Here is a 115343-nt window from a genome sequence, read left to right on the forward strand (position 1 = left end):
ATCACGCATGTTGCCTTCGCCATCGAATTTAGCGCCTTGGTCGTCAAAACCGTGGCCCATTTCATGGCCGATCACCGCACCAATACCACCGTAGTTGACTGCATCGTCAGCCGCCAAATTGAAGAAGGGTGGTTGCAGAATGGCAGCAGGGAACACGATTTCATTCATGGTTGGGTTGTAGTAAGCGTTAACCGTTTGTGGCGTCATGTGCCATTCGTCTTTATCGATTGGCGCGCCCAGTTTGGCTAGTGATTTAGCATGTTCAACTTCGCTGGCACGCATAGCGTTACCGACTAAGTCGTCTGCCTTGATGGTCAGCTTACTGTAATCTTCCCATTTGTTCGGGTAACCGATTTTCGGGTTGAATTTTGCTAATTTATCCGCCGCAGCCACTTTAGTGCTGTCGCTCATCCAAGTTAATTCTTTGATGCTGTCGCCGTAAGCACCACGCAGGTTTTCAACCAGTGCTTGCATACGGTCTTTGGCTTCTGGAGTGAAGTGACGTTTGACATACACTTTACCCACAACTTCACCAAGAACGCCATTGACGGCTGCAACGCCACGCTTCCAACGAGGTTCTTGTTCTTCTTGACCATTTAAGGTTTTAGAGAAGAAAGCGAAGTTTTCATTGTCTAACGCTTCACTTAGATTGCTCGCCGCGTGCGTCAGCACTTGCCATTGCATATAGGTTTTCCAAGTGGCTAACTCAGTCGTTTTTAAAACTTCGTTTAATCCTTGGATATAGCTAGGTTGGTTAACTATGATATCGGTTTGCTTGTCAGCGCCAAGAGCGGCTAAGTAGCCTGCCCAATCGATATCCGGTGCCAGTGTTGGCAGATCTTTGACTTGATATAGATTGTAGGTCTTAGTGCTGTCGCGGTTTTCAACCACATCCCAGTGCTTGGCAGCAATGGCCGTTTCTAAGGCTAAAATAGCTTCAGCACTGGCTTTAGGGTTAGCAAGACCCGCAAGGGTAAACATTTTTTCGATATGGGCGACATATGCCTTACGGATATTAACGAAGCGTTCTGATTCGTTAAAGTAGTAGTCTTTCTCTGGCAGGCTTAGGCCATATTGATAGAGATGCGTTGCGTAACGGCTAGAGTTTTTCGCATCGATATCGATATAAAATGCTATTGGGGTACCCGCGCCAGCGATTTGGCTGTGGGCGAAGTACTTCACTAATTCATTCTTATCTTTTAAGGCATTAATAGCATCAAATTCGCCTTGGATTGGTGTGACTCCCAGCTTATTGAGTGTCTCTGTATCCATAAATGAACGATATAAATCGGCCACTTTTTGCTCGTCTGTACCAGCGGCGAGATTGGGCGTTGCAGCCACTTCTTCGATAATGGCTTTTACGTCGTCACGTGATTTTTCACGTAAATCGTAGAAAGCGCCAATGCTAGTGCGATCGGATGGGATCTCAGTGTTTTTTAGCCAAGTGCCGTTAACGTATTTATAGAAATCGTCTTGTGGACGAATCGCTTTATCAAAATTAGCAAATTCAATTCCAGAACCTAGTGCTTGAGTCACTGCCGCTGCGGTGGCTGTTTTAGCAGTTTCAGGTGCTTTAACTTCGGCAGCTTTGTCATTACAGGCAGTCAGGCCTGCGATAAGTGAGGCACACAGTCCCCCAATGAGTACTTTTCTCATGTTGTTTCCTTCGAGTTTATTATTGTGCCCATTATTGGGGCTGTTATTTTGGCAAAATGGGATTGCTTCAGGCGCAATGAACTATGTTAATGCCTTACTAGGAATCGAAACAAGGTCATTACAGTGTTTATCGTGGATTTATCTTGAGTGATATGTAACTAAAGGTTACCAGTGAGCATATTTAAGTCAGTAGCTGCAAAGTTACCGTATGCAGGCCTTTTCAGGTAAGCGAGCACTTCGCTTTCTCATTTTAAAATAGGGTTAATTCAGTTGCCTAATTAGTTTTGCAGGGTTACCTGCAACCACTGTTTTGGCTGCGACATTTTTAGTTACTACGGCGCCAGCACCGATGACGGCATCATCACCAATATTGATTCCTGGCATTATGATTGCGCCGCCGCCAATCCATACCCGTTTACCGATGTGAATCGCTTTAGCGGTTTCCAAACCTGAGCAACGTAGCTCGGCATCAAGTGGGTGACTTGAGGTATAGAACTGTACATTGGGGCCAATCATAGTCTGTTCATCAATAAAAATGGGGGCATTATCCTGCAAGGTGACATTGACATTGATGAACACTCTGTCAGCAAGAGTAAGATTAATGCCATAACTGATAAAAATCGGCGTGGAGATAGTTGCGACTGGCGATTTAAGGGGTATAAGTTGTTGGCAGAGTTGGGCGTACTCAGTGCTATTTTGAGCAATCGTTTGATTTAATTGTCGATTCAGTCGCTGCTGTTGTGCTCTTAAACTTAAGAGTTCGCTGTCAAGACAATCATATTCTTGGCCTGTGATCATCTTTTGGAATTCAGTCATAGCATCTTTCCCTATGGTGATTACTGTCAATGCGTAAGGGCTAAATAGAAACACAGCTCGTGTTGAGCAGCAATTCTTTGCCCTTTGAACGGGTCGGCTTCATAATACGGCAGTTTTCTTTATTGAAGTTGAGTATTAACGTGCGTTTAGACAAATTTATCTGTGAGAGTACCTCATTGACTCGCTCATTAGCGAAAAAAGCCCTGCATCGCGGTGATATTACTTGTGATGGCTTAGTCGTTAAAGACTCGGGTTTTAAAGTGACTGAAGGTATGTGTGTTTGCCTTGAAGGCGAGCCGATTGTCTTAGTGGGCGAGCGTTATTTAATGCTTAACAAACCGGTAGACACTATTTGCTCGACGATAGATGAAACCTACCCTTCGGTATTGAGCTTAGTGGATGTACCTAAGCCAGAAACTCTGCACATTGCTGGTCGTTTAGATGCCGATACTACAGGGCTAGTGTTGATTACCAGTGATGGTCAATGGTCGCATAAGATCACCTCACCGAAGAAAGAATGTGGCAAACGCTATTTAGTGCAACTCGCTGAGCCTGTGGATGCTAGTTTGATTGCGGTATTTGCCGCTGGCGTTGAATTGCGCGGTGAAGATGGTCTAACTAAGCCAGCGTTACTGGAGATTATTGATCCACAATTAGTGCGATTAACCATCACCGAAGGTAAGTATCATCAAGTGAAGCGTATGTTTGCCGCTGTGGGCAATCATGTGCAAGGGTTGCATCGTGAAAGTGTAGGGCAAATTGAATTAGACCCCACCTTAGCACTGGGTGAATGGCGATATTTGACGGCTGAAGAGATAGCTTCAGTCTGATGAGTTTGATATAAAAAATGCCGCCCGAGTTTTACTTTGGCGGCATTTTTATTTGTGCTAAATAGCTTTTATTACTGTTTCTTTAAAATCAGATGACCGCTGATGGTATTCATCTTCACGTTGGCTGCACCAGAGCCTGTTTGGAATGATAACTCTGTGCTTGGTACATATTTTTGTTTTTGCGGTACATCTTGGGTTAAACCGTTGTTGATTTTTCCACCAGGACCACCATTTAAGTTGAAGCTTGCATCGGGAACATCATTAAAGATCACGGTAATATCGCCACTCACACTTTCTAAATTCGCTTTGTTGAAGTTTTTAGCGAGTGACACTTGTGAATCTCCGCTGACGGTTCTGAGCTCGATTTCCTTGGTGACACTAAAGTTAGCATTCACTTCACCTGAGACTTGTTCAATCGTGACTTTTTCTGCTTGAGTGTGGCTTTTTAAGTCACCGCTAACGAGGCGATAATTCATTTCTCCTTTACTGTCAGTGTCCTGAATCGTGCCGGATACGGTTTCTAATTTGATTTTTCCATCAAGTGCTTTGGTCGTGATATCACCAGAGACTGTATGTAACTCAGGTTTACCACTTAAGTTGTTGGCGTTGATATTGCCGCTTACCGTATTCAAATCCAGTTCACCTTGAGTTTCGGCAACTTGCAGATTGGCAGATATGGTATCTGCACTGAGTTTAACTGTTTTTGGGACTTTAATGGTGAGCTGTGATCCTTTGTCATTATTGCCATTATAGTGGCGAGGCATCTTGTCTTCGATATTGAGACTATTTCCCTGTTGCTCAAACACAAAGCCTTCGCTCAATTCATCTAATGTGCCAGTGACACTCACTTCGCTCTTATCCCATGTTTGAATGGTCACATCACCGCGTTGGACTTTGATCTGCAGTTGAGTGTCGCTGCTGACACTTAACTGTTTATCAACGCTTTGTGCTGCTAACACATTGCCCATTAAGCCTAAACAGAGTGTCGAAACCAATAGGCTAGCTTTAGTGAGATTGAGGTTACTCATAGGGTGTTTCCTTGTGTCGAGTTTCTAATGGGTAATTTTTGGCCCTGTTGTAATAGGTCGAGCTCACGCTGCTGCACCCAAAGCCAGAGTTGCCAAAGTTGTTTATCGGTTGGATTTGCTTGTAAAGCTTGGTAAATCTGTGTTGCCGCGAGCCTTAGCTCAGTTAAACCTTGCTCAACGGGTGCGCTGAAACTGCTCGTTTGCCACATTAGCGCATTTGGCGCCTGTTCTAGGTTGTCCACTTGCGCTTGGTGTGATGTTGCAATTTGGGTGAGTAATAAATGTAAGGCCACATCCTCTGGTTGCTCTGGCATAGCTTGGTTCTGGGCAAGCTCTGTCTGCTGCATTATGAATGAGTTGAAATAGGGCAATTGGGTATATCCCAATGCCGCTAGAATAATAAACGAAGCCGCTATCGCCCAAGCGTGACTCTTCTGGGATTTGTACGTTTGGGGTATCAGCGTTTTATCCATGCGTTTTTCAATGCCTTGCCACAGATCATGTGTAGGCGACATCTCTTTGGGCGCGCTATTAATCAATTGCTCAAGCTGTTGTTCACGGGAACGCGGCGTTAACGTCATTACAGCATCTCCTGTAGTAGTTGCTTAGCTCTATGGTATTGGGTCTTACTGGTGCCGACGGCAATGCCAAGTAAGTCAGCGATTTCATCATGTTGATAACCTTCGATTGCACAGAGTACGAAAACCATGCGAGCGCGTTCTGGCAGTTTGAAAATTAACTTATCTAATCCGCTATAGCTGCTATCAGAGCTTAAGGGTTCAGTTTCATGTTCCAGCGGAATAAATCGTGACCAAAAGGACTTTTGTTTACGAATGCTGCTCAATGCCTGATTGACACAAATACTGTGTAACCAAGTGGAAAACTGACTCTCACCTCGAAATTGTGGCAACTTCTGCCACACTAAAATAAAACACTCTTGGGTAATTTCTTCAGCCATAGCGCTATGGCCGCAAAGGCGCAGTGATAGGGCGTAAATACGTTTGTAATGGCTTTGATAAAGCAACTTGAAGGCAGTTCTGTCTCCTTGGCTCGCTAAGGTGACCAGTTCAAAGTCAGACATTGAGCCATTGAGTGGGAGGATCCCTGCTGTCACTGTAATTTCCTGCCATAATGATTGAGTGTTGTAGTTTTGACGCAGTGGGCGCTACAAAAGGTTTGGAACCTTAAAAAATATATTTTATTTAGATCAATTATCCAGCGTAACATTTTTGTGATTTGTAGTAGAATCCGCCCGGAAAAGTACTGCTAAGCTAATGAAGTAATTCATTTTATATCAATTGATATTATGACACTTACATCTGCTTTGAGACGGTATATTTAACGTAATTAAAACGAAATACTTTGTAGTAACGGTAGGGTATCACCCTGAAGAACTAAGTTAAAAATAATGCGCTACTCACAGTATGGGAGCTTAAATCGACAAGCTATCAAAGTATTTGATGTGAACTTTTAATGTATTGCTATGTTTGCGCTGTTAAAGGCTTAATTTCCAGCTATCTTTTTAAGATAGATTACATATTCGGGGACTTTCTATGTTTATCCGCTCAAAGTTGTTACTCAGTGCTGCAGTGTCTATTTCGGCACTAATTGCCATGTTTGGATTACAACTCTATTCAAATTCGGTGAAATCGGAACTTTCTAACGCGGCTCAAAGTGTGCTTGATTTAGAGCGCGACGTCTTAATTTTGCGTAAAAATGAAAAGGACTTTTTCGCTCGCAAGGATTTGAAATATGTCGAGCTGCATAAGCAAAGCCACATGGCAATCGACAGTATTGTCCCTGAGTTAGAGAAAGTCTTTAAAGAATATGGGGTGTCGACTGCCTCACTTGAAAGTTTTGACCGTAATTTAAATCAGTATCAAGCCGCTTTTTCTGAAGTGGTGCAGCTACAACAAGAGATTGGCTTAACACCTAAAACAGGTTTGTACGGTACGTTACGAGCTGCGGTGCATAACGTTGAAACGCTACTCAAGGAATTTGATCAGCCCGCACTCGAAGCCGCAATGCTGCAACTTAGGCGTAACGAAAAGGATTTTATGCTGCGTCGTGAGCTAAGTTATGTCGAAACCTTCGATATTAATATTGGTAAGTTTAATGACAAGCTTCATGCCTCGAGTATCGATATTGATACTCAACGAAAAATTGAAGAGCTTATTACTCAGTATCATAAAGATTTTAAAAGCTTAATTAATAAAGAGCAGCAACTCGGTTTGACAGAGAAGGATGGCACTATGGCGCGAGTTTTAGCTGCAAACCAGCAAACTGAGAGCAGTACGAGTGACTTGAAAAACTTGGCTCTTAAGGCGATTGATGATGCTGAGAGTCGTAGCGTTAATGTCGGTATTACTGTGTTTATCTTTATTGCGTTACTACTATCAATCATTACCTACTTGATTATCCGCAGTATTATCGCGCCTGTTGAGCGTATCACGCAGATCATTTCTCGCATCGAGGTGAGTAAAGATCTGACATTGAGGTGCGATGCCTCCACCCAAGATGAACTTGGTGAAATTGCACAGCATTTCAATAGCATGGTGAGTAGCTTCCAACAGCTGATTGAGCAAGTGATTGAGTCGGTCGCAACGATTAACACTTCCTGTAAACGTGTTTCAGAAAATGCCATGCTCGCCTCCGAAGGTGTGGGCCAACAACTTAATGAGACCGACATGGTCGCAACAGCAATCACTGAGATGGGCGCAACGATTGAGGAAATCGCTAAAACAACCGAATTGGCGGCATCAAAAGCGGGTCAGACCCACGATAATGCCCAAAGTGGTCAATTAGAGGTTGAGCAAACGATACATAAAATCCAGTCACTTGCTGAGCAGTTGAATAGCTCAGCAGCGGTCGTTAATGAATTGGAACGTGACAGCGAGACTATCGGTAGCGTGTTAGATGTGATCCGCGGCATTGCTGAGCAGACCAATCTTTTAGCCTTGAACGCCGCGATTGAAGCGGCGCGTGCGGGTGAGCAGGGCCGTGGTTTTGCTGTGGTTGCCGATGAAGTACGTAACTTAGCGATGCGGACGCAATCGTCAACCCAAGAGATTGCTAACATCATTCAAACCCTGCAGACGCGTACCCGATCGATTGTGCAATTGATGGAATCTAGCCAAAAACAAGGCGTTGAAAGCGCTGAACAAGCGGCAAGTGCTGGCGCTTTATTGAAGCTTATCAATAACGACGTGCGTAATATTATGGACATGAGCACTCAAATTGCGGCGGCTATTGAAGAGCAAAGTATGGTGGCGGCTGAAGTGAACAAGAACGTGGTGGTGATCCGCGATATCGCTGAGGAGTCATCCCATGCGGCAGATGCAAATGCGTCGGCATCGGATGAGCTGAAAGCGCAGGCTGAATTCTTATTCCGTGCGGTGAGTAATTTTAAAATCTAATGCGTAGAAGCCAGTTTACATCTGATGATCAGAAGCTGGCTTAAAAAATACACTAACAAAAACGCACTCCGAGGAGTGCGTTTTTATGTCTGAGTGATGAGCTCTGCAAGCTTAGTGATTCGTTAAAACAGTAAGCTGTGCATTGGAACCGCTCAGATTAGTCAGAACGTTCAGTGACTATGATGAGTGACCGAACTATTAGTGACGGAACATGGCAGAAATAGACTCTTCGTTGCTTACGCGACGAATTGCCTCAGCCAGTACCGCAGACATAGTTAACTGAGTCACTTTAGCCACTTTCAACATTTCTGGGCTTAAAGGAACTGTGTCAGTCACAATCACTTCATCAATCACAGAGTTAGCGATATTTTCAGCCGCTTTGCCAGAGAAGACTGGGTGAGTTGCGTAAGCAAATACGCGGTTCGCACCATGTTCTTTTAAGGCTTCAGCCGCTTTACACAGAGTGCCGCCTGTGTCGATCATATCGTCAACGATAATGCAGTCACGACCTTGAACATCACCAATGATGTGCATAACTTGCGCAACGTTCGCTTGTGGGCGACGTTTATCAATGATCGCTAAATCAGAATCATCCAACAGTTTTGCTACTGCGCGAGCGCGAACAACACCACCGATGTCTGGAGAAACAACGACTGGATTATCTAAGTTCTTCGCTAACATATCTTCTAGCAGCACTGGGCTACCAAATACGTTATCAACAGGAACGTCGAAGAAACCTTGGATTTGCTCAGCGTGCAGGTCACAGGTCAGAACGCGGTCAACACCCACGCTAGACAGGAAATCGGCAACCACTTTTGCAGTAATAGGTACACGGGCGCTACGAACGCGACGGTCTTGACGAGCATAACCAAAGTAAGGAATAACCGCTGTGATACGGCCAGCAGATGCACGGCGCAGCGCGTCAACCATCACGATGAGTTCCATCAGGTTGTCGTTTGTCGGCGCACAAGTGGATTGGATGATGAACACATCGGCTCCACGTACATTTTCGTTAATTTGGACACTGATTTCACCATCGCTGAAACGACCAACCACTGCGTCTCCGAGTTTGCAAAATAGACGATCGGCTATCTTTTTAGCGAGACTGGGGGTGGCGTTCCCAGCAAAGAGCTTGATGTCGGGCACTGTATGAACCTCAGGCGTTTGCTTTATATTTTAGTGGCTAGAGTAACGACGATGTAGGGACGGGAGGAACCCGAGGCGTTATCGTTAAGTGGTTACTCTAGAAGAAAGTAGTTTAAGGGTGACTGAGTCGCGTGATGAGCGGCGAAAGATTCATCCCTTGTGCAACAAATCCTTGCATTTCAGACGGTAATTTCGCCAAGGCTGCGAGAGCTTGTTGCTTTTGTGTGAATTCCCCGAACACGCATGCGCCTGTTCCTGTCATTCTCGACGGCGCATATTCTAGCAGCCAGCCTAATGCCTTGGCAACTTGAGGGTATTTAGAAACGACTAGTTTTTGACAATCATTTGCCCAAGGTTGGTTCATTAAGGTATCTATGGCCAGTTTCGGGGTATCACGTGGTAAAAGTGGATCTTGGAATACTTCAGCGGTGGATACATGGGCATCGGGTGCGATGATTAAGTACCAAGGCTCACTCGGATTTACCGCTTGTAAGCGTTCACCTACACCTTCGGCAAAAGCGGCGAAACCATGAATAAAAACAGGAATATCGGCACCAAGTTTAAGGCCGATTTTAGCCAGTTCTTCGGTCGATAATTGGGTGTTCCATAATGTGTTCAGTGCCACTAAGGTGGTGGCAGCATCTGACGAGCCGCCACCTAAACCTCCGCCCATGGGTAGACGTTTATCCAACCAGATTTCGGCGCCGCCACTAAAGCCTGTGGTTTGTTGTAATGATTTTGCGGCTCGCAGAATTAAGTTATCGCTATCGGCGACAACATTAGAGATATTGGAGTGCAAAATCAGTTCTGCGGTTTCAGTGACCTTAAAATCGAGCATGTCACAGTAATCAATAAACTGAAACAAGGTTTGCAGTTCATGATAACCATCTGCGCGGCGACCATTCACGTGTAAGAATAAGTTAAGCTTGGCTGGTGCTGGCCAATGGCGTGAAATTGCTGCGGGCATGCTAAGGTTTCTCTTCGAGTATGATTGCAGGCTTGCCGAGGGCTTGCCATTGATTCAATTGTAGTTTGAGTTGTAAGTCACCACGCTCAAGCTTTAATTGATGGGGCACGTTGGCGCCGCTCTGGGATTGCCAACTTAAAAATGTGACCTGCCAAGGCGGTGGGGTTTGAGTGTTCGTGAGCTGTTTAGGTTTGCCTTGGCTATCGCTTTCAAGTACTTGATCATTCAGGCCAACTTGACCAGTGATCCACAAAGGTAAATCGGCCAAGGGGATGGACCAACCGCTGACGCGCTCGAGTAAACGCTGGGCATTATCGTCGCGAAAATCTTTGCCATCGATATGTAAATGGGCAGAGTTCGAGGTTGAATTAAGCGTCAACACAGTTGTACCTAGCATAGTCGTGAGTGTGAGTTCATCGCGATCTTCACTGTGGCGCCAGTAGATATTGGCACTGAGTTTATCGTCGGGAGTTTTTATCGCTAGTTTTCCCTGTAATTCCCAAGCTTTGGCTTGGCGCGCATCATTGACTGTGATTGGGCTTAAGTCAGTCATCGGCGGCAAGGTTTCACACCCCGCCAGTAAGAGTAGGGCGCTTAAGGTAAAACAAGAGAAAATGGTTTTTGTGAGGCGCTTCAAATTATTCATCTATGACTGATATACCAAAGTCCTTATGATACGAGGGCTTGGAAAGAATACCAATGCCAAACGTAAAATTTCCATCGGCGGTCACTTAGATTTGCTCCCTTGGGACAAATTTTGCCTTACCTATTATTGATAGAAAATTTAGGTAAGAAGTTAGACCTTTATTCGGTTTTGTTAAGCGTATTCTGTTTTTAGTTGGGCCAATTCAGTAGAATGCCCTTATTAAGAGAGTCGCCAAGAATCTAGAAAGAGTCAGATGAGCCTTGTAGCAATCGGTATTAACCATAAAACAGCCACGGTAGACCTGCGTGAGAAAGTCGCCTTCTCTCCGGACAAAATTCATGACGCTATGAAGAGTCTGGCCAGTCGTACACGCTCGGGTGAAGCCGTTATTGTCTCGACCTGTAATCGCACTGAGTTGTATTGCAACAACGGCGATGAGGCCGACATTATTGCGTGGCTTGAAGAGTATCACGGCCTAGATCATGAGGATGTAGCACCTTGTCTCTATAACTATCATGGTCAAGATGCCGTCAGGCATTTGATGCGCGTAGCCTCTGGGCTCGATTCTTTGATCCTTGGTGAGCCGCAGATTCTCGGTCAAGTAAAGCAAGCGTTCGTTAAGGCCAAAGAGGCTGGTACGGTTGCGCTAACCATAGATAGACTCTTTCAGAATACTTTTTCAGTCGCTAAGAAAGTCCGCACTGACACTGAAATTGGCGCCGCCGCAGTTTCTGTGGCATTTGCCGCGGTAAGCATGGCGAAACATATTTTCTCATCGATATCGACCACTAAAGTGCTGTTAATTGGTGCGGGTGAAACCATAGAACTGGTTGCGAAGCATCTTAAAGATAACGGCGTGGCTTCAATGGTCGTAGCAAATCGGACGTTAGAACGTGCCCAAGGCATGTGCGAGGAGTTTGGCGCAACAGCAATTACACTGGCGCAGATACCAGATTATCTCCCAAAAGCCGATATCGTGATATCCTCTACCGCCAGCCCTCTGCCTATCCTAGGTAAAGGCATGGTCGAAAAAGCGCTAAAGCAGCGTCGCCATCAACCTATGTTATTGGTTGATATAGCAGTTCCCCGGGATATTGAGCCGGAAGTCGCCGATTTGGATGACGCGTTTCTGTATACAGTGGACGACCTGCATAGCATTATTGAACAGAATATGGCTTCTCGAAAAGAAGCCGCCGAGCAAGCTGAAGTAATTACTGAAGAACAATCTTTCCTATTTATGGATTGGATCCGTTCTTTAGAGTCGGTCGACAGTATTCGCGAGTATCGCAGCCAGAGCATGGCGGTAAAAGATGAGTTAGTGGAACGCGCCTTGAATAAATTAGCCCAGGGCTCAGACACTGAGCAGGTATTGATTGAACTAGCCAATCGCCTGACCAACAAACTTATCCACGCACCGACACAGGCCCTCACGGCAGCGAGTCGTCAGGGCGATTTGAATACTCTCGGTCAGTTAAGATCAGCGCTTGGATTAGATAAAAACTAAGGTTAGCGAGTTAAATGAAGGAATCCGTTATCCGCAAGCTGGAAGGCTTGCTCGAGCGCAATGAAGAAGTCATGGCTTTGCTGGGTGATGCTAGCGTCATTTCCGATCAAGACAGGTTTCGTGCGTTATCGAAAGAATATGCCCAGTTAGAAGACGTTGTTGCTGGCTTTAAAGCCTATCAGCAAGCGCAGGCCGATCTCGATTCTGCCAAAGAAATGCTGGAAGAAGACGATGCTGAAATGCGTGAAATGGCGCAGGAAGAGATGAAAGCCGCTAAGGCCAAACTCGAGCAGCTCGAAGACGAATTGCAAATTCTATTATTGCCAAAAGATCCTGACGACGATAAAAACGCCTTCGTTGAGATCCGCGCTGGTGCAGGCGGCGATGAAGCGGCTATTTTTGCCGGTGACTTATTCCGCATGTACAGCCGTTATGCTGAAGCGAATCGCTGGCAGATCGAAATCATGAGCTGCAACGAAGGAGAACATGGTGGCTTTAAAGAAGTGATCATGAAGGTCAGCGGTGAAGGCGTATACGGCAAACTTAAGTTTGAATCCGGCGGCCACCGTGTACAGCGTGTGCCAGAAACCGAATCCCAAGGACGTGTGCATACTTCAGCGGTTACTGTTGTGGTACTTCACGAAGTGCCTGAAGCGGAAGCGATTTCAATCAATCCAGCCGATCTGAAAGTCGATACTTATCGTTCATCAGGTGCAGGTGGTCAGCACGTTAACAAAACTGACTCAGCTATTCGAATCACCCATATTCCTACTGGGATCGTGGTGGAATGCCAAGATCAACGTTCGCAACACAAGAACCGTGCCCAAGCCATGAGTGTACTGGCCGCACGTATTCAAGCTGTTGAAGACGAAAAACGCCGTAGCGCTGAAGAATCGACCCGTCGTAGTCTGGTTGCCAGTGGCGATCGCTCCGAACGTGTACGTACTTACAACTTCCCGCAAGGCCGCGTGAGCGAACACCGCATCAACTTGACCTTATATCGCTTGAACGAAGTAATGGAAGGCGATCTCGATGCTATTTTATTGCCTCTGATGCAAGAGCATCAAGCCGATCAGTTAGCCGCACTGGCTGACGAGCAGGGGTAATTTTGTCAGATCAATCTAGCATAGCCGAAGCCCTGCAATGGGCTTATGTGCAGTTAGCATCAACCTCTGAATCCGCTCATTTGGATGCAGAGGTTTTGTTGTTATATTGCCTCAATAAAAGCCGAAGCTATTTGTATACTTGGCCTGAAAAATCCCTAACGGTTGAACAGTGGAAACGCTTCCAGCAAATGGTACAGAAACGCCAAAAAGGCGTGCCTGTGGCACATATTGTCGGTGAGCGCGAATTTTGGTCGTTGCCTTTTATCGTGAACGACACCACTTTGATCCCGCGTCCTGATACGGAAATTCTGGTTGAAACCGCCTTGAACCTGCCGCTTTCCACCTACGCCAAAGTGCTCGATTTAGGCACAGGCACTGGGGCGATTGCGCTGGCGTTGGCGTCTGAGCGTGAGTCATGGCAAATCACCGCGGTCGATAAAGTCGATGATGCCGTGGCTTTGGCTATCGCGAACCGCGAGAACTTAAAGCTGCCACAGGTCGAAATTCTCCAGAGTGACTGGTTCAGTGCTGTAAAGTCACGGGACTTTGATTTAATCGTTTCAAATCCGCCCTATATTGATGAATCAGACGAACACTTGCACCAAGGTGACGTGCGTTTCGAGCCCCAAAGCGCGTTAACCGCCGCCGAGGAAGGCTTTGCCGATCTTTATTATATTGCCAACACTGCCCGAGATTACTTAAAGCCTAACGGCTATATCCTGCTCGAACATGGTTTTGAGCAAGCTGTAAAACTCAGAGCTAAGCTTATCGAACTGGGCTACGAGAATGTCGCCACAGTGCGAGACTTTGGCAGTAATGATAGATGCACTATGGGTAAATGGGCGGAGTAAGTTACTAAAAATAAATTCGATGACCCAGAGAATAATGATGAGACTTTAGACTTATTAACTTGTCATCTTAAATATAACGCTATTGCCAATCTGCAATAGCGTTTTTTATGTGTAGGTATTTTCTTAAAATAGTGTCTTCAGTCAATATAAGATGACTATTCTTAGGAGATATAGTTATAGGATATAGTTTAATCAGCTGTGGAATGGGACATTTTTCTTCAGCATTTGCTATAAATTTTATATAGCGTTAATAGAAATAACGTAATTATGATGAAAATGGATTTTTTATCGAATTCTAAATTAAATTTTTATTGGGAATATAATGCCAGTATTTACTGGCATTAAGGTTTTAAATTTATAGCCTTAGAAGCTGTAGCCTATTCCTACAGTGAAGCTCGTCATTTCAAATACTCCAGAATCCTGGTAGGCTAATGTTGTCATAATTTCGAAGCCATTATAAAAACGACAACGCCAACCTAATGCGGCATATAAGCCATATCCATCGTCTGAATACTCCTCTATAGTTATAACATCATCACTACTATTTTCGTAGTCATTCAATTGATAATTAGCTTTAGATTGAGATAATCCGGCCTTAAATATCGCATTATGTCTTGCTGATATTTGGTATGTATATGTGCCAGCAAGCCGAGAGGAATAAGAGTTCTCCAACACGTAATCGTCAAAAACACCATGTATTGCTGCGGTAAAAGGCTCACTTTGAAATGGTGTGTAACCTACTTCTACTCCCCAATCTGGGGTGAATTGATAGCGATAGGCAAAATCATAATGGGTAATGCCCCCATAGTCTTCTGTTGAGCCTAAACCCAAGCCTGCAGAGAAGCCATGGGTTTCGTCTGCGCTAGATGCTGTAGTGGAAATGAGTAAAGCTAAAAGTATAAATAAGCGTTTCATTGTACTTCCTGTAATCACATTAATCCATGAACTCTAAAAGTAATAGATTTGGTTGCTAATTGTAAATTTTTTGATTTTTATTTATTTCGTATGGTCTCCCGATAAGTGGGCAGATGTCAGTAAGCTTATATTGAAACAAATGTAATAATTTATTATTTCTTATTAGACTTCAGTAATTCGCTATGTATTTTACTTGGTAAACAGTGATTATTGTTAAATCCTCATTGTTTCTAAATGAACTAAATTAGATTTTTATAGTATGTTTTGTGTTGGTTGTATTCGTATACAGTGTGCGGAAATACATTTTTAATGAATGGGAGTTATTTCATTCAGATTTAAGGTTTGATTTTTATGTTAACGCTATTTTTGATAGCCACGAGTTCAAATCCGAAGTGCGAGATTTGGCAACTAAACCACTACTTTATTATCCAGTTAGAACACTAGGTTACTCGCTCCTTCCTGCATACCGTTCTATTTTTTCGAATGTTTAGGCCGTGATTTCGCGTTATTCTTTTGTAAACTTCCTTGTTATTCTGCCTGCATCAGCAAAGCGTTTGCGTCTTGTGTTAGCTGTACGGTCTTGGCGTTTCACGTATCGCTTTGCTCAACCGATAGGAGAGCAGCAATGAAAGTATTTAGTCAGTTTTCCGCCAAAGCCGCGATGGATGGCGATGGGGTCAATATTCGCCGTGTCGCCGATTTTGTGACGACTAAATTTGATCCTTTCTTGATGATCGACGAAATAAAATCCGATGATGAACAAGATTTTATTGGTGGCTTCCCCGCACATCCTCATCGCGGGATGGAGACCTTCACTTACATTCGTAAGGGCGGTTTTGAGCACCGTGACCAAATGGGTAATGTGAAGGCGATTTGTGCCGGCGATGTGCAGTGGATGAGTACCGGGTTCGGTGTAGTGCATTCTGAAATGCCACTTGCCGATGCTGTCGATGGTCTGCATGGATTCCAAATTTGGGTCAATATGCCCGCCAAAGACAAGTTGCGTCCAGCGAAGTATCAAGATACCGCGGGTAGCGCGAGCGTTGAAGTGACCAGTAACACTGGCGCTAGCTTAAAAGCCTTAGCGGGTGATTGGGGCTTTAAAGATCAACCGCTTATTAGTGCGACCATCCAAGGATTAGCGGGCGAAGCAGCCATTGCCGATCTGAGCCTAGCACCAAATGCTGAGGCCACGCTTGATTTGTCTCAACACGAGTTTGTCGCCTTGTACTTGTACCAAGGTGACTTAAGTAAAGGTGAAGACTCACAGTGGTCATATCATCAGGGCGAGTTTTTAGTGCTCGATAGCCAAAGTGTGCTTAAGCTTAAAGCTGATGAGCGCGGCGCTGGGATGTTACTATTTGCGGGTAAACCTATCCGTGAAAAAATCGTCCAGATGGGTCCCTTTGTGATGAACACCCAAGCGGAAATTCAGCAGGCGATTCGCGATTACCAAGAAGGGCGTTTCGGCCAGATCGCGTAATTTGTTAAATCTGCCGCACTGAGCTAATTCTAAATCCAAGCCTAAGCCCTGTATTCCTACAGGGCTTTTTTGTTGCTGTTCACGCAAGCTATGTCTATTGCTTAAGGACTTGAGGCAAAAGCCGCGCTTTGTTGCTACAATAGCCGTGCTTTTGGGTTGAGCGAGCCTAGCGCTTAAATCTAAACTCAAGCTAGCCCAAAGCTAACCTGAATCTTGATAGACCAGTTTAATCGATAAGTAACGCAATTTCAGTAACCTAGTAGCCACTTCGTTACCCACCACAGGATATTCACCTTGAGCAACTCTGATACTAAGCCTAATCCATCAATGGCTTTTTCGACTCTTAAGCTAAAACCCGAACTGCTTGAGAACCTTTCTTCTATGGGCTACAACGAGATGACGCCAATTCAGGCGCAAAGTTTGCCACCCATTTTAGCGGGGCAGGATGTGATAGGTCAGGGTAAAACTGGCTCGGGTAAAACGGCCGCCTTCGGCTTAGGATTACTGAACAAGTTAGACGTTAAGCGCTTTCGCATTCAAACCTTAGTGTTATGCCCAACCCGTGAGTTGGCCGACCAAGTGGCGCAGGAAATCCGCACCCTTGCCCGTGGTATTCATAACGTTAAAGTACTGACACTTTGCGGCGGTGTACCTATGGGACCACAGGTTGGCTCGCTGGAGCACGGTGCACACATTATTGTGGGTACGCCTGGCCGTATCGTCGATCACTTAGATCGCAATCGCTTAGATTTAAGCAATCTCAACATGTTAGTGCTCGATGAAGCCGATCGCATGTTAGAAATGGGCTTCCAACCCGCTCTCGATGCGATTATCGAACAAGCACCACGTGAGCGTCAGACGCTGCTATTTAGCGCGACATTCCCTGAGCAAATTCAATCAATTGCCAAGCAAATCATGTATGACCCAAGCATGGTTAAAGTTGAAGGTAATCACGACAGCTTAAGCATAGCCCAGCATTTTTATCACTTAGACGATGACAAGGCGCGTATGCAAGCGCTGCAATTATTGTTGTTAGAACATAAGCCTGAAAGCGCAGTGGTGTTTTGTAACACTAAACGCGAAACCCAAAAAGTGGCCGATGAGCTTGAAGGTTTAGGCTTTAGCGTATTGGCTTTGCACGGCGATTTAGAGCAAAGAGACAGGGACGAAACCCTGCTGCAATTTGCTAATAAGAGTGCCTGTGTATTAGTGGCGACCGATGTTGCCGCCCGTGGTTTAGATATCGATGCACTGGATGCTGTGTTTAACTATCACGTTGCCTACGACACCGAAGTCCACATTCACCGCATCGGTCGTACTGGCCGCGCGGGCAGTAAAGGCGCCGCTTATACCTTCTATAACGACCAAGACGGTTACAAAATTGCCTTGTTAGAAGAGTATTTAGAGCGCGAAATCACCAGCGAATCACTACCATCAGAAAGCCTGCTCGGCAACACGCCTGCAGCGCCAACCATGATCACTCTGCAGATCGATGGCGGTAAGAAGGAAAAACTGCGTCCAGGTGATATCTTAGGCGCGCTGACGGGCGAAAACGGTATCGAAGGCTCACAGGTGGGTAAAATCCAAGTGACCGATTACCGCGCCTATGTGGCCGTTAATCGTAAGGTTGCCAAGAAAGCACTGAACAAAATTACTGGCGGCCGGATCAAAGGAAAATCTTACCGCGCTTGGCCAATGAAGTAAGTTTGGCCTAGCTTGAGTTGAATCGTACCTCGATTTAATTCGCTCTATTTTTAAAGGGAATAAACTCAGGTTTATTCCCTTTTTTGTTGAGTTTTATTACCGCCGTTACTGTGCCTTTTGTCCACGTCACCGCTAATCTTATTGGGCGATTAAGTAACACTTTGTATTTGTCTGCTTAATTGATATGCCCCTCAGCTTGCCTGTGTTAGAAGTGATTCTGAGTAAAAAATAAATGAGCGGATTAACGGCTTTGTCAGGTGATAAGGCTGCATCGGTTTGGAGTATTTATGTTTCGATGGACTATTTTACTAAGTATCTTTTTGAGCGCAGCGAGCGCTGCATCAATTCTGCCAGAGTCGCAACCGTTACAGCACTTCATCTACATTAACCATCGTGAGGCTAACGGAGAAAACATTCGTGCCGACAAGGCGCTGCGCGATCCCCGTTTTGGCGGTGCGCAGATTGTTTATACTTGGCGCAGTTTAGAGCCTAAGCAGGGCGAATATGATTTCAGCGCGATTAGGGCCGATATTGCATATCTCGATTCGATAGGCAAAAAATTGTGGATCCAGCTGCAAGAGAAATCCTTTACGCCCAGAGTCAATGTGCCGCGTTATTTGCTCGATGATCCTATTTATCAAGGCGGTGTGTTGAAGCAAAGCATGTTGAGTGCACCAGAGCGTGATCCCAATAAACCGGTGACGGATGATGAGTATGGCTGGTCAGCCAAAATGTGGGAGCCCTCAGTGCGTGCACGTTATCAACAATTGGTGCGTCAGCTTGGCCAAGAGTTTGATGGGAAAATTGCGTGCATTAACTTTAGTGAAAGCTCAATTGATGTGGGGACTGAAAACGCCGATGGAACGACCACCTTCCCCAGTGATTTTAATCCTAAAGCCTATATCGATGCGATTGGCGAGAATATGCAGGTATTAGCTGAGTCATTTCAGCATTCAACCGCTATGGTGTATTTGAACTTTTTGCCAGACGAATGGCTGCCATGGAATGACAAAGGCTATATGCGAGGCTTATTTGCGCAAGCCAAATCGCTCAACATGGGTGTGGGTGGCCCAGATTTGATGCCTTACCGTAAAAGTCATATGGCACAAAGTTATGCCTTTATTAAAGATTACCCAGCGACACTGGTGAAAGGTATGGCGGTGCAAGACGGTAATTTGCGGCAGATTAATCCTAAAACGGGTAAAAAGAATACTGTGCCTGAGCTGCTGGATTTTGCGCAAAATTACCTAGGCTTAGACTACATTTTTTGGGTTGAAGATGAACCTTATTTTACGGATGAAGTCCTGCAGCAGTTGCCAGATACAAAGGCGAATTAACTTAGGTTGCCGTTTTAGGCTGTTTTTAAGGCAGTGATTGTTCAAGCCGATTATTGTTCAAAGCGTAGATAACGAGCTAAGCATCGATCAAGACAAACTAAGACAAACAAAAACGCCCAATTCCATGCGGAGTTGGGCGTTTCTGTTTAGGACTTAATACGGCTAAATCGCTAAGCAAGTTCGCTTAGCTTTTGCATTAATCCTGTGAGTGTCTTGGACGACTCGCACCATTATTTGGGCGACGGGTGTTTTTCTTTGGACCATTGGCGTAAGGATTCTCACCCGCTTGGCCACGATTTTCGCCAGCGCCTGAACGGCTTTCAGTTGGACGACTAGCGCCTGCGCTATTGGCTCGGCCATCGTTTGAACGTGGTGGACGAGGTTTGGCATCACTGCGGGGGGCGCTACTGGCTTCACCGCTGTGTCTTGGATTCTTGTCGTTTGGCTTGTGACCGCGCGCGACGTCACCGCTGCGTTGACCATCTTTATGCTCGGCGCTTCTTGGAGCACCATCGCGTGAGCTCGGTTGGTTTGAGCTGCGGGTATTTCTACGGCTTGGTACTGATTTACCGCTACTTTTTCCGCCGCCACCTAAACGTGATTCTGGCAATTCATGGTTAAAGCCTTCAACCATTTCACGGTCTAATACGCGATTGATTAAACGCTCGATATCGTTTAGCAGTTTGATTTCTTCGTTACTTACCAGTGACACGGCTTGACCCGATGCGCCAGCGCGGCCAGTACGGCCGATACGATGCACATAATCTTCTGGCACGTTCGGTAAGTCGAAGTTAACCACTTGTGGTAATTGGTCTATGTCTAAACCGCGGGCAGCAATATCGGTTGCAACCAGTACGCGAGCTTGACCATTTTTAAAGTCGGCCAAGGCTTTAGTACGGGCGGTTTGGCTCTTGTTACCGTGGATAGCGGCGGCTTTGATACCTGCCTCTTCAAGGCTTTTCGCCAGACGGTTAGCGCCATGTTTAGTGCGCGAGAATACCAACACTTGTTGCCAATCGTTTTGCTTGATGAGTTGGATCAAGAGTGCCGATTTTTGGCTCTTATCAACTGGGCAAACCCATTGTTTTACTGTGGTCGCTGCCGCGTTACGTGGCGTGACCGAAATTTCGACCGGATTGTTGACTAAGCCTTTTGCCAGCTCACGAATTTCATCGGAGAAGGTGGCCGAAAACATCAGGTTTTGACGTTGCTTAGGTAAAATGGCCAAAATCTTACGGATGTCGCGGATAAAGCCCATGTCGAGCATGCGGTCGGCTTCATCTAACACTAAGATCTCAAGCTGGCTGAATTTCACCGCTTTTTGATTATATAGATCCATCAATCGACCAGGCGTCGCGACTAATACGTCGACACCGTGGCGCAATTTCGCGATTTGTGGATTGATAGGCACGCCACCAAATATCACCGCTGAGCGCAGTGGTAAATTCTTACCATAGGTTTCAACACTTTCTGCAACCTGAGCTGCCAATTCGCGTGTCGGAGTTAACACTAATGCGCGCACTTGGCCTGCTTGGGCACGGTTACCTTTACTCAGGAGTTCGAGCATAGGTAGGGTGAAACCTGCTGTTTTACCTGTTCCTGTTTGGGCGGCCGCCATCACATCTTTGCCTTGAAGCACAGCGGGAATTGCTTGAGCTTGGATTGGCGAAGGTGTGTCGTAGCCTTGTTCGGCAACGGCTTTAAGTATCGGGGCCGATAAGCCCAGGGAGGTAAAACTCATAGATTGGTCTCTTGTGGCAACACTGTGCTGCATTTATGGTCAATAGCCAGGTCTGCTGGCGGGCGTGCAGCTTACAGGATCAGGGCTTTAAGTGCCATCTAATAAAGGTTTTTGGGCTGGGTTTCATTCATATTGGCACATAAATCGCTTGTCGGCGGCTTTCACTCGGCCTCGCTTATTTTTATAGGCGCAAGTTTAGATGGCAGAGTTTGAGGTTATGGAAGTTAATTGATTTCAAGGAACAAGATGACTATTAGGCCTATTTCATAATATCAATTGAAGTCATAGGCATTTTTTATCCAGAGTTAGAATGAGTTAGCGGTAGATCACGCTACAATAATGAGAGTGGTATAAACTAAAGTCGATTGGAGTAGAATTAACTAATGACGCAATTGGTTTCGCTATCTGTTCAGTTCGTGATTGATGTTATTCGCTGAATTTTTAACAATGAACCGAGCGAAAGAATTATTGAGTGTTTTCACAGTCACGTTTAACTGAGTCATTCATGTTTAACCGAGTCATTCATGTTTAACTTAGTTATTTAGATGGAGTGGCTTAAGAGCAGTTCTCTGCATGCTTGCGATTTATCTCACGTTTATTTTAGGATGAGGCATTGTAGGAACGGTTAAACGCCTCTCATTTATAGGTGGATTATGACAGCGATACAGCATATTGAACGCCTTGCACGAGGACGCAGTGAACAAGCCGTCGCTGTGATTAAAAATGTGCAGCAGATGTCAAATATCCCCATGCATGAGATGCAACTCGCGCTTAAACAATTGCTCAACTGTGGCCGAATTGCGCTGCATTTTCACCCCGATAGAATCGACAGCCGTGGTATGACTGTTGCCGAAGGTTTACTGCGCGATGGTCAATACCGTAGCCAGTTTGAGACTCATATTTCCAATGGTCAGTTGTCACCTGAGTTAGGTGGCCCACGGGATCATTGGGAAAATCAGCTTTTTGGGGATGTATACAAGGGCACTAAATCTCGGCCTAAATACGGTGCACTCGATCTGGGGATGTGGCAGGACGGTCCCGCCCCACGTTTTGGAAGCTGTTATTTTTTGACTCATACAAGTGCGATGGCGCGCTCAACCTTTAGTTATCTCGACTCGTATCGTAATCCGAAAGAGAAGGGCACGCTGTCATGTTTCGATGATATTTTAGCGGCGCTGCTGACTGAGAGTTTTGAGCGTCACTATGCCTTAGGCAAAACCGACTTTAAGCCACTGAATGTGATCCATTATTTGGGGCATCAGCTCAATGCTTCCTTGCTGTCACGTTTCGAGCGGCCGCTATCGAATAATCTTGACCATTATATAGAGGCACAGATCCATGGCGATGTTTCCCTCGATGAAGATATCGCCATGCTGGTGGCGGACCCCAGTTTTAAGGGTACTGATATTGGCGCAAGCTTAAGTAAAATTTGCGATAAATATGATATTGAGCTGCAATATCATGGTGGCTTTAGCCTGCATACGGCACAGATCCCCAGTGATTTCCGTGGGCCAACTATGCCATCGCTGGCTAATCGGATTGCCGTAGAAGACAGAGTCGATGCCTATGCCATAGGCGTGGCGGCGCGGGATTTATACCATTCTCCCCAGCATTGGCGTGACCGCGGTAATCGTGCGCAAGTCGCCCATGAACTTAAGTTGCTCTGGCATGTGCTAGTGAAATACGGTGGAGTGCAATAAGCGCGAACTCTTTAAAAATGCTTAATTGTAAACGTAAGCATTAACAACAAAGTGAGTTTAGGGCGTAAATAAAACAGCGAGATAACCTCAGGTTAACTCGCTGTTTTTATATAGATATTTTATCGTTAAGGTCGCCTAGCAACCAGTGTCGACTTTTTTATAAGTGGGAACGCCCGTTGTCTCCCATTTATAGTCGATATAGCAATTTGTCGCTTCGACTTGCGCTTCTGTGGGCGTGGCAAGGTTCAGTTTTTGCTTTGGTGTGGCGATAACTTCATAGGTGCCGTTGGTGGTGTAAATTCGATAGGACCACTCATTCACATTTAGCCCTGCCGCTTTAAAAATTTCTGGCGGAGTCGTGTAAGCTGTACTTGGCGTTATACCGCTGGTACTGGCAGCCCAAGGCTGATAGTTTTCGCCACGGATTTCGTCGTAAACGACTCTATTCGTGGTGCCGCTGTTAGCAATTTCCGACTTTGCCTTGAATAAAGTGACGGCGGATTTCATCGAAGCCAGTGCACCTGAGAGCTGACTCTTATATGCATCTGATTGTAAATTAATGAATTTAGGTGCAGCTACTACGGCTAATACGCCAAGAATAATAATAACCACAACGAGTTCAATCAGGGTGAAACCAGCATTTTTATTTGGCATAGATAGAGGACATTCAATACAAAGAGCTTCATGCTACCTAAGTTTTTTAAATCAGGCTAGTACTAGGTAAAGTTCCGTTAACTCCTAGATTTATTTATCTTTAGCTCGTTTTTGTGAGTCCGCTAGCAAAAGTCTGTGATAGGGTTTCATCTGTTGTAGATGCCTGCGATACTGCGTCCCTATCGGAACTTTTTAGCTGTTGCAAGCCCCTTAAACTGAATTGTTATCGATAGTCGATCCCCGCTACGAGTCGCTTAATTGTTTTCTTGTTGGAGCACCATGGATAAGTCGTTAGAAAAATCCCTTCTTGTTTGGCTTAAAGCCCAGAAAAAAGCCTGTGGCCTGTTCCTTAAATTGTCGTTATGGCTTGGGATGATAAGCGCCGTCGCTATGGTGGCGCAGGCTTATATTATCGCGACGATTCTGGATGGCGTGATCATAGGGCAAGTTATACCGCTTACTGACAATGCCCAAACGATCAGTTCCAGCGTGAGTATTGATACCTATATTCCTAATTTTATTGCGTTAATTGCCTTGATGTTACTGCGTGCCTTGCTGGCTTATGGGCGTGAGCGCGCCAGTTTTGAGGCGGGTAAGCGTCTACGTGGCCATATTCGCGCGGCAGTGATGGACAAGTTGACTAAGCTAGGTCCAGCATTTATTAAAGGTAAACCCGCAGGGAGTTGGGCCAGCATAGTTTTAGAGCAAGTCGAAGATTTACAAGATTTTTATGCCAGATATCTCCCACAAATCAGCCTTGCAGGTTTTATTCCCGTACTCATTTTAGCGGCGGTATTCCCGATTAACTGGGCGGCAGGCTTAATCCTGTTACTCACAGCGCCATTAATCCCTATGTTTATGATCTTAGTTGGCATGGGCGCTGCCGATGCTAATCGCAAAAACTTCAGTGCGCTTGCAAGATTGAGCGGCCATTTTATGGATAGATTAAAAGGCTTAAGCACGTTGAAACTTTTTCACCGTGGTGATGCCGAGCTTAAGGTGATCGCGAGTGCTTCAGAAGAGTTTCGTAGCCGCACTATGTCTGTGCTACGCATGGCCTTTTTAAGCTCAGCAGTCTTAGAGTTTTTTGCCGCGGTATCGATTGCTGTTTTGGCGGTTTACTTTGGTTTTAGTTACTTAGGTCACTTAGATTTTGGCTACTATGGCGCCCATGCCAATATCAGCTCAAGTACAGCTCCTGACATGGGTGGTATTCCTTTCAGCCTATTTACTGGGCTATTTATTCTGATTTTAGCTCCTGAGTTTTATCAACCGCTGCGCGACATGGGGACTCATTACCATGCTAAGGCGCAGGCTATAGGCGCGGCAGAAGCCTTGATTACCTTGCTCGAACATCCGGAACCTGAGTTTTTCGGCCACGTCCGTATCAATAGCATAGAGACGCTGAGTGCCGACAATCTTGAGGTGTTCAGTGTTGATGGTACGCGTTTACTTGGCCCACTGAGTTTTGAGTTAAAAGAGGGTGAACGCTTAGCTTTAGTTGGTCCGAGCGGAGCGGGTAAAACCAGTTTACTCAACGCCTTATTGGGATTTTTACCCTACAAGGGCCATTTGTTGATTAATGGCCATGAGTTATCCGCATTAGACTTAGCCCATTGGCGACAGCACTTAGCTTGGCTTGGACAGGAACCGCAGTTATTTCACGGCACTGTGCGGGATAACGTTGCCTTAGCCGACCCTACTCTGCCCGACGATATGCTGTGGCACTTACTGGCTGAGGCCAATATCAGTGACTTCGTTAAGGCGCAACCACTGGGTTTAGATGCGCCGGTCGGTGAGCAATCTTCCGGTTTATCCGTCGGCCAAGCTCAACGTATTGCTTTAGCAAGGGCGCTTGGGCAGCAGGCGAGTTTGTTTGTCCTCGATGAACCCACAGCTAGTTTAGATAGCCAGAGTGAGCAGGCGGTGAGTTCTGCGCTGAATCGCGCCATGGCGGGTAAGATGTGCATTATGGTGACCCACAGATTAGATCAGTTAGATCAAATGGATACTATTCTTGTGCTCGATAAAGGCTTGATAGTACAGCGGGGCGACTTTACCACTTTGTCTAACACAAACGGCTTATTCCAAACTTTACTGCGTGAAAATGTTGAGTCCGTGGCTGATATTGAACTTGTACCGTTATCGGCAAGCGCCAGTGAGACGCAGCCTGATAGTGACGCTCCACTCGACATTGCCGCCGAGTCCACTAAAGGAGATGCCCAATGAAAGTGCTGATCCCCTTTATTCGATTGTTCTCGCGTCAATGGTTGATGATGTCCGTGGGCTTGCTGCTGACCATTATTACTTTGATGGCGGGCATAGGTTTACTGTCACTTTCGGGCTGGTTTCTTTCCGCTACTGCTGTTGCAGGTTTGACGATAGTCACGGCGCAGTCCTTTAACTTTTTCACTCCTGCTGGCGGGGTACGTTTCTTATCAATTGCCCGAACCGCTAGTCGTTATGGCGAGCGTTTAGCGACCCATGAGGCAACCTTTAAGTTGTTGACTGAGCTTCGTGTTTGGGCGTGGCGTAAACTCTTGCCGCTAAGTGCTAAAAATCTGCAGGGGCTACGCCGTGGCGACATGCTCAATCGCTTAGTGGCCGATATCGATACCCTCGATCATCTTTACCTGCGACTGCTCACGCCTATGGCGGCATCCCTTCTGATGACGGGGCTCTTGTATCTGTTTCTTGCTTGGTTCGATGCCAAACTTGCTCTCAGTCTTTGCTTATTCTTAGTCGCTGTTTGGCTGGTGATGCCACTGCTATTTTATCGCCTTGGACACGCGCCAAGCCGAACTATGCTCGAAACCAAGCGTCATTATCGGGTGCAGTTGCTGGATATGTTGCAAGGCCAAGCCGAACTCAGTCTATTTGGCGCGAACGACAGATTCAGGCAAAAACTGAATGATGCGCAGACAGAGCTGTTTCGCAGCCAAAGCGCGATGGCCAATATTACTGCACTCAGCCAAGCCATGTTGATCCTCTCCACGGGCTCAGCCTTGATCATGATGCTGTATTTAGCCGCTCAAGGTGTGGGTGATGCCGTGCCGCCGGGGCCCATGTTTGCACTTATGGTGTTTGCGACTATGGCCTGCGTCGAGATGATGATGCCGATCGCGGGCGCGTTTCAGCATTTGTCAGGTTGCGTATTGGCCGCAACGCGAATTAATGAAATCACCGAACAAAAGGCCGATATTCAATTTGCTGTCGATACTGGCTTGAGGGCAAAGTCTGGCGCATTACAGATTGAAGGTATCCACTTTGGTTATCGAGACGATCAAAACGTGCTGCAAGGTTTGTCCCTTGAGATAAAAGCCGGGCAAAAAGTCGCGTTACTTGGGCCAACGGGTTGCGGTAAGTCGAGCTTATTGACGCTGATTACCCGCGAATGGCAAGCGCAGCAAGGGCACATCAAACTCGATGGTCATGCACTTTCAGAGTACAGCGAGCGCGGTCTTAGGGATGCTATTACTGTGATTAGCCAACGCATCTATTTGTTTGCGGGTACATTGCGGGAAAACTTAGTATTAGCGCTACCTGTTATCGAAGGCGAGAAACGCACGGCCCACGACGCACGCTTGATTGATGTGTTACAGCGGGTTGGGCTTGGGGCTTTACTCACGGGTGATAAGCCGCTGGATATGTGGATAGGTGAAGGTGGACGTCAGCTTTCGGGCGGCGAGCAGCGCCGTATTGGTGTTGCTAGGGCGCTGCTGCGTGATGCACCGCTGTTATTGCTAGATGAGCCAACCGAAGGGCTAGATAAACGCACCGAGCGGGAAATTTTAAGTTTACTGTTTGAATTTGCTCAGGATAAAACCTTACTTATGATTAGCCATCGTTTAACTGCTATGGCGAAGATGGATCAAATTCATCTACTCGGTCAGGGGAAGATTATTGCGTCTGGTACTCACCAGAGCTTAATTGAAGACAGTGTGGAGTATCAGGCCTTGTACCAAAGACTCGCTTAAGGTTTTGGATTTAATCTTTTAGAATTAAGACGTTGGCGCTCAATATTATAAATAGCGATATATTTTACTCATTAAAAGCGGATATGAATCTATGAACCCTGCGATGCCAGAAGCATTAGCCCCACAAATTAATGCCCATTTTAATGGTAAGTTTGAGGTCGAGCTTAAATACCGCTTACTGGATCGCTACGCTTTTTTCGTTGCCTTACAAATGAGAAATCCCGAGGTCATGCTCGAAGATAACCTTGAGCATGACTGTTACTTTGATCTGCCATCACAGTCACTTAAAGGTGAGCACAAGAGCTTGTGTATCCGTGAGATGCAGCCATCGGGGATAATGCTGTGGATAGTGAAAGGGCCAGAAAAAGACCGCTGTGAAGCCGTTAATATCACTGAAGCAACAAAAGCAAAAAGTATGCTGCAGACCTTAGGCTATGAGTCTGTACTGGAAATTAAAAAGCGCCGCAGTATCTATTTTCTGGGTGAATTTCATCTAACAATCGATCATATCGAAGGTTTAGGGGATTTTGCTGAACTCGCGATTATGACCAATGATGAAACCCTATTGCCTAAATATGAAGTGCAATTACAACAACTCGCCGCTGACTTAGGCCTAAGTGAAGTGCAGCGAGAGTGGTTATCCTATCGGCAGTTGCAGCAGGCTTTAAATAATAAGTAATGGTTCAATCTTTTGGATTAACAGCTTGAGGCTTAATAGCTTAAAGTTTCATCGCTTAAATTTTATGGTTTACACCGCTAGATTTTGCCTAACCAATCCTTCGCAACAAACCGCTATGGCTAAGTTCAAATCCCTTTGAGCTTCACTGTCCATATCGCATTCACCGTTTGTTTTAACTCGCTATCGACGACTTAAACTTAAGCAGCGTACTTTAATTCGAGTATCACATTTCAATTCAAACCACCTTTACAAATTCAAATTCAAACGGCTTACATACTGATTATTCAGTTTTATTTGCCGTTAGTTACTTGATGCGTTTTAGCCTAAGCGTTGTGAAAAGGCGAGGTAGCGTTTAACTTCCGCTTCAGGGAATTTTAATTCGTCACCATCTTGAACACTTGAGAGTAAATTCTCCCGAGCGAAACGTTTGATGGTCGCTGGTGTTTTATCTAGCATTTTGCACACTTCATCTAAGGTTAATAAGTTATCGCTCATGGCACTCTCCCAGTAATTCAATAGAAACATAACCCAAAGAGTATAGAACAATAATTCCAATCAAGATGACGCTAGCGGCCTAAACCGCCAAGGCTATGATTCTATTTTGTGGTTGCGGGCGGTTTCGCGCACTTGGCTCTCTATTTGGAGATGGCCCTTCGCTGCCGTGATCGCCAGAACGGCACGGGACTTGAATTCGCGGCGATATAAGGTTGCGACCACAAATAAGCTGGCCGAGATAAAGAGTATCGGGTGTACAAACCAGCACAATACCGCCATTGAAAAGTAATAGGCACGTAAACCATAGTTATAGGAGTGTGCCGCTTGATCTTGCACTGTCGCCATTTGTCTTGCATAGGCTTTGAGATTGTCATTTGAGCCATCGGTGTCCAGAGGACCCGCACCTATCATCACGTTCACAAAGCCGTATTGGCGCATTGACCAAGTAAACTGGAAGAAGGCCATCACAAAAATGCCGACTAACAGAGCTAACTTGACTTGCACCAGCGCATGATTCGGTGGCGTAGCGAAGGGAATCGTCGCAATAACACTTTCTAGTCGTTCAACTTGCGCGAATAAGGTCAGTACACCCGCAAGCACAAACAGCGTGGTCGAGGCAAAAAAAGCAATATTGCGCTCAAGGTTGGCCAGTAGTGCCGCATCACCCACGCGCACACCGCGGGTCATCACCTCAAGCATCCAGTAAATTCTATGCTTATGCAGACCACGGGCAATACAGTCGGTATCTCTCGCCTTGCTACGGGCAAAGGCGGTGTAGCCAGCCCAAGAAACGATAAACCACACCAATGCAGAAATATCTAACAACGAAAATGTCATAGCCACCTTAGTAAAATGTAATATGGGGAGAAAGAGAGAGATTAGTCATGTGCAGATTATGAGGTCTATGAAAGATTTGGTGCAACTGAGAAACGATTCCCAGTAATGATTTTTTTGCATAGTGATTGTGACTTCACATTAGGATAAAACTGTTTTATGACAACTCCTGTGTCAGTCGCTTAAATATCTTCGATATAAAGTTGCTCACAAATTTCAGCCTTAATTAATATTTTGGTTACATCAGTATCAACTTTAGATTGACTTTTTAGAGCTAATTCCTTCTAATCCTTAACTTAATTTATTGCATCTAAAATTCAATTTTGAATTTTTAAAAAGTTAGGGATGACTATGAAGTCAAATTTGAAATCCATATCGCTCGCAGTTGCTGGCGTATTAGCGCTTAGCAGTTGTGCCATCACTCAATCTGTTGAAGATAATAAAGAAACTGTTATTGGTTGTGCTATTGGTACTGGTTTAGGTGTATTGATTGGGAATTATTTAGGTGGCAATGAAGGTATGCTTTATGGCGGTGCCGCTGGTGCTGCGATTGGTTGTACCGTTGGTTATGATTTTCAGCAAAAACGCGAAGCATTAGAACAGTTAGCGAAAACAGAAAATCTTGATATTCAATTTACTTCAATCCGCGCTTCAAAAGCATCAGATGAACAACAAAGTAGCTTACTGATCAGTTCAACCGAACAAACCATGTCGAAGGAAGATTCAGAAAAGTACGCTAATTATCAAGTTGTGGGTATGGCTGCGACAGTTTCGAGTAATAGTGAAGTGATGTTTGCTTCTGGAGCTTCAGAGGCGACGCCACAAGCTAAACAAAAATTTCAAAAACTCGCCGCTATCTATAAAGACTCTAAACAAAACATTTTGATTACAGGTCATACAGATGCCAGTGGTGCTGAATCGTTAAATCAAGAGCTTAGCGAAGCGAGAGCGCGTTATGTGGCAACCCTCTTTAATCAAGCTGGCATTCCGACTGAGCGATTATTCTTCCAAGGAGCAGGGGAGTCACAGCCTGTTGCAGCTAATAGTGATGACGCTGGCAAAGCAAAAAATCGTCGAGTAGAAATTATTGAAATTGACGGTAAACCGGATCAATTACTGGCCTATTCATACAAACAGAAGGCAAATTTGAGTTATTTATCCCGCCGATCGCAGGATAAAGTGGCAGCAGCCAAGCCTACGACTCAAGTGGAAAAGCAGCCTACAACTCAGCCAAATAAACCGAGCACTTCACCAGCTCAAATACAAATGACGGAGTTGGAAATCGTCAAGTTACTTGAGCCAGTGAAACTGCAAAAAGCCTTGGTAGATTTTGGCGGTAAGAAAATGCTCGACCCATCGACAAACTTTACCCAGTTAGTGGGTGCTAAAAAAGAGAGCGGTTTTGCATTATTTAGCAAGGCGTATGCATCTGAAGTCTCTAGCCTAAATTGCGCCGTTGAGGGACCGAGAGTCACGGGTGACGTGAAGAGTTTAGCCACAGGTGAGAGCTATAATCGTAAGGATTACAACACAGCAGATTATTTACCGGGTATGAATGGTACTGCTTGGGGTTATAAAGTGAATGGCCATTATATTGGTTTGACCCCTGTTGCTGTAATTAAGGACAGTGGCACGGCTGTTTCTGCGCCTAAAGTGAATATTTGGAAGAATTACAAAGGTTCAAGTAAAGATGATCCAAATTATCAGCTTACGAGCCATGTAGAGACTTATTATGGTGATAAAGGCTTGTTATATCGTGTTTTTACAACGGACAAAGACTCTCCTGTGCGCTGTATGGATGTGGTGATGCCAATCGATCGTTCAGCGACCGCGATTGCTGGCAAGTTGTACTACGAGAAGAATAAAACGGTTTATGAAGCCGATTTTGAACCCAAATTGTTATAAGCAATGTGCTTAGGAGCGGTAAATGGATTTTGTGTCTATGTTATTTAATGAGTATCGCACGTTAGTGTCGCTGTTACTTTCGTTGATGGTATTAGTGGTCATTATTACGGTTTGGTGGGATAAGGTCAGTTTCTGGTGGCTTAATACATGGTATGCCTTTCCGGTAATCGGTAAGGAGAGTCGCTTAGCGAAAGATTATGAAACCCAAGTTAAGATTTACGATAAGGATTGGTTGAATACTGAAGTCACACTATGTACTGATTTTGCGGCTCATTATGAGAAAGTGAATAAGGACGAGGAGCTTTTCAGTAAAAGCCAAGACTATTTAGGTAAAGTGACTGAAAATGGTCGTAACAACTTACATATTTTGGGGTGGATATTGATTGCCGCCTTAGTGTTTGTTGAAGCAATGGGATTTAGTTACGTTCTTTCAGGTTTCACGATTCCCGGAGCATCGGAAAAACTACAGCAGCAAGGTGCTGTGGGTATCGCCTTCATCATCTCGGTTTTACTGGTAGGTTTAACTCACTTTACTGGACATGAGCTGCATGCTAACTCGCTCATTAAAAAAGCCAAGGTCTGGTGGAAAAATGCTAAAAACCGCGACAAATCGACGCCAGAACTGGCACCTAATACTCGCATTAATTTAGATAAAACCTTTGAGGATGATAATGAGCCTCAATATAAGCAACTCATTAATCGGATCTCTACTAACGCAGAGGTTAAGCCCCGTTATTTCATCACCACGGTTACAGCTATTGCGATCCTAGTGATTGCAGTATTGGCAACCTATGTGCGTGGTCAAGTGCTTGAAAAAATGCACATTGATGAAGTCAATATTCAGCAAACGAGTGGATTGTATCAAGAACAAGACCCCTATGCTGAAGCACCTCCAGCACTCTTACTGGATGAGTCTAAAAGTGCAGGTGATAAAGCAAAGGATGACGTGTGGGATCGTGAACAGAAAGGCGGTTGGGGAACTTTTATTTTTCTTGCTTTCTTATTCATCCTATTACAGATTTTCGGTATTTTAATTGGTTTTAAAACCGGATTTGCTGGCAAGCATTCTAAAGATGCGCGCAAAGAAATTGGCAACTTTAAAAGTGAGCGTGAGTTTAAGACGCATTATTCTCGTTTAAAGCAGCAAGTCGCGCGCGTAGCCCAGAAGCGCCTAACTAACTTGCAGCAAAGAATGAATCAAAAAGCCGAAACTAATTGCCAAGATCCTAAGGTGCTAGAGGTGTTAGAGGCATGTGGTGAGCGTTCATTCTTGACGTATATGGAAGATTTAGGTAATGCCGAAAATCGATATGATCAATCGGTACGTTTACGTGAGCATCAAACATTAGCCAGCCATCAGGCGATGAAAAGTGCCGCTGTGGTGGCAACGTCTCATGTTGTTGAGGTAGAAACTTCCGAAGCACCAGAGTCGATGGAAGCAAGATTGAAAGCCGAGCTTGTTGCTGAAACGAATGCTAAAAAGGCTGCAGAGGCCGAAACGCCAGAACAAGCTGAACAACGTATTCGACAAGAGCTGCTTGCTGAAATAACTCAGCAAAAAAAGGTTGTTGAAACGGAAGAGCAGATGCGCGATCGTTTACGCAAAGAGATACTTGGAGAGTTAAGTTCATGACAGGAATGACAAAGCTTGCTAAGTTGGTGGTTACTGGCTTGTTTGGCACTTTAGCTATTTTTATGTGTTTGCCTGCGATGGCCGCTGAGAGAAATGATATTAAAAGTTGCTACGAGTTTGCCAAAATTGATCCACTAACGGCAAAGACAGTTTCTGGCCGACATTTGTTTGTGGCGATCGATGGTACTTTTTCTCCGGACATAAATATTAAACAGTTAGTTCATGAGAAAGTGCATCTCTTCCTACAAGCTGGGGATAAAATTACTATCATTAGCTTTAGTGCTTATGTAAAAGATTTTTATACCGATGTTTTGTTTAGTGGCAGGCTGGATACTGATATTGCTGACAGGGATGACGTATCGAAGAAAAATCTAATGGCTTTTGATAATTGCATGAACAAGCAAGCTCAGTTCGTTAGAAGTAAAATTGATGCCCATATAAAACATGCTTTTAAACCTAATGATGTGGATTTGCCCAAAACTGAAATCCTCAGTAATTTATCTCAGGTTATTGCGCCGCAAGTGGCTGCCGATACCGAAGGACGCCGAGTATTGTTACTTGTGTCCGATATGGTTGAAAATTCAGATGTGACCAGCTTTTACAGTAAAAACACCTTAAAAGTTATCGAACCTGAGCAAGAAATGCTAAAAATACAAAAAGCGAATATGCTGAGTGATTTTAAGCAGGCAGATATTTACGTATTAGGTGCGGGTTGGGTTCCTGCTACATCAAAAGGATTTAGAGGCGGTCAAGTAATGTTGCCGTTGAAACAGTTTTGGCAACAGTATTTTGAGTCCTCCCATGCTGAACTTAAAGGTTTTGGCCAACCCGTATTAATGACGGATATGTAATGACTGAGATTTTAATTAAATTGTTACGTCATAGATAAGTACCGTTTTAGACTCTAATAAAAAAGCCAGACTCAGTCTGGCTTTTTTATTGTTATCGCGATGGCTAAAGATGCATAGCGATATTCTAAAGCAAGTTCAGTGTGCTTATTCTTCGCTATCACCCAGTGACAGTAACGTGGCGTTACCACCAATGGCGGTGATGTTGTTGGTGCGAGTCTTTTCAGTCACAAAACGGGTTAAGTAGTGTGGGCCACCGGCTTTAGGGCCTGTACCTGACAGGCCTTGACCACCGAAAGGCTGTACACCCACCACAGCGCCGATTTGGTTGCGGTTAATGTAGACGTTACCCACATTCACTTTGTCGGCAACTTCAAGGGCATGGCCTTCGTTACGGCTGTGGATACCTAAGGTTAAGCCAAAGCCTGTGCTGTTGATCTCGTTGATCACTTGGCTTAGCTCTGCTGCCTTGTAGCGAATAATGTGCAGGATTGGGCCAAAGTGTTCTTTTTCGAGCACTTTGATTGAGTCGATTTCCACTGCTGTTGGCGACACGAAGTGACCGTTCTCAGTGCCAGCAGGCAGCGGCATTTGCTTGATAAGCTTACCGACTTGCTTGATATGATCGATATGCGCATCTAAGTTGGCTTTGGCGGTGGCGTCAATCACTGGGCCTACGTCGGTTTTGATTGAACTTGGGTTTCCAATCACCAATTCATCCATGGCGCCTTGCAGGACTTCGATCACGCGATCGGCGATGTCTTCTTGGAGGAATAGCACGCGCAGTGCGGAGCAGCGTTGGCCCGCGCTGGTGAATGATGATGAAACCACATCGTTAACCACTTGCTCGGGTTGAGAGGTTGAGTCCACTACCATGGCATTCTGACCGCCCGTTTCGGCGATTAATGGAATAATCGCGCCTTCGCGGTTGGCGAGTGTGCGGTTAATCAGTTTTGCTGTGCCAGTAGAACCGGTAAAGCACACGCCACCGATACGTTCATCGGCCGTAATTGCGCTACCGACAGTTGCACCAGTACCTGGTAAGAATTGCAGCACCTCGACAGGAATACCCGCTTGATGAGCGAGTTGCACCGCACGGTAACCAATAATCGAGGTTTGTTCCGCGGGTTTTGCGATGACTGTATTACCCGCCGCTAATGCCGCAGACACTTGACCGAGGAAGATGGCCAATGGGAAGTTCCATGGGCTGATACACACGAATACACCGCGGCCTTGGAGGAACAGTTCGTTCAGTTCACCCGTTGGGCCTGGAAGCAGTTCAGGTTTTGCCATCATCTTCTTGGCTTGTACTGCGTAGTAACGACAGAAATCAACGGCTTCACGTACTTCGTCGATACCGTCTTGAATGCTCTTGCCCGCTTCACGGGTGCACAGGGCGATCAATTCTTCGCGGTTTTCTTCTAATAAATCGGCCAATTTTTGCAGTGCAGAGGCACGGGTTTCCACTGGTGTGCGTGCCCAAGAGGTAAATGCTGCTTCAGCAGACGCGACGGCTGCTTCGATTGCAGCTTTGTCGGCGAAGGCGACTTGACCTACGGTTTGGGTAGTGTCGTATGGGCTAACAACAGTTTTATGTTCGCCAGTTAAGGTTTTACCGTTAACCAGAGGGCCCGCTTGCCATTGGGTATTTTTAAACTGTTCTAGTGCCGCGAAAAATGGCTCAGATTCGGAAATGATGTTCATATTGAGTCCCTTGGAATTTTTGCGTTCGCTACCGAAAATATCGGCAGGTAAAACGATTCTGTTGTTAGCCAGGGTTTTGTAACCCGTCAGTGTTGTTAGCGGATGTACCACTAATGACTCGATGGGGGTTTTAGGATCCACCAGTTTGTGGACGAACGAAGTATTCGCGCCGTTTTCCAGCAGGCGACGAACTAAGTAGGGCAGTAGATCTTTATGGGCACCGATGGGGGCATAAATACGTACCGCTTTAGCACCGGCTTCAGCCAGAATCGTGTCGTACAGCTCTTGTCCCATGCCGTGTAAGCGTTGGAACTCATGGTTACGATCGCCCGCCATATCGGAAATTGCCGCCACGGTTTGCGCATTGTGGCTAGCAAATTGTGGGTAGATAGCGCCGCGAGTCGCATCCGATAACAAGTAACGGGCGCAGGCGAGGTAAGAAACGTCAGTACCGGCTTTGCGAGTGTAGAGTGGATAAGCGGCTTCGCCAGCTTGTTGCGCCCACTTAAGTTCGCTATCCCAATAGGCGCCTTTAACTAAGCGAACTGGGATTTCATCCCCTTGATCTTTCGCTAGACGCGTTAACCAAACCAGTACGGGCAGGGCACGCTTAGAGTAGGCTTGTACTACTATGCCGAGTAATCCCCAGCCTTTAGTTGCTTCAGCATTAAACAGTTTTTGGAACAGTTTTAGTGATAACTCGAGGCGATCGACTTCTTCAGCATCGATAGATATACCGATATTTAAGCCACGTGCCAGCTTAATCAGGCGAATCACAGTGTCGTACAGTTCAGTCAAGACGCGGTCTTCATTGGCCACTTCGTAACGTGGGTGCAATGCCGACAGCTTGATGGAGATTGTTGGCCGCGGTGATTCATTTTCGTTATAGCTTTGAGCACCGAGCTCAGTTATCGCATTTGCGTAATCGGTATAGTATTTCTCGGCATCTTTGCGAGTTAACGCTGCTTCGCCCAGCATGTCGTAGGAATGGGTATAACCTAACTTACGTTTGTCTTCACTGTTCTTTAGGGCTTCTTTCATGTTGCGGCCCAGTACGAACTGCTTACCCATGATCTTCATCGCTGCCATCATGGCTTGACGGATCACTGGTTCACCGAGGCGATTCACTAAGCGGCTCAGCAAGTTGCTTGGGGTGCCATCGAGTTTTTTATCGAGTTTAACGATTTTACCTGTGAGCATTAAGCCCCAGGTCGATGCGTTAACCAGTACTGAGTCACTCTTGCTCATGTGCTCATCCCACTTAGCGCCTGAAAGCTTATCTTCAATCAGTGCATCGGCAGTGGCCGCATCGGGAATTCGCAGTAAAGCTTCGGCTAAACACATCAGGATAATGCCTTCCTGTGTTTCTAAGCTGTACTGTTGCAGGAAGGCATCTATGCCGACCATCAAACCTTTTTTATCGAATTGACGAACCTTATTGACCAGTTCGTGGGCACGACGAGTGACGCGCTCTATGGCTTCATCACTTGAGGGAACTAGTTTGATCAGCTCTGACAAGTATTGTTCTTCATCGACAATGTAGTTGTCGCTGACTGCTTTGAACAGTTCGTCGAGATTGGCAGAATCGTAGCGGCCTGCCAGCACTTCACTCGCTTTGAACATAGTTATCGCTTCCATCTTGGCCGTTATTGGGGCGCTATTGTTGAAACAAATTGGGAGGCGCCAAACGCATTTGATATTTTGTATACAATATGAAGGTTTGCGCGCGCAGATTATACAACCAAAATGTGACGGACAACACTATAGCGTGAAAGATTGTGAAGTTTGTTTGATTAGCTTGTTAATAAGTCGATGTAACGCTTGATTGACAAAAAAGCCAGTGTTTGAAAACACTGGCTTTTGGAAGGTAAATTAAGACTTTTTGTGTGTCAGACTCACATCCAACGTTTTTTATTACGACGTTGTGGTCTAGGTAAATACACTAAAATAATGCCTAGGATTAAGCCCATGCCTGCGATTAATCCACCTTGGCGCCAAAGTTCAAAACGCTCGTCTTGAGCTGTGCGATCTACCGCATTTTTCAGTTGATCACGTTCTTGAGTCGTTTTAGCTAGGTTGGTTTCTAACTCGCTTAGTTTAGCCTTTAATTCGAGCAGTTCGCCGGCATGATTATCCGTTGAACTTGATACTTCTGCTAACTTAGCTTTGGCCTGTGCGAGTTCAGTTGTTAACACTGGGACTTGCTCACGGAAACTTTGAGTCGAACTGATCAAGTTGGTTTGTACCCAACCTTCACGGCCTTTATGGTCGATTATTTTGGAATAATCACCTTGAGTTTCGTTGAGCAGTGTCACAGGTTGACCCGCCTCAATTGATCCAACAATTCGAAACTCAGTACCAGGGCCACCTAAAAGATACAGAAACACGTTATCCGAGATGTAGCGGGATTGGCCTTCGGCCAGCAGGTTGGAAGACAGCAAGATCATTCCTACCAGAGTCAGGAGTCTAAACACTTTTGTATTCTCATCAACGAAATAGTCTGCACATGCTAGGGATTTGAGGCCTGTAATGCAAGAGGGAAGTCATAGACTTCCCTCAACTTTACGGCATCCATGCTATAACCATTCCAATTTAATTCAATCTTTCCTACGACCTTCTAGTCCTAGGCGCTAATACTGCTTAATGTCAGCAACACATTTAGCGAGACTTCTTAATTAAAAATACCTTTAATCATATAGAAGAAGATGATTGATAGGCCAGCACCTGCTGGTAAGGTCACAACCCAAGATACGACGATATTACGTACCACACCAATGTTAATCGCTGCGATACCACGGGCCATACCTACACCTAATACCGCACCCACTAAGGTTTGTGTGGTAGAAATAGGTAAACCAGTGCTAGAAGCAATAACTACAGTCGTTGCCGCGGCTAATTCTGCCGCAAAACCACGACTTGGCGTCAAGTGAGTGATGTTTTTTCCGATAGTTTGCATAACGCGCTGACCAAAAATCGCCAGACCCATCACAATACCTACGGCACCCAAAGGTAAAATCCACCAGACTAGAGGTGATTTCGCTGCAATCTCACCACCGCTATTGACGACAGAAACAACCGCCGCTAATGGACCAATCGCATTTGCTACATCGTTTGAACCATGGGCAAAAGCCATACAACAAGCAGTCAAAACCATCAGGATCGCAAACACTTTTTCAACGTTTTTGAACTGGGTTTGACGATCTGCTTTATCACTCATTTGTAAGCGTGAAATGGCGATTTTACCTAAGATACCAACTACAGCAGCAATAGCACCTGCGAGTAGGTAAGACTCGGTAACTGAGAAATGCAGACCAACATGGGATAAGCCTTTCATAATCGTCATTAATGACATGATGAAACCAGCAAATGCCATATAGAAAGGTACGAAACGCTTAGCATTACTCAATGGATCGTCAGTGTTGAAAATGAGTTTTTGAGTGCTTTGGAAGAGGATGAATGCCATAAAGCCCGAAATAGCGGGGGTTACGATCCAAGAGCCTACAATCCCGCCTACTTTATCCCATGAGACTGAATCTGCACCAACACCCACGGCGGCGAAGCCAATAATGGCACCGACGATGGAGTGAGTCGTTGATACCGGCCAGCCAAGAGCCGATGCGACGACAAGCCAAATACCTGCTGCCAACAATGATCCTATCATGCCGTAAACCAGCAATTCAGGAGTCGCAGTGAAATAGCTAGAATCAATAATACCGCTACGAATGGTATTGGTAACTTCGCCCCCAGCTAAAAATGCACCGGAAAACTCAAAGATCATTGCGATAATAATCGCTTGTTTAATTGTAATTGCGTTTGAACCTACAGAGGTTCCCATCGCATTGGCGACGTCATTCGCCCCAATACCCCATGCCATGAGAAAACCAAATGCAGCCGCAATGGCAATAAGCCACGGGCCATTGGTGACTAAGACGTTAGCCACCTCAATACCTGCATCAACCATATTGATACCTTGATAACCTTAATTTGTTAAACGCGAGCCAGCATAAGCTCAAGACGCGAACCGACGCGTTCGGCAAGATCTGCAAGACCACCGACCCATTCAATCGTTTTGTAGAGGAACATCACATCGACAGGATTCAATTCAGATTCCATAGCGAATAACTGACGGCGTAACTGAATTTGTAGATCGTCAGTATCTTCTTCGATGATATCGAGTTCGTTGATCATTTTTGCCACTAAGTCGACTTCACGGCCACGGAAACCTGTTTCTAACAGATCTTCGAGTTCATTAATGACTTGTTTTGCTAGTGCTACCGCATCGATACAGCGTTGTAGATAAGCAATAAATGGGACTTGCATGACCTGAGGGATTAACAGCTGACGGCCGATAACACGACCGGAAATATCTTTGGCTTTGTTGGCTATCTTGTCTTGTTGAGTTAAAAGTTCCAATAAATCTGTACGTTCTACTGGCATAAATAAACCGCTTGGCAGAGTAAGGCGGATTTCACGTTTTAGTGAATCTGCTTGCTTCTCGGCTAAACTAATTTGCTTACGTAATTGAACTGCACTGTCCCAGTTGCCTGTGATAGTGGCTTCGAAAAAGGGGACGAGTAACGATGCGCAATCGTGTACTTTGTCCATGTGCTCTTGAAGAGGCTTAATTGGCGATTTTGCAAACACGCCCAAAATAGAGTTTACTGGCATTGCCGTTTACCTATTTAGATTGTTCCATTATTGGAAAAAGCGGGCGCATGTTAACCTATGCGTCCGCGTATTGAAACTGTGTTTTTTCAGAAAAAACGACAGGTTTATTCTAACGGGTTATATACCAACTGCAAAACCAAATCCTACGGGATTTTTATGACACATTTGTGACATTATGAACTAAAAATGACGCATCGATGAATATTTGATGACAAAATGAGCGGTTATGCAATGAATGCTGAGATTGAATTAAAACTGTTTTTCCTGCCGATATATCAAGAATCCCTGATAAATAAGTTAGATAGTCTCGATAATGCCGTACCTCAAGGTCAACGTCGTTTGGCGAATGGTTACTTTGACACCCCTGACTTGCAATTACGTCAGTGGGACATGGGATTGCGGGTGCGCGGTTACGATGCGCACCGAGAGCAGACCATAAAAACCGCAGGACAAGTCGTGGGCGGCATTCATTCGCGGCCAGAATACAATGTGACTATCCAATCCGATAGCCCAGACTTAAGTCTATTTCCTATCAGCATTTGGCCCGCTGATGCCGATTTAGCAGCTACTCAAGCTCAGTTGACTTGTATATTTCACACCGATTTTTATCGTCGCGCTTGGCATGTTCAGATTGATAACAGCGTGGTCGAAGTTGCGTTAGACATAGGTGAAATCACCGCAAATGGCCAGCAAGAAGCCCTGTGTGAGCTCGAGTTTGAATTCCTCAGTGGCGATACTGATGCGCTACTTAAGCTAGCGATGCAAGTGGCGAGTGTGGTGCCAGTGCGTTTAGGTAAGGCCAGTAAAGCGCAGCGGGGCTATCGATTGGCGGGCAAGGCTAAGCCGCTCGATTTAAAAGCATTGGAATTTCTGCCACTGGCCGAGTCACACGATTCTTCTTTACTGGATTTAAGTGCAAACTGCCAAATCCTGCTTGAAACCGCCCTTGAGCGCTGGCAATTATTAGAGAGCATGATCGCAGAGGAAAGTGACCCTGAAGCCTGTGTGGCACTATGGTGGCGGATGCGCGCCTGTATTCGTTTGCTGCGAATGACCTTAAATCAGTTCGAATTATTGAATGTGACACTGTCTAGCCAATTTATGCTGATTGAAAAGCAGCTCGATTTTATTGAGCGGGCACAGGCGTTGACCGCCTTGCTTGGTAGCCAAAGAGGCTTATTTGCTAAGCTTGGCCAACATGCCCAAGTTAAAGCGCGACTTCTGGCGCAACTGACAGAGATTAATCTGACGGGACGCTTACTCTCCCTATGGCAACAGACTGAATATGGTCAACTACAGCTGGCTATTGTTGAACTGTTGCTAAAGATCAGTGCTGGTGAAGTGGACATCACCCATCAGCCTGGTTTACGCCAGCATGCCGATCGTGCTCAGCAAGCTTCTTGGGTGGCGATAATTGAGGTCATGCCACTCAATAGCGTCATGACAGCGGCGAATTATCTACAAGTGGCCACAGTGTTGGATGCGAGCATTCTTGTGGGTCATGCCTACGGCAGTTTATATGAGGCGAAATCACGGGACGCATTTCGTGCACCTTGGCAAGATCTCGCGCTTGGGATTAAAACTTTAGCTTGTTATCGCGCCTTACAGGATGCGAGTCGGGAGTTAGATATCAATTTAGCTGAGTGGCTGGAAGACAAGCAGCAGAGTTTGTTGTTTGCTATGGAATCGACACGCCGTAACGCGATGCAACAGCAGGTCTACTGGTAATATTACTTTTTATCGCTGATAAACGGAAAAGGCTCAATCTAATATAGATTGAGCCTTTTCATTAGTCCGTTTTCGCAACAAAGTCAGCTATTTTTTGTTTCGATAGTCTGCTTAAGTTCCGCAATTTGAGCCAGCATTTGCGCTTGATTTTGTTCTATTTTTTGTTGGTTCTCTTCCATTCTCGCTAAGGCTAATTCAAGCTCTGATTTGATTTCGGCTTTATGCGCATCTTGGCGTTCTTGGCGTTCAGATTCATCTGGCGCGACAAATACCGATGCCATATAACCTGAAATCACACCAAAAAAACTCACACCGCTGACAATGACCACGCCACCTATGATGTGGCCTGCTGTGCTTACAGGATAATAATCGCCGTAGCCGACGGTAGAGATAGTGACTAATGCCCACCAAATCGCTTGCTCAGCGGTCTGGATATTGGCGCCTTCGGTGCCGCTTTCGACGATGAGCATAATGACGGAAGCTAATGTCAGAATCGTCACCATAGCAACCAGTAAACTGGCTAAGGTGGCTTGTTTACGTTGTTTTACCAGTGGGAGCAGCAGTGAGCGACTCATGCGGATTAGGCGTATTACCCGTAGGATTTGAAAAAGCCGTGCCATACGTAGGGCTTCAATCGCCGGAATACTGGCAATAAAATCAATCCAATGGTGTTTAATGAAAAAGCGTTTATCGCGAGCACGGATCAACCCAACAAAGAAGTTGATCATAAAAATCATACAAATACTGGTATCGACAAAGAAGAGCAAGCGGTAGGTTTCGCTATCTAGGCGGCCGAAGGTCATGACAAGTACGATGATCACCGACAGCAAGGACAATAGCATCATCGCCATTTCGAATGGAGAAGGAGTGCCAAGGGTGCGAAGCGACCATGGGGTTTTATCTGTCATGCCAAACATGAACCCTGTTAAGTGCGGCGAATATCACTACTAAAGTAAAAGACTTTAGGCTGTGAGTAAATTGACTGAGTTAATAAAAGGGCTATATATCGATTAATCGCGCCAGCCAATGGAAAGAAGGGTTGGCGCTTGAGATCTGCGTTGCTTTAGGTTTCATCAACAAAGTGGACTAAATCGTCGAGTACACGGCGTTTAATTTCTAGCTGTGAATCGGCACTTAAACCATATTTCTCTGCCAGTTGCACATAGTCATCTGCATTGAGTGACACGGTAAGACGCGGACGCGTTGGCCGTTTCGATACGCTAAGACCTAAAATAGTGCGAATTTGATCAGAAGGGCTAACGCCTGCATCTAACGCGGCTTTACGAATAGAGTATTGAAATTTTTCATCGAGATCGAAGGCAACCTGTGTCGCCTTAGCGGCTTGTTGGTTCTTTAACCATTGCTCGGGCAGAGGGTGTTTGGTTTTACTCATGGCGTATTACCTATTGCTATCAACCGTTTCTAGCGCTTATCTGTGAGATTGTATTGGGATTATTGATAAAGTGCGAGCACGCACTTTATCTTATTTTCGTGTTATTTCGCCGGCCAGTATTCCCGAATATCCGTTAGTGGGCGATATAGGGTCAAGACAACATCGGTATCACCTCCTTCGTAGACTTCCACTTCGACGGCGCAGCTTTCATTGTCATCAAGTAATAAATAGTACTCAAAGGGCTCACCTGTGGCGCCATTGGCATCCTGTGGCGGCTTTTGGCCACGATAATCCTGACGATGGAAATAGCCAAAAGCGGCAAAAGTCACTTGGTGGTATTGTTTTCCAAGCCATTGTTCAAGTTGTTCAGCTAAGTCGGCCGGTAATACTTGCGTAGTTAACTCGGCATGACCCGGTTCCTCGAACAGGGCGCTGAATTGCTCGAGATCGAATAATTGCTCCACTTGGGCGCGGGAAACCTTAATCGAAAAGGCGAGATAGGTTTCGTCGTCTTCTTCAATGCTCAAAAAGAGAGTATCGCTACCATGTCCCTTGAGTAACCACTCGGAGTGTTGTTTACGTTCAGACTCGTAAGTATGTACGGCTTCGACTCTTAATTGTTGACCACGGAGTTGTGGTGGCAGGGCAAAACTATCATCAATTGAGATCATGTCGCCGACATTGAGCTGGGACGGGTGATTGAGCTCGCGCTGTGGCGGGGCTTTCTTACCAAAAATACTATTGAAAAATCCCATAGTGACTCCTGCTGACTATGCTCGCGTGCGGCCTCATATTGATTGGCTGCGGATATTCACGGGCAATAGTGGTCATTTTTATTTAATGAGGATGAAACAAAAAAATGCCGAGGTCAGTAGGGGGTGATGATCCCACTGAGACTCGGCATTCGGTCAATCATTGCTTAGCTTTTACGTGCTTTGATTCGATCTAGCACTGCATTAGCGTTTGACTTTTGCTCACCAATACCTGCTTCGGCTAGTTTGGCTTGCAACGACTTATCACTGTTTTCATCGGCTAAGGTTTCAGCCGCTTTTAAACGGTCGTCAAATTGTTGCTGACGTGCCTTGATACGTTCTAGTGAATCTTTAGCGTTCAGCAGCTTAGAGTTGCTAGACGCGAACGAGTCAGTAATGGTTGCCGTCGCTTTTTGGACGCTTTCGGTGGTTTTAACCATGCTCAACTGACGTTGATAATCAGACAATTGGCGTTCGGTTTTCTTCACTAAGTCTTTCAAGCGTGCAGCATGGGCGCTAAAGCTGTCGTTGGCGCTTTGTTGCTCAGACAACTCTTGGTCTAACTGAGCAATCTTTTCAGCAATTTCAATCGCTAAGGCTTCATTACCTTTGTCCAATGCTTGAGTCGCATAACCTTCGTGTTCTGCAATCGAACGTTTCAGACGGTCAATTTCACGGCTGGCTTGCATTTCTTTTGCCATGACATCGGTCAGTTCACGTTTAGCATTGGTTAAATGCTTTTCTGCATCACGGATTTCCTGTTCGAAAATACGGGTTGAGTTTGCGTCAACGATGCTTTGGCCAACTTCGGTGGCACCACCGCGAAACGCTGTTAAAATTTTATTCAGAATGCCCATTTTGTGGCTCCTTATTTCAGATAGTCGACCAATTCATCAATAACTTCTAAACAGTTATCAGATAAAACTGCTAATTCTTGCTCGATTTCGAGCATGCTAGATTGTAGTGATAGCGCACCGTAAACCACGTATTTGTCATCAATTTTTGCAAAAGCTGACAAGGGCATTGGAATGTTGAGCTCTAGCATGGTTTCAAACATTTCACTGCGACGTTCTTGATTTACTTCGTTCTCGCCCCACAGGTAGCTGATGCAAAGTACTTGGTTGTCCGTTACCGATACAAATACCGGGATTTCTTCACGGCCGACCACATTCACTTGCAACACTTCGACTTCACCATCGATTGGATAACAATCAAATTGAAAGCCAGTTTGGCTGTTGTTGCCAAGACTGTTGAGGTGATTGGCAATGGTATGGATATTCATATTTGTCCTTATTGACATATTATGTCTGTGTTCAAAGATAGCACCGAGACATAATATGTCAAGTACTATCTCATCCTATTAAAAAAGATCCAGTCCTTGATTCTCGGACCAATCTTGCAAATGGTAGTGATACAGCTGCAATGAACCCAATTCATTGGGTTTTATGTTGGCGGCATCTTGATAAAAATTGGCTGGAAACTCAAAGGCGCCATCCACTAAACCTAAAGTGAGCCAGTCATCTTTGATGGGCAACTCAGTTAACTTCGCTAATCTGTGTTGTGCATCGAGCCCGCCTAAGGTTGCAATACTCCAGCCCCATTCGCCAAAACTGGGCACATTATGATGGTACTGCTTGACGTCAAATCCCGCCAATGCCAAGGTTTTTGCTACCGAAATAAAGGCCTTAGGGGCATGGTAAGGCGATGTTGACTGTACAGTCAGAGCGCCATCACTGCTCATAAGTTCCTTTAATTTACGGTAGAAATAGTCCGAATAGAGCTTATTAAGATCGGGATGGCTCGGATCGGGCAAGTCTACGATAATCGCATCGTATTTCACGCCTGTGGCAATCAGTTTATCGACACCATTAAATGCATCGTCGTTGATCACTGTGACACGGGGATCGTTCAGTGCATTGCCATTGAGCGCCAACATAGCGCGACTGAGACTATCGGGCATATCTGTATCGGGCGATTTAAATAATTGCACTAGGCCCACATCGAGATCGAGCAGCGTGACTTGTTCAGGCTCCCAGCGCAGTACTTGTTTGAGACCGAGTCCATCACCGCCGCCAATGATCAGCACTTTGTTGTGACGGGCACTGGCCGCGAGCGTAGGATGAACGAGAAACGTATGGTAGATGTGCTCGTCTATGCTAGAAAATTGTAAGCGACCATTGATGTATAAAGCATAAACGGGCGGCAGACCGTTACCGCGCAACCGCTCGGTGAAGGTCAGCTGTTGGAAACGTGTCGCCTTGGCGTAAACCACTTTGTCTTTATAGAGCAAATTATTGAATTCTTGCTCCCAGCGTGGGCCGTGGATTGCTAATACGAGTAAGACACCAGTCACGATAAAATGCCCACTCAAAAGCAGTTTAGGGCGGCGGATTTTAGGCCAGAATCGCCAAATAAACACAAAACCTGCCAATAGATTGAAACTGGCAGTTAAGGCGGCGGCGAGTTGGATATCGATGGCGAGCATAAAGCCAACCCAAATGGCGGCACCTATGCCTGCGCCTATGTAATCAGCTCCGTAAATTGTGCCCGCGTTATGCAGTAAATGCTCGTCGGAAAGGGATTGGCGAACCCTAGCAATCAGCGGGATTTCCATACCAATCATCAGGCCCAATAACACACCCCACACATAGGGTAAGTATTCGCTGAGTTTTTGCAGCGAGCCTATCATGCCACCTTCGGGCAGTTGATCTGGCGGTAAACCTAAGGTGTTAGCAATGATTAATGGCAGTTGTTGACCAAAACCAATCACCGCTGCTGTGATTAAAATGGCGAGTGAGCCACAGAGTGCAACTGTGAGTTCTAAGATCACAAAACCGGTAAAGGCATCACGGATCTTACGCGCGGCGAAGGCACCTAGCCCCATGGAGACAATCATTAAGCCTATCATGGTGTAAATGGCGGCTTCTAATGCGCCTAAAATGCGGCCCGCATAGTGGGATAAAAGATATTCGTAGATCAGGCCGCAACCTGCTAATACGGCCATAATGCCCAATAAGAGAACATCGTCGAACCAACCTAGGCGGCTAGGTTTAGCCGCCGAGGGAGTTAAGCTAATTTCTTGCATTCGATTAAGCCATCAGTGCCGTAAGAATAAGTGCGATAGCGATACTGATCGCCATTTCTACTGCGGCGATACCGATATTGTGTTGTCTTTCCACTTCATCGGCTAAATCGATACGGGCCAATACCAGTTTCTTCACGACGAACAGCAGTAAGGAGAGTGCGATCAGCATAATGACTGAGAACACTAACCAACCGATCACGTTAGTCACATAAGCCGTTGGATTATAAATAATAAAGTGACTGGCGGCATTAAAGCTCAGTGCCATAGCAATCATGTAACCCGCATGGCGTAGCGCTAACGCTGTATGACCTTGGGCTAAGGCTTGTTGCATAGACGAGTCTTGGTTGCGGCTTGCGAAACGGTTTTCACGCCACCGCGTGAGTAGCACTAACATCAACTGCGAAATCGCAAAGGCGCTGAAGATGGCAATGAAGGTATCGACCGTTAAATCTTCTGCCCACAGCAAGACGGAGCGAATGATAATGGCGGTAGCAATAGCAACGCTAGCATCGACGATAGCGACGGACACATTACCTTTGATGATTTGCTCGTTCTTATCAAACTCATTTAGCGCTATTTTATCGTGGAGAAAACGGCCGAGTTTAATCAGTACTAAACCGAATAAACCATAGCAGCTCATGCCAATCGCTTCGGTAAGATAAGAGTGTGCCGCAGCGCCTGTGATAGCGCCTGTAAGCACTATGCCTAGGGCGGCAACTGCGCCAGCGGTACTTATGCCAAAGGCAAAGTTATCCCGCTCTGCCAGCTCTTTACTGCTATTGACCTTTACACTCCAACCTTGCAAATAACGCATTAGCGTTAGCAAAATCACGGCTATGGTGAGGTCGATAGCCAGAATGATGGCTAGCTCTGGTGTGATACCGAAATCCTGAAATAATGTCATTGGAAATCCTTAGTTACTTGCCCCGGCGCACACTGCGGGTCGTGCGATTGCTGGAATTGCGGAAACTGCTGTCTTTAGCATAGTTAGATCGAAACTTACTGTTCGAACTCTTGCTCGCACTTGTCGTGCTGGCCTTAGGTGCGCTGGTACTTTCACGGGATAACGCCGTGCCACCAGTTCGCGGTTTAGCATAAGGGCTGTCAAAGCGCTTGCCTTGTGAGTCGAAACGTTTTTTCGTTTGTTCGAAGGTCTTATTTTGCGCATCCGCTTGTTTGGGTGAGGTATAGCGATAACGACCTACGTCATTGTAATAGCTATAACCTCGGTTACCCGACCAACGATCGTAGGAAACTGGGCGATTGAAAACATTCGAAAACATCGAATACATGCCATACCAAGCCCAAAACGAAGTGCCGCTTGAGTCGGTTTGCCAGTTGCCGTAAGAGGGATTACCAACTAATTGACTGCCTGGACCAAAATCTTCACCGCCATTGGCTAATGTTGCGGCCTCACGGCTAATCGAATTCACGCGAGCCAGTTTGCCGTCGGACATATCGGCGACCACGTTGACGGGATCAGACAACATATCGTTAAACAGACTGGGATCTGCGGCTTGATAAAGATTTTCCGCTTCGGCCAGCTGTTGATCGAGATCAGCAAAGTTACTCGCCACTTTCGATTCATCTAAACGACGTTTCAGCGAGGTATACATGGGACCTTGGGTGCCAGAATCCTTTGCTAATTCATCGAGTAAGGGTGCTAAATCGGGTTTCTGTTGCTTTAGCAGTGTCGTGTATTGTTTTAAGAGATTAGCGTTACGCAACTGGCCGTCATCGATCATCGTCGTGAGCGTAGCGAGACGTTGCTGTGTGAGTTGTTGATACTTCGCGATTTTATCCGGTCTGTCATCGCCACAACCCGTCAGCGATAGCGAAACGGCTAAAAAAAGTATCGATGTGAGAACACGGGTTAGCATTCCTGCCATGTTTTCTCCAAATGGTAATGAAATAAAACTCAAATACTTGCAGGCAATAATAATCTGCTTGCCCAATATGCCTGCTGCGCAGGTTATAGTACCCTTAAATGCCACAGATAAAAGGGGATACCTTTATTTGTGTGCTACATCAGGTAGCTGCAAGTCTCGTCGAACATAACATGATGTGGCGTCAATCTATATCATTTACGACATAATATGTCGATAGCTAAATTTGTTAGGGATTATTATGACCATGCAAAAAGACAGTAATAAGTCATTGTCTATTCTCGTTAATCAAACCGCTGAGCACAACTGGCTGCGGTTAGAGGAAGTATGGTCCGAAGGACTCGCGCAATTAACACCTGCCCAGCAGCAAGAACTCAAAACGGTTCTAGGGCTCAGTGATTACGTGGCGGCCCAGTTATGCCGACATCCCGAGTGGATTAACAGGCTGTTTGCCGGCGAGTTAAGCTTGATTGAGCGTAAAAACTTTGATCTTGAGTTACACGAAGTGCTGAGCAGCGCCACAACTGAAGAGATGGCAAAAGCCAGCCTGCGACGGTTTCGTAACTACCAAATGGTGCGCTTAGCTTGGCGTGACTTTTTAGACTACGCCAGTTTAGAAGCATCCCTGCTCGATCTGTCGGCGCTTGCCGAAGCGTTAGTGATTTGCGCCCGCGATTGGCTCTATAAAGATATGTGCGCCCAATACGGCACGCCGATGGACAAAGAAGGCAATGCACAGCCATTGCTGATTTTAGGCATGGGCAAGTTAGGCGGCCGCGAGCTCAATTTCTCCTCCGATATCGACTTGATTTTCACTTTCCCTGAACATGGTGAAACCGTCGGTGGGCGTCGCAGTTTAGACAATCAACAATTTTTTATCCGCATGGGACAAAGGTTAGTGAACTTGCTAGACCAAGTTACCGTCGATGGTTTCGTGTTCCGCGTGGATATGCGTTTGCGCCCCTACGGAGAAAGTGGGCCGCTGGTGGTGAGTTTTAGTGGCCTTGAGGATTATTACCAAGAACAGGGCCGAGATTGGGAACGCTATGCCATGGTCAAGGCGCGTGCGCTCGGACCTTGGAGCCATTTCTCCGATGAATTACACAGCCTGCTCAGACCCTTTGTGTATCGCCGCTATATCGACTTTTCAGCGATTGAATCCCTGCGAAAAATGAAGCAACTCATCGCCCAAGAAGTGCGACGTCGTCATTTGACCGACAATATTAAACTCGGCGCGGGCGGTATTCGTGAGGTCGAGTTCGTGGTGCAGAGTTTCCAATTAATTCGTGGTGGCCGCGAGCCTGCGCTGCGTCAGCAGAGTTTATTCGGCGCTATCGATACGCTCTACAGCTTAGGGCAGTTTGAATATTTGGCGGTCGATGAGCTTAAACACAGCTATTTACTGCTGCGCCGAGTGGAGAATTTACTGCAAGCCATAGACGATAAACAAACCCAAACCTTGCCGAATAATCCACTCGATTGGGCGCGATTGTGCCATGTGCTCGATATGGCCAACGAGGTCGATTTACGCACCCATATCGAAGCGGCAATGAGCAAAATCCATCGTCACTTTAAAGCCACCGTGGGCGGTGAAGAAGGCGAAGAAAAGGCCGAGCATTGGACAACGCAGCTGTGGCATGTGCAAGATATTGATGATGCCGTCGCGCTATTGGCCGAACAGCAAATCGACGATGACAAGCTGTGCCCTATGCTCAGCAGCTGGCGTGAGACTGTCACTAAGCGTTCCATTGGTCCACGCGGGCGGGAAACCTTAGATAAATTAATGCCAAGATTATTGGAAGAGTTGATTAATCAACAGAGTCCATCGGCTGCCTTTGAGCCCGTGTCTAAGGTGCTGGAGCAGATTTTAACTCGCACCACTTACCTTGAGCTTTTGTGTGAAAACCCTGGCGCGCGGCAACAGTTAGTGAGCCTGTGCTGCGCCAGTCCTTGGATTGCGGCGCAGTTGGCTAAATTTCCCATGCTGCTCGATGAGCTTATCGATCCGTCGCAGCTTTATGACACAACCTCCATCGATGATTATCCGAGCGAGCTGCGCCAGTACATGTTGCGGGTGCCCGAGGATGATATGGAGCAGCAGATGGAAGCGCTGCGACAATTTAAGCTGTCACAACAACTTAAAATCGCCGCCGCCGATGTCACGGGTGTTTTACCTGTGATGCAAGTGAGCGATCACTTAACCTTTTTAGCCGAAGCCATCATAGAGCAAGTGGTGATGCAGGCGTGGCAACAGGTTTCAGTGCGCCACGGTGTGCCCGCTCACCTTGAGGGCAATGACACCGGCTTTGCCGTTGTCGGCTATGGCAAGCTCGGTGGGATCGAATTAGGTTACGGCTCCGATCTCGATTTAGTTTTCTTGTGTGAAAACAAAGCAGATAACAGCCAGACCAATGGTGAACGGCCGATTGAAGTCGGCCATTTCTACCTCAAACTCGCCCAGCGTATTCTGCATTTGTTCTCTACTCGTACCACTTCGGGTGAGTTGTACGAAGTGGATATGCGTTTGCGTCCTTCTGGCGCCTCGGGTTTGATGGTCAGTGAGATTGAACGCTTTGGCGAATACCAAGCTAACGAGGCATGGACGTGGGAACATCAAGCCTTAGTGCGCTCACGTTTTGTTTTCGGCGACAATAGTTTAGCGGTCAAATTTAGCCGAATTCGCGCCTCGATATTAGAAAAACCACGGGATAAAGTTGAGCTGCAAAAAGCAGTACGTGAGATGCGTCAGAAGATGCGTGATCACTTGCTCAAAGCCAGCGATGGCATGTTTGATCTAAAACAGAGTCCCGGCGGTATTGCTGATATCGAGTTTATTGCCCAGTACTTAGTGCTGGCTAATGCCCATGAGTATCCAGAACTAACGATTTGGTCTGACAATGTGCGGATTTTTGGGGTGTTAGCTGAGCTTGAGCTTTTGCCTATAATGAGTGCCCAGCATTTAACCCAAACCTATTGCTTGCTCAGGGATGAAAATCATCGCCTGACTCTGCAACAAAAGGCGGGGCAGTTACCTGTGTTAGAGGTTGAGGAACATGCCGAGCGAGTGCTTAATATCTATCGCGCTGTGCTGGAATAGTACAGTCATCTAAAGGGAGTAAGGCTGGAACGAATATCGGCCTTAACTCCGCAAGAATAAGCAATTTAGGCTAGAGTTTAATGAGAGCAGTTAGCAGAGAGCACCATGCAATTACCTACTATCCCTGAAAACGAGCTGCAACGTTTGGCCACGTTACGCGCACTCAATGTGCTCGACACCGATGCCGAGGAACGTTTCGATCGTATCACTCGGCTCACGCGCAGAATTTTCTCCTTGCCGACTTGTGTTGTGACCTTAGTGGATGCCGAGCGGCAGTGGTTTAAATCTCGTCAAGGACTAGAGGTGACTGAAACACCAAGGGAAATTTCATTTTGTGGACATGCGATCAATCATGACGGCATTTTCATCGTGAACGACGCCCTCAAAGATCCCCGTTTTAGTGACAATCCTCTGGTGACTGAGCTGCCGCATATTCGCTTTTACGCCGGCTATCCCCTCACCATTCACGAGCAATATCGGGTGGGTACTTTGTGTTTAATCGGTACTGAACCGCGGGATTTTACGGCTGAAGACATTGAAACCTTAACGGATTTAGGACAAATGGTAGAGGCTGAATTACTCTCTATCGCGCAAAATACCTTAGATCCCTTGACAGCTATTTCGAATCGACGTGGTTTTGAATTACTGGCCCATCAGGCGCTGGCGAGTTGTCGACGTACCGAATCTGAGGCGGCCTTAGTATTCTTCGATCTCGACTTTTTCAAGGAAGTGAATGACAGCTTTGGTCATCGCAAGGGCGATCAGGTGTTATATGATTTTGCCCATATCTTAATGACCGCTTTTAGGGAGTCGGATGTGATCGCAAGGCTTGGCGGCGATGAGTTTGTGGTGCTGTTAAGTTTTGTGCATAGAGATACCGTCAATCGGGTCATCGAGCGTTTTAAGCAGTTACTTGAGCAATATAATCAACAGCATCCTAAGCAACATAGATTGGCGACCAGCATAGGTATCGTCCATTGGACGCCGGATTCAGATATGAGCTTAGAGGATCTGTTAGATTCCGCCGATAAAGCCATGTATCAGGATAAAGCCACACATCACAGTGATGCATCTTAAATTGTTTACGCTTATGCCAATGAAAAGGGAGACAATAATGTCTCCCTTTTCATTGGACTTTATTCGGCGAAGAAGTACTAAGCTGTAATGAGCGTTACCCAATGTTGATATAAGGGTAAGCCAATTAATACGTTAACCGGAAATGTGATCCCGAGTGAGGCTAGCATAGCCAGACCTATATTGGCTTCGGGGATTGCGGCACGAATGGCCGCTGGCGCTGCGATATAAGATGCGCTGGCACTTAATGCCGCTAACACTAAAATGCTGCCTGAAGGTAAGTCCAGCCAAACGCCTACACCAATACCACACCAAGCCAATACAAAGGGCGCTACGGCGGCAAACGCTAATAGGCGCCATTGTTTAAGTGGTAGCGGCAAACACACTTTGGCCGTTACTAAGCCCATTTCCAGTAAAAATAATGCCAGTAAAGTTTTGAACCCGCCTAGTAGCACAGGTGTAAGCGGCGCAAGTCCCGTTGGGCCATAAAGCCAACCTATCACCACACCGCCAAGGAGTAAGACAACGCCGCGGCTGGTTAAGGCTTCGTGCAACACGCTTGATTGATTTTCATTTTTGGGTGATGTTTCAATTGCTTTTTTGGCACTTAAGTATCTGTGTAACCAGAGCATTACGACAATAGCAGGTAGTTCCAGCAGCACGAGATATAGGGTCGTTTCTGGCCTTAAGATCAGCCCAGATTTTTCAACCATAGCCATCACCACCGCAAAGGTTCCCGCACTGACGGAGCCGTAATGGGCGGCAATACTAATGACATCTGTATGGCCAATGCGAACCAGCCGAGTTAGTACAGGGTATAAGGCCAAGGGGATAATCAAACCTAAGGCAACAACCGCTAACAGCTCAGTGATCACTAAGTTTTGAGTGTGACCGTGGAGCGCCATTCCGCCCTTTAAACCTAAGGTAAGCATTAACAGTATGGATAGGGTTTCGTAGATCGCGGGTGGGACTTTAAGATCTGATTTCACTAGGCCAGCTAACAGGCCTAAGGCGAAAAATGCAATGACAATATCGGGCATGGGTATCTCATTAAGTTTGACTTTTAAGCCGTACAAAACGCGCTTGTTTGTCGGGTGATCCTGATGGCTGGTGATTTTGGACCTAATTGGTTATATTGAAAAATAAATTGTTTACCACCTAGGTATAGATAATTGTCTATGGATAAGCGTTCGTCATCGACTCAGCTTAAATTGCGGCATTTGAGTTTTCGGTTACTGCAGGTGTATGTGCAAGTGGTGCGGTTAGGTAATATTTCCGCAGCGGCGAGGGCATTGCATTTAACTCAACCCACAGTGTCATTACAGCTTAAAAAACTGGCCGATGTGTTGGACGAGCCATTACTCGAGAGTCGTGATGGCCGCATGTTACCGACCTTGATTGGTAATGAGTTGTACCGCGCAGCCTGCGATACCTTGAGTCGTTTTGAGGATTTCGATGCTTTTATGCAGCAGGCTAAAGGTGGCAGTGTCGGTCACATTAATATCGGTATTGTCACTACCGCAAAATACGTGTTACCACGGATTTTAGGGGCATTTTATCGGCAGTTTCCACAGGTTAAAGTGACCTTAAATATTGGTAACCGTGCCCATGTATTAGGCAGATTTGAACGTCAAGAAGATGATTTATACCTGTTCAGTCATCCTCCAAGTGGCGATAACGTGTTATCTGCACGCATCATTAAAAATCCGCTGCAACTGATTGCACCAAAGGAGCATTGGGCTGTGGGTCGTGAACAAGTGAATTTTAACGAGCTTAAGAATGAGCGTTTTATCGTTCGCGAACCGGGATCCGCCACCCGCTTAATGTTCGAGTCTTGGTGCAGTGGCCAAGGCATCACGCTCGGTGACACTATGCAAATCGAGAGTAATGAGGCGATACGCTTAAGCGTCGCGTCGGGCTTAGGTTTGTCGGTGATTTCGGCGCATACCTTGCAAGAAGGGCGCGAAAAACCTGCAATTCTAACTGTTACGGGTTTTCCGCTCGAAAGTAACTGGTATCTAGTTGGCCGTAAAGATCGCCGTTTGCCCTATGCCGCCATGCAAATGGTGGACTTTATGGCGGCGCATTTGGTCGAGTGTATCGAGCCAGAATGGGTTGCCACTGATATCAGTGAACTGGCTATGCACTTTAATCATGCACCGCAAACTCGGTCCTAGCACTCTTGAGTCTCGCTTGTATTATGGAAGCTTTATTAAACTAGATCATAGCGTTATGCATTGAGGGTAACTGTTGAACACATCTTGCGCCATTACCCTCAGATTCCATTATAAAGCGATACTCTAGACTTTAAATCGCGTCAGTAGATTGTTCAGTTCAACGGCGAGTCTTGAGAGTTCATGTGCCGAGGCACTGGTTTGCTGTGCCCCCGCAGCACTTTGGCTGGCAAGATCACTAATATTCACAATGTTTTTATCGACCTCGCGTGCGACTTTCGCTTGCTCTTCGGCGGCGCTTGCGATGACCATGTTGCTGTTATTCATAGTACTGATTTGGCGATTAATCGTGTTTAATGCATCCCCTGCTAATCTTGCGACTGAGAGTGCCTGCTCAGCCTTTTGGCCGCTGTGCTGCATCGATTGCACAGCCGTTTCGGTGCCATGCTGGATTTTGTTAATCATGTCTTCAATTTCACGGGTCGAGGACTGAGTGCGATGGGCTAGGGCGCGAACTTCATCAGCAACAACCGCAAAACCACGGCCTGTGTCGCCCGCTCGCGCCGCTTCAATGGCTGCGTTTAAGGCCAGTAAATTTGTTTGCTCAGCAATGGCGCGGATCACATCGAGAACTTTACCTATATCCCTCGCTTGAATCGCTAAGGTTTGAACAACCTGTGAACTTTGCGTCACATCCTGATTCATGTCGATAATGGCTGCGACAGTCTGATCTACCTGTTTTTTACCTAATTCGGTACTGCGGGCGGTTTCTTCAGAGGCTTCTGAAGCGAGCACCGCCGTATTGGCAACTTCATCTACTGCCGAACTCATTTCGGTAATCGCAGTTGCCGCTTGCTGTATTTCATCATTTTGTTGCTGTATGCCGCGGGAAGCATCTTCAGTGACGGAATTGAGTTCTTCGGCGGCGGAGGCGAGCTGGCTAGAGGAGTTTGCTATATGGGATAAAGTGTCGCGCAGGTTTTGCTGCATTTCAGCTAATGATTGCATCAGTTGACTGGTTTCATCTTTACCCTCTGTACTGATTTTCTGTGTTAAATCCCCCCTTGCGACTGCTACTGAAATGCCTACAGCTTCCTTCATTGGCTGCACGATACTGCGAGTTAAAAATATTGCCACTACAAATGCAGCGATTAAGGAGCCCACTATCATAATGCTGTTTAGCCATTTACTCTCGTCGTAGGCTTGTGCAGTTATTTGACCTTGTTCCTTTGCATATTCAGTATTCAAGCTGCCAATGCTAATGAGCGTCTTTGTCATTTTTTCGGCTTGCACTATCATGACATCATCCATGATCCGTTTAGCTTCGGCTGCATCATTCGCCTGTAGCTTGCTGATCATCTCATCTTGATGCTTTAAATACAGATCAAGGCTGCCACTAAATTCTTGATAGAGCTCCTGCTCACCTGGCAGGCTAATTAAAGGCTCATAGTTTTTTTGATCCGTTTTAATACTCTGGCGGATTTGCCTTAATGTATCGAGTCCTTTGTTAAGTTCTGCTGCCGAATTTGCTAATAACAGGCGAAATGTAAACACCCTAGCGCGCATCACATTGAGGTTGATGCTCGACAGACTGACCAGCGTAGGTAGGGTATTATCTTCAATTTCTTCTGCAGTGGATCGCATGGATGACATCGTCTGTAATGACATGATTCCTTGAAGTAGCAACACAAGAGCAAGTAATCCAAACGCAGCAATTAATCGTGAGCCAATCTTAAATTGTCGTAACCACATAAGTTAATCGTCCCTGTATTTAAAATAGTTCCGTTTAAGGCAGTTCTTAATATTTTCTAGCGAATACTTCGAACTAAGTGTCATGGCGCTTATTCAGAATCATGAGTCTTTAGTTGATTGCATAAACTATAGATTATATTTTTCAGCTTTTATGTTGCAGGTTGTAAATTTGAACGATTTAAACCTATAGGCTGTAAATTAGAACAATTGAAACTAAGTTACACCGTACCTTAAAACTCAAGGTTAGCAACAGCTAGAAGCAAATTGAACGTAATGAGTCATTTAGTTGTGTGAATTGAATCGATTATGGCAGATGAGTTTTCTATTTTATGTATTTGATTTTTAATTATTATAATTTTTTTTGTTGTACTAGTTTGTCTATGATTGCAGATTTTCAATTTAGGTACTTATTCATCTTTCTAGGTTTGTATCTGCAAATAGCGTATTTGACTTGTTATATTCTGAATGCATGAATTATCTTGTCACTAATTGTTCCTCGAATTTTTATCGTGATGGCTAACTTCTTGCTTATCAATATTAGGGTTTTGGTCTAACTCAACAGAGCGATAAATCGCTAATGTTTTACGGCCATTCACTTCGACTCATTTCTATTAATCGACTGTAGGTGCGGCGGAATTCAAAACTGAGTGCGCCACCTTGATAGAGTTCACTCAGTGGCACGTCGCAGCTGAGATATAAGCTGACATTTTGATCGTATAACTCATCAATTAAGCTGATAAAACGCCGTGCTGGGTCGTCGTTGGCTGCATAGGAGAGTTTGCGCTCGCCCGTGGCTGCGGCTTGGTTATCACCTGTACCGTCCTCTGTGCCGCGGGCACGGATCCAGCTTTTCACTTCGCCGCCTAATTTGGGAACGCCGCTCACCATTAAGATCTTAAATCGGCTGGCGATTTCGATGTAATCGAGTTGGGATCTCGGGCCGTCACATAGGGTATAAAAATCGAACCAAGCGACGGAGTTGCCTGTTGGCGCTATAGCGGCGCGGATCACTGGAATTTCACGGTTGCAGATGGTGAGGTTAGCATTACTCATTCTGCTATCACTAATGCCAATAGCGCTCATACTGAGTGTATTTGGTGTTAACCCATTCACTAGCTTGTCAAAAATCTGCTCAAAATCGAGTGTTCCGGTAATGCCGATATTGCGGGAAATCGAGGCGTTAACTTCAGCGCTATCAATGCCAATCTCGTTGTTTAATGAAGGATTGATAGCGTGCATTCTATGGTCTTGGTTGCCATTGAGATGCAGCATTTGAGTGTGTGTTTGCAGCAGTTGGATGCAAGGTAAAAATCTGTGCCTAGCTAGGCCGTTCTCATATAAGCGCTCAATAGGAATATTTGAGGTGGCGACCAGCACCACACCTTGTTTGAATAGGCATTCAAAGAGCCCTGCGAGTATCATGGCATCGCCAATGTCCGAGACAAAAAACTCATCGAAACACAGCACCTTGCACTCTTTTGCGAGATTTTTAGCTATGAGAGTTAACGGATCTCGTTTGCCCGAATGCTCGCGTAATGCTTGGTGAATCCGCGCCATAAATCGGTGAAAATGCAGTCTTAACTTGCCTTCACTCGGCAAACAATCGAAAAACAAATCCATCAGAAACGTTTTGCCCCTCCCCACATCGCCCCACAGATACAGACCTTTGATTGCTTGTTTGTTGATAAGGGAAAACTGTGCTGAATGTGGCTTTAGCATCAACTGCTTAAATAGCACATCGAGCGCCAACACCGCCTGTTGCTGCGCGGGATCGTCAATGAGATCTATGCACACCTTGGCGCGATACGCTTCAAGTGGTGTCACGATTGGGGTTATCGATTGCGAGCTAGCGGAGTTTGAATGTGCCATGTCGGGGTCTCGTTGGCGGTTTGTTTTCGGTGTTTGCTGCTAGTGTGTTCTTTAGCTTTGTTTTAGTGCGATATCAACACTCACCTTTTTGAGGCATCCTGTTACTCATATTCAGGTACTCGAGAGCCATATGGCAAGATGCGCAGGGTAACATAGTCGCTGGCGTGACTTAAGTCCCGCTCTGGAGCTTAGGTCAAATACTAAGCGAAACCAGTGCTTTATTCTTGAGGACTTTTACCATAACATCTTTGTCACAAAAATAATGATATGGAATGAATCCTATGGCGAGTAAGGGCAATGGCATTACGGTTATCAGTGCACAAACCTTGATTGAGGGCGACATTCAGTTAGAGAGCGCGGCATTCATTGCGGGTAAATTGCAGGGCAAGGTTAGATCAGCAGGACAAATTAAGATCGAACTTGGCGGCGAAATCTCTGGTGAAGTCAGTTGTCATGAGCTGCGTGTTTGCGGCGTATTTCGCGGAAGAGTCTGTTGTAATAAGTTGATTATTACCAGTTCTGGTGTGGTTGACGGTGAAGTCGCCAGTCATCAGATGGAGATTTACGAAGGCGGGCAGTTTATTGGTCAGCGTATTAAAGGTCCTGAACTTGATGCCTTGCCGGACATGCTACAAGCACTCGCGCCAATAGCTCAACGCTCGGATGCGCATTTATATGCCAGTGAAAGCACTTTACTAAGAGGTGATAATCTGGCGATTCGCCCTTGGCTGTATGTTGCAGTGGCAACTGTCGTCATAGCGTTAGGTTTTAGTTTTGGACCCGAGCAATTGCGTGAGTGGTTACCGAATCTTAGTGACAGCACGTTGAAAACTGAGGTGTCTCCGGCAATCGAGGGGCCTAAGGCCGTAAATGGTATGGCTCCTGAACAACCTGCTACGCCAAATAGCGCGAATGCCGACAATATGGCGGTGTTACCGGCAGAAGATCCTGATCCGCAGGCCATACAGCAGGATTCGGCGATGGAAGATTTGCAACAAATGGAACAAGGCCATGAACAGATGACGCAGGGTGATAATGGCGCACCGCCTGCCAGCGACAGTGCGACCAATAAGCTCTAATCTGTCGATCGCGCATTTGAATCTTTTAGAAGGATTATTTGGCTTTAGTTGTCAGTTAGGCCAACCTTGACCCTTTCAAACTGCCACTCTGGTAGCTTGGTTTTTAAGTCAGGAAGAATTCGATCAACATCGCCCCGCAAAATAATCAATGGATTACCACTAAAAGCCGCGTTTGCTAACTGTTGTAGCCTTTCGGGCGTTAGAGCCTGTAATCCTGCATTTAGCTGCTGAACTTCAATTTGAGTTAATCCTGTCGCGACTTGGTGGATATATTGGTTTTCACGTTGAATGCTGTTGTCTTGGCTGAGCAAATCTTCACCGATCAAATAGGTTTTAAGTGCATCGATTTCACCTTGGCTAGCACCTTGCGTCTTAACCAGTGCGAGGTGATCGAGTATACCCACCACAAACGCGCCCGTATGTTCTATGGCTGTACTGCCGTAAAATTTGATGCTGCTGGACAGCGGTGCATTGGCGCACTGGCCGTAGATGCCATAGGTGAGGCCGCGTTTTTCCCGTAAATCATAGTAGAGTCTGCCCGAAAAACTGCGGCCCATGAGTGCGGATAAACTGCGACAGCTTAAGGCGACTTCCTGTGGGTTCAGTAGCTGCTGAGTTGATGCATCACTTAGGACATGATCTATGGCATAGCCTAGGCGGACTTGGGTTTGCACGCTGCCCGGCGCATCAATAAGGTAAATCCTCTTGATTTGCTGAGGCTTTACTGTCTCTGGTTTATCCGCTTTCGGCACTGAATTAGGCAATAATGGCCACAGTTTAAGGCTAGCTTGAAGGTCAAATTTAGCGTTATTTGCCAAAGAGTTGGGTAGAAAAAGATGCCACTGTGCTTGTGTTACCGCCTGCTGTTGGATTTGTTGTAGTTGCCTTAGGCTGAGTGAATCGAACAATGCATTATTATTGATCACTCTATTGTAGGGATGTTCAGGGCCGAGCAGTTTATCGCGCCACACTTTATCTATCTCGGCGCCACTAAAGGCGTTTAAGTGTTTATTGAGCTTGAGTTGACGGCGAATATTGTCGACATCGACGGGGGCTGTTGTCGCATCAACAAAGGCATCTGGCTGCAAAAATTGCAGTAGTAAGCCGTAGATATGGTTAACATCGTCGGGGCAAGTGAGGCTTAAATTAATGCTGTGCAAGCTGACACGCATATTGAAAGTCTCAAGACAGGGATCTGCGCGGCTAATGGCAAGTGCGCGGGCCTTTTCTTGAAAGGCAATCTGTAAAATATCAGGATTATTGAAGGGAACTTGCGGGCTCACTGCCGCTAAACTGACCCTGTTACTCACACTACTATTCATTTGAACTGAGGCAAGGCGATGTAACTGATAGGGTAAATCCAATTCGGTATGGACTTCATCGGTAAAAATTTCATCCGTTACGGGGATAATGACGCCGCTTTTGGGTAAATGATTGTTCAAAGAGCTGCCCAAAGGATTGTTTAAAGAGTTAGGTAAAGAATGGGCTAAAGAGTTTGGTGTTTCAAAATGGGCCAAACTCGGCGGTTCGCTCGGCGTGAAGACGATTTGCGTCTGCTGGCAGGCGTTTAGTGATAAAGCCACAGCGCAGAACATTAAGCCTTGTAGCTGCTTTGACATTGTCAGAGTCGTCATAATACCGCATCCTCTAAACTGTCACTCATATCGTTAGGCAGCCATTCCAGTAGCGTTTTACCCCAGCGAATATACCAAGGTGGCAGTAGGTCGACTCGGACATAATCTTGGTTGAAATACCGTTTTGCGACGCTTTGGATATCGTCGGCCGTGACTGCGTTGATCCGTTGCCACTGCGCAGTAAAGGGATGGTCTTTATCTTGAGCCGACGTTGCGGAAAGCTTGATGGCTAAGGCCTGCGTGTCATCCAGTTGTTGTAATTGATTGTTTAACCACACTTGTTTAAGTGTGCAAAGACTTGCTTCATCCAGAGCATCTTGCTGCGTTTGTGCCACAAGTCCCAACACTTTTTGCACTAAGGCATCGAGTGAGGTCCGTGCCCGTGGAACCAAGACGATATTCGCTATGCCATGATTTTCTAACTCAAAGGGCAGGGAGTAGCTGAGCATTTGTTCGGGATTATGCAGACTGAGTTTAGCAAGTGCACTGGTGGTGTTTTGAAATAAATAGCCTTCTAGCAGCCGAATTGCGGCAGCATCTGGGTGATCTTTACCTACTGTATGCCAAGCGAGCAGTAATCCGGGCCAAGGTCCGCGCTCATCCACTAACTCAGCATGTACTTGTTTAGGCTGGATTGTTAACTCAGAAAATTCAGGTTCAGCAATCGTTGGCCTAGACCAAGCCGCAAAATTTTGCTCAATCCATTGTCGGGTTTGTGGGCTTAGTTTGCCGACAAGGGAAAGCTGCATCGCATCGGGACGATAATAAGCACGGTGAAAGGCAGTTAGGTTTTCTGGTGTGGCTTGCAAGATATCTTCGCGACTGCCAATAATACCGTGACCGTAGGGAGTGCCTTTTACTTGCTCGAGTAAAAACGCCATCGCGCTGCGGATATAGGGCTGATTATCTATGGTTTGTGCCATTTCCTGCAGTACGGTTTCCTGCTGATTTTTAACCGTAGTGGCGTTAAGGCTAGGGCGGATAAAGCGATCGGCTTCGAGATATAAGCCCAGTTCTAATGCTTGGTTTGGCAGCGTCACATAGTAGTTGGTGTAGTCAAAATGCGTGCTGGCATTAAAACGTGCACCTAAAGCACTGAACTGCTGAGCATAGGTATCGCTGGGGGCATTTTCACTCCCTTTAAACAACATGTGCTCAAACAGATGGGCGTAACCGCTCTGACCTTGGGCTTCGTTGCGGGCGCCTAAATTAAATTGGCTGGCGACTGTGACTGTTTGTTTATCTGCCATGGGCAGTAATCGCACTGTTAGGCCATTTTGTAGCGTATAGGTCTCTATATTCGCTTCGAGCGCATATAAGGCTTGCGCATCTTGCTCGGTGCGGCATTGGGCCTGTAGCGTATGACTGAAAACACTGGCCGAAATGGCGATAAAAAAGGTGATTTGAGTGTTCATAAGTGCGTCCTGCCGAGCTTATTTTTTAATTCGTTAAATGTCTTACTCAAGCTGGATACCATTAACGACAGGCAATTGATACATTCGCAGGTATCGATACAGATTGCACCACTGTCGACGACTGCTCGGATTTCATCGAAATCAGTTGAATAGCATTCAGTTTTTGAAAAGAACTGCTATGATGGCACAGTTCTTTTTCTGGCATAAGTACAAGATATGGTAAGCAGATCTCCGTTCGAATCCTTTCAGTGGAAAAGCGATATTTTTAACTGTGAAAGCACTGATATTGATAATTTCTATCTGCTGCTTGAGCAGGAAATGACCCGTTTGGGCATGGTTGAGAAAACATTGGGTGAAGTGGGTAAATACGATGTTAGCTTGTATCAGTCACCGGCCGCTAAGTCAGGCTTACCTTCTTTATTGATCAGCACAGGATTTCATGGCGAAGAATCTGCAGGCCCATGGGGTTTGTTGCATTTTTTGAGTGAAGCTTCAGCAGACCTATTTGAACGGGTGAACTTGAGTTTATTGCCTCTCGTCAATCCTACTGGATTCAGTCGTGGTCATAGATTTAATAAATACGGCGAAAACCCAAATCGTGGTTTTGTATTTGAGAACGGTAAACCTAAAGCGAATGAACATACATCGGTTGAAGGTAAGCTATTGTTAGAGCACGCACAGTTACTGCTTGCTGCGAGTCGAGACGGTATTTTAACTTGCCATGAAGATGTCTTGAGTCGTGAAGCCTATGTGTATTCTTTTGAGCCAAGCCAAGTACCTGGACGTTTTAGTCTCGATCTGCGCGATACTTTAGGTGGTTATTTCCCGATTGCGGTAGACGGTGAGATTGATGGGTGTCCTGTAAAAGATGGTTTGATCTTCAATCATTTTGATACGTCTTTTGAAGCTTGTTTAGTGCGAAGTGGTGCTCGTGTCGGTGCTTGTACTGAAACGCCTGCGTTGCAAAACTTCGATCAACGCGTATTAGCAAACAGTGCTGCTATGACTCACTTCTTGGCCCTGTGTGCACCTTTATGTGATTGATATTTTAGTCTATTACGTTAGTGAATAGCCTGACACGACAAAAAAATACCCGCAGATTGCGGGTATTTTTTTAGGTGGTATTCGCCAGTGAATTATTGATTAATTCGCATTGGCACACCAGTACGTTCATCGAGTAGCTTCTTGATCACAGAAGAATCAGTGTCAGCTTTCGCGATAAACTTAGCGATCTCTTTTGGCAGTGATATCGCAACTGGCTCATTTGATTCAAACTCCGCCACAGTGCGAGACAATGGTTGATGCACGGCTAAGTAGCGTTTACCGTCTGGCTCTTCGGTTGCTTTAATCGGCTGGTTCACAAATTGTACCCGGGTTCCCACTGGTACAGTCTTGAATAGATGCTCGATATCTTCATGGCGTAAACGCACACAACCTTGACTGACACGCAAACCAATACCGAAACTTGCGTTAGTACCATGAATCGCATACAAGTTGCCGATATACAGCGCATACAGTCCCATAGGGTTATCTGGACCCGCTGGCCATACCGCTGGCAGGATTTCACCTTTAGCAGCATATTCTTTACGAATGCGCGGTGTGGGTGTCCAAGTTGGATTCGCACGCTTGCGTTGTACAGTGGTCACCCAGTTTTCTGGTGTGTCTTTACCAATTTGGCCAATACCAATAGGCAACACTTCAACAGTCTTTTTGCCTTTCGGATAGTAATACAAACGCATTTCAGCCACGTTGATCACTATGCCTTCACGGGGAGCGTTTGGCAGGATCAATTGCAATGGAATGATCAGTTGGCTACCTGGTTTTGGCAGAAATGGATCCACACCTGGGTTAGCTTCGAGTAGGTTACTGAGACCAAGCTGGTATTTGGCTGCGATATCTTCGAGAGTGTGTTTACCCTCTGGAACCGTATAATACTGGTTCTCGCCAATTAGCCTGCTTTGGGCGGCTGGTAAAGGATATTCCGTTGCTAAAGCGGACAGACTAGGGAAAACCAAAGTCAATAATAAAGCTGTGGTGCGAAGCATACTCATAAGCGGATACTACGATTCCTGTTAATAAAAAAGCGTGTTTAACGCAGCTTTCTCTCTTAAAACGAGAGCGGCAATTTGACGAGCAAAATGCACTGGCGCGCGAAGCTCGCATCCTTCCTTATTTTGGACATTATTTCAACTGAAATATGATCAGTACGGCGTATTTGTCGCTTAATTTTTTGTTTTAACGGTTTTCCTTAGCGGCGTCAATTGTCAGTATTTAGTCTTGTCGTTAAAACCTGCTGTACTCAATTATCTTGTGTATACCTTCCTGCTTGATGAAAAATATTTGCAGTGTTAACCAATCTAAAACGTGTCTGTTTGAATGGCGAGCATGTATGGCGTTACTGGAATTGATTTGTTTTGGGAAAACAGAGTGTGGTCCTTTTCTGACAAGGCTATTGCTCATCGGATAAAGTGAATTTAAATCATTTCATTGGCAAATAAATGGAGTTAAAACAATTAGCTTAAGGATAATGTTCAAATATTCACCCTTTACACGACATTATTTTATCTGACACTAAATTGGCTATGATACCGTTAGTTTATACAGGTTTGTGAGCTGAGTTTTGCTTGAATGATTTGAGTTTACGTTCAGTTTGTTATTTTTAACTATTTGATATTTATTTATTTTAATGCTTATTAAGTCGTGTGGTGATGTTCTGCTATCCTTTAGGTTTTACGTTAGCCTTTATCTAAAGGTTAATAGAAAGTTGGTTTTATGACATTTTTTATGTAGATGATTGAAATTTAATATTTAACGCTCCAATAATTCGATATTTTTGTGCTAATATAAAATCATAAAATTGTGAGTTGAGTCATTTTTAACCTCGGTGATTTGTCTATCGTTTAACTAAACAACCTGTATTAAGGAGGCGTTTGTGGATGCAGATTCCATCAATAGTTTTTTTCTGATTGGCGCCTTGCTTACAGCAGTGAGTGTTTTACTTAGTCCTATGTCTTCCCGTTTGGGCATCCCTATTTTATTGATTTTCCTCGCTGTGGGTATTTTGGCTGGCGAAGATGGCCTTGGTGGAATCCAGTTTGATGATTATTCAACTTCCTATTTAGTCAGTAACTTAGCCTTAGCGATTATTTTACTCGATGGAGGTATGCGCACCCGCGTTGCCAGTTTTAGGGTGGCGCTATGGCCTGCATTATCGTTGGCGACCTTTGGCGTTGCCATTACGACCAGTATCACCGGCATGATGGCCGCATGGTTGTTCGACTTGCATTGGTTGCAAGGTTTGCTGGTGGGCGCGATTGTGGGCTCGACCGATGCCGCCGCGGTATTTTCCCTGCTTAAAGGGCGTAGCCTTAACGAGCGGGTTGGTGCGACCTTAGAAATTGAGTCCGGCAGTAACGATCCCATGGCGGTATTCTTAACCGTAACCTTGATTGCCATTCTTGCCAATGTCGACAGTGAGTTGTCCTTCAGCTTTATGCTTATTAGCTTTATTAAGCAATTTGGTCTGGGGATCTGTTTAGGTTTAGGCGGCGGCTGGATGCTGTGGAAGCTCGTCAATTTAAGCAAGTTAGCTGATGGTCTGTACTCTATTTTAGTTTTAAGCGGTGGTCTGATTATTTATGCTGCGTCCAACAAACTGGGTGGTAGCGGTATTTTGTCGATTTACTTAGTGGGTCTGTTCCTCGGCAATAAGCCAACCCGTGGCCGTCATGCGATTTTGAACGTACTGGATGGTATGACTTGGGTCAGTCAAATCGGCATGTTCCTCGTATTAGGGTTATTGCTTACCCCTTCAGATTTAGTCGATATCATGATCCCAGGTTTTGCTCTGGCATTCGGAATGATTTTATTTGCTCGCCCTGTCGCCGTATGGATCAGTCTATTGCCGTTTAAGAGCTTTAGCAGTCGCGACCGCTGGTTTATTTCTTGGGTGGGGTTACGCGGCGCTGTGCCTATCATCTTAGCAGTATTCCCTATGATGGCGGGCTTACCGGGTGCTCAGTTGTACTTCAACTTAGCCTTCTTCGTTGTATTAGTGTCGTTGCTGGTTCAAGGTGCATCTTTGACCACAGCAGCGCGTTTAGCTAAGGTGGAACTGCCCCCAAAGCCGTTACCCGTTTCGCGCTCGGGAGTTGAAATTTACCCGAGCAGCGAATGGGAAGTGTTTGTCTATCGTTTGAGTGAAAGTAAGTGGTGTATTGGTGAGCCGCTAAAGCGCTTGGCTATGCCAGATGGGACACGGATTGCGGCGGTATTTAGGGATGACACTTTGCTGCATCCATCGGGTAGCACTCGTCTCGAGGCGGGCGATATACTCTGTGTGCTGGGTCAGGAGAAAAGTTTAGAAGCCTTGAGTAACCTCTTTAGCCAAGCGCCAGAAAATAAAGAAGTACAACGATTCTTCGGTGATTTCTTTATTGAAACAGACGTTAAGCTTGCGGATCTCGCGCCTATTTATGGTTTAAGTTTAGATAATCTCGCTGATGATATGACAGTCGCAGACCTTGTGGTATCTCAGCTTGGCGCTAATCCTGTACTTGGGGATCAGTTCCACTGGCAGTCGTTGCATTGGGTGGTGGCGGGGCTGTATGAAGGTAAAGTCACTAACGTAGGTATTCGTTTACCGACTGAGAATGCGCTCTAATCCTATGTGCTAGATGGTCCTTACTATCGAAAGTCACCATAAAAAATGCCAGCTTATTTGCTGGCATTTTCGTATTCAAAAACTGAATGAGTTACTGATATAAAGATTTATCCGTTGGGTCGGGACGGGTCTTAAAGCGGCGATGTAACCACATATATTGGGCGCGGTTTTTATCTATGATGGATTCAATAATCTTGTTACCGCGAATGGCATCGGCTAATTCATCTTCGCCGGGGAAATTATCCAGCGGTGGCATCACTTCAATTCGATAGCCTTTATCATCTGTAGTACGTTCCACAAAAAAAGGCAGGACTTTGGCTTTGCCGAGTTTAGCTAACGTGGTGGCACCGGTAATCGTTGCCGCATCTGGCATGGCATAAAATGGGATAAATACCGCACTGGAACGGCCAAAGTCTTGATCGGCCGTGTACCAAATCACATCGGGATTGCGGAGGCAGCGTATCATTTGGCGCAAGTCGCGTTTAGAAACGAGACCTTTATTGGAGCGTAAACGGCCTTTGACCTGCAGGTATTCCATCACTGGATTATTGTGTGGGCGATAAACCCCCACGCCGGGTTGGAATTGGCCGAAGATACGTGCGCCCATTTCCAGCGGCAAACAATGCACGGCAAAGAGGATCACGCCGTGGCCAGCATTTAACGTGTCTTGTACGTGTTCTTCGCCTTTGATACTCATGTGCTGCTGCACTTTTTCATCGGGCCACCACCATGCATTGATGGTATCGAAAATGGCTTTGCCCGTTTCTTCAAAATTACGCGTGAGTAAATCTTCTCGCTGTGCTTCCGTCATTTCAGGGAAACAGAGGGTCAAGTTACGGCGCGCTGTGTGGGTGCGACCAGCTGCGAATTTCATCACTAAGCGACCCAATCCCTTACCCAGCGTCATCTGCCAAGGAAGCGGTAGAAGCTGAGTTAAACGCATCAAAAATACGCCAAACCACATGGGCCAATGCTTAGGATGATATAAAGAAGATGAAAACTCGGCTTTCTCGACCACAAAAATACTCACTACTTTTGAAAATTACTGCTCATTCTAACTCAATTTTTGCTGAAAATTAGGTACAATCACGGTTTAATTTCTGCATAAAGATAAGAGCACTATGAAGGTTTCTCTGCCAGCATTTGAAAAAGCCAGAGTGTTAGTCGTCGGCGATGTGATGTTAGACCGCTATTGGGTTGGCCCTACGGGACGTATCTCCCCTGAAGCCCCCGTACCTGTGGTGAAGATTAATCAAGTCGAAGACAGACCCGGCGGCGCGGCCAACGTGGCGCTCAATATCGCGACCTTAGGGGGGCAAGTCCAACTTGCCGGGCTCGTCGGCCAAGATGATACTGCCCATGCCCTAACGCTCGGTGTGCAAACTTTAGGGGTTGAACCCCAATGGTTAAGTATTGCTGATAAACCAACCATCACTAAGCTGCGGGTGTTATCACGTAATCAGCAGCTTATCCGCCTCGATTTCGAAGAAGCCTTCGACAAGGCCGATAGCGTGCGTTTATTGAAACAATCCGAGGCCTTACTCGATTCTGTCGATGTCGTGGTGTTATCTGACTATGCTAAGGGCGCTATCGATCAGCCGCGAGATTTTATTGCTTTAGCGCGTTCGAAAGGTGTGATGGTATTAGTCGATCCTAAGGGCAGTGACTTTGGTCGTTATCATGGCGCGTCGCTAATTACCCCAAATATGAGCGAGTTTGAAGCCGTTGTTGGCACTGTGACCTCTGAAGCCGACCTGCTGGAAAAAGCCCGTGGCTTACTCAAGCAACATCATTTTGATGCCATTTTAGTCACCCGCTCTGAAAAGGGCATGACCTTAGTGACCGCTAATGCGCCTGAGTTGCACATTCCTACCGTTGCCCGTGAAGTCTATGATGTGACGGGGGCTGGCGATACTGTGATTTCAGCCTTAGCAACCTCATTAGCCGCGGGCGCCGATTTACCGCAGGCTTGCGCAATTGCGAACACCGCCGCTGGCGTTGTGGTAGGTAAACTTGGCACTTCTACCGTGAGCCGCATTGAGCTTATTGAAGCCCTAGCTTTGCACCATGGAGAATCGGGTTTTGGGGTGGTGAGTGAAGATCAACTGGCCTACGCCTTAGAGCAAGCCAAACTACGCGGTGAACGTGTGGTGATGACTAATGGTTGCTTTGATATTTTACATGCGGGCCACGTGAGCTATCTTAAACAGGCGAAAGCTTTGGGCGATCGTTTGATCGTCGCGGTAAACGATGATGCCTCGGTTAAACGCCTCAAGGGTGAAGGCCGTCCAGTTAATCAGGTTGATCGTCGTATGGCTGTGCTCGCTGGCTTAGCTTCTGTTGATTGGGTTGTGCCTTTTAGTGAAGATACGCCGCAGCGCATCATTACTCGATTGCTGCCAAATCTGCTGGTCAAAGGTGGTGATTATAAGCTTGAGGATATTGCTGGTGGCGCTGAAGTGATTGCCGCCGGTGGCCAAGTTCAAGTGCTGGGCTTTGAGGATGGCATTTCAACGACAGCGATTATACAAAATATCATGGCGAATCAGTGAGCTTAGTCGCTCTGGCATTCGCATCTAGCCTGACTTGGACGCCCATTGCCGATAAGCAGGCTTTGATTTGCCCTTTACCAGAGCTTGGTACTTGCTTGGCATTATTGCCAGAGCAAGTGTTGGTGCAGCTTCCTGCAACACTCGAACAATTTAGGCTTGATTTAGGCCGCAGAAGTGCCATGGTCATGCCCGTCGATGACAATAAAATTGCGGGCCTAGTCTTAGTGAATGAGCAGCGGACACCGCAAGTACAGTTAGCCAGTGTCGATATGGTGACCTACCAATTACCTTTGCTTGAACAGCCGCAATTAACCCTATGGCATGAGCTCGGTCATTTGGAGAACCTTGCTCTGCAAGGCTCTGTGTTACCGACTCACTTGAGTGCATATCAACATGAATGGCTAGCTGACATTTATTTGGTTTGGCGTATCGCACGGGAGAAAAATGATTTTGCCTTGGCGTGGCAGCAATACCACAGACGCAATCTTGATGCATTAACAAGCCCGCAATACTTGTCACATTGGAGTTCGCCAATGTTGATACAAGTGTTGCATCGATACGATGTTGCTCAAGTGGCTAAATTTGCCGAGTATCGGGACTTTTTAACGAATTTTTACCCTAAAGCCGAGCAATTAGAGCCGAGATTATTAGGTGAGTATTCGAGCTTAATGCAACGCACTTTTGGCGCGAGTGTATTGCAACCCCTTCCTGAATATCTATTTTGGCGAAAAGCTGATCTTGGACACTATCTCCAACCGACGTTCGTTTTACTCATGGGCGAAGAAAAAGCACATAACTGGTTGGTACAAAATTCAATGTTATGAATGTGTTAATTAAATCTGTGGTGAAGCCTGTTTTAAACTGAACCCTAGCTGAACAAAAGTGAAATACGCTGGTTACGGCCCAGTGAACAGCAGTAATCCCTGAGCGGCTTTGGTAAGCTTTCCCCCTAAAAATAAGAGGGGAGACATTACTATGGCTAAGCGCTCGCGAGTACAAACTGAGCAAACCATAAATCAAATTATGGATGAAGCGTTAAGACAAATTTTGACTATCGGCTTTGAGACTATGTCTTATACTACGTTATCTGAAGCAACGGGTATTAGTCGCACAGGTATTAGTCACCATTTTCCACGCAAAAGCGATTTTCTTGTTCGTTTAGATAGTCGTATCGGCAATCTATTTGTTGCTGCGCTGGATTTTTCTAGCCAAGAGGCATTGGAAACATCCTGGATGCAGGCAATGCAGGAAGAGCATTACCGCGCAGTATTAAGACTGTTCTTTAGTCTTTGTGGTGGTGCGAATAATGAAATTACCCTCTTTAGAGCGGTGAGTACAGCGCGTCAGCAAGCGATTGCTGAGTTAGGCTTAGCGGGCGATCGCACGATCAACCACCTATTAGGCCGTACAGCTGTGATGTTGCTATCCAATTTTGATGTGGCAAAAGCAGCATAATAGACTGACCAATGAATATAAAAATGGAGCCAGATGGCTCCTTTTTTGTGGGTAAAAATCGTGATTTGTACTGAGGTAAGTCATACCCCAATAGTGTAGGATGACCACTCAATAATGATTTAAGTTAGTGATATTGCTTTGTACTCTTGATTTGACAGGATAAAACATATGGACATGACCCCCATCTCTAATGAGGCAGATATGCCTAAACGCGCCATTAAGCTTGATAACACTGAGCTTATCAAAACCAGTTTTTGGGTGAGTCAGATTTTTATAATCATTGCGACTGTTGTTGGCGTGTACTTAGCCGCGCAAGAAGGGTTGTCACAGGCAATTAAATTTGATGCCCTGAGCAATATGCAGAATAACTATCATCTGCGTCATGCCCTATATGACGAAGTGAGTGACAATGTTGAAATCTTGAGTCATTACGCTGACACAGTTGAGACTGTGAGTAGTAATAGTTTAGTGAAAATGCATCCGCAGATGGGATTATTTGTCTGGGATAACATGCGCTATTCTGCCAATGCGCTAGAAACACCGAGTGATATTTTGTCTGATATTCGTCGTTTGTATTTAGAGTCTGAGAAGATCATTAGCAATATTGAAACCCGTCACTATAGCGTTTCTTACGGTAAGGATCAGTTGCAAAATGTATTGAGTAAAATCAAAGAAGATACTTTGCCAAAACTCAAAACGAATTATGAAACCCTGTCAAAAGAGCTTAAAGATAACGATATTGCCGTCGACTAACGTATCTTGGCTTAGCTCCCCCCAAACATCAGGGGTCATTCTTATCCCTGATGTTTGAATCCATTGATGAATTCAGTGTTGCTGACAACACTTCTGCATGATCTGCTTTAGTCCCCATTATTTTATGGCACTTAAGCTAACGATGAATCTAGCCAGATTTTCTCCGTCGGTATTTGTCATCAAAACCTTGTTGAGTTAGCTTAATTCCTGTCGATAGGCTTGAGTTAATTTTTGCTGTTGTAGATAGATACGAATCGCCAAGAAGGTTAATGCGGCAGCAATCACGGCACTGATTGCGTGGTGGAAGACTAAGTGACTTATCAGGAACGTGGGCAAGTCTTCAAAGCTGTCGATAAGGAAAAGCTTAGTGATTAAGCCGATATAGACTAGAAGATGCAGAGCCGCGCCAGTAATAAAAAGTCGTTTAAATTTATCAATCAGTTTGATATCTAACTTGATATTAAACCATCGACAAAATAGGTACCCACTCAGGCCGATGGTAATCGATATCCAGCCAAGCCCGAGTAATGAGGTTTTGATTAATACGGCAGATAGGATAAACAGCCCAAGCAACATTTATAATTTCCTTAAACCAGCTTTAGATTTAACTTACTGTTTTAGCTTACATTAAGCGTATCAGCATTTTGGGCAGATAAGCCTCGCATCATATTGGCGCAGAGACTAGCTTAATAGGCTTAAAAAAATGTGAAAAGAAAGGGAGCCATTGGCTCCCTTCATTTCTTTAGAATAGTGTTTATCGCCTAAACGATTTCTACTCTGTTGATAATTAAATCAAGATCAAAGTGCCTTTAAAATGGCTTCAACACTGGCCTTAGCATCCCCAAACAGCATTTGGGTATTTTCTTTGAAGAACAGTGGGTTTTGCACGCCAGCATAACCTGTGTTCATCGAACGTTTAAAGCCAATCACGTTTTGCGCTTTCCACACTTCCAGCACTGGCATACCTGCGATTGGACTGCCAGGGTCTTCCATTGCCGCGGGGTTAACCGTGTCGTTGGCGCCGATAACGAGCACGACATCTGTGTCTTTAAAGTCTTCGTTGATTTCGTCCATTTCGAGCACGATATCGTAGGGGACTTTCGCTTCAGCGAGCAGTACGTTCATATGGCCTGGTAATCGACCAGCAACTGGATGGATACCAAAACGCACTTTCACGCCGCGATCACGTAGTTTTTGAGTGATTTCCGCAACAGGATATTGCGCCTGCGCCACTGCCATACCGTAACCCGGAGTGATGATGACTGAAGTGGCATTTTTCAGCATATCCGCCACATCTTCGGCGTTGGTTTCACGGTATTCACCCATTTCTTCATCGGCAGTCGAGGCCACACCATCTGTGCCAAAGCCGCCAGCGATAACTGAAATAAACGAGCGATTCATGGCCTTACACATGATGTAAGACAGAATAGCACCCGATGAACCTACTAACGCGCCGACCACAATCAAGAGGTCGTTCGACAACATAAAGCCTGCCGCTGCCGCTGCCCAACCTGAGTAGGAGTTCAGCATAGACACAACCACTGGCATATCCGCGCCGCCAATGGATGCCACTAAATGCCAGCCAAAGGCGAAGGCAATCAAGGTCATCAACAGCAGTGCTGGCATAGTGCCGCCTGTCTGTACGAAGTATACCAACAGGGCGAAAGACACTAGCACTGCGACTAGGTTCAGCTTGTGGCGATGTGGCAGCATCAGAGGTTTAGATGAAATCAGTCCGCGTAACTTACAAAAGGCAACGATAGAACCCGTAAAGGTCACCGCACCGATGAAGATCCCGAGGAAGACTTCGACTAAGTGAATGTTAAGCATAGCGCCAGTGAGGTGCTCTTTGCTGGCGGTCTTCACCGCTTCACTTAGTGCATCTTGTACTGCGGCGAGGGTCGTATTGATATCTCCACCGACAGCCACCACGACTTGTGATACTTCCTGTGGATGTAAGTCGATAAAGCTGTTGAAACCCACTAATACCGCGGCCATACCCACAAAGCTGTGCAATATAGCAACCAGTTCTGGCATTTCAGTCATTTCGACTTTTAGTGCTAAACGGATACCAATCGCGCCGCCAATCACCATAGCGATTAAGATCCACGCAATTCCGTTAGTATCGGGGTTGAAAATGGTAGCCAGTAGGGCGATTGCCATACCTAAGATACCGAATAAATTGCCGTGTTTTGCCGTCTCTTGCTTCGACAGTCCCGCGAGACTGAAGATGAAGAGAATGGCGGCAATAATGTAAGCTGCTGTTACCAGTCCTTGAGACACGTTAAACCCCCTTAATCCTTACGGAACATCTTCAGCATGCGCTGAGTGACGGTAAAGCCACCGAAGATGTTAATACTGGCGATCAGCACGGCGATAAACGCCAGTACAGTGACCAAAGTTGAACCCTGACCGATTTGCAGTAGGGCGCCGACCACGATAATGCCCGAAATCGCGTTAGTGACTGACATTAAAGGTGTATGCAGTGAGTGGGATACGTTCCATACCACGTAATAGCCAACAACGCAGGACAGCAAGAATACTGTGAAATGCGACAGGAACTCTGGTGGTGCTACCGATGCCACGGCAGCAAACCCTGCAACGCCTAAGGCGGCGAGCACGTATTTGAGCTTAGATGGTGCCTTCGGAGTGGTATTTTTCGGCTCGATTTTCGCCGCTGGTTTTGCTGGCGCCGCAGAAACAGAAATCGGTGGTGGCGGGAAGGTCACTTCACCTTCTTTAATCACTGTCATATTGCGCATGACTACATCATCAAAGTTGATGCTGGCTGTGCCGTCCTTTTCTTTACACATTAACTTCATCAGGTTGACTAAGTTAGTGCCGTAAAGCTGTGAGGATTGCGCCGGTAGACGACCTGGAAGGTCGGTATAACCAATCACTTTTACGCCGTTAGGAGTAACAAACAGCTCACCCGATTGCGTGTATTCGCAGTTACCACCCGTCGCAGCGGCTAAATCGACGATCACTGAGCCGCTCTTCATGCTATCGACCATGGTTTTGGTGATGAGCTTAGGCGCAGGACGACCAGGGATCAGCGCCGTAGTGATGATGATATCGACTTCTTTGGCTTGCTCAGCAAACAGCGCCATTTCGGCGGCAATAAATTCATCCGACATGGTTTTAGCATAACCGTCCGATGAACCACCTTCCTCGTTACCAAAATCCAGTTTAAGGAATTGGCCGCCCATAGATTCGATTTGCTCGGCCACTTCTAAGCGGGTATCGAAGGCGCGCACTATGGCGCCAAGCGATCCTGCTGTACCAATGGCGGCAAGGCCAGCTACACCAGCACCAATGACTAACACTTTGGCGGGCGGTACTTTACCAGCAGCGGTAATTTGGCCAGTAAAGAAACGGCCAAATTGATGTGCGGCTTCAACAACGGCGCGATATCCACCAATGTTTGCCATAGAGGAGAGGGCATCAAGTGACTGGGCGCGGGAGATGCGTGGCACCATGTCCATTGCCATCACGTTGATCTTACGTTTAGATAACTTCGCAACCAGCTCAGGGTTTTGTGCGGGCCAAATAAAGCTGACGATAGTCGCCCCGTCTTTGATTTGTTCAATTTCGGCGTCGCTTGGCGCATTGACCTTAAAGATCAGATCGGCTTGCCAAACGTTTGTTGTCACCTTCGCGCCCGCAGCTTCAAAAGCTGCATCATCGAAACTTGACAGTTGACCCGCATTGGCCTCAATAACAACTTCAAAGCCGAGTTTTTTAAGCTGCTCAACGGTGGCTGGGGTCGCGGCGACCCTAGTTTCACCGGCGAGACTTTCTCTCGGTATTCCAATCTGCATGACTACTCCCTGATGGTTTATATAATCGTTCCGCCTGCTGTTCTTCCTTCATCGTACTCAACTGCAAAATCTGTCGTCACCAGCGTTTATTCGGCGGGTGATTCGAGTCAGTTAGGGCATTCAATCTAGGATGGACACTTTTTGTTTTTAAAACAAACTATTCTGTGGGCAACAGAAATTATTGTTCGACAGGCTCATGACCATTGTGGCAATACTTTAGCTTGGCACAAGTGCATATTTCTCAAGCAGGCCGTTTCTGCACTGGTCGGATCAAAAACTTTTAACCAGTGCACACTTTTGTAGCTTAAATTTTGCACTTTGTATATTCCAAAATGGAATTAAAAATCCTATTTTATTCTTTTTTGCTTTTCTTAAACCGCGATAAGCTTGTGGACATTACACTGTCATAGGGCCGTCTCATGTTGTTAAAAGAACTTTCATCGCTGGCTTCGCCATTGTCTCAAGGACAAGTCGAGAAGCTAAAACAACTCACTTCTGAGTTAAGTGCTGTGCAATTGGCCTGGGTGAGTGGCTATCTTGCTGCTACAGCCAATGCGGGCCAATTAGCGCCCGTCGCGCAGGCGCAAACGGCTCAAACTGTGACGATTCTCTATGGCAGCCAAACGGGTAATGGCCGTGGTGTCGCCAAAGCGCTCGCCGATAAGGCGCAAGCGCAAGGTTATGCGGTCAATCTGGCTTCAATGGGCGAATACAATGTTCGCCAATTAAAGCAAGAAGCTGTGCTGTTATTGGTGGTCAGCACCCATGGTGAAGGTGAAGCGCCGGATGATGCGATTGAATTACACAAGTTTTTAGCATCGAAACGTGCCCCTAAGTTAGACAATCTACATTACTCTGTGCTTGCGCTGGGGGATTCTAGCTATGAATTTTTCTGCCAAACCGGTAAAGACTTCGATGCCCGCCTAGCGGCACTCGGTGCTAAATCACTGTTACCTTTAATTGAATGTGATGTGGATTATGAAACTGCCGCTGGCCAGTGGCACGCCGATGTATTAGAGGCCGTTAAGCCGCTAATTGAAACCTCGTCCGCCAGTGTGGTATCCATCGGCACCGCTAAAGCGATTGGCGAAAGTGAATTTACTAAGCAAAACCCCTATAGCGCCGAAGTGCTTGTGAGCCAAAAAATTACCGGCCGTGGATCAGACCGAGATGTGCGCCATGTTGAAATCGACCTTGGCGACTCAGGCTTAACCTATCAAGCGGGCGATGCCCTTGGTGTGTGGTTTAGTAATAACGAAGTGTTAGTCGATGAAGTCTTAGCGGGTTTGTCATTAGCCGCCGATGAGTTAGTGACACTTGGTACTGAATCCTTATCTCTTAAGCAGGCTTTGGTCGATAAGAAAGAATTAACCCAGTTATACCCTGGATTAGTCAAAGCCTGGGCCGAATTGAGCGGCAGCGCAGAACTGCTGGCATTGAGCGAAGATAAAGAACAAGTGCGCCACTTTATCCTTAAGCATCAATTTGTCGATTTAGTTACTCAGTATCCATTATCAAATAACTCAGTAACCTTAAATGCAGCAAAACTGCTTGAGCTACTGCGTCCATTAACGCCAAGACTTTACTCTATCGCCTCAAGTCAAAGCGAAGTTGAAACAGAAGTCCACTTAACTGTGGCCTTAGTGGAAGATGAGCGCCATGGCTCAGCACGTTTTGGCGGTGCGTCACACTTCTTAGCATCTGCGCAGGAAGGCACGCAAGTTAAGGTTTATGTTGAGTCGAACAAGCATTTCCGTTTACCTGAAAATCCAGAAACACCGGTGATCATGGTGGGCCCTGGTACAGGTGTTGCGCCGTTCCGTGCCTTTATGCAGGAGCGCGTCGCCCAAGGTATTCAAGGCGATAGCTGGTTATTCTTCGGCAATCCTCACTTTGAGCAGGATTTCTTGTATCAAACTGAGTGGCAACAGTATTTGAAAAATGGCGATCTCAGCCGTATCGACGTGGCGTTCTCCCGCGATCAAGCCCATAAGATTTATGTGCAGCACCGCATTAAAGAACAAGGCCAAGCCCTGTGGCAATGGTTGCAAAATGGCGCGCATCTTTATATTTGTGGTGATGCTGAACGTATGGCGAAAGATGTTCACCAAGCCTTGATTGAGGTGGCAGTCGAAGTCGGTGGTTTGAATACCGAAGCTGCCGAAGCCTATTTTGAAACCCTGCGCAGCGATAAACGTTACCAAAAAGACGTGTATTAATCTCAACCGTTGCGCAGATAAGAAACGCATAAGAATAGCTAAAGCTGCACACGTGATGACCTGTGCAGCCAGCGAACCCAATTTTAAGAGGCAGTTGCCATGAGTGAGCAAAAGTTAGCGTTAAATGAATACCTAAAGACCGACAGTGATTACCTGCGCGGGACCATCAAAGAAGGTTTAGATTCTTCTGTGACTGGCAGTTTCAGTGACGGCGATCAGCAGCTGATCAAATTTCATGGCTTCTATCAGCAGGATGACCGCGATTTACGTAACGAACGTAAAGAGCAAAAACTCGAACCTTTATATAGTTTTATGTTGCGTGCCCGTGTACCCGGCGGTATTTGTTCTCCGCAGCAATGGTTAGGCGTAGATAAAATTGCCTCGACGCTCACCAGCTCGAACAGTATTCGTTTGACGACCCGCCAAACCTTCCAATACCACGGTATTCCTAAGCGTAACTTGAAGACCATTATTCAAGACTTAGATCGCGAAGCGCTGGATTCGATTGCTGCCTGTGGTGACGTTAACCGTAACGTCATGTGTAACCCCAATCCGGTGGAATCGAAACTGCACGAGCAGGCCTATGCGGTGGCGAAACAACTGTCAGATCATCTATTACCACACACTCGCGCCTACGCTGAAATCTGGTTAGATGAAGAAAAGTTACTTTCGACCGAAGATGAAACCGTCGAACCTGTGTATGGCAAAACCTATCTGCCACGTAAGTTCAAAATGGCGGTTGCGGTTCCTCCCGATAACGATGTTGACGTTTACACTAACGATTTAGGCTTTATTGCTGTTGCCGAAAACGGCGAGCTAGTTGGCTTTAACTTAACGGCGGGCGGCGGCATGGGCTCGACCCATGGCGAAGTAGAAACCTTTCCACGCCTGGCTGACGACTTTGGTTTTATCAAAACTGAAGACGTGATGAAGTTTGCTGAAGCTGTCATGACAGTGCAACGCGACTGGGGCAATCGCTCTAATCGTAAGCGTTCGCGCCTTAAGTACACAATCGTTGACCACGGCTATGAAAAGTTCAAAGCCGAAGTTGAACTGCGTGCAGGAGTAAAATTTGAACCTAAGCGTGATGTCGTGATTGGCGATCGCGGCGACCGTTATGGTTGGGTCGAAGGCGTTGACGGTAAGTGGCATTTAACCCTATTTATCGAAAGCGGCCGCATTAAGGATTTACCGGGCCAGACCCTGCAAACGGGGCTGCGTGAAATTGCTAAGATCCACAAGGGCGATTTCCGCATGACCTCGAATCAAAACATGATCATCGCAGGTGTAGCGGCAGAAGATAAAGCCACGATTGAAGGTTTAGCCCGTAAACATGGTCTGCTGGGCCAAGTGTTGACGCAAACCCGCGGTCACTCGATTGCCTGTGTGGCGTTGCCGACATGTCCATTAGCGATGGCGGAAGCCGAGCGTTATTTCCCTGAGTTTATCGATCATATCGATGCGCTACAGGCAAAACACGGCATCAGCGAGCAAGCGATTGTCGTGCGTATGACGGGTTGTCCTAACGGCTGTGCCCGCCCATTTGCCGCTGAAATTGGGCTTGTGGGTAAGGCGCCGGGTCGTTATAACTTGTACTTAGGTGCAAGTTTTGAAGGGACTCGTTTGAACAAAATGCACAGAGAAAATATCCAAGAGGCGGACATTCTCGCCGAATTGGATGCCCTGTTTGGCCGCTACGCCGTAGAGCGTGATGCAGGCGAAACCTTTGGTAACTTCACCGTCCGCGTGGGTGTAGTGAAGGCGGTGATCGATGCCGCTAAGGATTTTCATGGCTGATATTGAGCAAAAAACCAGTGATAAAGTGCCGACTGTGGTCAGCGCTGCCGAACTCAAGGCATTATTGAGTGCGCCTAAGGCAGAGCAAGCGATAGAGCTTGAACGTATTAATCAGTTCTTAGGTGGATTAAGCGCACAAGAGCGGGTGCTATGGGGCTTAACTTATTTGCCCGGTAATCATGCGCTGTCCTCAAGCTTTGGGATTCAAGCCGCAGTGATGCTGCATATGGTGAGTCAGGCACAGGCGAATATTCCGGTTATCCTCACGGATACGGGTTATTTATTCCCTGAGACTTATCAGTTTATCGATGAACTGACAGAGCGTTTATCGCTGAATTTAAAAGTGTATCAAGCAGTGATGACATCTGCATGGCAAGAGGCACGCTTTGGTCAGTTGTGGGAGCAAGGGGTAGACGGGCTAGAGCAATACAACCGTCTCAACAAAGTTGAGCCTATGCAACGCGCTTTAGCCGAGCTTGAAGTCGGCACTTGGTTTGCTGGGCTTAGACGCAGTCAAGCCAGTACCCGTGAGGCGTTGCCGATACTGGCGATTCATGGTACTCGCTTTAAGTTACTGCCGATTATCGAGTGGTCGAATAAAGATGTGCACCTCTATCTGACTCAATTTGACTTGCCGTACCATCCACTTTGGGACCAAGGCTATGTTTCTGTGGGGGATACCCATTCGAGTAAACCACTCGAATTAGGTATGACAGAGGAAGAAACTCGCTTTAATGGCCTACAACGTGAGTGTGGTCTGCACTACGAAATCTAGTCATTTTATTGATTTTAAATATTAAACGCCTCAACTTAGTTTGGGGCGTTTTTTTATCATTTTAAGATAAGTGGGATTGAATTTAATACTCTGGATTGTCGAGGAAGTTAAGTGATGTCATTTAAGCGTCATTTAACTAAGATAGATTGATATTCATAGAGTTAGTTTGCATTCATTTTTAAATGCTAAAAATGTTGTACATTTTTACTCACAGAGTTATGCACATTGGTTAAGCCTGCGCTATATTTTGAAGTTCCCGTAGATGGTTTTGAAGCGTTTTACTGCGTTAATTGACATGATTCATGTCTTTTATGAGGTTAAGTTGTTGTATATCGGTATTTATGGGCTGGGTTTGCTGTGTATCGATATGGCTTGATTGGATGCAGTGAAAGCGTTGAAAACCTGACTCGCACCTGCGAGTATCAAGCAGTTTGATTGACTTGCTAGCTCTCGTTAATCAGCCATCATTACCTCGGTCAGCTGTCGTCAAAGCTGCCGAGGTCAAGTTAAGTCGACCCCAGTCAATCTCCAATAGTGATTTGTTCTTGTTATGGTTATTTCTCAACCTATCTTTGATTATCGAGTAAGATATCCTTGGTGTTTCCTTTACTCTCGTAGCATGATCAGCTTGCAACTCGCGTAAAGCTTTAGAATATTTTCTGTAAGCCTAGGTTGCCCCAAAGAATCCTTGTAATGGGATTGACTGGATAGATGAGAAACAAGAAATGAGAGTGTGTGGATGAGATGGTATAAATGACGGCCCCTTTATATGCGATGCGAGATCATGTCAGGCGTCCAAGTGTCAATAAGTCGAGTGACCCAGCACCTCAGAGACGAAAGCGTGGTTTTCGTCGTTTATTGTCTTGGTTATTTAAGGGATTAGTTTGGGTATTTATTTGCTCAATTTTATTAGTGATCCTACTACGATTCGTCGATCCTCTTATGTGGACTTGGCGTATCGAACGTGCCTTATTTCCACCTGCTCCTATCGGTGAGATCAGGCATCAATGGCGCGATTTAGCGCAAATTTCTCCCGAATTACAATTGGCTGTGATTGCTGCGGAAGATCAACGTTTTGTTGAGCATACTGGATTCGATTTAGCCGCGATAAGTTCGGCACTGAAATACAACCAAAAAGGTACCAAAGTCCGCGGGGCAAGTACCTTAAGTCAGCAGGCGGCGAAAAACCTTTTTATGTGGTCGAGTCGCAGTTTCTTTCGTAAGGGATTGGAAGCTTGGTTTACGTTATTGATGGAGTTGACTTGGGATAAGTCGCGTATTCTTGAAGTGTATTTAAATATTGTAGAATTTGGCCCAGGCATTTACGGCGCCGAAGCGGCATCAAAGCATTATTTTGGAAAGTCAGCGGCAAAACTTACCCAATACGAGGCCTCATTACTCGCAGCCATTTTACCCAATCCTTGGCGCTATAAGGTGTCTCCACCGTCATCGTATGTGCAGCAGCGCTCTGCTTGGATCCGTAAGCAAATGCGTCAGCTAGGTGACGTCACGCTTAAAAAAGTCCACGAAGCACGATGACGCTCTGGTGAGGTAGTTTGAGTGAGATGAGCTTAATTTGTCATTGAGTTCTTTGCTTAATCGTCGATGACTTTGAGATGTTTTATTACCGAATTGAAATAAGATTGGAGTTATGTTTAATAAACGTTAATTCTAATGCGTTTTTAATGCTGCGAACTCCTATCCTGTTCGCTTCTGTGTCGGTTTAATGTTAAATTATCGGGAAAATTTTATACCTTAGTTTCGCTTAGCCTAAGCATTTTAAACTGGGTTTGTATTGCGTAGGGCTGAGTTGTTGTGTTTTCTGATTTTGCATTATCTGCGTAAGGGATATGTAAGAGCGGATAAATATTTAAATACCTAAGGTGAGTTCTTTAGGTATTGTTTTCATAAAATTGAATGTCATTAAATGGAGTTTCTTAAATGAAAAAGATTGTGATTGCCGCGGCAATTATTGCAGCAGGTGCTGGTGGTTATTGGTATATGCAGAATGGCGCGGGTTCTAGTGCCTCTGCTAATCCTTTGCTCGACTATGTGCCTGCCGATACGCCGATATTTTCGGGCCAGTTAAAACCCTTCCCGTTAAAAGCGTATTTACAGTCTATTTCTGGAAATTATCAGCAATATCCAAGTAACACGCTTGATGAACTCGGTGTGCAGGATAGCCCTATGGGCAAGTTCTTCGTTAGCATTTATCAGCAGTATATGGATGGGATGAAAGATCCTGCCTTACTGTTAAAAACCTTCGGTTTCCCCGATGAAGTTAAACCTTATATTTATACTTTAGGTGCTTTGCCAGTATTAAAGATTGATGTTAATCAGGCTGAAGCATTTTGGGCTGTATTAGATAAAGCCGAAAAAGACAGTGGTGTAACCCACGAAATGCGTAAAGTGGGCGATGTTGATTATCGCGCTTATGCACTATCGGATGAAAGCTCAGCAGAGAAAGCTGAACTGTTATTTGCCCAGAAAGATGGCATATTAACGATGACTTTCAGCACCTCTATTACCGAGCCTGAGTTATTAGAAATGGCATTTGGTATTAAGAAGGCGCCGCAGTCATTAGCCGCTTCTGGCATATTAGAAGATATTATTAAGACCCATGGTTTTAAAGATGACAGCATTAGCTTTATTAACCATGTGGAAATTGTAAAGGCATTGACCTCTGCAGATAGCAATATGCTAGCTAAGCAACTGACTCAATTTTTTGCTGATGAAAGTGAGGGTGAAGATCCATTAGCTCAAATCAGAACACCAGAATGTCGTACCGAACTGACTGCGATTGCCGCTAACTGGCCGCGTACCGTTGCTGGTTTAACGGCGTTTTCTGTGACTGAAAAAGAAAGCCATATGGCGGCTTCATTTGTTGTCGAAACGAAGAATCAACCTATTCTTGCGGCAATGCAAAAGATGCGTGGTTTTATTCCATCGCATCTGGCGGATATCGACAGCACTATCTTCTCCATGGGAATAGGTCTAGATATCAATGAAATTACCCCTTCATTAACGGCTATTTGGGATGATCTGCAAAAGCCACAACTGACCTGTACACCATTGGCAGAGTTGCAGGCTGAGTTGAGCCAACAGAGCCCTGCTATGCTAGGCATGTTTACTGGCATGGCTAACGGTGTGAAAGGCATGAGCGTTTCATTGCTCGATTTTAAAATGAGCACACAAGATCAAGAGCCTAAGTTAGAAAGCTTAGATGCTTTAGTCAGCCTTAGCGCCGAAAACCCATCCATGTTGTTCAATATGGTCAAACCTTTCGCCCCTATGCTGGCTGAAGTGCAATTAGCCGATAACGGCGATGCTACTGATTTATCTCCAATATTGATGTTGCCTCCAGAGTTAGGTGTTAAGCCAATGCTGGCGATTAAAGGTCAACATTTAGTGGTGTATAGCGGTGATAAAGGCTTAGCTTTAGCCAACAAATTAGCAGGCGAGAAACTGTCAGCTAATGGCATGTACAGCTTGTCTGCTGATTACGGCAAGATGTTTACGCCAGTGCTAACACTGTTAGAAATGAGCGGAGAGCCGATCCCTGAAGAAATGCAAATGCTTAAAGATTACAACATGCGAGTTCAAATGAGCTTCGATGTGAATAAGCAAGGCTTGGTCATAGGTTCAGTCGCCAATTCTAAAGCGACTGAAAAGAAGTAATGCGTTAGTAAACTCATATTTGTTTGAAAAGAGCCAGCAGATTGCTGGCTCTTTTTTTTGCTTAATTCAGCTTAGCCTGAGCTAACTTAGTGTGCTGTGCTGGCAGAACAAGTTGCGCTTTGGGCTTGGCGGAGCGCATTAAACTAACGAGCCCTTGCCATTGAATATCACTGTTCTGAGGGAGCAAAATATCCGGTTCAGTCCCGATACCGGACAGGAGTCTCCCTTGTGCATCATAGGTTAACGAACTGCTGAATCTTATGTTTAATCCACTGTTTGGCAGTTTGAAATGATACTGACGTGCAAAGTCACCTGAGGTTTTTTCACCAATCAAATTTGCCCTAGACCAAGATTTAGTACGATAGGCAATCCACTCGCATTCTTGGCGACAATGGGGACTCACGAGTAGCGCTAAGCGATTTCGCCCTTCAGGAACCACCGCAGGCTTAGTGCGAACATACCAAGGGCTGAATTTCTCTTTATCGACAGAGGGTAAGTTACGGGTGAGAGATTTGAGCCTAGGAGGACTGTACTCTAACGCATCCAGAGGCATAAAATTGAGCGGCTGTAGATAATCATTTCTCAGCTCTGGTGAGCGGCGATAGTGCGCAAATCCCATCACATTAGGTGCTAAAGTGTTATTTAAATCCGCATCTTGATATCGCGACAGCATAGTCAATAATTTCGGACTAAAGCCACTGGCATCACGTAAATCAATGATCAGTAATGGATGTGTCATGCCTTTGAGCAGTTCTTGCTGTTGTTCTTTATCTAATTCAAAGGCGTAGAGATCGCTGATCTTAAGTTTGACCGTCGTATTGTTGACCGTCTCTAATTGATTTGGCATGTCTTGAAATTCGGTGCGCTCAAATTGAGATAATTGGTTAATAAATTCGAGCACATTAATATCTTGAGTCTCGTCTTTTTCACTGATAGTTGCTAATTGAGTTTGTGGGTTATGGCTTGGCAGGGCGAGAGTCACCTGCTGGCTTTGCAGGTCATCATTAATTAGCGTAATGACTACATAGGGCTTTATGCTGAGTCCTAAGTCTTCGCGCAGTAGGTTAAGTTTTTTCAGCCAAGGTAACTGCATTTCTTGGCTCTGTTTTGCCGGCTCAGGTAAGTAGGCTTGGCTGGTCGCTACCCATTTGCTCATAGGTAAACCATCGATATGAGTGATAAAGGGGAAGTCGTTGTTGACTGGATTATTATCGTTATCCAAGGCTAACCATTGGTCGTTGACTGGCCTTAGCGTTAACGGGAGATCGCCGCTTTGATCGTCGAAGTTATGCACTTGAGCGCCTGGATCTTTGAGGGTATTGAGTAATTTAGTGACTTCAGCAGCAAAGCGATCATTGGGAGTAATATCTTGATACTGTTCAACAATAAGGCTAGCCATAAATTTAAGCTGCGGGTTGGCTTTGTCGGCCGTTAAGGCATAAAACGCTGAGTGTTGCTCGATTTGATCCAATAAGGCATAGAGATCTTGGCGTACCTCTTGTGCATTCAGCACTGGTGCAGCGCTATCTTTTGGCACAGCGAAAAACGCGAGCTTAAGTAAGCTCGCGAAAATAATGACACTGAGTAGCATGACTATGCTGCGGTAGCTAAAACTCATATTCCTCCATGATGTTAAGGCGCTGCTTCAGGGCACAAAAAGGTGTGCGACTATCGGCTTAAATGCCATTCGGATCAATGTAAATCGTCCTGCTCTGCCCTAAACTCAGGTCCATCTGAGCAATTTAGCAGCAGGTTTGGTAGATTAGCAGCAAATTATGGTCGATTTTTGTACTTAGTCACTTTATATACCCAAACAATCTTAAATAGCGGGATCAAGTGGGTAATCTTTCTTAAAGAATATCGTTGAGTGAAATTCCGATACCAATACGTTGATTGTGATAGTTGTAATCGATTAGGCTTTCGCCATAACCATTAAAGTATTGAGTATAAAAGCGTAAGTTGCCGACGATAGGATGACTCCAAGTCAGTTCTGCTGAGCCTCTGTCGATATCTTCTAGATTCGTTTTAATGGTTAAAGTGAATCTATGTTCATCGATACCATAAACGCCAATAAACTCTGCTTTACCTATATAGTCATCAATATTCGGGTTATCGTCGCCGCTGGCTTTATATGGATCTGTTTTTTCATCTTCAGGAATACGCCACCACACTTTGGTGGAGAAGGCGAGTGGGCCTGCATCAAAAATCATAGTGGCATAGAGGCGATTCCAACTGCGGGAAAGTGGCCCTGCTTTACCATTCGATTGATGTACGGCACCAAACCCCCAAAAGGAATTGGTCACACTGCCAATTTTCCAATCGTTATTAAACAGCATAAAGACTTCAGGTTCGTGATTGGTTTCCCTAAAAGGTGATGAAGTGTCTTTGTTATAAACCTGCCAATAGGATTGATTGGTGTAAGCAAAAAATAAATGGCCATTATCACCAAACACATTGTACCAAATAGGAAATTTAAAACTGATTTGGAACTTAGCCTCAAACTCATCTAAAGAATAGGGGTTGAGTATTGCATCTTCGGTGAAAGGTGCCATGTTGGGATCTGGGCTGTAGGTGACTGGTAAAAGGTAATTCACTTTATGTGGCGTAATCACAAAAGGTAGATCCGCCGTGGCAAGTTCATCTTTTACTCTTCCTTTGACTAATGATTCTTCGGCATTTATGTCCGTACAGGCTAATAGCCCTGCCAATGCAATACCTGAGTAAAGTGGTTTCATCTGCCCTCCTTGATGTGTTTATTTATTTGTCAGTCGTACTCAACAAAGATAGTTATTTCCAGCTTAACATTAGAAAGTGAATTTATGGTTATGGAAAAATCCTGTGTCACTTAATGACAAATCTTGTCGTCAGCCATTTTTAGTCCCATAGAGATATGTTTAGGTAGAATTTTTGGCAATAACATAGTGCCAAAATCATGCACTTAGCGGACAGAAATTATTTTGATGCAATTCGCTTAATCTTATTAAGTCATTTTTATTTCAATGGGTTAACTTGGATTTAGGGCATTTTTGATTTTGAAACCTAAGGTTTTCCCCACTTTAAGTGAGTGGTCACTCATTCTTTTATATCTAAATGATATAAAAACTAATAATTATCTATTTATTATGGAATATAAGACGCGCTATATTTCTACAGACTAAAGTGATCTTGGGGATTCTGATGGAAATTTTCTCTTTACCGGGCCAAGCGGCCAAAGGCAAAGTCTGGCTGGTGGGTGCCGGCCCCGGCGACGTTGAGTTATTGACGTTAAAGGCATGGCGTATCCTTAAAACTGCTGATGCAGTGCTTTACGACGCTTTAGTCAGCCAAGATATCCTCGATCTTATTCCCAAAGACGCTGAGAAGATTGCCGTAGGTAAACGTGCGGGCAAGCATAGCGCCGCACAGGACGAGATTAATCAGTTACTCGTCACTAAAGCCTACACCCGTAAAAATGTGGTGCGCCTTAAAGGTGGCGATCCTTTTATTTTCGGCCGCGGGGGTGAAGAGTTACAAACTTTAGTCGAAGCTGGGGTTGAGTTTGAAGTCGTTCCCGGCATTACCGCTGCCAGCGGCACGTCAGCCTATGCGGGAATTCCCCTAACCCACAGAGACCATGCCCAAGGCGTCACTTTTATCACTGGCCATTGTCAGTTAGAGAGTCGCCCTATGGATTGGCAAGGTTATGCTAATCCTAACAATACCTTAGTCGTGTATATGGGGATTCTGAACGCAGGCATTATTCGCCAAGGTCTAGTCGATGCGGGCCGAAGCCCTGAAACACCCGTGGCGATAGTGTCAAAGGCAACCACTAAAGAGCAACGTCGTTTTATCGGCCGTTTAGGTGAGCTTGAACAGCTTGCCGCCGATCCAGAATTACAAATGCCAGCTTTGATGATCATAGGTGAAGTCGTCACGCTGAGTGACACCTTGCATTGGTTCAAACCTGAAGCGATTGAATCGACTCAGGTCAGCGATGAACAGACTCAATCGGTTAGAGTCTCGGCCGTCGCGTCGATAAGCTAAGCCGCAAACAGTTAAAGCTATTAAGCAGTTAAACAAATTAAGCTAATCCATGCTGTGGTAACACGGCGAATTTAAGGTAACGGAGAATAGTATGGCCGGGCGTGAACTAAGCCACTTACAACAACTGGAAGCTGAGAGCATCCAGATCATTCGTGAAGTTGCAGCCGAATTCGATAATCCTGTGATGTTGTATTCCATCGGGAAAGATTCTTCCGTTATGTTGCACTTAGCGCGTAAAGCCTTTTATCCAGGCAAGATCCCATTCCCGCTGCTGCATGTCGATACAGGTTGGAAATTCAAAGAGATGATCGCGTTTCGTGATGCGCAGGCAAAGAAATTTGGCTTCGAGTTACTGACGCACATTAACCCAGAAGGGTTGGCGCAGGGGATTAACCCCTTCGACCATGGCAGTGCGAAACACACTGACATAATGAAAACCCAAGGTTTAAAGCAAGCACTTAACCAATATGGTTTCGATGCGGCTTTCGGTGGGGCTCGCCGCGATGAAGAAAAATCTCGCGCCAAAGAGCGCGTGTATTCCTTCCGCGACCGTCACCACAGATGGGACCCTAAAAACCAACGTCCAGAATTATGGCGCACCTATAACGGCGCAGTGAACAAGGGCGAAAGTATTCGCGTGTTCCCACTATCTAACTGGACTGAACTGGATATTTGGCAATATATTTATCAAGAAAACATTGAGTTAGTGCCTTTGTATTTTGCCGCTAAACGTAAAGTGGTTGAGCGCGGTGGTCAGTTAATCATGGCCGATGACGAGCGGATGAAGTTAGCCGAGGGCGAGCAGATTAAAGAAGAAGTGGTGCGTTTTAGAACCTTAGGTTGCTACCCACTCACGGCCGCCATGTATTCTGAGGCCGACAGTCTAGAAAAGATTATTGAAGAAATGCTGTTAACCCGTTCGAGCGAACGTCAGGGCCGATTGATCGACTCAGATCAAAGTGCCTCGATGGAGCAGAAGAAGCGTCAAGGCTACTTCTAATATCTTCAGGGTTAAGCCTATTTCGCGAAGGTGGCGCTAGTCAGTGCGACCTTCAGCCAAGCAGATCAAGAGTGAGAATAAGATGGACAAAGCGGTCAATAAAACCAATCTCATGGCGGCAGAAATTACCCTCCATGGTGTGAAAGAATATCTAGCCCTGCAGCAGCACAAAGGTTTACTGCGCTTTTTAACCTGTGGCAGTGTGGATGACGGCAAAAGCACTTTAATTGGCCGCCTGTTACACGACAGCGCGCAGATCTATGAAGACCAATTGGCGAGCCTTAAGAGCGACAGCGCCAAGATGGGCACCACAGGTGAAGCGATTGACTTAGCTTTGCTGGTGGATGGTCTGCAAGCCGAACGCGAGCAGGGCATCACTATCGATGTGGCTTACCGTTATTTTTCAAGTGATAAGCGCAAGTTCATCATCGCCGATACGCCAGGGCATGAGCAGTACACTCGCAATATGGCGACAGGTGCATCGACCTGTGATTTAGCGGTGATTTTAGTCGATGCCCGCTACGGCGTGCAGACTCAGACTAAGCGCCATGCGTTTATCGCGTCATTACTCGGTATTCGTCACTTTGTGGTTGCCGTGAATAAGATGGATTTGCTGGGGTTTGATGAGCAAGTATTCAATCGTATTCGTGCCGATTTTACGGATTTCGTTAAAGATTTCGGTAATCTCGATATCCACTTTGTGCCCTTATCCGCGCTTAATGGTGACAACGTGGTTGAGCGCAGTACCCAAAGTGACTGGTATCAAGGTGGAACACTGCTTGAACTGCTAGAAACCATTGATACTCAACGCGAACTCAGTGCATTGCCCGTGCGTTTCCCTGTGCAATATGTGTCGCGTCCTCACTTAGATTTTCGCGGTTTTGCGGGCACGTTAGCCTCTGGCATCATCAAGGTCGGCGACGAGTTAGTTGCGTTGCCATCGGGTAAATGCAGCAAGGTTGAACGTATTGTCACCTTCGATGGTGATCTAGAGGAAGCGGTTGCAGGCCAGGCTGTGACTATCACGCTGGAAGATGAAATTGATATTTCCCGTGGCGATTTACTGGCAAAACCCGACTCAGCTCCCGCCGTCGCTAACCTGATCAGCGCTGATATAGTGTGGATGGATGAAAAGCCATTACAACTCGGTCAGTTATACGACATCAAAGTGGCCGGTAAGAAGACGCAAGCCTCTGTAACAGCTATCGATTATGTGGTTGATGTTAACACCTTAGCGCGCAGTGCGACGGACACGCTTGGGTTAAACGCGATTGCCCGTGTGACCTTAGAACTGACCGAAGACATAGTATTTGATGCCTATTCGTTAGTACGCGATACCGGCGGAATGATCTTAATCGACCGTCTTACTAATGCGACGGTTGCCGCGGTGATGGTGGTGTCGGGTCAACATATTAACAAGCAAACAGCGTCACAATTTAGTGCCTTTGAAGTCGAGTTTAATGCCTTAGTGCGTAAACACTTCCCCCATTGGCAAGCGATAGATATCACTCAGCTTGGAGCTTAATTTGTGAGTGACTTGTGGCAATTAGCGATTATTTTGATAGGGCTTGTGGCTGGCTTAATTAGCGGCCGTATCAACCCAGCGGTATTGTTTTTATTTGCATTTTTGCTCTGTTATCTCTTGGGCATGGTTGCGCTCGATACCGCATTAACAAGCTTTACCAATATTGGCTTAGTCACACTTGTCCTGTTGGTGTTGGCCGCGACGGCGTTAGAAAAAACGTCCCTGCTGGGAAAGTTGAGTCAAGTCATAGGCAATAGTTCTTTGCCTATGACAATGGCAAAGCTCGGTTTTTCGACGGCTTTGCTGTCGTCATTTACCAATAACACTGCAGTTGTAGCATCACTGATTGGTGTTGTGCGCCGCAATCAGGCACACGCGCCGGCTAAGTTATTATTGCCGTTAAATTATGCGGCAATTTTAGGTGGCACACTGACCCTGATTGGTACCTCGACCAACTTGATTGTGAACTCCTTTGTAGAAAACGCCGGCTTACCCGCCTTAGGGTTCTTCGAGTTTACGCCAGTTGCAGTGGTGATCGTTGTCGCGGGTATATTGTTACTGACCTTACTGGCGAACATTCTGCCCGACAGACGGGAAGAGTCAGGTGAAGAAGCGCTGCCATATTTGCTCGAAGCCCATGTGGCGAAAGGTTCGTCCTTGGTCGGTCGCAGTGTGGTGGATAATAAACTTAGGGCGCTGAAAAAGTTATATCTGGTTGAATTAGAACGCAGTGGCATTTGTATTTGCCCTGTGCCGCCCCAGTTAGTGTTGCAAGCGGACGACGTGCTGCGCTTCAGTGGCGCGGTGGAATCGGTTGAGTTATTGCACCAATTCGATGGTTTAGATTGGTTTGGTAAACATCAAGCCAAAGGACAAAATTTAGTTGAAGCTGTACTCGCACCGTCATCCAGTTTAGTGGGCAGTTCGTTGAAAGCATCGCGTTTTCGTGAGCAATTTGATGCGGCTGTGATGGCCATTCGCCGCGGAAATCATCCGCTGAAGGGCGGACTCGGTGACATTATTCTGCAACCCGGTGATGTGTTGTTATTGACGCCAGGTGATGGTTTTAGCAATAGCGCAAAGCTGAGTTCAGAGTTTGCAGCGATCAGTGGCTTAGATTTGAATGTGCGTCTAGACAGTCGTCGTGGTCGTTGGGTATTGCTGGGCTTTGCGGCAACGATCATCCTGAGTGTCACTGGCATATTACCCTTGGCTAAAGGTTTAGTGATATTGCTGCTCAGTTATTTTGCCATAGGCGCAGTCACACTGGCTGAGCTTAAACGCCGTTTCCCATTGGAATTAGTGGTGATCGTGGGGAGTGCGTTAGGGCTTGCCAACTTGATGATGAGTACTGGCCTTGCGAACAGTTTAGCCCAAGGATTACTCTCAGTTATTAACGGTTATGGGGTATTTGGCGCTTTTGTCGGCGTGTATTTAATGACCTTATTGCTGACTGAACTGGTGACCAATAACGCAGCGGCGGCGCTGGCGTTCCCTATCGCTTACGCGATTGCGCTTAATTACGGTGTCGATGCAAGGCCCTTTATTATGGCCGTTGTCTTTGGTGCCAGCGCGAGCTTTATTTCACCCTACGGCTATCAGACCAATTTGATGGTATTTAATGCGGGTAATTATCGCTTCAGTGACTTTGTCCGCCTTGGATTGCCGTTATCTGTGCTGTATTCCCTGATAGTGATATTTATGGTGCCGATCATCTTTCCATTTTAGTGATTAGCTTGAGTTTATTGCCCTTATGTTAGCGGTTAGTCAACATGGGGATTGAGGAGTTTTTATGACAAATATCGTGTGGCATCAACATCCTGTAGACCAAGCGGCCAGAGCCGAGCAGAAAGGCCAAAACCCAGTACTACTTTGGTTTACCGGACTTTCTGGCGCGGGCAAGTCAACACTAGCGGGTGCATTAGAGCGGGCGTTATTTGAGGCGGGATTCCACACTTATTTGCTCGATGGTGATAATGTGCGCCATGGCCTGTGTAAAGATTTAGGGTTTACGGTTGAAGACCGTGATGAGAACCTGCGTCGTGTGGGCGAAGTGGCTAAATTGATGGTGGATGCGGGGCTTGTGGTGTTATCAGCCTTTATTTCCCCGACCCGTGAAGAACGTGATGGTATTCGTGCCCGTTTTCCTGCAGGGCAGTTTATTGAAGTGCATGTAGCTACGCCTTTGAGTGTGTGCGAGCAGCGTGATCCTAAGGGGTTGTATGTGAAAGCGCGCAGTGGCGAAATTAGCAATTTCACTGGTATTTCATCACCTTATGAAGCGCCATTAGCCGCCGAATTAACCATAGATACCAGCAAAGGCGATTTAGTGACTCAAGTGCGTGCATTAATCGATTATTTAACGGCGATCAATGTCATTAATGCCGATAAGGCAAAAGCGCTAGCTTAACATTTAGCCCTTATCTTGCTTAAAAGGAGCCTTTAGGCTCCTTTGTTATTTCTGGGTTTTACTGCTTATACCATTGATTGATTATTTTTTATGGCGTGAGCATTATTCTATTTTAAAGTCTTTAGCAAATAAGAGCTGCAGAGCCTTCAAGTATTCTTGATCCGGCTTAGGCTGTACTAGTTGGGCCAGTTCATCACCAATCGGTGTTAAGCGATAATAGCTAAAAAGCAGATTACCGCTCTTGGGCGTAAGCTTCATTTGTATGCCTTGCAGGGCAAATTGAATCGGTGTTTTGTTATTGAGTAGGCCGGTTTCGAACTCACTGCTGTGAAGTATTCCCGCATCGACTAAGGTCAAAATACTGGAATAAGGTAGCCCAAACTGGGATAGGCCTAAATTGACTGAGGTGGTTTTACGGAAATACTGGCCAATCCCACCTGACAAGCGGTAGCCACTGATGAGTTTTAGGCGCTGCTCGTTATTTACCTTCGCCGCCATGCCAAGGGCTTTTTCAAGAATTTGTGCTTCCCTGTGAGTCAGTTGCTTGAGCAGCGCTAGGGTACGTAGACTGAAGTTTCCCGGATTCACTATCTCGCTCGACAATATCCGAGCCCATAAATCTTGCATCTTGCGGTTATGGATTTGTTCCGCCATCAAGAAAAATTGATGGCTCCAATCGGGATCAAGATCGACCCCAGTGACATCTGAGTGGGTATAACTGAGGGCTAAGGCAAAAATGGTTTCCACATTGGCCTGATATTCGCTCGATAACTTGCGTGCTCTATGTTGAGCTCGCTCGGCTATTGAGGCGTTCGCAGGGCGATATTCTTGCTCACTGGCGAGCCCTAATTGGCGACCGAGTAGCAGGGCTTTTTTGCGAGCGGATACCTCGGATGCTGACTCGCCTTCTTCTGCCAACAGTAAAATATCTGAATCCTTCATCGCGTTATTAATCCTTGAGCCTGCACTGTGGTTGAGGTGAGGGTTTAGTGAACTCTTACATTCGGTTGTAGCTTACTTTAGATGATCATCTCTTTAGTTTAGCATCTCGTTAAGCCAATTATTTGGTTCGTTATTATGCTGTTTTATTTAACGACTTTAGCAATTGATGTCGCACTTTTAGTTGGCCAAGACCATAAGGTTTCATTACCCGGTTCAGGATGGCGCGGCACATTCAGCGCTAGTATTAACGAACATACGGCAAAGCCCGCCCCTATGTAAAATACAAAGGCAGGATCGGTTAACCATAATAAGCCCAAAAGCACAGGAATAATCACAGCGGCTATGTGGTTTATGGTGAAACTGACCGACATAGTGGCGGCAATGTCTTTGCTGTCGGCGATTTTTTGAAAATAGGTTTTCATCGCAATTGCCATCGCAAAAAGTAAATGATCGATGACGTAGAGTGCTGCCGCCATATTGGCTTGTTCGACTAGGGCATAGCTGATAAAGACTAAGATGAGTCCAATATATTCCACAGTAAGCGCATTACGCTCACCAATACGTCCAATCAAACGACCAATAGCAGGCGCAAACAGTAGATTAACGGCATAGTTGATTAAGAACAGCGCAGTGATTTCACTGACGCTATAACCAAACTTTTCAACCATCATAAAGCCCGCAAATACCATAAAGATTTGCCGCCTCGCACCTGAAAAAAAGGTGAGCAAGTAATAGAGCCAATAGCGTTTACGCAGTATGATTTTTTTGTGTTGTATTTCCGTTGTCTCAAACTTGGGGTAATACCATGTTATGGTTAGTACAATGATGAGACCTAATACGCCTATAATCAAATACATATGCAGGTAGTCTAGCTTCAACCAAGTCATTACTAGCCAAATACTGGCATAACCGACTAAAGCAGCCGCCGAACGCCACGCCAGTGCTTTCCCCATAAATCCAGCCGCGTCTTTTTTTTCGACCCATTGCAGCGTTAGCGATTGGTTGATGGTTTCAAAATAGTGAAACCCGACAGACATCAGCACAGTCGTAAGATATAGGCCTATGACCTGAGGAAAGAAACCTGTTACCGCTACGCCGATACATAAAATGGCGAGCGAGAGTAGGGCGAAGGCTTGTTCTCGAATGAGCAGTAGCACAAAAATCGCCGTAAAAGCCAAGAAGCCGGGGATTTCGCGCAGGCTTTGTAACATGCCGATTTCAGCACCAGTGAATTGGGCTTTCTCAATCACGAAGTTGTTGAGTAATGCCTGCCAAACGGCAAACACGAGCGACATAACAAAGGTCATCCACAGCAAGAGTGCTTTAGGATCTTTTGCTTGAATAGCTTTCATGGATAAGGGACTCAGGCGATAAGTGTTCAAATGCTAATGCTTTTTTCTTAGGTTGGCTATATAAGGTGTGACTTATCCCTTTCAATTTTGTAACAATGTTTAGGCGAATTAACTCTCTAGGTTACAAAGACGCTAAAGCGAGAATATACCTAAGGCGTTATTTTTGTGAGGCAGTTAAAACAACCGCATATACTTGGGGTGTTTGGCGCTAAGCCCGTGATCTATTTCATGTAAATTGGCGGGTAAATCACCTAGTATGAAATATCTTAATTGTCATTTTACTTTTGCATACCAAGTTAAATTCCACTGGAATGCCAATGACTCTGAGTGTCCATTGCTACTTTTAGCGCATTTAGTCTGAGCGTTGTGATGTCATTTGATATGCCGAACGGGCATAGAGAGTCGAAATTAAGTCGCCTGCACCGTCTTTTCTAGGCCGCTTATTGTTATTTTGCTTGGGATTAATCGAGGCTAAATTGAAAAGAATTCTTATCATTTACTCTAGTGTTCACGGCCAGACCCAAAAGATTGCTAAAAAGCTCGCACAGCAGTTAATGGCTTTGGGGAATGAAGTGGTTACTGCCGATATCAAGGCCGCTCCAGTGCTCACTGAGTTCGACAAAATCATCATAGGCGCCAGTATTCGCCATGGTAAACATAACCCAAGTTTGTACGAGTTTATTGAAAAGCATCAAGCCGTATTGACGGATAAGGTCAGTGGTTTTTTCTCTGTCAGCTTAGTGGCACGTAAACCCGAGAAAAACACCCCAGAGACCAATCCTTACATGCAGGCATTTTTAAGTAAAACCACTTGGCGGCCACAATTGCTGCGCGTTTTTGGGGGTAACTTGAATTACCAAGGCTATAACGCTTTAGATAGAAATATTATCCGTTTCATCATGTGGTTAACGAAAGGACCTACGGACCCTGTTACCAATGTTGAATACACGGATTGGCAGAAAGTGACTGAGTTTGGTGAGCAGATCCACAACGCTTAAGCTTGATATCAAATTTCGGTGCTTCATTTAGCCCTATTCTATTCGCGCCCTGAAAGCGGTATGTATGCCTTAGTCACAAGGGCAAAGGAGCATTAAATATGATCAGTATGATGACTAAACTTCGCTCCTTATGCCGAGTCATTATGGCGCAACTGCATGTGTGGATTGTCGTGTCGACGAGCCTACTCGTGTGTGCCAGTCCGTGGATTTTTATGGGCCGACGGATACCCGATAACGCCAGTTTTTGGGATTATTTGCATGTATATTTAGGTTTAGCGTGCACTGTGCTTGGGATTCTTTTTTTACTCAGTAATACCTTGCGTGGCAAGTGGCACCAATACTTTGGCTGGTTGGCGGGCGATTGGGCACAGTTAAAGCAAGATATTGTTGGACTTGCTAAAGGCAAATTCCCCGTCGCTGGTGGCAAAGGGCTGTTTAGTGCCATAGAAGGTATCGGCATGCTGTTGCTAGTGGCTACAGGGGTTACGGGCCTCGTTTGGTTTATCGTTCAAGGGACGCCAACGGCACTGACATGGCGTGGTTATCATCAAGTCTTTGCGCAGGCTTTTATTGGTTTCTTGGTCCTACATCTCGTCTTGGCTGCGAGCCATATTCTTGATTTTATTCGGCAATAAACTGCAGAACCCATATTGAGCGCTTATATCGATAGCTTGGATTGAACACGCATAAAAATGGCCTCCTAATTTGGAGGCCATTTTTTATTTCAACGATTGTTTTAAATTAGCTAAGACGTTGCTGACGGGTCACACCAATTGCGGCGGCGAAGACTAGAAATAACCAGCCTAGACTGCCACCCGATGAGGTTTTAGCGGGGGCGGCATCTTTCTCAACAGCAAGGTAGTTAATTAACCCAATTAACTCATCTAAGGTTTTGATACTGTTTAAATTTACCGCATATTTATCGTTCACGATAAAGGCGGGTACGCTGTCGATTTTGAATTCATTCTGCTGGGTGCGCCACAGGGAAAGCTTTTCATTAGTGCTTTTGCTATCGGCTAATTCATCGTATTTAGCAGCATCGACACCCAATTGGGCGAAGACTTTTTTGATGTCATCACGGCTGTTAATTTGCGGCTCGTGCTGATGGCCAGGTGCACTATGATCGTGGCCGTTTGCGCCCTCTGCACCTTGGATTGCGGTAAACATGGCATGGGTTAAGGCGTCTTTGTTATCAACGCTTTGGATCACGGCTAATGAACGCATCACTTCGGTGCCAATGTCGCTATTCATAAAGTCGACATGCTTATTGTCGAAACTTATCTGTTTGTTGAGGTTCGCCTTGATATCAGGCAAATAGTTGGTTTCCATATTGAAGCAGTTATGGCAATAAAATGAATAGAATTCAGTGAGTTTTGGTTCGCTGCTAGGCGCTTTGGTCGAGATTTGAGTGTAATGTGTGCCTTCAACAAAATTGGCGGCAAAGGTGCTCAATGGTGCAATCGCTAAGGTTACAGCCAAGGCTAATTGTTTAATCATAGTTTCCTCAAATTCGGTGGGATTGAATTCACAATGTCAGTCATTGTTATCGTTGACATTCAACGGTCAACATAAGAGATAGAGTGAGCTTCAACCTAGGAGTTAAGCTAGCCAAAATGGCAGCGTTGACACATAGGTTCAGGTTAAATGGAAAGGCTTAATTATGACTGAATTGGCATGAAGCTAGTAGGCTAAATCTGTGATCTCAATGGAAGTTTTACCTTAGATTTGGCAGGACTGTAGACAGGATCGCATCGCTAAGTCGGTGCATGTTGATTAAAGCCCAGTTCTGCATCATCACAGGCTAAATTCTTACGCAATATCCCTAAGCGACTGCCAAGCTTCGCACACCTCGCGAAAACGCGCCGCATCGCCATCGGGCCTGTCTGGGTGCCATTTGAGCGCTAAACGACGCCATTGCTTGCGGATATCACGGGCGGTAGCACTCTCGTCTAATTCGAAAACTCGCAGCGCGTTACCTTTGTTCATCAGATTGATATTTAAGCCAATATAGCTCTTATAATTGCTCCAGAATGCCTCAAGTAATTCTCGTACTACGTTTTCGCTGGTGTCGTAGTTATTCCAATCGAGGTAATACTCACGCAGGGAAGTATCTTGCATTATCAGCAGGTTAACGTTTGATGGTACTAGGCGGAAGATTTGAATTTCCATGGCTTTGACTTGTAGCCATTGCTTGGGTAGTAATATTTCCTGTAGTTCAAACAGGGCGTTCATCAGTAGGAAGTTACGTTTGAATAAATCGTTACCCGGATTTTCATCAAGCTGGTGGATCAGCCCTTGGGTTTGTAATTCAGTGGCTAAGTGATGGATTTTCCAACTTTGATTTGAGGCTTGTAAAACCGTAAGCAACGGCCAGATCAGTGGGTTATCGCCCTTAGTGTTTGCAACTCGAATCGATTGAGATTCTTCAGTGAGTGAGGGTTTGGCAAATAACATACTGACTGTCCCATCCTAAATTGTGAGTGTTACCAATGCGCTGATAAAACCGCTGTGCTGCAACAAAGATGACTCGAAAGGCGACGATAAATGATCATTCACTAAGTTGAGCCGCAAACTATGCCACAGAGCCAAAGTGTAGGCAAAGATGAATTTTAGAGCAATACCGTGATGGTTTACTCCTACTTTAGATGGTTTCTCGGCGTAAATAAGCCGTTAACAGCAGTGAGGTTTTAGGGGAAGGCAGTTAAGAGATGGCTAGTTTTAGACATGATGCCCTTGTTTATATCACATAAAATCAAGGGCATGATTATTTTCACATAGAGTGAAGGACTAGATCTCGGTGAAGATCACTTCTTGATCTAAGCGAGATTTAGGCAATTTAGCGTTGAAATCATTTTCTGAGTGATAACCCAAGGCTACAACCACGCAGGCACCTAGACCTTGCTCTCTTAAGCCTAGGACTTGATTCATTTTAGTGGCATCAAAACCTTCGATCGGACACGCATCAATATCTAATACACTTGCACCGAGCATTAAAGTGCCAAGCGCTAAGTAGACTTGTTTTTCCATCCAATGCTGGGCATCTTTCAGCTCAAATTTATGCATATTAGCGAAGAAAGAGCGGCCATTATGTTGGCCTTGCTTGGCTTCTTCATTAGCAAAACGGCCATCCTTCGCTTCTTGCTCGAGTACTTGCAGTAAGTGTGCTTCATCTAATTGAGCACGAGCACAGAGTACGAGTACATGGGAAGCATCGAGAATTTTTTGGGTATTAAACGCATAGTTTTCGGTCGCTTGGGCAACTAACGCTTTACCTTCCGCCGTACTCGCTAACACAAAATGCCAAGGCTGTGAGTTAGTCGATGATGGGCTGTACTGCAATAAGGTTTTGATTTCTGCTATTTTATCCGCAGGAATCGTCTTAGTTGGATCAAAGGCCTTAGTGGTGTAGCGCTTTTTGGCGAAGAAACTTAAATCACTCATGTAACGGCTCCAAATCATTAAGGAATACAAATTTAATGGCAGCATTTTAAGCAGGTTTAAGTAAAAAACAATGTGATCAAGGCAGGTATTAGTTTCAAAAAAAATTTGAAACTGGGTGCTTATGCGTACTAGACAAAGCTTATGTGTGATGGAGTCGATGGCATGAAGTTTCAGACAATCCCAATTATGCGGATCTTTGATGAAGATAAAGCCAAAGAGTTTTACCTTGGCTTTCTGGGGATGGAATTAGATTGGGAACATCGCTTTGAGGATGGCTACCCGATTTATATACAAGTTTCACTTGGCAATTTTGTTTTGCACTTGAGTGAACATTCAGGCGACTGTACTCCTGGCTGTAAGATTTTTGTGAATGTGAGTGAACTTGATCAATTGTTTGCTCATGTGACTTCTAAACCATATAAATACAACTAACCTAGTATTGAAGATGCGCCTTGGGGCGATCGTTGCTTTACTGTAACAGATCCGTTTTCAAACAGGATTTTGTTTAATGAAGCTGCAGACACATAACAGAGTGAGGCATTCGAGACCCGCGGCATTCACAAGTTCACGCGGATGGGCACTGCGTTATGCTCTCAGGAGAAAAAATGAGTTCAGTTGAATTGTGGAAAAGCTTTGTTGATGAGTTTGCTCAGTTACATGATGGAGTATTTGAAAAATGGGTCTTGCAAGAAGGGAGCTATCCAAACAAGCAGGAAAATTCAGAAATAAATGAGTTCTTAAAGTCACTAACTGTCCAGCAAAGAGAGATTCTCGTCAAAATGCTTATTAATGCTAGACGTGGTGGTATTCATGATGCCTTAGTACGACTTAATGACAGAATGGACTGCGAAAATGGTCAGTATTACGAAAACGGCATTGAGATGGAATTTCAGCCCTTTGGTTCCACCCTTTACTATGACTATGTTTGTCGCCGAGAAGGGGATAATTGGGAGCAAGAAGAATAGGTATTATCGGAATATCTTGCTTCCAGTGAACACCCTGCACAGCTGAATGATTTCAGTTGCTTAACAAAGCCATCGCTGGTTAAAGGCAAACCAAAAGTGCATTATGTTGTTGGTTTAAAATGGATGGCTTGATGTATTATTCGCTAACGCGGAGCCGCTTATACCCAACGTTATGTGTAAGGGAATCTTAATGATCGAAAGACCCAAAGTAATAAATCTCACAGAAGCCAGAACGATTCGTAAAGTCCATTGCGGAGAGTGTAACTGGGAGCAGGAAATAGCTGCTATCACTGAAGCTGAGATAAAATGTTGCCCTTGGTGCGGCTGGAGCGATCTGGAAATAAGTACTTTAAAAGCAGAAGGTGGCTTCCAAGAAATAGAATGTCAAAAGCACGGTAGAGTTACGGTTCTACTACCTAGCTGCAATATTGATCCACTAGACTTCATGAACAACTTATTTTGTCCATTCTGTGAGTAACACATAACAATGCAAACCAGCCTGATGGCTTTTTCGTTCCTTGTTTTGCTACGCTACCGCAAAACAATCCACTACAAAGCAGCAGCTGTTTTCGGCTTATGCGTTAAGAGAGATCGGATATATAAATGGAAAAAGCATTAATAGATATTAGGTATTACGCTAGCGACTCCCTATATGAGACAGGTAAAAGTCTACCTTCGAGTTGTTCTAGCTTTTTCAAATTTCCTAAGCTGCTTCATTACTGGGGTGCTCGTATAGCCACAATACTTGGTGCAAATGGATTATCCCTCGGAGAATTCGATCACCTATATGTAAACTACACAAATGCTATTCCAGAAGGCTCGATGGTTTTTTCCGATAGAACACCAGAAAAGTGGCTTAGGTATATAGACTGTGGTGTAAATTTTGAGAAATTAAAATCATTAAATGAGTCCGAACTTGAACAATTTGTAATTCGCAGTACCTTTGAGTGTCTTGAGCACCTTTGTAAGTTGAGCATAGAAAAAACCGAAAAAATCAAGCTTGCTTCAAACGAGGTGGAAAGATTTGGTTCTGCGGTCGAGCTTCCGGTTAAGGCAAAACATACTAAGTCATATTCGGTTCTGGTTTCATATAAATTGCGCCCAAATGGCGAAGCATCTCATGGGCTTGTAAAATACATTAACCACAAAACAGGTGCTACTTTCACTAAAAGGTTTGTTGATCTTAAGGGACCATCGGATATATTTCCTCTGGTCGGTACAATTTCAGTAAAAGATGGAAAAGTCCTGATCAAGCCGAGGGCATCATTTAAAGCTAGCCTTTACACAAATTCATATCAGATTCCAATGGAGATTGATTTAAGTGAAGCGGCAAGCGCATAACAAGGCGCTCTGGGACAAACCTACGCTGCGCTTTGTCCAGAGCGCGGTGTTAATCCATAGCAATTTTAATTCGAAAATCATAGATTAGAGCAAGAATTCTAACCTATTTATGTCTACTAGCTTTTTACGTATATATAGCAAAACTGGTAGTTAAAATTGGCATTGGGTCACCAGTGAGCGTTGGCGACATGGATGTCGCCGTCGAGCCTATAAGGACATATTCATGGCGTGTCGCTGGAGACACAATGACAATAAACTCCCTGAACAGATAAACGGCTATTTAGCTTTAGTTCAACTCCTGTTAATTCAACGACATAATTTTTATGGTGTTGTGAAAGATGATTGTATCCTGACTTGTCTAATTTAGTCTTTGTCATGAACGTTGAATGTTGGGATCCTAATTTGAATCCTTTGCTCACTGAACGTACTTATAAAGGTCATGACAGTGAGCATGAGGGACAGGACTTAAGCCGCTTAAGCTAACGCAATACTTTGCTTAAAAATGCTTGGGTACGGGCTTCTTTCGGATGGGTGAATAGCTCATCTGGCGGACTAGATTCGACTACATAACCGCCGTCCATAAAGATCACTCGATCGGATACATCGCGCGCAAAGCCCATTTCGTGGGTGACAATGACCATGGTCATGCCCTTTAGCGCTAAATCTTTCATCACGTCTAATACATCACCGACCATTTCAGGATCGAGTGCCGATGTTGGCTCATCGAACAGCATCAAGTCTGGTTCCATGGCCAATGCGCGGGCAATGGCGACCCTTTGCTTTTGGCCGCCTGATAAACTGGCGGGGTAGGCATTGGCTTTGTCACTTAAACCAACCTGTGCCAGTAGGTCGAGGGCTTTGGTCTCGGCCTGAGCTGGCGTCATCAGTTTTAGACTAATGGGCGCTAAGGTGATGTTTTGGATGACGGTTTTATGGGGGAACAGGTTAAAGTTTTGAAACACCATGCCCACTTTTTGCCGCAGTTTATCTACGCAGGCGTTTGGCGCTGTGATCAATTGACCTTCAATCTCGATATCGCCTTGGCTTGGCTGCTCTAACAGATTAATACAGCGCAAAAAGGTACTCTTGCCACTGCCGCTTGGACCGATCACGCTCACTACTTCGCCCTGACGAATATGCTCGCTAATGCCCTTGAGCACTTGGTTATCGCCGAAGTTTTTATGCAGGTTGGTTATTTTAATCACTTTGTTTCAACCTCTTTTCAAATTTCGACAGCACAAATGTGAAGCTGTAGGTCAGGAATAGGTAAATAAGGGCGCAGGTAAATAAGGGCACACTGTCCTCGAAGGTACGGCTACGGATGATTTCACCGGCGCGCATAAGGTCAACACCACCGATAAAGCCAATGACGGCGGTTTCCTTGAGGAGCACGATAAATTCATTACCAAGTGCGGGCAGAATATTCTTAATCGCTTGGGGCAGAATAATCGACTTCATGGTCATTGCTTGGGACAAGCCAAGTGAACGGGCCGCTTCGGTTTGACCTTTATCAACGGCTTGAATCCCTGCGCGGATTATCTCAGAAATATACGCGCCGCTATTGAGACCAAAAGCGATAATGGCGGCAGTGATCTTATCGACATCTAAGGCAGAAAGCACGATGAAGTAAAGGATCACTAATTGCACAACTACTGGGGTGCCACGGATCACACCGACATAAAGATTGGCGGGGAAGCGGATATACCACTTAGACGACATCTTCATAAAGGTGGTGCCAATGCCTAACACTGCGCCTAATAACATGGCGAAGAAAGTGACGATTAACGTCACTTTCAAACCATTTAATATCAGCAGTATGCCTATCATGCCATCTTCGCCAATCGGGCTAAACAGCGAGGTATTAATTGCGTCTATCATGCTGATATCACTTTATATGGGCAGAAACGAGCGTCTGATATTGGCCGTCAGCTTTCATGTTAGCCAGTGTTTTATTGATGCTCGCCAGCAGTTCAGGCTGCTCTTTCGACACGGCGAAACCATAAAACTCAGCAGGAAAATCCAGTTTAATCATCTTTAATTCAGGATTTTTAGCCAGATAGTTAGCGGCAGGTTCGCTGTCGAATAACACTAAATCTACCTTTGAATTTTTAAGCTCCATAATGGCTTCGAAACCCGTATTAAAGGCGGTGATATTTTGGGTATATTTTTTCGACATAATGTCAGCGGTTGTGCCTAACTGCACCGCAAAGTGTTTGCCTTTAATATCTTCAAGCGTATGAATACTATCGTTATCTTTGTTGACGAGTACGACTTGAGTTGCTTCGTAGTAAGGCTCAGAGAAGTTTACGTTTGCTTGACGTTCAGCGGTAATCGTCATACCTGAGGCGATAAAATCAATCTTGCCTGAATTAAGCGCGACGATCAGTGAATCGAATTTCATGTTTTCGACTTTGAGCGTCTTGCCCGCATCTTTAGCGATTTGCTTGGCCAGATCGATATCAAAGCCTTTGATTTCATCGCCACTTTGGCCGCCAACATATTCAAAAGGAGGGAAGGCGGCATTGGTGCCAACGACTAACACGTCATCGCTTTTTCCGCATCCAGCTAACAACAAGGTGGCAGTTAAGGTCAGGCCGCCTAATAACATGGACTTTTTCATTTAAGACTCTCTTGTTCGATTTCACTATCAGTGTGGCGACTATAGGCAGATGAGCATTAAGTGTCAATAATTATGCTGTTAATTTGATTAAAAATTCATTTCTATTTTGCGGTTTTCAGTCGCAAGATTGAGGGGCGCTGCTTTCCTGTACAAATTTGTGTGTAAGTTGTTTTTTCTGGGTTGAATTATTGTGCTTTGGTCTGTAACTATTGTTACTGTTAGTTTTTTGGCTATCTATACTTCTGTGGTGTTTATTAGCGGCTTCTCAATGAGAGTGTCATAATTTGAACTATCGCCTATTATTTTTTGATTAAATTGGCTAGTTTAGCCGCTCTTTAACGGCAACCTTAGTTGGTGTTATTCCTATTTTATGCAGTTTAATCCTCTGGCTGATTTGATTATCAAGCTAGAAACGATGTTTCAGGAGTCAAAAGTGAACTATCTCAACTCAGCATTAGTGTGCTTAGCCCTGTGCTTATCGAGTGCACTGCAGGCCGAAGAGCAAACTCAGTGGCATTACAGCTTAGGCAGCCATGATTTTGTGGTCGAGGATTCTCACACCTTAGGGGTGAATGCGAGTCTATTGTTAGAACATAAAACCCAAAGCGATATTTTGCTGACGGCGGCGCTGGATGCCTATATAGACGTAGATGTCGATAAACTCGACCCTGACCACATCCCTGTGTGGTTTAAGTCTGCCTATGCCGCGAGCGGTGAACTTTATCGTGTTAATCCCGCGTTTTCATTCGGTTGGCAGTTCGATTTACAGGGAAAGCGTAATACCGTTAGCTCGGTTGAGAAACAAGCTAAGGTATTTCCTGGGCTGACAGCTAACTTTGATGGGCAACAATTACAGGCTCAGTTCAAGGCGGGTGCGGGTTATTACTATCTCGAAATCGATGACGATGTGCCTAGAACTCGAGGTTACGATCGTGGCGATTTTGGGAATGGTATGTTTGCTTATACCTTTATGGGAAGTGTAGGGGCTAATGTGACGCCTAAGCTACATATGCAAGTGGCCGCACAAACCTGGCAAGACGAAGACCAATGGTTAGAGAATCAATATCGCTTTGAGCTGAGTTACCAAACCGATTTTTGGCGGCCTAATAGCGTGTTAATGCTGAGTGCTGAGCACACGCAATACAATTTAGACCACTATGCCAAAGTCGATGTTAACTCGGCTGAGTATTTGCCTATTCTGCCATGGGATAGCGATACGCTAGTGCGTTTAAGCTTAGTGGTTCCTTGGTAAGAATAGGGTTATTTATGGGTTAAGTGCTTCTCGACTAAGGCGATCATGGCTTGAGCCGCGAAGGACAATACTTGGTCTTTGCGCCAAAAGAGGGATAACTCCCAGCGCAGCTCGTCACTCGCCAGCGGGATATTTACGACGCCTGACACGCTGTAGCGCCGCGCGATGGAGCGCGGTAATACCATAACCCCTGTGCCCGCGGCGACTAAGGCAATCCCGAAATCGGCTTGGCTAACGCGGGTAATGTTTTTAGGGACAAATCCGGCGTGTCGGCAGGCATTGAGCACTAATTGGTAGAGAGTGTATTCGGTTTCGAACATCACTTGAGGATCGGCGCTGAGATCGCTAAACGACAATATCTGTCGGGTGGATAACGGATTTTCCTTAGGCAGCACTACTACCATAGGATCGTTAAACACACGTATGCCGTCATAACCCTCATCAAAATCAATAATCCCAGTGGCCAGTTCAATTTCGCCCTTTTGGATTGCCGCGGTTTGCTCTACACCGCCACGGACGAGTAAGTGCATCTCTATCTGCGGATATTGCTGGCGATATTTGGCAATAATCGGGGCAAAAATTTCGGCACTACCTAGAGGAGCCAATCCGAGATTGAGTTCGCCCGCGGTTAAACTGCGTTGGGCCGTGAGTTCAGCGAGCATGCGTTGTCGGCCAGCGAGTAACTCTTTGCCATGTCGATAAACAACTTCACCCGCGGGCGTGAGTTTGACTTGGGTGCCGCGTTTACCGCGTTCGAGTAAGATGAGGTCTAGCTCCTCTTCCAATTGGCGTACGGCCTTTGATAGTGCAGGTTGGGTGAGATGGACTTTTTCGCTGGCTTTACCGAAGCCTCCAGCATCGACGATTTCGATAAAATAGCGGATAACTTTGAGGTCCATTAAGGTTCACCTTTAAATGTATTCTTAAAATTCATGCATTACATTCTTAATATTCATTTTTTTTATCAAATAGGCAAGCCTAGAATAGCCCTATAGAAAACTTTGTTCTAACCGAGAAAATCATGTCATTCCCACAAGCCGCAATACGTCAGTGTCGACATTGGGCTTTGTTATTAAGCCAAATCGGCCTCTTCTGTTTACTGTCCTTCGCATGTCACTGGTTCGCCACTTGGGCACATTCTCCTATTCCAGGAAGTGTGATTGGCTTAGGCATACTCTTATTTTTATTAGGTTTTAAACTCATTCCTGAAAATGCAGTACAACTGGGCGCCGCTTGGTTGATTGGTGAGTTATTGCTGTTTTTCATCCCGCCAGTGATATCCGTTATTAAGTACGAAGGTTTGTTTGAGCAATACGGCACCAATATATTGTTCACTTTAGTGATGGGCAGTGTGTGTGTGATGTTTGGTACAGGCTTTGTGGTCGATAGAGTGTTTCGTTTTGAGCGCCAACTGAACATCAAAAAGCAAGCCCGTCGCCACGCTAAGGCGGCTTAATGATGACTGACTCAAAAGTGGTGGATTTTGTGTTGTCGCAGACCGGATTAGCCTTATTCAGCTTATTGCTGACAATATTCTGTTACTTCGGTGCCAAGCGTCTCTATAAGTACCATAGAGTCTGGTGGTTAGCGCCCATAGTGTTAGCGCCAATAGTGATTACCTTATTGGTGTTTAATCTTAAGATCCCGCTGCCAACCTATTTTGAATACACCCATTGGTTGATGGCCATGTTAGCGCCAGCGACTATCGCCTTTGCTTTGCCGATTTATCGTGAGCGTAACTTGATCCGTCAGTATCCGCTGACGATAGGGTTAGGTGTCACGGCCGGATTGTTTCTGGGGATGATGTCTTCTTGGCTGCTGGTGAAGTTTGTGCCTCTGCCGGTGGAGTTGTCTAAGAGTTTGCTGGTACGTTCGGTGTCGACGCCCTTTGCGATGGAGGCGACCAGTGCCTTTGGCGGCGTGCCTGAGTTGACGGCCATGATGGTGTTAATCACAGGCGTCATTGGCATCTTGGTGTGCGACCCCTTATTCAAATTTATGCGTATTCGTACTTCGTTAGGTAAAGGTGTTGCTCTAGGGGCATCTGCCCATGGTGCGGGCGCCGCAAAAGCCAATGAAATCGGCAAGCAAGAGGGCGTTATCGCCAGTTTGACTATGATTTTTATTGGTATCGCTATGGTGTTAGGCGCACCCGTTTTTGCTTTGATTTTTATCTAGGCTTTGAATGCTATCGTGTGAGTTTTATGGCTTGAATTTACACACCTCAATTTCGGCAAATTTGCCTCTTCGAGCGCTAACTCCTTCTCTGTTATGCGCTTTTTTTTTGAGCTTACCTTCATAAAATGTGGCATGCTGTACCAAGTTGAAATACATAGTATTAATGGTGATACCTATGTCTAGTAAGTCAGATAAACAGCCAAACACGCAATACAGCGTGAGTTTACGCCCGATTATTGAAAGTGATCTTGAAGCTATTTTTGTGCATCAAAGCGATCCCATTGCTAACCAGCTTGCTCAATTTCCTCCTCGGGATCGAGAAGCGTTTTTTAAACATTGGCATCAAAATATTCTTGGACAAGTGAATGTATTACCAAGGGCGATATTGGTTGATGGCAAGTTTGTGGGCAATATTGGGCATTGGCAAAGTGATGGACAAGCGCTGATAGGGTATTGGATTGACCGTGAATATTGGGGCAAAGGTATCGCGACACAGACCTTAGCGCAATTTTTGCCTTTAGTCAGTTTAAGACCCCTTTTTGCCCATGTGGCTAAACATAATTTAGCTTCACAGCGAGTGCTGCTCAGACACGGTTTTGTGCTGACAGACCAACTGATACAAGAGAGCGAAGATACTGAAGCCTTACTCGAATTTGTCTTACGCTAGCGGATAAGATGCTATAACGCGGCATTTTAGGGCGTATGTTAACGCTTTCATTCGCCTAAAATGACGTATTTAGATGCTTGAAACCACTGTTGTACAGGGACTTTTGTTAAAAGTGCAAAAAGTCGCCCATTATTTTCATTTCAAATTATTCTACTGAAAAAAATCTCTTTCTAAGATTTTGTCTCTACTACAATTGAAAGGTCTAGAGCTAGATGCTTTATTGCTCTGGATTGGTGACAGGTTAAGCTGGTTTTACATAAAAAAATTGAGAAGAAAGTGCTGATCTTACTGATAAAAGTCTAATTGCATTCTATTTCTTTCACTGTAGAACTCCTATACTTAGCCAAAACCTGTGCCATAGCACAATCGATCCCTTATCTATTCAGTGAAATCTATATGAAGATCCGTTTTCTGCTCAGTAGTTTTATTCTTGCGTGCAGCAGTCTCACCGTTGCCACGACAGCGCATTCAGCCGATTCGGCCTCTGTCGCATATAAAAGCACCAAAACTCAATCGACAGCAAAAACGAAGCAAGCACCATTAAAGCAAGAAATTGCAGGACGTAGTGCGATAGTCGTGGACTTAAAAACCAATGAAGTGCTTTATTCCAATAATCCTAATGCAGTAATGTCAATTGCATCTGTCACTAAGTTGATGACAGCTATGGTGGTGCTGGATGCAAAGTTGCCTATGGAGCAAAAGCTTGCGGTAAACATCCGTGATACCAAAGAAATGAAAGGTGTTTATTCTCGAGTTCGTATCGGCAGTGAAATCAGCCGTAAAGAAATGTTATTACTGACCTTGATGTCATCAGAAAACCGTGCCGCTGCAAGTCTTGCACATCATTATCCCGGTGGTCATAAAGCTTTTATTAAGGCGATGAATGCCAAAGCAAAAGCGCTGGGAATGAAAAATACCCGCTATGTTGAACCTACAGGTTTATCCTATAAAAACGTTTCGAGTGCCAGTGATCTGATTGTCTTACTCAAGGCTAGTGAAAAGTATCCTATGCTAGGCCAGCTGAGTTCTACCGAGAAGAAGACGGTTACCTTTGCCAACCCAAGATACAGTTTAGATTTTCGTAATACCAATCGTTTGGTTTATAAAGATAACTGGGATATTCATCTAACCAAAACAGGCTTTACGAATGCAGCAGGGCACTGCCTTGTGATGCGTACTGAAATGGCAAAACGCCAAGTGGCATTTGTCGTGCTCGATGCCTACGGCAAATATACTCATATTGCGGATGCTAACCGTTTACGTAACTGGTTAGAGACTGGCAAAGTCACTCCTATTCCTGCTGAAGCTAAGCAATACAAGAAACAACGTAGCCAGCAGCAATTAGCTAAGTTAAGTGAGACCTAGTTTCTCGGTTGCAGCTTTATAAAAGTACAAACATAAAGGCCAGATGAGCAATCAATCTGGCCTTTATGTTTTAACGCTTTGAGTTTCTACTCAATTTTGATAAATTTATGATGGATTTGAGCGTACCATAGTCGTTATTTTATGTTCTCAAGGATGACATTCGTGTGGATGTATTTTTAAAAAAAATTCAACTTATCTATTTTCCCTTCTTATTTCTCAGCCTGTTATTTGTTTCTGGTTACAGTTTTGTCCATTGGCTGTTGTTGGTTAACCTTGAGTTTTTTAGCCTAGATGAAGATATCGTTAATTTGTGGCTGCCGCAGATACTGTCTTGGCTATTGTCGATCATTTATATCCGACCTAGGCTAAAACGACTCAAGTTTGTTAAAGATAATTCGCGCTTTTTCTATTTATTGATCGCGGTGCAATTAATGGCAGTTCCTTGCATCGTTGCGCAGGAATATCTCAAGACTACCACGGGGAAGTTAACGCAATTAGCATCGATACAAGAATTGTATCTCCATAAAAATACTCAGTATTATCAGTTGCAGCAATCTTATATTGATAAGACGCAAATTGGTTTGCAGCGAAGCCTAGAGGTTACAGGTAAACATAGTAGCCACTTAAATATGGCGCTGTATATCGCTATGCCGATTTTTGCAGAGCGTGCAGACAGTTGGCATGCTAAGGCCCTCGCTTGGTATGGTAAAGTTTATCAGCAGGAGATCAGTAATCGACTTGAACCCAATGAGAAAGAAGCGCAATTCAAAGCATTTTTGGCTAAATCCCTAAATGAGTTCAATGAGTTGGACCCCCAGAGTTTTGTTTACCTTGAACGATTAGCCCCATCCTCTCTTCGTTCAGAGTTGCTCAGCGCCGCACAAAAAAGTCCGCTTTACCAAGCCGAACATCAAACGATTTTTATGCCCCAATTTGAGCCATTTGAGGCTCGTAATGGCCATAAGTTAGTGTGGATTTTTATCTGGTTTGTTGTTGGCGCTTTAGTCTGGTTTGTACTCTTACTGCGGGTCAATCTGGATGAGAAAAGCGTAAAGCCGAGACGCAAATAAATCACGCTCGGCCTTGGATTTAATAAAGTTTAGGCATGTTCAAACATTAAGAACAAGTAAACGATAAACAAGACTATATGAGTCGCGCCGTGCAATGCATTGGTGCGACCGCTACTAAAACTTACCTTACAGACCATTAAACTGGTGATTAACAGCACCATGTCGGCGGGTGACAGGCCTAAATGGACTTCTTGATCTATCACGCTGCCAATAATTAATACCGCGGGGACTGTGAGTGCAATCGTCGCGAGAACTGAGCCAAAATATAGATTCATCGCCCGCTGTAATTGATTGTTTAACGCGGCCTTAAAGCCTCCTACCGCTTCGGGGGATAAAATCAAGCAGGCGACAATAAAGCCCCCTAATGCCTGTGGAGCGCCTAGGGTTGCTACGCTGTAATTGATGGGCATAGCTAAGGTTTTTGCCAGCAAGATGACCACCAACAAATAGCCAATTAATAGAATCGTATGGTAAGCATTACTGCGCAGTATGCCGTGGTGTTCCTCATGGTCTTCATGATCGGCATCGACAAAGAAATGGCTATGGCTCTTTGTCTGTACCACTAAAAAGACGCCATAGAGCAGAATCGAAATAATGATCAGCATCCAAGACATGGCTTTAGACATGCCGCCGATAGTGCCACCTTCGGTAAAATTGGGCAGTACTAAACAGAGTAGGGCGAGGGGAATAATCGCCACGAGATAGGATTTTACGCCATCTAAATTGAAATGCTGGGTATGGTAACGCCAGCCGCCAAGTAATAATGTAAAGCCCACTAAGCCATTGATGATCAACATGACGACGGCGAACATAGTGTCGCGCGCCATGACAGGGTTGGGTTCTCCGGTCAGCATCACGGAGGAGATCATCACCACTTCGAGTGAAATGACCGATAAAGTTAAGATTAAGGTGCCATAGGGATCGCCAAGCTTAATCGCTAGTGCATCTGAGTGGCGTACCACAGAGAAAATAGCCCAAGTCACTACACCCAATAGGGCGAGTGAAACGGGAATATAGGTCGAGAGGGCGGTGCCATCGGCGAGTAAGCTATCGCCACCGGTTTTAAAGAATACTAAGGTCAGTATTCCCAGTAGCAGGGCTAACTCGTCTTTCATAAATGTCTTCATAGGCAATTTGTCCTAAACGAAAAAAAAGGCCGTTAGTATAGACACTGGTTATGGCACACTTTGCATGAAACTTCCTTTAGATTTGGAGTTAAGGATAAATGTTTGAACTAGATCGCTTTTTAATCTAAAACCCCATTTTTAAGCTAGCCATGGTGTTCTGTTTTAATCAGCTTGCCGAGTTGATCATAATGATTCCAATCCCCTGATTCTCGATCGCTGAGATAACTGCCTTCAGTGCGTTTTTCACCATTAGGCCAAAAACTTTGCCATAGACCTTCCTTGCGATCCCTAAGATAAGTGCCTTGTTCGGCTAACTTGCCATTGTTGTGGTAATAGCTAGCATCGCCTTCTTTTTGGCCTTTCACCCAGGTTTCAACGAGTTCTGGCTTACCGTTCTGGTGATATTGCTTCACTTGACCATCAAGCGAACCCTTAGCATAAGTTGCCTCTAATTTGAGTTGGCCGTTACTGTAATATTCTTTCGTTTGGCCATGGTTTTGACCCTCTAAAAACTCAGTGCTAGCAGCTTGCATCCCATCCTCAAACCAGCTTTCCCACAATCCAGTTTGATTACCTTTATCCATAGCACCGCTAAGTTTTAGTTGGCCATTGTTGGGATAGTACTCGGCATATTGGCCAGTTTTATCATTTTTATCATAGGTTTCGGAGCGGTAAACCACTTGCTTAAAGCTGTAAAACTCCCTAATTCCGTGGCGCTTGTTTTCCTGCCAATGGCTTTTTTGCTGGATATTCCCCTCGGGGATTGTGCCATAGGTAGGGTCTTTTTCTTCGTAGCGATAATCCGTCCACAGACCGGTTTTTTGGTCGTCCAGATACTCCCCTGTCACACGGCGGCGTCCGTGGTAATACTCTGTATAGTTACCATTAAGTTTGCCATTGGCGAAGGTTTGCTCCCGTTGTTTCAGGCCTTCGCTGTACTGTATCCATAGGCCTTCTTTATTGCCGTTTTGATATGAGCCTTCTTCATTGGGATCACCATTGGCATACCAGCGGGCGAAATGGCCATCAAGAGGGTAACGACTGGCATTGTCTTTTTTATCCCGTGCGTAGTGAGATACTTCCCGAGGTTTACCGTTATCGTAAAATGACTCATATTTTCCGACCCATTGGCCATCGATACGTTCGCCGCGCTCACTCACTGTGCCGTCGTCAAAATAGGTTTCTGATTTCCCTGTTGGTTTACCTTCAACGTATTGATCTAGCGTCCGCAGCTTGCCATTGTTGTGGTAACGGCGTGATTCACCGTGACGCTGCCCTTGTCGCCATTGCTCGGAGGATTGCAGCTTGCCAGCGTGATAGCGCTCAAATTGGCCATCCTTAATTCCCATATCGTAGTGGCTTTTTTCGAGCAAATTACCTTCGGTGTCATAACGCTCCGATGGTCCATGAAGCGGATATTGACCATTGTCAGCCTGCTTTGAGTCTTGGTAGTTACGTAATTCTTTAAGTTGGCCGTTGTTGTGGAAATATTTTTGCGTACCAGCGAGTTGATCCTGTTTATAGTTGAGAGCACTGGTGAGAATGCCCTCGGCATTAAAATATTGCTGTGGCCCGTCCAATGCACCATTAACATACTGTTCTTCAACTTGTAACTTACCTGCATCATTAAATTGCTGGCATTTCCCTTGGCGTTGCCCAGCGCTATATTGGCAGCGGCTGGCGAGTTCACCATTGGGGTAAAATGTCCGTTCTTCACCCTCGAGCAGATTGAGATTAAACTGGCTGCTGCTCGATTTAGTCCCGTCATCGAAAAAGGTTTCCCATGCTCCTTGGCGACGACCTTCGGCATCGAAGCGGCCCGTCACTGTGGCTTGTCCATTGGGATTTTGTTCTAAATAAGAACCTGAGAGTTGGTTGTTCGCATAGCTCTGGCTTTGGGACAAGGTGCCGTTTTCATAGAAACTTTCCCATTTCCCGTGGCGCAGGTTATCGAGGTAGCTTTCTTGGGTTTGTAGTTTGCCACTGTCATAGAAACGTCTTACCTGCTCCTTTTTACCGTCTTTATAATAAGTAGCTTGGCAGAGATGGCCGCTGCTGTTGTATTCTTTCCATTCGTCCGTGGGCACGCCTTTGGCAAATTGCTGTTCCTCAGTAACGGCGCCGCTCAAATCGAACATATGCCAAGTGCCATCTTGATAACCCTGCAGATAGT

General features: G+C 45.5%; 94 protein-coding genes and 1 pseudogene (2 of these 95 cut by a window edge). 47 read left to right on the forward strand and 48 right to left on the reverse strand.

The features are described 5' to 3' along the window. Together L5L94_RS04490 and L5L94_RS04495 are read right to left on the reverse strand one after the other, a co-directional pair. On the reverse strand, positions 1-1656 hold the 5' portion of the coding sequence (locus L5L94_RS04490) for a M13 family metallopeptidase (protein ID WP_168824750.1). 429 nt of this gene lie to the left of the window's left edge; only the first 1656 of its 2085 coding nucleotides appear in the window; its start codon is at positions 1654-1656; the stop codon falls past the left edge of the window. Between the two features lie 261 nt (positions 1657-1917). Next, entirely contained in the window at positions 1918-2472 is a 555-nt protein-coding gene (locus L5L94_RS04495; RefSeq protein ID WP_173242885.1) for a sugar O-acetyltransferase, read from the reverse strand. A 77-nt stretch (positions 2473-2549) separates the two neighbouring features. On the opposite strand from L5L94_RS04495, the gene rsuA reads away from it, so the two are divergent. Next, positions 2550-3302 (forward strand): 16S rRNA pseudouridine(516) synthase RsuA, encoded by a 753-nt coding sequence (rsuA, locus tag L5L94_RS04500; RefSeq protein ID WP_173248550.1) that lies wholly within the window; start codon positions 2550-2552, stop codon positions 3300-3302. Positions 3303-3373: 71 nt separating this feature from the next. On the opposite strand, the gene L5L94_RS04505 is transcribed toward rsuA, so the two are convergent. From L5L94_RS04505 to L5L94_RS04515, 3 genes are read right to left on the reverse strand one after another with little or no spacing between them, the layout of a single operon-like run. Beyond that, complete coding sequence (locus L5L94_RS04505) at positions 3374-4330, reverse strand: DUF4097 family beta strand repeat-containing protein (protein WP_263161502.1); 957 nt, start codon at positions 4328-4330, stop codon at positions 3374-3376. Continuing rightward, positions 4327-4911 carry an anti-sigma factor gene (locus L5L94_RS04510; RefSeq protein WP_263139594.1) on the reverse strand — a complete coding sequence of 195 codons (585 nt, stop codon included), beginning with the start codon at positions 4909-4911 and terminating at the stop codon, positions 4327-4329. The genes L5L94_RS04505 and L5L94_RS04510 overlap by 4 nt, the downstream gene beginning before the upstream one ends. Beyond that, positions 4911-5444, reverse strand: coding sequence for an RNA polymerase sigma factor (locus L5L94_RS04515; protein WP_219253939.1), 534 nt, complete (start codon positions 5442-5444; stop codon positions 4911-4913). The genes L5L94_RS04510 and L5L94_RS04515 overlap by 1 nt, the downstream gene beginning before the upstream one ends. Before the next feature lie 439 nt (positions 5445-5883). Between L5L94_RS04515 and L5L94_RS04520 the strand changes: the two genes are divergently transcribed. After that, entirely contained in the window at positions 5884-7746 is a 1863-nt protein-coding gene (locus L5L94_RS04520) for a methyl-accepting chemotaxis protein (RefSeq protein ID WP_263161504.1), read from the forward strand. Positions 7747-7944: 198 nt separating this feature from the next. Here L5L94_RS04520 and L5L94_RS04525 read toward each other — a convergent pair whose 3' ends face one another. From L5L94_RS04525 to lolB, 3 genes are all read right to left on the reverse strand, one after another. Next, on the reverse strand, positions 7945-8892 hold the full coding sequence (locus tag L5L94_RS04525; RefSeq protein ID WP_006080255.1) for a ribose-phosphate pyrophosphokinase: 948 nt from the start codon (positions 8890-8892) through the stop codon (positions 7945-7947). A gap of 112 nt (positions 8893-9004) precedes the next feature. Beyond that, complete coding sequence (gene ispE / locus L5L94_RS04530; RefSeq protein ID WP_198571871.1) at positions 9005-9859, reverse strand: 4-(cytidine 5'-diphospho)-2-C-methyl-D-erythritol kinase; 855 nt, start codon at positions 9857-9859, stop codon at positions 9005-9007. Position 9860: 1 nt separating this feature from the next. Next, entirely contained in the window at positions 9861-10505 is a 645-nt protein-coding gene (gene lolB / locus L5L94_RS04535) for a lipoprotein insertase outer membrane protein LolB (RefSeq protein ID WP_173242897.1), read from the reverse strand. A gap of 253 nt (positions 10506-10758) precedes the next feature. On the opposite strand from lolB, the gene hemA reads away from it, so the two are divergent. From hemA to prmC, 3 genes are read left to right on the forward strand one after another with little or no spacing between them, the layout of a single operon-like run. After that, positions 10759-12009 carry a glutamyl-tRNA reductase gene (gene hemA, locus L5L94_RS04540; protein ID WP_028761678.1) on the forward strand — a complete coding sequence of 417 codons (1251 nt, stop codon included), beginning with the start codon at positions 10759-10761 and terminating at the stop codon, positions 12007-12009. A gap of 14 nt (positions 12010-12023) precedes the next feature. Then, entirely contained in the window at positions 12024-13115 is a 1092-nt protein-coding gene (gene prfA / locus L5L94_RS04545; protein ID WP_113939045.1) for a peptide chain release factor 1, read from the forward strand. A 2-nt stretch (positions 13116-13117) separates the two neighbouring features. Next, positions 13118-13966, forward strand: a complete 849-nt coding sequence (gene prmC, locus L5L94_RS04550) for a peptide chain release factor N(5)-glutamine methyltransferase (protein WP_263161509.1) — start codon at positions 13118-13120, stop codon at positions 13964-13966. 363 nt (positions 13967-14329) lie between these two features. Here the strand turns inward: prmC and L5L94_RS04555 are convergent, their stop codons facing one another. After that, on the reverse strand, positions 14330-14881 hold the full coding sequence (locus L5L94_RS04555; protein WP_263161511.1) for a porin family protein: 552 nt from the start codon (positions 14879-14881) through the stop codon (positions 14330-14332). 625 nt (positions 14882-15506) lie between these two features. Here L5L94_RS04555 and L5L94_RS04560 point away from each other — a divergent pair. From L5L94_RS04560 to L5L94_RS04570, 3 genes are all read left to right on the forward strand, one after another. Further along, entirely contained in the window at positions 15507-16364 is an 858-nt protein-coding gene (locus tag L5L94_RS04560; RefSeq protein WP_263161514.1) for a pirin family protein, read from the forward strand. A gap of 327 nt (positions 16365-16691) precedes the next feature. Next, on the forward strand, positions 16692-18068 hold the full coding sequence (dbpA, locus tag L5L94_RS04565; RefSeq protein ID WP_011847678.1) for an ATP-dependent RNA helicase DbpA: 1377 nt from the start codon (positions 16692-16694) through the stop codon (positions 18066-18068). A gap of 287 nt (positions 18069-18355) precedes the next feature. Then, entirely contained in the window at positions 18356-19405 is a 1050-nt protein-coding gene (locus tag L5L94_RS04570; protein WP_263161517.1) for a hypothetical protein, read from the forward strand. Positions 19406-19601: 196 nt separating this feature from the next. On the opposite strand, the gene L5L94_RS04575 is transcribed toward L5L94_RS04570, so the two are convergent. Further along, positions 19602-21146, reverse strand: coding sequence for a DEAD/DEAH box helicase (locus L5L94_RS04575; RefSeq protein WP_131524303.1), 1545 nt, complete (start codon positions 21144-21146; stop codon positions 19602-19604). A gap of 653 nt (positions 21147-21799) precedes the next feature. Here L5L94_RS04575 and L5L94_RS04580 point away from each other — a divergent pair. Continuing rightward, entirely contained in the window at positions 21800-22846 is a 1047-nt protein-coding gene (locus L5L94_RS04580) for a DUF3626 domain-containing protein (protein WP_173242912.1), read from the forward strand. 135 nt (positions 22847-22981) lie between these two features. Here L5L94_RS04580 and L5L94_RS04585 read toward each other — a convergent pair whose 3' ends face one another. After that, entirely contained in the window at positions 22982-23500 is a 519-nt protein-coding gene (locus L5L94_RS04585) for a type II secretion system protein (RefSeq protein WP_113939039.1), read from the reverse strand. Between the two features lie 279 nt (positions 23501-23779). On the opposite strand from L5L94_RS04585, the gene cydD reads away from it, so the two are divergent. The 3 genes from cydD (at position 23780) to cyaB (ending at position 28156) form a co-directional block, all read left to right on the forward strand. Beyond that, a complete protein-coding gene (gene cydD / locus L5L94_RS04590) occupies positions 23780-25729 on the forward strand; it encodes a heme ABC transporter permease/ATP-binding protein CydD (protein ID WP_173496760.1) in 1950 nt (649 codons plus the stop codon). Continuing rightward, positions 25726-27477 carry a heme ABC transporter ATP-binding protein/permease CydC gene (gene cydC / locus L5L94_RS04595; protein WP_173242920.1) on the forward strand — a complete coding sequence of 584 codons (1752 nt, stop codon included), beginning with the start codon at positions 25726-25728 and terminating at the stop codon, positions 27475-27477. Before cydD ends, cydC begins: the two co-directional genes overlap by 4 nt. Positions 27478-27568: 91 nt before the next feature. After that, positions 27569-28156, forward strand: coding sequence for a class IV adenylate cyclase (gene cyaB, locus L5L94_RS04600; protein WP_173242923.1), 588 nt, complete (start codon positions 27569-27571; stop codon positions 28154-28156). A gap of 318 nt (positions 28157-28474) precedes the next feature. On the opposite strand, the gene L5L94_RS04605 is transcribed toward cyaB, so the two are convergent. Together L5L94_RS04605 and L5L94_RS04610 are read right to left on the reverse strand one after the other, a co-directional pair. Next, positions 28475-28651, reverse strand: a complete 177-nt coding sequence (locus L5L94_RS04605; RefSeq protein ID WP_006082937.1) for a helix-turn-helix domain-containing protein — start codon at positions 28649-28651, stop codon at positions 28475-28477. A gap of 93 nt (positions 28652-28744) precedes the next feature. After that, a complete protein-coding gene (locus L5L94_RS04610; RefSeq protein ID WP_131524297.1) occupies positions 28745-29488 on the reverse strand; it encodes a DUF599 domain-containing protein in 744 nt (247 codons plus the stop codon). Positions 29489-29836: 348 nt separating this feature from the next. On the opposite strand from L5L94_RS04610, the gene L5L94_RS04615 reads away from it, so the two are divergent. From L5L94_RS04615 to L5L94_RS04625, 3 genes are read left to right on the forward strand one after another with little or no spacing between them, the layout of a single operon-like run. Then, entirely contained in the window at positions 29837-31390 is a 1554-nt protein-coding gene (locus L5L94_RS04615) for an OmpA family protein (protein ID WP_263161527.1), read from the forward strand. A gap of 22 nt (positions 31391-31412) precedes the next feature. Continuing rightward, complete coding sequence (locus L5L94_RS04620; protein ID WP_263161530.1) at positions 31413-33023, forward strand: hypothetical protein; 1611 nt, start codon at positions 31413-31415, stop codon at positions 33021-33023. A 5-nt stretch (positions 33024-33028) separates the two neighbouring features. After that, entirely contained in the window at positions 33029-33874 is an 846-nt protein-coding gene (locus L5L94_RS04625) for a hypothetical protein (protein ID WP_263161533.1), read from the forward strand. 144 nt (positions 33875-34018) lie between these two features. Here L5L94_RS04625 and putA read toward each other — a convergent pair whose 3' ends face one another. The 4 genes from putA to L5L94_RS04645 all read right to left on the reverse strand — a co-directional run bounded on the left by putA (position 34019) and on the right by L5L94_RS04645 (position 40243). Beyond that, entirely contained in the window at positions 34019-37213 is a 3195-nt protein-coding gene (gene putA, locus L5L94_RS04630) for a bifunctional proline dehydrogenase/L-glutamate gamma-semialdehyde dehydrogenase PutA (RefSeq protein ID WP_263161536.1), read from the reverse strand. A gap of 257 nt (positions 37214-37470) precedes the next feature. Beyond that, positions 37471-38022 (reverse strand): TIGR04211 family SH3 domain-containing protein, encoded by a 552-nt coding sequence (locus L5L94_RS04635; RefSeq protein WP_173248552.1) that lies wholly within the window; start codon positions 38020-38022, stop codon positions 37471-37473. 224 nt (positions 38023-38246) lie between these two features. Beyond that, complete coding sequence (locus L5L94_RS04640) at positions 38247-39536, reverse strand: inorganic phosphate transporter (RefSeq protein ID WP_113939029.1); 1290 nt, start codon at positions 39534-39536, stop codon at positions 38247-38249. Between the two features lie 26 nt (positions 39537-39562). Then, positions 39563-40243 carry a TIGR00153 family protein gene (locus L5L94_RS04645; protein WP_105251552.1) on the reverse strand — a complete coding sequence of 227 codons (681 nt, stop codon included), beginning with the start codon at positions 40241-40243 and terminating at the stop codon, positions 39563-39565. 231 nt (positions 40244-40474) lie between these two features. Here L5L94_RS04645 and L5L94_RS04650 point away from each other — a divergent pair, with 231 nt between their 5' ends. Continuing rightward, a complete protein-coding gene (locus L5L94_RS04650; protein ID WP_263161925.1) occupies positions 40475-41971 on the forward strand; it encodes an inorganic triphosphatase in 1497 nt (498 codons plus the stop codon). 83 nt (positions 41972-42054) lie between these two features. On the opposite strand, the gene L5L94_RS04655 is transcribed toward L5L94_RS04650, so the two are convergent. The 8 genes from L5L94_RS04655 to L5L94_RS04690 form a co-directional block, all read right to left on the reverse strand. Beyond that, positions 42055-42879 (reverse strand): ion transporter, encoded by an 825-nt coding sequence (locus tag L5L94_RS04655; RefSeq protein ID WP_263161539.1) that lies wholly within the window; start codon positions 42877-42879, stop codon positions 42055-42057. Positions 42880-43034: 155 nt separating this feature from the next. Then, entirely contained in the window at positions 43035-43364 is a 330-nt protein-coding gene (locus tag L5L94_RS04660) for a hypothetical protein (protein WP_028761837.1), read from the reverse strand. A 101-nt stretch (positions 43365-43465) separates the two neighbouring features. Continuing rightward, positions 43466-44119: a hypothetical protein gene (locus L5L94_RS04665; RefSeq protein WP_028761836.1), complete on the reverse strand. Its 654-nt coding sequence runs from the start codon at positions 44117-44119 to the stop codon at positions 43466-43468. A 164-nt stretch (positions 44120-44283) separates the two neighbouring features. Further along, positions 44284-44973, reverse strand: a complete 690-nt coding sequence (locus tag L5L94_RS04670; protein WP_028761835.1) for a PspA/IM30 family protein — start codon at positions 44971-44973, stop codon at positions 44284-44286. 11 nt (positions 44974-44984) lie between these two features. Then, positions 44985-45398: a YjfI family protein gene (locus tag L5L94_RS04675; protein ID WP_105251554.1), complete on the reverse strand. Its 414-nt coding sequence runs from the start codon at positions 45396-45398 to the stop codon at positions 44985-44987. Between the two features lie 78 nt (positions 45399-45476). Then, complete coding sequence (locus tag L5L94_RS04680; protein ID WP_219233820.1) at positions 45477-47201, reverse strand: polyamine aminopropyltransferase; 1725 nt, start codon at positions 47199-47201, stop codon at positions 45477-45479. 4 nt (positions 47202-47205) lie between these two features. After that, positions 47206-48105: a DUF350 domain-containing protein gene (locus L5L94_RS04685; RefSeq protein WP_113939026.1), complete on the reverse strand. Its 900-nt coding sequence runs from the start codon at positions 48103-48105 to the stop codon at positions 47206-47208. A 13-nt stretch (positions 48106-48118) separates the two neighbouring features. Next, complete coding sequence (locus L5L94_RS04690) at positions 48119-49090, reverse strand: hypothetical protein (RefSeq protein WP_263146478.1); 972 nt, start codon at positions 49088-49090, stop codon at positions 48119-48121. Between the two features lie 238 nt (positions 49091-49328). Between L5L94_RS04690 and glnE the strand changes: the two genes are divergently transcribed. Together glnE and L5L94_RS04700 are read left to right on the forward strand one after the other, a co-directional pair. After that, on the forward strand, positions 49329-52184 hold the full coding sequence (gene glnE / locus L5L94_RS04695; protein WP_263142674.1) for a bifunctional [glutamate--ammonia ligase]-adenylyl-L-tyrosine phosphorylase/[glutamate--ammonia-ligase] adenylyltransferase: 2856 nt from the start codon (positions 49329-49331) through the stop codon (positions 52182-52184). Between the two features lie 105 nt (positions 52185-52289). Further along, the gene (locus L5L94_RS04700) at positions 52290-53261 is read left to right on the forward strand and encodes a sensor domain-containing diguanylate cyclase (protein WP_263142673.1); all 972 of its coding nucleotides are present in this window, start codon (positions 52290-52292) and stop codon (positions 53259-53261) included. Positions 53262-53338: 77 nt separating this feature from the next. Here L5L94_RS04700 and L5L94_RS04705 read toward each other — a convergent pair whose 3' ends face one another. Further along, complete coding sequence (locus L5L94_RS04705) at positions 53339-54298, reverse strand: sodium-dependent bicarbonate transport family permease (protein WP_263142671.1); 960 nt, start codon at positions 54296-54298, stop codon at positions 53339-53341. 138 nt (positions 54299-54436) lie between these two features. Here L5L94_RS04705 and L5L94_RS04710 point away from each other — a divergent pair, with 138 nt between their 5' ends. Beyond that, on the forward strand, positions 54437-55435 hold the full coding sequence (locus tag L5L94_RS04710) for a LysR family transcriptional regulator (protein ID WP_263142669.1): 999 nt from the start codon (positions 54437-54439) through the stop codon (positions 55433-55435). Between the two features lie 123 nt (positions 55436-55558). Here L5L94_RS04710 and L5L94_RS04715 read toward each other — a convergent pair whose 3' ends face one another. Both L5L94_RS04715 and zapE read right to left on the reverse strand, forming a co-directional pair. Then, positions 55559-57184, reverse strand: a complete 1626-nt coding sequence (locus L5L94_RS04715) for a methyl-accepting chemotaxis protein (RefSeq protein ID WP_168822572.1) — start codon at positions 57182-57184, stop codon at positions 55559-55561. A gap of 582 nt (positions 57185-57766) precedes the next feature. Beyond that, positions 57767-59053 carry a cell division protein ZapE gene (zapE, locus tag L5L94_RS04720; RefSeq protein WP_263161545.1) on the reverse strand — a complete coding sequence of 429 codons (1287 nt, stop codon included), beginning with the start codon at positions 59051-59053 and terminating at the stop codon, positions 57767-57769. Positions 59054-59334: 281 nt separating this feature from the next. On the opposite strand from zapE, the gene L5L94_RS04725 reads away from it, so the two are divergent. After that, positions 59335-60132 carry a polymer-forming cytoskeletal protein gene (locus L5L94_RS04725; RefSeq protein WP_263161928.1) on the forward strand — a complete coding sequence of 266 codons (798 nt, stop codon included), beginning with the start codon at positions 59335-59337 and terminating at the stop codon, positions 60130-60132. A gap of 44 nt (positions 60133-60176) precedes the next feature. Here the strand turns inward: L5L94_RS04725 and L5L94_RS04730 are convergent, their stop codons facing one another. Then, positions 60177-61766 carry a M16 family metallopeptidase gene (locus tag L5L94_RS04730; RefSeq protein WP_263161548.1) on the reverse strand — a complete coding sequence of 530 codons (1590 nt, stop codon included), beginning with the start codon at positions 61764-61766 and terminating at the stop codon, positions 60177-60179. Then, positions 61763-63181 carry a M16 family metallopeptidase gene (locus L5L94_RS04735; protein ID WP_131524281.1) on the reverse strand — a complete coding sequence of 473 codons (1419 nt, stop codon included), beginning with the start codon at positions 63179-63181 and terminating at the stop codon, positions 61763-61765. Before L5L94_RS04735 ends, L5L94_RS04730 begins: the two co-directional genes overlap by 4 nt. Positions 63182-63397: 216 nt before the next feature. On the opposite strand from L5L94_RS04735, the gene L5L94_RS04740 reads away from it, so the two are divergent. Further along, a complete protein-coding gene (locus L5L94_RS04740) occupies positions 63398-64225 on the forward strand; it encodes a M14 family metallocarboxypeptidase (protein ID WP_105251567.1) in 828 nt (275 codons plus the stop codon). Between the two features lie 92 nt (positions 64226-64317). Here L5L94_RS04740 and L5L94_RS04745 read toward each other — a convergent pair whose 3' ends face one another. After that, positions 64318-65232, reverse strand: coding sequence for a L,D-transpeptidase family protein (locus tag L5L94_RS04745; protein ID WP_105251568.1), 915 nt, complete (start codon positions 65230-65232; stop codon positions 64318-64320). Positions 65233-66113: 881 nt separating this feature from the next. Between L5L94_RS04745 and L5L94_RS04750 the strand changes: the two genes are divergently transcribed. Then, complete coding sequence (locus L5L94_RS04750) at positions 66114-67844, forward strand: potassium/proton antiporter (RefSeq protein WP_105251569.1); 1731 nt, start codon at positions 66114-66116, stop codon at positions 67842-67844. A 91-nt stretch (positions 67845-67935) separates the two neighbouring features. On the opposite strand, the gene L5L94_RS04755 is transcribed toward L5L94_RS04750, so the two are convergent. After that, entirely contained in the window at positions 67936-68862 is a 927-nt protein-coding gene (locus tag L5L94_RS04755) for an LpxL/LpxP family Kdo(2)-lipid IV(A) lauroyl/palmitoleoyl acyltransferase (protein WP_168822581.1), read from the reverse strand. A gap of 103 nt (positions 68863-68965) precedes the next feature. Here L5L94_RS04755 and hldE point away from each other — a divergent pair, with 103 nt between their 5' ends. From hldE to L5L94_RS04775, 4 genes are all read left to right on the forward strand, one after another. Further along, the gene (gene hldE / locus L5L94_RS04760) at positions 68966-70396 is read left to right on the forward strand and encodes a bifunctional D-glycero-beta-D-manno-heptose-7-phosphate kinase/D-glycero-beta-D-manno-heptose 1-phosphate adenylyltransferase HldE (RefSeq protein ID WP_028761811.1); all 1431 of its coding nucleotides are present in this window, start codon (positions 68966-68968) and stop codon (positions 70394-70396) included. Beyond that, positions 70393-71220, forward strand: coding sequence for a hypothetical protein (locus L5L94_RS04765; RefSeq protein WP_263146449.1), 828 nt, complete (start codon positions 70393-70395; stop codon positions 71218-71220). The genes hldE and L5L94_RS04765 overlap by 4 nt, the downstream gene beginning before the upstream one ends. Positions 71221-71371: 151 nt before the next feature. Continuing rightward, complete coding sequence (locus L5L94_RS04770; protein WP_006082899.1) at positions 71372-71851, forward strand: TetR family transcriptional regulator; 480 nt, start codon at positions 71372-71374, stop codon at positions 71849-71851. Positions 71852-72019: 168 nt separating this feature from the next. Beyond that, entirely contained in the window at positions 72020-72604 is a 585-nt protein-coding gene (locus tag L5L94_RS04775) for a hypothetical protein (RefSeq protein ID WP_105251573.1), read from the forward strand. A 195-nt stretch (positions 72605-72799) separates the two neighbouring features. Here L5L94_RS04775 and L5L94_RS04780 read toward each other — a convergent pair whose 3' ends face one another. The 3 genes from L5L94_RS04780 to L5L94_RS04790 all read right to left on the reverse strand — a co-directional run bounded on the left by L5L94_RS04780 (position 72800) and on the right by L5L94_RS04790 (position 76425). Then, positions 72800-73180 carry a hypothetical protein gene (locus L5L94_RS04780; protein ID WP_263161552.1) on the reverse strand — a complete coding sequence of 127 codons (381 nt, stop codon included), beginning with the start codon at positions 73178-73180 and terminating at the stop codon, positions 72800-72802. A 222-nt stretch (positions 73181-73402) separates the two neighbouring features. Then, entirely contained in the window at positions 73403-74887 is a 1485-nt protein-coding gene (gene pntB / locus L5L94_RS04785) for a Re/Si-specific NAD(P)(+) transhydrogenase subunit beta (protein WP_105251576.1), read from the reverse strand. Positions 74888-74898: 11 nt separating this feature from the next. Beyond that, positions 74899-76425: a Re/Si-specific NAD(P)(+) transhydrogenase subunit alpha gene (locus L5L94_RS04790; RefSeq protein WP_263146441.1), complete on the reverse strand. Its 1527-nt coding sequence runs from the start codon at positions 76423-76425 to the stop codon at positions 74899-74901. A 419-nt stretch (positions 76426-76844) separates the two neighbouring features. Between L5L94_RS04790 and L5L94_RS04795 the strand changes: the two genes are divergently transcribed. The 5 genes from L5L94_RS04795 to L5L94_RS04815 all read left to right on the forward strand — a co-directional run bounded on the left by L5L94_RS04795 (position 76845) and on the right by L5L94_RS04815 (position 84894). Continuing rightward, a complete protein-coding gene (locus L5L94_RS04795) occupies positions 76845-78644 on the forward strand; it encodes an assimilatory sulfite reductase (NADPH) flavoprotein subunit (RefSeq protein ID WP_263161555.1) in 1800 nt (599 codons plus the stop codon). A gap of 99 nt (positions 78645-78743) precedes the next feature. Then, positions 78744-80441, forward strand: coding sequence for an assimilatory sulfite reductase (NADPH) hemoprotein subunit (gene cysI / locus L5L94_RS04800; protein ID WP_113939010.1), 1698 nt, complete (start codon positions 78744-78746; stop codon positions 80439-80441). After that, entirely contained in the window at positions 80434-81216 is a 783-nt protein-coding gene (locus tag L5L94_RS04805) for a phosphoadenylyl-sulfate reductase (RefSeq protein WP_263146435.1), read from the forward strand. The genes cysI and L5L94_RS04805 overlap by 8 nt, the downstream gene beginning before the upstream one ends. A 753-nt stretch (positions 81217-81969) precedes the next feature. Further along, positions 81970-82755, forward strand: coding sequence for a monofunctional biosynthetic peptidoglycan transglycosylase (gene mtgA / locus L5L94_RS04810; RefSeq protein WP_263146432.1), 786 nt, complete (start codon positions 81970-81972; stop codon positions 82753-82755). A gap of 402 nt (positions 82756-83157) precedes the next feature. Continuing rightward, positions 83158-84894: a hypothetical protein gene (locus L5L94_RS04815; protein WP_263146428.1), complete on the forward strand. Its 1737-nt coding sequence runs from the start codon at positions 83158-83160 to the stop codon at positions 84892-84894. 61 nt (positions 84895-84955) lie between these two features. Here the strand turns inward: L5L94_RS04815 and L5L94_RS04820 are convergent, their stop codons facing one another. After that, on the reverse strand, positions 84956-86512 hold the full coding sequence (locus L5L94_RS04820; protein WP_263161557.1) for a S41 family peptidase: 1557 nt from the start codon (positions 86510-86512) through the stop codon (positions 84956-84958). 232 nt (positions 86513-86744) lie between these two features. Beyond that, positions 86745-87629 carry a phospholipase A gene (locus L5L94_RS04825; protein ID WP_263161559.1) on the reverse strand — a complete coding sequence of 295 codons (885 nt, stop codon included), beginning with the start codon at positions 87627-87629 and terminating at the stop codon, positions 86745-86747. A 442-nt stretch (positions 87630-88071) separates the two neighbouring features. Here L5L94_RS04825 and cobA point away from each other — a divergent pair, with 442 nt between their 5' ends. From cobA to cysC, 5 genes are all read left to right on the forward strand, one after another. Further along, entirely contained in the window at positions 88072-88917 is an 846-nt protein-coding gene (cobA, locus tag L5L94_RS04830; RefSeq protein WP_105251585.1) for a uroporphyrinogen-III C-methyltransferase, read from the forward strand. Between the two features lie 91 nt (positions 88918-89008). Further along, entirely contained in the window at positions 89009-89917 is a 909-nt protein-coding gene (cysD, locus tag L5L94_RS04835) for a sulfate adenylyltransferase subunit CysD (RefSeq protein ID WP_105251586.1), read from the forward strand. Positions 89918-89999: 82 nt separating this feature from the next. Continuing rightward, positions 90000-91442, forward strand: a complete 1443-nt coding sequence (gene cysN, locus L5L94_RS04840; RefSeq protein WP_011788280.1) for a sulfate adenylyltransferase subunit CysN — start codon at positions 90000-90002, stop codon at positions 91440-91442. Positions 91443-91445: 3 nt separating this feature from the next. Then, positions 91446-93170, forward strand: a complete 1725-nt coding sequence (locus L5L94_RS04845; RefSeq protein WP_263161563.1) for an SLC13 family permease — start codon at positions 91446-91448, stop codon at positions 93168-93170. A 64-nt stretch (positions 93171-93234) separates the two neighbouring features. Beyond that, on the forward strand, positions 93235-93852 hold the full coding sequence (gene cysC, locus L5L94_RS04850; RefSeq protein ID WP_105251589.1) for an adenylyl-sulfate kinase: 618 nt from the start codon (positions 93235-93237) through the stop codon (positions 93850-93852). Between the two features lie 102 nt (positions 93853-93954). On the opposite strand, the gene L5L94_RS04855 is transcribed toward cysC, so the two are convergent. Both L5L94_RS04855 and L5L94_RS04860 read right to left on the reverse strand, forming a co-directional pair. Beyond that, positions 93955-94794, reverse strand: coding sequence for a TIGR03899 family protein (locus tag L5L94_RS04855; protein WP_028761753.1), 840 nt, complete (start codon positions 94792-94794; stop codon positions 93955-93957). Between the two features lie 143 nt (positions 94795-94937). Next, positions 94938-96146: an MFS transporter gene (locus L5L94_RS04860; protein ID WP_263161566.1), complete on the reverse strand. Its 1209-nt coding sequence runs from the start codon at positions 96144-96146 to the stop codon at positions 94938-94940. A gap of 476 nt (positions 96147-96622) precedes the next feature. Between L5L94_RS04860 and hemG the strand changes: the two genes are divergently transcribed. Together hemG and L5L94_RS04870 are read left to right on the forward strand one after the other, a co-directional pair. Beyond that, positions 96623-97144, forward strand: a complete 522-nt coding sequence (gene hemG, locus L5L94_RS04865) for a menaquinone-dependent protoporphyrinogen IX dehydrogenase (protein ID WP_113939252.1) — start codon at positions 96623-96625, stop codon at positions 97142-97144. Positions 97145-97251: 107 nt separating this feature from the next. Further along, positions 97252-97779 carry a cytochrome b/b6 domain-containing protein gene (locus L5L94_RS04870; protein WP_263161931.1) on the forward strand — a complete coding sequence of 176 codons (528 nt, stop codon included), beginning with the start codon at positions 97252-97254 and terminating at the stop codon, positions 97777-97779. Between the two features lie 106 nt (positions 97780-97885). Here the strand turns inward: L5L94_RS04870 and L5L94_RS04875 are convergent, their stop codons facing one another. The 3 genes from L5L94_RS04875 to nfsB all read right to left on the reverse strand — a co-directional run bounded on the left by L5L94_RS04875 (position 97886) and on the right by nfsB (position 100585). After that, entirely contained in the window at positions 97886-98641 is a 756-nt protein-coding gene (locus L5L94_RS04875; protein ID WP_263161569.1) for a DsbA family protein, read from the reverse strand. Between the two features lie 312 nt (positions 98642-98953). Next, positions 98954-99598 (reverse strand): DNA-J related domain-containing protein, encoded by a 645-nt coding sequence (locus L5L94_RS04880; RefSeq protein WP_131524261.1) that lies wholly within the window; start codon positions 99596-99598, stop codon positions 98954-98956. Between the two features lie 333 nt (positions 99599-99931). Further along, complete coding sequence (nfsB, locus tag L5L94_RS04885) at positions 99932-100585, reverse strand: oxygen-insensitive NAD(P)H nitroreductase (RefSeq protein WP_219233801.1); 654 nt, start codon at positions 100583-100585, stop codon at positions 99932-99934. A gap of 162 nt (positions 100586-100747) precedes the next feature. On the opposite strand from nfsB, the pseudogene L5L94_RS04890 reads away from it, so the two are divergent. From L5L94_RS04890 to L5L94_RS04900, 3 genes and pseudogenes are all read left to right on the forward strand, one after another. Beyond that, positions 100748-101113 (forward strand): annotated as a pseudogene (locus tag L5L94_RS04890) (glyoxalase superfamily protein). Between the two features lie 77 nt (positions 101114-101190). Further along, positions 101191-101550: a DUF6547 family protein gene (locus L5L94_RS04895; RefSeq protein WP_263161576.1), complete on the forward strand. Its 360-nt coding sequence runs from the start codon at positions 101191-101193 to the stop codon at positions 101548-101550. A gap of 603 nt (positions 101551-102153) precedes the next feature. Beyond that, positions 102154-102891, forward strand: a complete 738-nt coding sequence (locus L5L94_RS04900; protein ID WP_263161578.1) for a hypothetical protein — start codon at positions 102154-102156, stop codon at positions 102889-102891. 479 nt (positions 102892-103370) lie between these two features. On the opposite strand, the gene L5L94_RS04905 is transcribed toward L5L94_RS04900, so the two are convergent. Genes L5L94_RS04905 through L5L94_RS04915 form a run of 3 tightly spaced genes read right to left on the reverse strand, consistent with a single transcriptional unit; the run spans position 103371 to position 105511 of the window. Further along, positions 103371-104096 (reverse strand): amino acid ABC transporter ATP-binding protein, encoded by a 726-nt coding sequence (locus tag L5L94_RS04905; RefSeq protein WP_106649618.1) that lies wholly within the window; start codon positions 104094-104096, stop codon positions 103371-103373. Then, positions 104089-104769: an amino acid ABC transporter permease gene (locus L5L94_RS04910; protein WP_006085903.1), complete on the reverse strand. Its 681-nt coding sequence runs from the start codon at positions 104767-104769 to the stop codon at positions 104089-104091. Before L5L94_RS04910 ends, L5L94_RS04905 begins: the two co-directional genes overlap by 8 nt. A gap of 7 nt (positions 104770-104776) precedes the next feature. Continuing rightward, positions 104777-105511, reverse strand: coding sequence for a basic amino acid ABC transporter substrate-binding protein (locus L5L94_RS04915; protein WP_011847627.1), 735 nt, complete (start codon positions 105509-105511; stop codon positions 104777-104779). A 433-nt stretch (positions 105512-105944) separates the two neighbouring features. On the opposite strand from L5L94_RS04915, the gene L5L94_RS04920 reads away from it, so the two are divergent. Beyond that, positions 105945-106763 carry a hypothetical protein gene (locus L5L94_RS04920; protein ID WP_263146402.1) on the forward strand — a complete coding sequence of 273 codons (819 nt, stop codon included), beginning with the start codon at positions 105945-105947 and terminating at the stop codon, positions 106761-106763. 8 nt (positions 106764-106771) lie between these two features. Here the strand turns inward: L5L94_RS04920 and L5L94_RS04925 are convergent, their stop codons facing one another. Further along, positions 106772-107662, reverse strand: coding sequence for a LysR family transcriptional regulator (locus tag L5L94_RS04925; protein WP_113938996.1), 891 nt, complete (start codon positions 107660-107662; stop codon positions 106772-106774). Between the two features lie 122 nt (positions 107663-107784). On the opposite strand from L5L94_RS04925, the gene L5L94_RS04930 reads away from it, so the two are divergent. The 5 genes from L5L94_RS04930 (at position 107785) to L5L94_RS04950 (ending at position 112043) form a co-directional block, all read left to right on the forward strand. Further along, entirely contained in the window at positions 107785-108219 is a 435-nt protein-coding gene (locus L5L94_RS04930) for a CidA/LrgA family protein (protein WP_028761649.1), read from the forward strand. 2 nt (positions 108220-108221) lie between these two features. Next, entirely contained in the window at positions 108222-108941 is a 720-nt protein-coding gene (locus L5L94_RS04935; RefSeq protein ID WP_028761650.1) for an LrgB family protein, read from the forward strand. Between the two features lie 175 nt (positions 108942-109116). After that, entirely contained in the window at positions 109117-109608 is a 492-nt protein-coding gene (locus L5L94_RS04940; protein WP_263161581.1) for a GNAT family N-acetyltransferase, read from the forward strand. A 396-nt stretch (positions 109609-110004) separates the two neighbouring features. Continuing rightward, positions 110005-110973: a D-alanyl-D-alanine endopeptidase gene (gene pbpG, locus L5L94_RS04945; protein ID WP_105251600.1), complete on the forward strand. Its 969-nt coding sequence runs from the start codon at positions 110005-110007 to the stop codon at positions 110971-110973. A gap of 164 nt (positions 110974-111137) precedes the next feature. Continuing rightward, a complete protein-coding gene (locus L5L94_RS04950) occupies positions 111138-112043 on the forward strand; it encodes a hypothetical protein (protein WP_263161584.1) in 906 nt (301 codons plus the stop codon). 29 nt (positions 112044-112072) lie between these two features. Here L5L94_RS04950 and L5L94_RS04955 read toward each other — a convergent pair whose 3' ends face one another. Then, positions 112073-113170 carry a calcium:proton antiporter gene (locus L5L94_RS04955; RefSeq protein ID WP_025008445.1) on the reverse strand — a complete coding sequence of 366 codons (1098 nt, stop codon included), beginning with the start codon at positions 113168-113170 and terminating at the stop codon, positions 112073-112075. Positions 113171-113313: 143 nt separating this feature from the next. Continuing rightward, on the reverse strand, positions 113314-115343 hold the 3' portion of the coding sequence (locus L5L94_RS04960) for a toxin-antitoxin system YwqK family antitoxin (RefSeq protein ID WP_263161586.1). The gene runs 283 nt beyond the window's last position; 2030 of the gene's 2313 nt are visible here — the last part of the coding sequence; the start codon falls outside the window, past its right edge; its stop codon occupies positions 113314-113316.

The organism is Shewanella sp. SM21 (assembly GCF_025654335.1).
In the GTDB taxonomy this organism is placed as follows: Bacteria; Pseudomonadota; Gammaproteobacteria; order Enterobacterales; family Shewanellaceae; genus Shewanella; species Shewanella oncorhynchi.

Excerpts from the sequence above, each read along its gene's own strand:
- L5L94_RS04775 (WP_105251573.1), top strand. The coding sequence starts at position 72,020 with ATGGACATGACCCCCATCTCTAATGAGGCAGATATGCCTAAACGCGCC.
- L5L94_RS04735 (WP_131524281.1), bottom strand. The coding sequence starts at position 63,181 with ATGAACACTCAAATCACCTTTTTTATCGCCATTTCGGCCAGTGTTTTC.
- L5L94_RS04520 (WP_263161504.1), top strand. The coding sequence starts at position 5,884 with ATGTTTATCCGCTCAAAGTTGTTACTCAGTGCTGCAGTGTCTATTTCG.
- L5L94_RS04700 (WP_263142673.1), top strand. The coding sequence starts at position 52,290 with ATGCAATTACCTACTATCCCTGAAAACGAGCTGCAACGTTTGGCCACG.
- L5L94_RS04610 (WP_131524297.1), bottom strand. The coding sequence starts at position 29,488 with ATGACATTTTCGTTGTTAGATATTTCTGCATTGGTGTGGTTTATCGTT.
- L5L94_RS04745 (WP_105251568.1), bottom strand. The coding sequence starts at position 65,232 with ATGAGTATGCTTCGCACCACAGCTTTATTATTGACTTTGGTTTTCCCT.
- zapE (WP_263161545.1), bottom strand. The coding sequence starts at position 59,053 with ATGGCACATTCAAACTCCGCTAGCTCGCAATCGATAACCCCAATCGTG.
- L5L94_RS04625 (WP_263161533.1), top strand. The coding sequence starts at position 33,029 with ATGACAAAGCTTGCTAAGTTGGTGGTTACTGGCTTGTTTGGCACTTTA.
- L5L94_RS04815 (WP_263146428.1), top strand. The coding sequence starts at position 83,158 with ATGAAAAAGATTGTGATTGCCGCGGCAATTATTGCAGCAGGTGCTGGT.
- L5L94_RS04680 (WP_219233820.1), bottom strand. The coding sequence starts at position 47,201 with ATGCAAGAAATTAGCTTAACTCCCTCGGCGGCTAAACCTAGCCGCCTA.
- cysI (WP_113939010.1), top strand. The coding sequence starts at position 78,744 with ATGAGTGAGCAAAAGTTAGCGTTAAATGAATACCTAAAGACCGACAGT.
- L5L94_RS04580 (WP_173242912.1), top strand. The coding sequence starts at position 21,800 with ATGACAGCGATACAGCATATTGAACGCCTTGCACGAGGACGCAGTGAA.
- L5L94_RS04875 (WP_263161569.1), bottom strand. The coding sequence starts at position 98,641 with ATGATTAAACAATTAGCCTTGGCTGTAACCTTAGCGATTGCACCATTG.
- L5L94_RS04730 (WP_263161548.1), bottom strand. The coding sequence starts at position 61,766 with ATGACGACTCTGACAATGTCAAAGCAGCTACAAGGCTTAATGTTCTGC.
- mtgA (WP_263146432.1), top strand. The coding sequence starts at position 81,970 with ATGACGGCCCCTTTATATGCGATGCGAGATCATGTCAGGCGTCCAAGT.
- L5L94_RS04820 (WP_263161557.1), bottom strand. The coding sequence starts at position 86,512 with ATGAGTTTTAGCTACCGCAGCATAGTCATGCTACTCAGTGTCATTATT.
- cysN (WP_011788280.1), top strand. The coding sequence starts at position 90,000 with ATGGACAAAGCGGTCAATAAAACCAATCTCATGGCGGCAGAAATTACC.
- L5L94_RS04825 (WP_263161559.1), bottom strand. The coding sequence starts at position 87,629 with ATGAAACCACTTTACTCAGGTATTGCATTGGCAGGGCTATTAGCCTGT.
- L5L94_RS04740 (WP_105251567.1), top strand. The coding sequence starts at position 63,398 with ATGGTAAGCAGATCTCCGTTCGAATCCTTTCAGTGGAAAAGCGATATT.
- nfsB (WP_219233801.1), bottom strand. The coding sequence starts at position 100,585 with ATGAGTGATTTAAGTTTCTTCGCCAAAAAGCGCTACACCACTAAGGCC.
- dbpA (WP_011847678.1), top strand. The coding sequence starts at position 16,692 with ATGGCTTTTTCGACTCTTAAGCTAAAACCCGAACTGCTTGAGAACCTT.
- L5L94_RS04925 (WP_113938996.1), bottom strand. The coding sequence starts at position 107,662 with ATGGACCTCAAAGTTATCCGCTATTTTATCGAAATCGTCGATGCTGGA.
- L5L94_RS04895 (WP_263161576.1), top strand. The coding sequence starts at position 101,191 with ATGAGTTCAGTTGAATTGTGGAAAAGCTTTGTTGATGAGTTTGCTCAG.
- ispE (WP_198571871.1), bottom strand. The coding sequence starts at position 9,859 with ATGCCCGCAGCAATTTCACGCCATTGGCCAGCACCAGCCAAGCTTAAC.
- pbpG (WP_105251600.1), top strand. The coding sequence starts at position 110,005 with ATGAAGATCCGTTTTCTGCTCAGTAGTTTTATTCTTGCGTGCAGCAGT.
- L5L94_RS04870 (WP_263161931.1), top strand. The coding sequence starts at position 97,252 with ATGATGACTAAACTTCGCTCCTTATGCCGAGTCATTATGGCGCAACTG.
- cysC (WP_105251589.1), top strand. The coding sequence starts at position 93,235 with ATGACAAATATCGTGTGGCATCAACATCCTGTAGACCAAGCGGCCAGA.
- L5L94_RS04560 (WP_263161514.1), top strand. The coding sequence starts at position 15,507 with ATGAAAGTATTTAGTCAGTTTTCCGCCAAAGCCGCGATGGATGGCGAT.
- cobA (WP_105251585.1), top strand. The coding sequence starts at position 88,072 with ATGGAAATTTTCTCTTTACCGGGCCAAGCGGCCAAAGGCAAAGTCTGG.
- L5L94_RS04770 (WP_006082899.1), top strand. The coding sequence starts at position 71,372 with ATGGCTAAGCGCTCGCGAGTACAAACTGAGCAAACCATAAATCAAATT.
- L5L94_RS04555 (WP_263161511.1), bottom strand. The coding sequence starts at position 14,881 with ATGAAACGCTTATTTATACTTTTAGCTTTACTCATTTCCACTACAGCA.
- hldE (WP_028761811.1), top strand. The coding sequence starts at position 68,966 with ATGAAGGTTTCTCTGCCAGCATTTGAAAAAGCCAGAGTGTTAGTCGTC.
- L5L94_RS04855 (WP_028761753.1), bottom strand. The coding sequence starts at position 94,794 with ATGAAGGATTCAGATATTTTACTGTTGGCAGAAGAAGGCGAGTCAGCA.
- L5L94_RS04940 (WP_263161581.1), top strand. The coding sequence starts at position 109,117 with ATGTCTAGTAAGTCAGATAAACAGCCAAACACGCAATACAGCGTGAGT.
- cydD (WP_173496760.1), top strand. The coding sequence starts at position 23,780 with ATGGATAAGTCGTTAGAAAAATCCCTTCTTGTTTGGCTTAAAGCCCAG.
- L5L94_RS04620 (WP_263161530.1), top strand. The coding sequence starts at position 31,413 with ATGGATTTTGTGTCTATGTTATTTAATGAGTATCGCACGTTAGTGTCG.
- L5L94_RS04935 (WP_028761650.1), top strand. The coding sequence starts at position 108,222 with ATGACTGACTCAAAAGTGGTGGATTTTGTGTTGTCGCAGACCGGATTA.
- L5L94_RS04575 (WP_131524303.1), bottom strand. The coding sequence starts at position 21,146 with ATGAGTTTTACCTCCCTGGGCTTATCGGCCCCGATACTTAAAGCCGTT.
- L5L94_RS04710 (WP_263142669.1), top strand. The coding sequence starts at position 54,437 with ATGGATAAGCGTTCGTCATCGACTCAGCTTAAATTGCGGCATTTGAGT.
- L5L94_RS04510 (WP_263139594.1), bottom strand. The coding sequence starts at position 4,911 with ATGACGTTAACGCCGCGTTCCCGTGAACAACAGCTTGAGCAATTGATT.
- L5L94_RS04705 (WP_263142671.1), bottom strand. The coding sequence starts at position 54,298 with ATGCCCGATATTGTCATTGCATTTTTCGCCTTAGGCCTGTTAGCTGGC.
- cysD (WP_105251586.1), top strand. The coding sequence starts at position 89,009 with ATGGCCGGGCGTGAACTAAGCCACTTACAACAACTGGAAGCTGAGAGC.
- L5L94_RS04900 (WP_263161578.1), top strand. The coding sequence starts at position 102,154 with ATGGAAAAAGCATTAATAGATATTAGGTATTACGCTAGCGACTCCCTA.
- L5L94_RS04495 (WP_173242885.1), bottom strand. The coding sequence starts at position 2,472 with ATGACTGAATTCCAAAAGATGATCACAGGCCAAGAATATGATTGTCTT.
- L5L94_RS04655 (WP_263161539.1), bottom strand. The coding sequence starts at position 42,879 with ATGACAGATAAAACCCCATGGTCGCTTCGCACCCTTGGCACTCCTTCT.
- cydC (WP_173242920.1), top strand. The coding sequence starts at position 25,726 with ATGAAAGTGCTGATCCCCTTTATTCGATTGTTCTCGCGTCAATGGTTG.
- L5L94_RS04505 (WP_263161502.1), bottom strand. The coding sequence starts at position 4,330 with ATGAGTAACCTCAATCTCACTAAAGCTAGCCTATTGGTTTCGACACTC.
- L5L94_RS04690 (WP_263146478.1), bottom strand. The coding sequence starts at position 49,090 with ATGGCAGGAATGCTAACCCGTGTTCTCACATCGATACTTTTTTTAGCC.
- glnE (WP_263142674.1), top strand. The coding sequence starts at position 49,329 with ATGACCATGCAAAAAGACAGTAATAAGTCATTGTCTATTCTCGTTAAT.
- L5L94_RS04605 (WP_006082937.1), bottom strand. The coding sequence starts at position 28,651 with ATGAGCGATAACTTATTAACCTTAGATGAAGTGTGCAAAATGCTAGAT.
- L5L94_RS04725 (WP_263161928.1), top strand. The coding sequence starts at position 59,335 with ATGGCGAGTAAGGGCAATGGCATTACGGTTATCAGTGCACAAACCTTG.
- L5L94_RS04930 (WP_028761649.1), top strand. The coding sequence starts at position 107,785 with ATGTCATTCCCACAAGCCGCAATACGTCAGTGTCGACATTGGGCTTTG.
- L5L94_RS04675 (WP_105251554.1), bottom strand. The coding sequence starts at position 45,398 with ATGAATATCCATACCATTGCCAATCACCTCAACAGTCTTGGCAACAAC.
- L5L94_RS04880 (WP_131524261.1), bottom strand. The coding sequence starts at position 99,598 with ATGTTATTTGCCAAACCCTCACTCACTGAAGAATCTCAATCGATTCGA.
- L5L94_RS04805 (WP_263146435.1), top strand. The coding sequence starts at position 80,434 with ATGGCTGATATTGAGCAAAAAACCAGTGATAAAGTGCCGACTGTGGTC.
- L5L94_RS04660 (WP_028761837.1), bottom strand. The coding sequence starts at position 43,364 with ATGAGTAAAACCAAACACCCTCTGCCCGAGCAATGGTTAAAGAACCAA.
- L5L94_RS04585 (WP_113939039.1), bottom strand. The coding sequence starts at position 23,500 with ATGCCAAATAAAAATGCTGGTTTCACCCTGATTGAACTCGTTGTGGTT.
- putA (WP_263161536.1), bottom strand. The coding sequence starts at position 37,213 with ATGGAAGCGATAACTATGTTCAAAGCGAGTGAAGTGCTGGCAGGCCGC.
- L5L94_RS04650 (WP_263161925.1), top strand. The coding sequence starts at position 40,475 with ATGAATGCTGAGATTGAATTAAAACTGTTTTTCCTGCCGATATATCAA.
- L5L94_RS04715 (WP_168822572.1), bottom strand. The coding sequence starts at position 57,184 with ATGTGGTTACGACAATTTAAGATTGGCTCACGATTAATTGCTGCGTTT.
- L5L94_RS04795 (WP_263161555.1), top strand. The coding sequence starts at position 76,845 with ATGTTGTTAAAAGAACTTTCATCGCTGGCTTCGCCATTGTCTCAAGGA.
- L5L94_RS04790 (WP_263146441.1), bottom strand. The coding sequence starts at position 76,425 with ATGCAGATTGGAATACCGAGAGAAAGTCTCGCCGGTGAAACTAGGGTC.
- L5L94_RS04670 (WP_028761835.1), bottom strand. The coding sequence starts at position 44,973 with ATGGGCATTCTGAATAAAATTTTAACAGCGTTTCGCGGTGGTGCCACC.
- cyaB (WP_173242923.1), top strand. The coding sequence starts at position 27,569 with ATGAACCCTGCGATGCCAGAAGCATTAGCCCCACAAATTAATGCCCAT.
- L5L94_RS04685 (WP_113939026.1), bottom strand. The coding sequence starts at position 48,105 with ATGACATTATTTCAGGATTTCGGTATCACACCAGAGCTAGCCATCATT.
- L5L94_RS04910 (WP_006085903.1), bottom strand. The coding sequence starts at position 104,769 with ATGATAGACGCAATTAATACCTCGCTGTTTAGCCCGATTGGCGAAGAT.
- prfA (WP_113939045.1), top strand. The coding sequence starts at position 12,024 with ATGAAGGAATCCGTTATCCGCAAGCTGGAAGGCTTGCTCGAGCGCAAT.
- hemA (WP_028761678.1), top strand. The coding sequence starts at position 10,759 with ATGAGCCTTGTAGCAATCGGTATTAACCATAAAACAGCCACGGTAGAC.
- L5L94_RS04645 (WP_105251552.1), bottom strand. The coding sequence starts at position 40,243 with ATGCCAGTAAACTCTATTTTGGGCGTGTTTGCAAAATCGCCAATTAAG.
- L5L94_RS04665 (WP_028761836.1), bottom strand. The coding sequence starts at position 44,119 with ATGGGATTTTTCAATAGTATTTTTGGTAAGAAAGCCCCGCCACAGCGC.
- L5L94_RS04955 (WP_025008445.1), bottom strand. The coding sequence starts at position 113,170 with ATGAAGACATTTATGAAAGACGAGTTAGCCCTGCTACTGGGAATACTG.
- L5L94_RS04640 (WP_113939029.1), bottom strand. The coding sequence starts at position 39,536 with ATGGTTGATGCAGGTATTGAGGTGGCTAACGTCTTAGTCACCAATGGC.
- L5L94_RS04860 (WP_263161566.1), bottom strand. The coding sequence starts at position 96,146 with ATGAAAGCTATTCAAGCAAAAGATCCTAAAGCACTCTTGCTGTGGATG.
- L5L94_RS04570 (WP_263161517.1), top strand. The coding sequence starts at position 18,356 with ATGTTTCGATGGACTATTTTACTAAGTATCTTTTTGAGCGCAGCGAGC.
- lolB (WP_173242897.1), bottom strand. The coding sequence starts at position 10,505 with ATGAATAATTTGAAGCGCCTCACAAAAACCATTTTCTCTTGTTTTACC.
- L5L94_RS04915 (WP_011847627.1), bottom strand. The coding sequence starts at position 105,511 with ATGAAAAAGTCCATGTTATTAGGCGGCCTGACCTTAACTGCCACCTTG.
- L5L94_RS04615 (WP_263161527.1), top strand. The coding sequence starts at position 29,837 with ATGAAGTCAAATTTGAAATCCATATCGCTCGCAGTTGCTGGCGTATTA.
- L5L94_RS04780 (WP_263161552.1), bottom strand. The coding sequence starts at position 73,180 with ATGTTGCTTGGGCTGTTTATCCTATCTGCCGTATTAATCAAAACCTCA.
- L5L94_RS04635 (WP_173248552.1), bottom strand. The coding sequence starts at position 38,022 with ATGATCTTGCTGTCTTCCAACCTGCTGGCCGAAGGCCAATCCCGCTAC.